Origin of the sequence: Streptomyces sp. cf386, from assembly GCF_900103585.1 — a bacterium.
Taxonomy (GTDB): Bacteria; Actinomycetota; Actinomycetes; order Streptomycetales; family Streptomycetaceae; genus Streptomyces.
Window position 1 is genome coordinate 249937 of the sequence record NZ_FNHV01000001.1, and the last position, 115343, is coordinate 365279.

General features: G+C 71.3%; 94 protein-coding genes and 2 pseudogenes (1 of these 96 running past the window's edge). 42 read left to right on the forward strand and 54 right to left on the reverse strand.

What is annotated here, in order from left to right:
• Nucleotides 1-78 precede the first annotated feature (78 nt).
• Complete coding sequence (locus tag BLU79_RS49815; RefSeq protein ID WP_093903643.1) at nucleotides 79-1410, forward strand: protein kinase domain-containing protein; 1332 nt, start codon at nucleotides 79-81, stop codon at nucleotides 1408-1410.
• Between the two features lie 5 nt (nucleotides 1411-1415).
• Here BLU79_RS49815 and BLU79_RS01110 read toward each other — a convergent pair whose 3' ends face one another.
• Both BLU79_RS01110 and BLU79_RS01115 read right to left on the reverse strand, forming a co-directional pair.
• Nucleotides 1416-1658 (reverse strand): DUF5302 domain-containing protein, encoded by a 243-nt coding sequence (locus tag BLU79_RS01110; protein WP_093903644.1) that lies wholly within the window; start codon nucleotides 1656-1658, stop codon nucleotides 1416-1418.
• A 210-nt stretch (nucleotides 1659-1868) separates the two neighbouring features.
• Nucleotides 1869-2216 (reverse strand): annotated as a pseudogene (locus BLU79_RS01115) (RNA helicase); the annotation flags it as partial.
• A 504-nt stretch (nucleotides 2217-2720) separates the two neighbouring features.
• On the opposite strand from BLU79_RS01115, the gene BLU79_RS01120 reads away from it, so the two are divergent.
• Complete coding sequence (locus tag BLU79_RS01120; RefSeq protein WP_093904175.1) at nucleotides 2721-4604, forward strand: ATP-binding cassette domain-containing protein; 1884 nt, start codon at nucleotides 2721-2723, stop codon at nucleotides 4602-4604.
• Nucleotides 4605-4628: 24 nt separating this feature from the next.
• Here the strand turns inward: BLU79_RS01120 and BLU79_RS01125 are convergent, their stop codons facing one another.
• The gene (locus BLU79_RS01125; RefSeq protein WP_093903645.1) at nucleotides 4629-5702 is read right to left on the reverse strand and encodes an alkene reductase; all 1074 of its coding nucleotides are present in this window, start codon (nucleotides 5700-5702) and stop codon (nucleotides 4629-4631) included.
• Nucleotides 5703-5818: 116 nt separating this feature from the next.
• Between BLU79_RS01125 and BLU79_RS01130 the strand changes: the two genes are divergently transcribed.
• The gene (locus BLU79_RS01130) at nucleotides 5819-6196 is read left to right on the forward strand and encodes a MerR family transcriptional regulator (protein WP_093903646.1); all 378 of its coding nucleotides are present in this window, start codon (nucleotides 5819-5821) and stop codon (nucleotides 6194-6196) included.
• 46 nt (nucleotides 6197-6242) lie between these two features.
• Here BLU79_RS01130 and BLU79_RS01135 read toward each other — a convergent pair whose 3' ends face one another.
• The 3 genes from BLU79_RS01135 to BLU79_RS01145 all read right to left on the reverse strand — a co-directional run bounded on the left by BLU79_RS01135 (nucleotide 6243) and on the right by BLU79_RS01145 (nucleotide 14285).
• Nucleotides 6243-7667 (reverse strand): Gfo/Idh/MocA family protein, encoded by a 1425-nt coding sequence (locus tag BLU79_RS01135; RefSeq protein ID WP_093903647.1) that lies wholly within the window; start codon nucleotides 7665-7667, stop codon nucleotides 6243-6245.
• Nucleotides 7668-8329: 662 nt separating this feature from the next.
• Nucleotides 8330-12253, reverse strand: a complete 3924-nt coding sequence (locus tag BLU79_RS01140) for a glycoside hydrolase family 2 TIM barrel-domain containing protein (protein WP_093903648.1) — start codon at nucleotides 12251-12253, stop codon at nucleotides 8330-8332.
• Between the two features lie 94 nt (nucleotides 12254-12347).
• Nucleotides 12348-14285, reverse strand: a complete 1938-nt coding sequence (locus BLU79_RS01145; protein ID WP_256333129.1) for an ABC transporter ATP-binding protein — start codon at nucleotides 14283-14285, stop codon at nucleotides 12348-12350.
• A 171-nt stretch (nucleotides 14286-14456) separates the two neighbouring features.
• On the opposite strand from BLU79_RS01145, the gene BLU79_RS01150 reads away from it, so the two are divergent.
• From BLU79_RS01150 to BLU79_RS01160, 3 genes are all read left to right on the forward strand, one after another.
• Complete coding sequence (locus tag BLU79_RS01150) at nucleotides 14457-15422, forward strand: lysylphosphatidylglycerol synthase transmembrane domain-containing protein (RefSeq protein WP_177000819.1); 966 nt, start codon at nucleotides 14457-14459, stop codon at nucleotides 15420-15422.
• A 74-nt stretch (nucleotides 15423-15496) separates the two neighbouring features.
• A complete protein-coding gene (locus BLU79_RS01155; RefSeq protein WP_093903649.1) occupies nucleotides 15497-16261 on the forward strand; it encodes a crotonase/enoyl-CoA hydratase family protein in 765 nt (254 codons plus the stop codon).
• A gap of 361 nt (nucleotides 16262-16622) precedes the next feature.
• On the forward strand, nucleotides 16623-17717 hold the full coding sequence (locus BLU79_RS01160) for a mechanosensitive ion channel family protein (protein ID WP_093903650.1): 1095 nt from the start codon (nucleotides 16623-16625) through the stop codon (nucleotides 17715-17717).
• A gap of 15 nt (nucleotides 17718-17732) precedes the next feature.
• Here BLU79_RS01160 and BLU79_RS01165 read toward each other — a convergent pair whose 3' ends face one another.
• Nucleotides 17733-19301 carry a M1 family metallopeptidase gene (locus tag BLU79_RS01165; RefSeq protein ID WP_093903651.1) on the reverse strand — a complete coding sequence of 523 codons (1569 nt, stop codon included), beginning with the start codon at nucleotides 19299-19301 and terminating at the stop codon, nucleotides 17733-17735.
• A gap of 232 nt (nucleotides 19302-19533) precedes the next feature.
• On the opposite strand from BLU79_RS01165, the gene BLU79_RS01170 reads away from it, so the two are divergent.
• Complete coding sequence (locus tag BLU79_RS01170; protein ID WP_093903652.1) at nucleotides 19534-21753, forward strand: NADP-dependent isocitrate dehydrogenase; 2220 nt, start codon at nucleotides 19534-19536, stop codon at nucleotides 21751-21753.
• A 110-nt stretch (nucleotides 21754-21863) separates the two neighbouring features.
• On the opposite strand, the gene BLU79_RS01175 is transcribed toward BLU79_RS01170, so the two are convergent.
• A complete protein-coding gene (locus tag BLU79_RS01175) occupies nucleotides 21864-22205 on the reverse strand; it encodes a DUF5713 family protein (protein ID WP_093903653.1) in 342 nt (113 codons plus the stop codon).
• A gap of 48 nt (nucleotides 22206-22253) precedes the next feature.
• On the opposite strand from BLU79_RS01175, the gene BLU79_RS01180 reads away from it, so the two are divergent.
• Nucleotides 22254-23051 carry an N-formylglutamate amidohydrolase gene (locus BLU79_RS01180; protein WP_093903654.1) on the forward strand — a complete coding sequence of 266 codons (798 nt, stop codon included), beginning with the start codon at nucleotides 22254-22256 and terminating at the stop codon, nucleotides 23049-23051.
• A 9-nt stretch (nucleotides 23052-23060) separates the two neighbouring features.
• Here the strand turns inward: BLU79_RS01180 and BLU79_RS01185 are convergent, their stop codons facing one another.
• The 3 genes from BLU79_RS01185 to BLU79_RS01195 are packed head-to-tail and all read right to left on the reverse strand — an operon-like array spanning nucleotide 23061 to nucleotide 25620.
• The gene (locus BLU79_RS01185; protein ID WP_177000849.1) at nucleotides 23061-23546 is read right to left on the reverse strand and encodes a hypothetical protein; all 486 of its coding nucleotides are present in this window, start codon (nucleotides 23544-23546) and stop codon (nucleotides 23061-23063) included.
• 8 nt (nucleotides 23547-23554) lie between these two features.
• Nucleotides 23555-24130 (reverse strand): RNA polymerase sigma factor, encoded by a 576-nt coding sequence (locus BLU79_RS01190; RefSeq protein WP_093903655.1) that lies wholly within the window; start codon nucleotides 24128-24130, stop codon nucleotides 23555-23557.
• A gap of 59 nt (nucleotides 24131-24189) precedes the next feature.
• Nucleotides 24190-25620, reverse strand: coding sequence for a S8/S53 family peptidase (locus tag BLU79_RS01195; protein ID WP_093903656.1), 1431 nt, complete (start codon nucleotides 25618-25620; stop codon nucleotides 24190-24192).
• 148 nt (nucleotides 25621-25768) lie between these two features.
• On the opposite strand from BLU79_RS01195, the gene BLU79_RS01200 reads away from it, so the two are divergent.
• Nucleotides 25769-28336 carry a CHAT domain-containing protein gene (locus tag BLU79_RS01200; RefSeq protein WP_093903657.1) on the forward strand — a complete coding sequence of 856 codons (2568 nt, stop codon included), beginning with the start codon at nucleotides 25769-25771 and terminating at the stop codon, nucleotides 28334-28336.
• Between the two features lie 73 nt (nucleotides 28337-28409).
• Here BLU79_RS01200 and BLU79_RS01205 read toward each other — a convergent pair whose 3' ends face one another.
• On the reverse strand, nucleotides 28410-30296 hold the full coding sequence (locus BLU79_RS01205; protein ID WP_093903658.1) for a LuxR family transcriptional regulator AbsR2: 1887 nt from the start codon (nucleotides 30294-30296) through the stop codon (nucleotides 28410-28412).
• A gap of 97 nt (nucleotides 30297-30393) precedes the next feature.
• Between BLU79_RS01205 and BLU79_RS01210 the strand changes: the two genes are divergently transcribed.
• The gene (locus BLU79_RS01210; RefSeq protein WP_093903659.1) at nucleotides 30394-31479 is read left to right on the forward strand and encodes a beta-glucuronidase AbsR1; all 1086 of its coding nucleotides are present in this window, start codon (nucleotides 30394-30396) and stop codon (nucleotides 31477-31479) included.
• A gap of 135 nt (nucleotides 31480-31614) precedes the next feature.
• Here BLU79_RS01210 and fxsT (BLU79_RS01215) read toward each other — a convergent pair whose 3' ends face one another.
• The 9 genes from fxsT (BLU79_RS01215) to BLU79_RS01255 all read right to left on the reverse strand — a co-directional run bounded on the left by fxsT (BLU79_RS01215) (nucleotide 31615) and on the right by BLU79_RS01255 (nucleotide 47331).
• A complete protein-coding gene (gene fxsT / locus BLU79_RS01215; protein WP_093903660.1) occupies nucleotides 31615-34605 on the reverse strand; it encodes an FxSxx-COOH system tetratricopeptide repeat protein in 2991 nt (996 codons plus the stop codon).
• Nucleotides 34606-34707: 102 nt separating this feature from the next.
• Complete coding sequence (fxsT, locus tag BLU79_RS01220) at nucleotides 34708-37695, reverse strand: FxSxx-COOH system tetratricopeptide repeat protein (RefSeq protein WP_093903661.1); 2988 nt, start codon at nucleotides 37693-37695, stop codon at nucleotides 34708-34710.
• Nucleotides 37696-37748: 53 nt separating this feature from the next.
• Entirely contained in the window at nucleotides 37749-41630 is a 3882-nt protein-coding gene (gene fxsT / locus BLU79_RS01225; RefSeq protein ID WP_256333092.1) for an FxSxx-COOH system tetratricopeptide repeat protein, read from the reverse strand.
• Complete coding sequence (locus BLU79_RS01230) at nucleotides 41627-42628, reverse strand: hypothetical protein (RefSeq protein ID WP_093903663.1); 1002 nt, start codon at nucleotides 42626-42628, stop codon at nucleotides 41627-41629. The genes fxsT (BLU79_RS01225) and BLU79_RS01230 overlap by 4 nt, the downstream gene beginning before the upstream one ends.
• Nucleotides 42625-43656 carry an AAA family ATPase gene (locus BLU79_RS01235; protein ID WP_256333093.1) on the reverse strand — a complete coding sequence of 344 codons (1032 nt, stop codon included), beginning with the start codon at nucleotides 43654-43656 and terminating at the stop codon, nucleotides 42625-42627. Before BLU79_RS01235 ends, BLU79_RS01230 begins: the two co-directional genes overlap by 4 nt.
• Complete coding sequence (locus BLU79_RS01240) at nucleotides 43653-44900, reverse strand: toll/interleukin-1 receptor domain-containing protein (protein ID WP_256333094.1); 1248 nt, start codon at nucleotides 44898-44900, stop codon at nucleotides 43653-43655. The genes BLU79_RS01235 and BLU79_RS01240 overlap by 4 nt, the downstream gene beginning before the upstream one ends.
• Before the next feature lie 22 nt (nucleotides 44901-44922).
• Entirely contained in the window at nucleotides 44923-45813 is an 891-nt protein-coding gene (locus BLU79_RS01245) for a DUF4231 domain-containing protein (RefSeq protein WP_093903665.1), read from the reverse strand.
• A 47-nt stretch (nucleotides 45814-45860) separates the two neighbouring features.
• A complete protein-coding gene (locus tag BLU79_RS01250; RefSeq protein WP_177000820.1) occupies nucleotides 45861-47126 on the reverse strand; it encodes an FxsB family cyclophane-forming radical SAM/SPASM peptide maturase in 1266 nt (421 codons plus the stop codon).
• A 1-nt stretch (nucleotide 47127) separates the two neighbouring features.
• Complete coding sequence (locus BLU79_RS01255) at nucleotides 47128-47331, reverse strand: hypothetical protein (protein WP_093903667.1); 204 nt, start codon at nucleotides 47329-47331, stop codon at nucleotides 47128-47130.
• 208 nt (nucleotides 47332-47539) lie between these two features.
• Between BLU79_RS01255 and BLU79_RS01260 the strand changes: the two genes are divergently transcribed.
• Both BLU79_RS01260 and BLU79_RS01265 read left to right on the forward strand, forming a co-directional pair.
• Nucleotides 47540-48769: an MFS transporter gene (locus BLU79_RS01260; RefSeq protein ID WP_371131791.1), complete on the forward strand. Its 1230-nt coding sequence runs from the start codon at nucleotides 47540-47542 to the stop codon at nucleotides 48767-48769.
• Between the two features lie 87 nt (nucleotides 48770-48856).
• On the forward strand, nucleotides 48857-49246 hold the full coding sequence (locus BLU79_RS01265; protein ID WP_093903669.1) for a VOC family protein: 390 nt from the start codon (nucleotides 48857-48859) through the stop codon (nucleotides 49244-49246).
• Between the two features lie 6 nt (nucleotides 49247-49252).
• Here the strand turns inward: BLU79_RS01265 and BLU79_RS01270 are convergent, their stop codons facing one another.
• Complete coding sequence (locus BLU79_RS01270; protein ID WP_093903670.1) at nucleotides 49253-49789, reverse strand: DM13 domain-containing protein; 537 nt, start codon at nucleotides 49787-49789, stop codon at nucleotides 49253-49255.
• Between the two features lie 151 nt (nucleotides 49790-49940).
• Here BLU79_RS01270 and BLU79_RS01275 point away from each other — a divergent pair, with 151 nt between their 5' ends.
• Nucleotides 49941-50681 carry a maleylpyruvate isomerase family mycothiol-dependent enzyme gene (locus tag BLU79_RS01275; protein ID WP_093903671.1) on the forward strand — a complete coding sequence of 247 codons (741 nt, stop codon included), beginning with the start codon at nucleotides 49941-49943 and terminating at the stop codon, nucleotides 50679-50681.
• 16 nt (nucleotides 50682-50697) lie between these two features.
• Here the strand turns inward: BLU79_RS01275 and BLU79_RS01280 are convergent, their stop codons facing one another.
• Entirely contained in the window at nucleotides 50698-51087 is a 390-nt protein-coding gene (locus tag BLU79_RS01280) for a MarR family winged helix-turn-helix transcriptional regulator (RefSeq protein WP_093903672.1), read from the reverse strand.
• Nucleotides 51088-51172: 85 nt separating this feature from the next.
• Between BLU79_RS01280 and BLU79_RS01285 the strand changes: the two genes are divergently transcribed.
• Both BLU79_RS01285 and BLU79_RS01290 read left to right on the forward strand, forming a co-directional pair.
• Entirely contained in the window at nucleotides 51173-52651 is a 1479-nt protein-coding gene (locus BLU79_RS01285) for an MFS transporter (RefSeq protein ID WP_093903673.1), read from the forward strand.
• A gap of 74 nt (nucleotides 52652-52725) precedes the next feature.
• Complete coding sequence (locus tag BLU79_RS01290) at nucleotides 52726-53031, forward strand: DUF6332 family protein (RefSeq protein ID WP_093903674.1); 306 nt, start codon at nucleotides 52726-52728, stop codon at nucleotides 53029-53031.
• Here the strand turns inward: BLU79_RS01290 and BLU79_RS01295 are convergent.
• From BLU79_RS01295 to BLU79_RS01305, 3 genes are read right to left on the reverse strand one after another with little or no spacing between them, the layout of a single operon-like run.
• On the reverse strand, nucleotides 52992-53657 hold the full coding sequence (locus BLU79_RS01295) for a response regulator transcription factor (protein ID WP_093903675.1): 666 nt from the start codon (nucleotides 53655-53657) through the stop codon (nucleotides 52992-52994). The genes BLU79_RS01290 and BLU79_RS01295 overlap by 40 nt on opposite strands.
• Nucleotides 53654-54898 (reverse strand): sensor histidine kinase, encoded by a 1245-nt coding sequence (locus tag BLU79_RS01300; protein WP_093903676.1) that lies wholly within the window; start codon nucleotides 54896-54898, stop codon nucleotides 53654-53656. Before BLU79_RS01300 ends, BLU79_RS01295 begins: the two co-directional genes overlap by 4 nt.
• A gap of 53 nt (nucleotides 54899-54951) precedes the next feature.
• Nucleotides 54952-57102, reverse strand: coding sequence for an MMPL family transporter (locus BLU79_RS01305; protein ID WP_093903677.1), 2151 nt, complete (start codon nucleotides 57100-57102; stop codon nucleotides 54952-54954).
• Nucleotides 57103-57207: 105 nt separating this feature from the next.
• Here BLU79_RS01305 and BLU79_RS01310 point away from each other — a divergent pair, with 105 nt between their 5' ends.
• The gene (locus tag BLU79_RS01310; RefSeq protein WP_093903678.1) at nucleotides 57208-58017 is read left to right on the forward strand and encodes an AfsR/SARP family transcriptional regulator; all 810 of its coding nucleotides are present in this window, start codon (nucleotides 57208-57210) and stop codon (nucleotides 58015-58017) included.
• Nucleotides 58018-58031: 14 nt separating this feature from the next.
• On the opposite strand, the gene BLU79_RS01315 is transcribed toward BLU79_RS01310, so the two are convergent.
• Nucleotides 58032-58742, reverse strand: a complete 711-nt coding sequence (locus tag BLU79_RS01315) for a TetR/AcrR family transcriptional regulator (protein WP_093903679.1) — start codon at nucleotides 58740-58742, stop codon at nucleotides 58032-58034.
• Nucleotides 58743-58888: 146 nt separating this feature from the next.
• Between BLU79_RS01315 and BLU79_RS01320 the strand changes: the two genes are divergently transcribed.
• Entirely contained in the window at nucleotides 58889-59338 is a 450-nt protein-coding gene (locus BLU79_RS01320) for a nitroreductase family deazaflavin-dependent oxidoreductase (protein ID WP_093903680.1), read from the forward strand.
• Nucleotides 59339-59372: 34 nt separating this feature from the next.
• Here the strand turns inward: BLU79_RS01320 and BLU79_RS01325 are convergent, their stop codons facing one another.
• Complete coding sequence (locus tag BLU79_RS01325; RefSeq protein ID WP_093903681.1) at nucleotides 59373-60611, reverse strand: geranylgeranyl reductase family protein; 1239 nt, start codon at nucleotides 60609-60611, stop codon at nucleotides 59373-59375.
• 133 nt (nucleotides 60612-60744) lie between these two features.
• Between BLU79_RS01325 and BLU79_RS01330 the strand changes: the two genes are divergently transcribed.
• Nucleotides 60745-62100, forward strand: a complete 1356-nt coding sequence (locus BLU79_RS01330; RefSeq protein ID WP_093903682.1) for a dipeptidase — start codon at nucleotides 60745-60747, stop codon at nucleotides 62098-62100.
• 25 nt (nucleotides 62101-62125) lie between these two features.
• Entirely contained in the window at nucleotides 62126-63184 is a 1059-nt protein-coding gene (locus BLU79_RS01335) for a protein kinase family protein (RefSeq protein WP_093903683.1), read from the forward strand.
• Here BLU79_RS01335 and BLU79_RS01340 read toward each other — a convergent pair.
• The 3 genes from BLU79_RS01340 to BLU79_RS01350 all read right to left on the reverse strand — a co-directional run bounded on the left by BLU79_RS01340 (nucleotide 63154) and on the right by BLU79_RS01350 (nucleotide 65677).
• Nucleotides 63154-64194 carry an NUDIX hydrolase gene (locus tag BLU79_RS01340; protein WP_093903684.1) on the reverse strand — a complete coding sequence of 347 codons (1041 nt, stop codon included), beginning with the start codon at nucleotides 64192-64194 and terminating at the stop codon, nucleotides 63154-63156. The two genes, BLU79_RS01335 and BLU79_RS01340, sit on opposite strands and share 31 nt — an antisense overlap.
• Before the next feature lie 147 nt (nucleotides 64195-64341).
• Nucleotides 64342-64638 carry a hypothetical protein gene (locus tag BLU79_RS01345; protein WP_093903685.1) on the reverse strand — a complete coding sequence of 99 codons (297 nt, stop codon included), beginning with the start codon at nucleotides 64636-64638 and terminating at the stop codon, nucleotides 64342-64344.
• 52 nt (nucleotides 64639-64690) lie between these two features.
• On the reverse strand, nucleotides 64691-65677 hold the full coding sequence (locus BLU79_RS01350) for a TIGR01777 family oxidoreductase (RefSeq protein WP_093903686.1): 987 nt from the start codon (nucleotides 65675-65677) through the stop codon (nucleotides 64691-64693).
• Nucleotides 65678-65878: 201 nt separating this feature from the next.
• On the opposite strand from BLU79_RS01350, the gene BLU79_RS01355 reads away from it, so the two are divergent.
• On the forward strand, nucleotides 65879-67900 hold the full coding sequence (locus BLU79_RS01355; RefSeq protein ID WP_093903687.1) for an NPCBM/NEW2 domain-containing protein: 2022 nt from the start codon (nucleotides 65879-65881) through the stop codon (nucleotides 67898-67900).
• Nucleotides 67901-67996: 96 nt separating this feature from the next.
• Here BLU79_RS01355 and BLU79_RS01360 read toward each other — a convergent pair whose 3' ends face one another.
• On the reverse strand, nucleotides 67997-68944 hold the full coding sequence (locus BLU79_RS01360) for an ROK family protein (RefSeq protein ID WP_093903688.1): 948 nt from the start codon (nucleotides 68942-68944) through the stop codon (nucleotides 67997-67999).
• Between the two features lie 257 nt (nucleotides 68945-69201).
• Here BLU79_RS01360 and BLU79_RS01365 point away from each other — a divergent pair, with 257 nt between their 5' ends.
• Nucleotides 69202-70323, forward strand: coding sequence for a LacI family DNA-binding transcriptional regulator (locus BLU79_RS01365; RefSeq protein ID WP_093903689.1), 1122 nt, complete (start codon nucleotides 69202-69204; stop codon nucleotides 70321-70323).
• Between the two features lie 7 nt (nucleotides 70324-70330).
• Nucleotides 70331-71192 (forward strand): annotated as a pseudogene (locus tag BLU79_RS01370) (hypothetical protein).
• Here the strand turns inward: BLU79_RS01370 and BLU79_RS01375 are convergent.
• Nucleotides 71138-73390, reverse strand: a complete 2253-nt coding sequence (locus BLU79_RS01375) for a serine/threonine-protein kinase (RefSeq protein WP_093903691.1) — start codon at nucleotides 73388-73390, stop codon at nucleotides 71138-71140. The pseudogene BLU79_RS01370 and the gene BLU79_RS01375 sit on opposite strands and share 55 nt — an antisense overlap.
• A gap of 118 nt (nucleotides 73391-73508) precedes the next feature.
• Nucleotides 73509-74813: a DUF6986 family protein gene (locus BLU79_RS01380; RefSeq protein WP_093903692.1), complete on the reverse strand. Its 1305-nt coding sequence runs from the start codon at nucleotides 74811-74813 to the stop codon at nucleotides 73509-73511.
• A gap of 204 nt (nucleotides 74814-75017) precedes the next feature.
• Between BLU79_RS01380 and BLU79_RS01385 the strand changes: the two genes are divergently transcribed.
• Nucleotides 75018-75926, forward strand: coding sequence for an endonuclease/exonuclease/phosphatase family protein (locus BLU79_RS01385; RefSeq protein WP_093903693.1), 909 nt, complete (start codon nucleotides 75018-75020; stop codon nucleotides 75924-75926).
• Nucleotides 75927-75984: 58 nt separating this feature from the next.
• Here the strand turns inward: BLU79_RS01385 and BLU79_RS01390 are convergent, their stop codons facing one another.
• The 4 genes from BLU79_RS01390 to BLU79_RS01405 form a co-directional block, all read right to left on the reverse strand.
• A complete protein-coding gene (locus BLU79_RS01390) occupies nucleotides 75985-76947 on the reverse strand; it encodes an electron transfer flavoprotein subunit alpha/FixB family protein (protein ID WP_093903694.1) in 963 nt (320 codons plus the stop codon).
• Nucleotides 76948-77022: 75 nt separating this feature from the next.
• Nucleotides 77023-77811, reverse strand: coding sequence for an electron transfer flavoprotein subunit beta/FixA family protein (locus BLU79_RS01395; protein ID WP_093903695.1), 789 nt, complete (start codon nucleotides 77809-77811; stop codon nucleotides 77023-77025).
• Between the two features lie 242 nt (nucleotides 77812-78053).
• Complete coding sequence (locus BLU79_RS01400) at nucleotides 78054-78563, reverse strand: flavin reductase family protein (RefSeq protein WP_093903696.1); 510 nt, start codon at nucleotides 78561-78563, stop codon at nucleotides 78054-78056.
• Nucleotides 78564-78772: 209 nt separating this feature from the next.
• Entirely contained in the window at nucleotides 78773-79186 is a 414-nt protein-coding gene (locus BLU79_RS01405; protein ID WP_093903697.1) for a TlpA family protein disulfide reductase, read from the reverse strand.
• Nucleotides 79187-79263: 77 nt separating this feature from the next.
• Between BLU79_RS01405 and BLU79_RS01410 the strand changes: the two genes are divergently transcribed.
• Together BLU79_RS01410 and BLU79_RS01415 are read left to right on the forward strand one after the other, a co-directional pair.
• The gene (locus BLU79_RS01410; RefSeq protein WP_093903698.1) at nucleotides 79264-79680 is read left to right on the forward strand and encodes a DUF4395 domain-containing protein; all 417 of its coding nucleotides are present in this window, start codon (nucleotides 79264-79266) and stop codon (nucleotides 79678-79680) included.
• Nucleotides 79681-79877: 197 nt separating this feature from the next.
• Complete coding sequence (locus tag BLU79_RS01415) at nucleotides 79878-80606, forward strand: lysophospholipid acyltransferase family protein (RefSeq protein WP_093903699.1); 729 nt, start codon at nucleotides 79878-79880, stop codon at nucleotides 80604-80606.
• A 129-nt stretch (nucleotides 80607-80735) separates the two neighbouring features.
• Here BLU79_RS01415 and BLU79_RS01420 read toward each other — a convergent pair whose 3' ends face one another.
• The 5 genes from BLU79_RS01420 to BLU79_RS01440 all read right to left on the reverse strand — a co-directional run bounded on the left by BLU79_RS01420 (nucleotide 80736) and on the right by BLU79_RS01440 (nucleotide 85355).
• The gene (locus tag BLU79_RS01420) at nucleotides 80736-81422 is read right to left on the reverse strand and encodes a B3/B4 domain-containing protein (protein ID WP_093903700.1); all 687 of its coding nucleotides are present in this window, start codon (nucleotides 81420-81422) and stop codon (nucleotides 80736-80738) included.
• A gap of 8 nt (nucleotides 81423-81430) precedes the next feature.
• Nucleotides 81431-82024: a transglutaminase domain-containing protein gene (locus BLU79_RS01425; protein WP_093903701.1), complete on the reverse strand. Its 594-nt coding sequence runs from the start codon at nucleotides 82022-82024 to the stop codon at nucleotides 81431-81433.
• 75 nt (nucleotides 82025-82099) lie between these two features.
• Nucleotides 82100-83170, reverse strand: coding sequence for a threonine aldolase family protein (locus BLU79_RS01430; protein WP_093903702.1), 1071 nt, complete (start codon nucleotides 83168-83170; stop codon nucleotides 82100-82102).
• Nucleotides 83167-83916, reverse strand: coding sequence for an SDR family NAD(P)-dependent oxidoreductase (locus BLU79_RS01435; RefSeq protein WP_093903703.1), 750 nt, complete (start codon nucleotides 83914-83916; stop codon nucleotides 83167-83169). The genes BLU79_RS01430 and BLU79_RS01435 overlap by 4 nt, the downstream gene beginning before the upstream one ends.
• A 41-nt stretch (nucleotides 83917-83957) precedes the next feature.
• Nucleotides 83958-85355 carry a DUF6421 family protein gene (locus BLU79_RS01440; protein ID WP_093903704.1) on the reverse strand — a complete coding sequence of 466 codons (1398 nt, stop codon included), beginning with the start codon at nucleotides 85353-85355 and terminating at the stop codon, nucleotides 83958-83960.
• Nucleotides 85356-85743: 388 nt separating this feature from the next.
• On the opposite strand from BLU79_RS01440, the gene BLU79_RS01445 reads away from it, so the two are divergent.
• A complete protein-coding gene (locus BLU79_RS01445; RefSeq protein WP_093903705.1) occupies nucleotides 85744-86427 on the forward strand; it encodes a glycerophosphodiester phosphodiesterase in 684 nt (227 codons plus the stop codon).
• Between the two features lie 18 nt (nucleotides 86428-86445).
• Here the strand turns inward: BLU79_RS01445 and BLU79_RS01450 are convergent, their stop codons facing one another.
• Nucleotides 86446-86997, reverse strand: a complete 552-nt coding sequence (locus BLU79_RS01450) for a GNAT family N-acetyltransferase (RefSeq protein ID WP_093903706.1) — start codon at nucleotides 86995-86997, stop codon at nucleotides 86446-86448.
• A 71-nt stretch (nucleotides 86998-87068) separates the two neighbouring features.
• Between BLU79_RS01450 and BLU79_RS01455 the strand changes: the two genes are divergently transcribed.
• On the forward strand, nucleotides 87069-87461 hold the full coding sequence (locus BLU79_RS01455) for a VOC family protein (protein ID WP_093903707.1): 393 nt from the start codon (nucleotides 87069-87071) through the stop codon (nucleotides 87459-87461).
• Here the strand turns inward: BLU79_RS01455 and BLU79_RS01460 are convergent.
• Nucleotides 87458-88372: a GNAT family N-acetyltransferase gene (locus BLU79_RS01460; RefSeq protein ID WP_093903708.1), complete on the reverse strand. Its 915-nt coding sequence runs from the start codon at nucleotides 88370-88372 to the stop codon at nucleotides 87458-87460. The two genes, BLU79_RS01455 and BLU79_RS01460, sit on opposite strands and share 4 nt — an antisense overlap.
• Nucleotides 88373-88548: 176 nt before the next feature.
• Between BLU79_RS01460 and BLU79_RS01465 the strand changes: the two genes are divergently transcribed.
• Nucleotides 88549-89319 carry a VOC family protein gene (locus BLU79_RS01465; protein WP_093903709.1) on the forward strand — a complete coding sequence of 257 codons (771 nt, stop codon included), beginning with the start codon at nucleotides 88549-88551 and terminating at the stop codon, nucleotides 89317-89319.
• Nucleotides 89320-89326: 7 nt separating this feature from the next.
• Here the strand turns inward: BLU79_RS01465 and BLU79_RS01470 are convergent, their stop codons facing one another.
• The 3 genes from BLU79_RS01470 to BLU79_RS01480 form a co-directional block, all read right to left on the reverse strand.
• Nucleotides 89327-91936, reverse strand: a complete 2610-nt coding sequence (locus BLU79_RS01470; protein WP_371131792.1) for a cellulosome protein — start codon at nucleotides 91934-91936, stop codon at nucleotides 89327-89329.
• A 118-nt stretch (nucleotides 91937-92054) separates the two neighbouring features.
• Nucleotides 92055-92591 carry a MarR family winged helix-turn-helix transcriptional regulator gene (locus BLU79_RS01475; protein ID WP_093903711.1) on the reverse strand — a complete coding sequence of 179 codons (537 nt, stop codon included), beginning with the start codon at nucleotides 92589-92591 and terminating at the stop codon, nucleotides 92055-92057.
• Entirely contained in the window at nucleotides 92588-94147 is a 1560-nt protein-coding gene (locus BLU79_RS01480; RefSeq protein WP_177000821.1) for an FUSC family protein, read from the reverse strand. The genes BLU79_RS01475 and BLU79_RS01480 overlap by 4 nt, the downstream gene beginning before the upstream one ends.
• A gap of 180 nt (nucleotides 94148-94327) precedes the next feature.
• Between BLU79_RS01480 and BLU79_RS01485 the strand changes: the two genes are divergently transcribed.
• The 5 genes from BLU79_RS01485 (at nucleotide 94328) to BLU79_RS01505 (ending at nucleotide 98316) form a co-directional block, all read left to right on the forward strand.
• Entirely contained in the window at nucleotides 94328-94894 is a 567-nt protein-coding gene (locus tag BLU79_RS01485; RefSeq protein ID WP_093903713.1) for a DUF5134 domain-containing protein, read from the forward strand.
• 18 nt (nucleotides 94895-94912) lie between these two features.
• Nucleotides 94913-95848, forward strand: coding sequence for a M56 family metallopeptidase (locus BLU79_RS01490; protein WP_093903714.1), 936 nt, complete (start codon nucleotides 94913-94915; stop codon nucleotides 95846-95848).
• 149 nt (nucleotides 95849-95997) lie between these two features.
• Nucleotides 95998-96669: a phosphatase PAP2 family protein gene (locus BLU79_RS01495; RefSeq protein ID WP_093903715.1), complete on the forward strand. Its 672-nt coding sequence runs from the start codon at nucleotides 95998-96000 to the stop codon at nucleotides 96667-96669.
• A gap of 61 nt (nucleotides 96670-96730) precedes the next feature.
• Entirely contained in the window at nucleotides 96731-97477 is a 747-nt protein-coding gene (locus BLU79_RS01500; protein ID WP_093904179.1) for an HAD family hydrolase, read from the forward strand.
• 152 nt (nucleotides 97478-97629) lie between these two features.
• Entirely contained in the window at nucleotides 97630-98316 is a 687-nt protein-coding gene (locus BLU79_RS01505) for a TetR/AcrR family transcriptional regulator (RefSeq protein WP_093903716.1), read from the forward strand.
• Here BLU79_RS01505 and BLU79_RS01510 read toward each other — a convergent pair.
• Nucleotides 98304-99839, reverse strand: coding sequence for an LVIVD repeat-containing protein (locus BLU79_RS01510; RefSeq protein ID WP_371131793.1), 1536 nt, complete (start codon nucleotides 99837-99839; stop codon nucleotides 98304-98306). The genes BLU79_RS01505 and BLU79_RS01510 overlap by 13 nt on opposite strands.
• 24 nt (nucleotides 99840-99863) lie before the next feature.
• Between BLU79_RS01510 and BLU79_RS01515 the strand changes: the two genes are divergently transcribed.
• Entirely contained in the window at nucleotides 99864-100553 is a 690-nt protein-coding gene (locus BLU79_RS01515) for a DUF305 domain-containing protein (protein WP_093904180.1), read from the forward strand.
• Nucleotides 100554-100607: 54 nt separating this feature from the next.
• Here the strand turns inward: BLU79_RS01515 and BLU79_RS01520 are convergent, their stop codons facing one another.
• The gene (locus BLU79_RS01520; protein WP_093903718.1) at nucleotides 100608-101066 is read right to left on the reverse strand and encodes a DUF6214 family protein; all 459 of its coding nucleotides are present in this window, start codon (nucleotides 101064-101066) and stop codon (nucleotides 100608-100610) included.
• A gap of 218 nt (nucleotides 101067-101284) precedes the next feature.
• Between BLU79_RS01520 and BLU79_RS01525 the strand changes: the two genes are divergently transcribed.
• Together BLU79_RS01525 and BLU79_RS01530 are read left to right on the forward strand one after the other, a co-directional pair.
• The gene (locus tag BLU79_RS01525) at nucleotides 101285-102628 is read left to right on the forward strand and encodes an FAD-dependent oxidoreductase (protein ID WP_093903719.1); all 1344 of its coding nucleotides are present in this window, start codon (nucleotides 101285-101287) and stop codon (nucleotides 102626-102628) included.
• A 130-nt stretch (nucleotides 102629-102758) separates the two neighbouring features.
• Entirely contained in the window at nucleotides 102759-104162 is a 1404-nt protein-coding gene (locus tag BLU79_RS01530) for a nucleobase:cation symporter-2 family protein (RefSeq protein ID WP_093903720.1), read from the forward strand.
• Here BLU79_RS01530 and BLU79_RS01535 read toward each other — a convergent pair.
• Complete coding sequence (locus BLU79_RS01535) at nucleotides 104082-104435, reverse strand: ArsR/SmtB family transcription factor (protein WP_093903721.1); 354 nt, start codon at nucleotides 104433-104435, stop codon at nucleotides 104082-104084. The two genes, BLU79_RS01530 and BLU79_RS01535, sit on opposite strands and share 81 nt — an antisense overlap.
• A gap of 120 nt (nucleotides 104436-104555) precedes the next feature.
• Here BLU79_RS01535 and BLU79_RS01540 point away from each other — a divergent pair, with 120 nt between their 5' ends.
• Nucleotides 104556-105635 carry an NADH:flavin oxidoreductase/NADH oxidase gene (locus BLU79_RS01540; RefSeq protein ID WP_093904181.1) on the forward strand — a complete coding sequence of 360 codons (1080 nt, stop codon included), beginning with the start codon at nucleotides 104556-104558 and terminating at the stop codon, nucleotides 105633-105635.
• 49 nt (nucleotides 105636-105684) lie between these two features.
• Here the strand turns inward: BLU79_RS01540 and BLU79_RS01545 are convergent, their stop codons facing one another.
• Nucleotides 105685-106962, reverse strand: coding sequence for an extracellular catalytic domain type 1 short-chain-length polyhydroxyalkanoate depolymerase (locus BLU79_RS01545; protein ID WP_093904182.1), 1278 nt, complete (start codon nucleotides 106960-106962; stop codon nucleotides 105685-105687).
• A 600-nt stretch (nucleotides 106963-107562) separates the two neighbouring features.
• On the opposite strand from BLU79_RS01545, the gene BLU79_RS01550 reads away from it, so the two are divergent.
• Entirely contained in the window at nucleotides 107563-108543 is a 981-nt protein-coding gene (locus BLU79_RS01550; protein ID WP_093903722.1) for a pectate lyase family protein, read from the forward strand.
• A 45-nt stretch (nucleotides 108544-108588) separates the two neighbouring features.
• Nucleotides 108589-109371 carry a pectate lyase gene (locus BLU79_RS01555; RefSeq protein WP_093903723.1) on the forward strand — a complete coding sequence of 261 codons (783 nt, stop codon included), beginning with the start codon at nucleotides 108589-108591 and terminating at the stop codon, nucleotides 109369-109371.
• A gap of 144 nt (nucleotides 109372-109515) precedes the next feature.
• Here the strand turns inward: BLU79_RS01555 and BLU79_RS01560 are convergent, their stop codons facing one another.
• Complete coding sequence (locus tag BLU79_RS01560; RefSeq protein WP_093903724.1) at nucleotides 109516-110307, reverse strand: PaaX family transcriptional regulator C-terminal domain-containing protein; 792 nt, start codon at nucleotides 110305-110307, stop codon at nucleotides 109516-109518.
• 74 nt (nucleotides 110308-110381) lie between these two features.
• Between BLU79_RS01560 and BLU79_RS01565 the strand changes: the two genes are divergently transcribed.
• A complete protein-coding gene (locus tag BLU79_RS01565) occupies nucleotides 110382-112079 on the forward strand; it encodes a DNA alkylation response protein (protein ID WP_093903725.1) in 1698 nt (565 codons plus the stop codon).
• Between the two features lie 854 nt (nucleotides 112080-112933).
• On the opposite strand, the gene BLU79_RS01570 is transcribed toward BLU79_RS01565, so the two are convergent.
• Complete coding sequence (locus BLU79_RS01570; RefSeq protein ID WP_093903726.1) at nucleotides 112934-113521, reverse strand: Rv1733c family protein; 588 nt, start codon at nucleotides 113519-113521, stop codon at nucleotides 112934-112936.
• A 278-nt stretch (nucleotides 113522-113799) separates the two neighbouring features.
• Between BLU79_RS01570 and BLU79_RS01575 the strand changes: the two genes are divergently transcribed.
• Nucleotides 113800-114885, forward strand: a complete 1086-nt coding sequence (locus BLU79_RS01575) for a WD40/YVTN/BNR-like repeat-containing protein (RefSeq protein WP_177000822.1) — start codon at nucleotides 113800-113802, stop codon at nucleotides 114883-114885.
• Between the two features lie 73 nt (nucleotides 114886-114958).
• Nucleotides 114959-115343, forward strand: the 5' portion of a protein-coding gene (locus BLU79_RS01580) for a uracil-DNA glycosylase (protein ID WP_093903728.1). 293 nt of this gene lie beyond the right edge of the window; 385 of the gene's 678 nt are visible here — the first part of the coding sequence; it begins with the start codon at nucleotides 114959-114961; the stop codon falls past the right edge of the window.

Genomic DNA, 115343 nt, shown 5'->3' on the forward strand with positions numbered 1-115343 from the left:
GAATCGCGAACGGACCTTCCGGTGAGCGGCGTTCTCCTGCTCCTTGCTCTTCAGCAGCGGTAGTCCGGAGCGTCTGCAGTGCGGGACGACCAGACCGGTAATGATGTCGGCACCATCGCCGAACACGGTCACGCCTCGGCAGGCCTGCAACTGCTCGACGCACTGGAGGCCGCACACGCGGCCGGCACCCTGCACCGCGACGTCAAACCCGCCAACGTCCTGCTGCGCCCCGACGGCAACGCCGTCCTCACCGACCTCGGCATCGCCGCCCTGGACAACGGCGAATCCCTGACCACCACCGGCGAACTGGTCGGCTCCCTCGAGTACATGGCGCCCGAGCAGGTGATGGACTCGGAGACCAGTCCGGCCTCCGACCTGTGGTCAAACGGAGCGACCCTCGCCACGGTCTGCGCCGGACAGTCCCCGTTCCGCAGGCCCGCGCGGCCCGCGACGCTGCACGCGGTGGCGTACGAGGACCCCGGCCTGTCAGAGCGTCTCGGCCCGCTTCGCCCGGTCGTCGAGGCGCTGCTGCTCAAGGCCCCGGACGAGCGCCCTTCGGCGGCGCGTGCGTGTTCCGCGCTGCGGCGCGTGGCAGCGGGGGAGGCAACCGGCGAGCCATTGCCGCCGGGGACCGTGTGCGCGCTCATGCCCTCACTCCCCTTGGCCGACGCGACACAGTGGCCAATGGGCAGGAGAGGCCCGTCCCCGGCGGGCAGACCGTACGACGGCGCAGCACGCCACGTCGGTCAAGCCTTCGCAGCACCACCCGTCCCACACGGCGGAGCCGAAGCGGCTGGTGTGGGCGCTGGCCGGTACGGCCGTGTCCGTCTAGCGGGGAGACCGGGTCACCGTGCGGTTCCGGAGAGTGGACGGTCGACTACCGCCGCGACCGCGCCGGAACTGCTGCTGGAGCGGGGGTGGTTCAACCTTCGGACGCGGGCAGCCAGTACCCGCGGAAGCAAATGTCCTTGCCACGCCCGATGCCTATTGTCAGGCCCTGACAACCGTCGTCGATCTCCACAGCGATACAGCGGGCGCGGCGGGCGCGCGACACCGGCCGCGCGCCCTCGGACGAGGCAGTGCCGTCAGCCCGGAATAATCAGTGATTCGGACAGCTCCGGTGGTGACGCCGTCTGGGATGGCCAGATGCGCCGGCGTCGCACCGGGCCGTCAGCTACGTCCTGGCCACCGTGCAACGTCGGCGGCCGGACGTCCGTCCGTCCGGGAATGCCAGTGCGGCGGCGCCACCGACCCGCGCCAGCCGCAGTTGGGCCCTCCCACAGGCGAGACCACCGGCTACGCCTCGCCCGCAACACGCACACGGACATGCGCACGTTGCGGGCCACGGCACCGGGCGCGCCAGTGAACAGCGCGCAGAGTGCCGGTAAAGCGGCCCGACCGCGGGACTGATCGACTCAGCCGCCGCTCTTGCGCCTGAACGACCGCTGGCTCGCAGCCGGGCCGTGCGCGGCACGCACCTTCGACGCATCCGGGTTGGCGGCAACATCGGCCGCGTCCGCCTGCGCACCGCGCTTGCGCGCCAGGGCTTCACGGAACTTGCGCTTGAGGTCGTAGTTGCCGTCGCTGTCCGGCGCCAGAGGGGACGTCTCGGCGGCAGCCGGCTCCGAACCTTCCGTAGTTACGGGCTCTGCGGTCATGGTGACCTCCTGGGTTCGGGGGTGGACCAGCACAGCTTGTCATGCCGGGCGCAGTGCGGAGCGCCGGCAACATCATGCTGCTCCGTTTCGGCGGGTATCCCATTCGCGGCCGAGGGCGTTCGCTTCGTAGTGGGGGGACAGGAGGGGCCTCGAGCCGGCCGAGGATTGTCGATCCCGTGGCCGGGAGATTCGCTGACAGGGCAACGGCTCTCAGCCGTTGCGACGCACGAGGGCTGCCTTTCGGGCCCCAGCGAGCTTGCGGGCCTCGCCAGCCTTCGGGACTTTCCGCCGACGCCGCGGGAGGTGTCCTTGCTGCAGCCGAAGCCGCGGAAGGGCGTTGCTGTTCTTGGGGTGGGGGACGGCGGGCCCGCCGTCGAGCAGGGTGCCAGAGGGAGCCTTGGCGCCGGTGATCCGGCTCAGTTCCGCCTCGCCCGAGCGCCCGTTGGTGACAGTCGGCTCGATGCCGGCCCCGGCCATCATGCGGCTAGCCTCGCGACGCTGACGCGCCAGCACGAGCGTGACCACGCTGCCGGACTCACCGGCGCGGGCGGTGCGGCCGTCCTATGCTGACCATTTGCTGACCCGGAGGCGGCACTCAGGGCGCTGACCTGCGTAAACGTCCACACGCTAGATCTTGGACTTGAACATGGTGCGCAGCATCGGTGTACTCCCGCAAATAAGCTCCCTGCCTGCGTTTTTGCAGGTCAAGGGCTGCTTTCCGTACCGTTTCAGCACGGGCGCCGACGTCAGCCTACGCAACGAGCTTCGACGACGTTCGTGACCATCGCCACAGAGCGGCTTCGCAGTGCCCCACCCTCGCCGGTGGCCGATCCTCCGTCGCGAACCTCATTCGTCACTCACGTTTCAGGCAACGGCGATTCGGCCAACCCGCGGCGTCCGCCGACCGCCCCAACACCGTGTCCACGCGTTCGAGCCCTTGCCGTGTCCGGGATCGCACACGTCCGGAATCGAGTGCGTTCGATTCCCGCGTCGCGTCGTTATGCCGTGCACCGCCGAGCCATCCAGGTGCGGCACGCGACCCGAGGAGGGCTCCCGGTGACAGTGACTGACGCCTCGACCAATAGCGCGGACGCACCGCCCCCTCCGCCCCCGGCCACCATCAACTTCGAGGGCAAGTTCGGGAAGAACCCGCTGGCGGACGCCAGTTTCGGAGCCATGTGCCGACGCCTGCCCGCCGTGCTCGGCCACACCGCCCGGATGGCCTGGGCCGTCGACAGCACCGGCGCCGTACTGCTCCTCGTCTGCCAGGCGCTGACCGGCATCGCGGCCGCCGTCGTCCTGGCGTTCACGGCACAGGCGATGACCCACATCCTCGGCACCGGCACCGTGCCCGAACGTCTGCACGCCGCGCTTCCCGCCCTGATCGTCGTGACGGCGGCCGCAGCAGTCGGGCGCGTCAGCAGCGCCCTGTCCTCCTACGCCGACGGTCGGATCACGCCCCTCCTGACGACCGAGGCGGACATCGCGCTCGTGACCGCCGTCTGCCGCGTCGAGTCGAGCGCGTACGGCGAGGACGGGTTCGCCGACCGACAGGAGGCCGCCGAGATCGGCGTCACCCGGACCCGGCTGATGGTGCAGGACGCCCAGCGGTACATGTCCGCCCTGATCCGCATGATCGCCGCGAGCGGCGTCATCACCACGCTGCACCCGCTGATGCTGCCCCTGCTCCTGCTGGCCGTCCTCCCGGCCGGCGCCGGGGCCGTCCTGTCGGCACGCGTCGACTACGAGACCCACTACCTCAACGTCGGTGACAGGAACGTCAGGTCGATGATGCGCTGGTGGGCGACCTACTCCCGCTTCGGCGACGAAGTCCGCGCCAACGGCATGACGAGCTATCTCACCTACTGGTACCGCGCCCTGTCCGACCGGATCGACCAGCGCACCCTGACCGCCGCCCCACGCATGCTCCGCATCACGCTGACCACCAACGCCCTGGGCGGGGTCTTCCTGCTGGGCACCTGGGCCACGCTCGCCTGGCTGGCGACCACCGGCCGGGTCGCCCTGCCCGTCGCGGCCACCGCCGTGGTCGCCGTCCAGACCACACTGGCGGCGCTCTCCCAGTTCGTCATCCACGGCGCCGCCATGTTCCACACCTCGCTCTACCTGGCCGACATGCGTTCCTTCCTCGACATGGCAGGTGAACGCGCCCCCAAGCGCGGCGAATCGACCATCCCTGACCGCGTGGACGAAATCCGGCTCGACGAGGTCGCGTACCAGTACCCCGGCAAGGAGGAACCGGCCGTCGCAGGCGTTTCGCTCACCCTGCGCCGAGGCGAGATCCTCGCCATCGTCGGCGAGAACGGATCCGGCAAGTCGACCCTGGCCAAGCTCATCACCGGCATCCTGCTCGCCGACAAGGGCCGCGTCCGGTGGGACGGCACCGACCTCGCCCACGCCGATCCCGACGCCGTGTGGAAACGCACCGCGCTGGTCCCCCAGAACTTCGCCTGCTGGCCCCTGCGCGCACGCGAGAACATCACCCTGGGCCAGCCACGGACGTACGACGACGCGCCGGTGTGGGACGTCGTCGACGCCGTCGGTATGCGCGAGGCGATCGAGAAACTGCCCCAGGGGCTGGACACTCTCCTCGCCAAGGAACTGTGGGGCGGGGCCGAGTTGTCGGGCGGGCAGTGGCAACGCCTGGTGTGCGGCCGCGCGCTCTACCGGCAGACCCCGCTGCTGATCCTGGACGAGCCGACCTCACAGATGGACGCGCGTGGCGAACACGCCATCTTCCTGGAGATCAAGCGGATCGCCGCCGAGCGCATGACGATCGTCGTCACCCACCAGCTCGAGAACACCAGGCTCGCCGACCGCATCCTGGTGATGGACAAGGGCCGCGTCATTGAACAGGGCACGTACGACGAGCTGGCCGGCGGCGGGGGGCTGTTCGCGGAGCTCGTTGCCCTGGCTCAGGACCGGTGACGCCCGGGCACGAGCGTGGGCTGATCACGCCGAGTGCTGGTACGCCGCGTAGGTGAGATAGCCGTCGTCGCCGCCCTGGAAATACGTGGACTCGTCGGCGGGAGCGATCGGAAGACCGGTGCGCAGGCGCTCCACCAGGTCGGGGTTGGCGAGGAAGGCGCGCCCGAAGCTGATGAGGTCGGCGCCCAGGTCGAGCCAGTGGTCGGCGTCGGCGCGGCCGGTCTGCCGGGGGCCCAGTGGCAGGACCGGGTTCATGACGAGTGTGCCGGGCCAGGTCCGGCGTAGGCCGAGAAGGGTCTCTTCGTCCGTGGTGGCCTCCAGGTGGACGTAGGCCAGGCCGAGCCGGGACAGTTCGGTCAGGAGCGCGGTGTAGAGCTCGGCGATGTCGGTCTCCTCGATGCCCCAGAAGGGGCCGCCGGGAGAGAGCCGGATTCCGGTCCGCTCCGCGCCGATGGCCTCGGCGGTCGCGGTGGCCGCTTCCACGGCGAAGCGGATCCGGTTGGTCACCGAGCCTCCGTAGCGGTCCGTGCGCAGGTTGGCGTTGGAGGAGAGGAACTGCGAGATCAGGTAGCCGTTGGCGCCGTGGAGTTCCACCCCGTCGAAGCCGGCGTCGACCGCCCGGCGCGCGGCATCCGCGTACGACTGGACGTGCGCGGGTACCTCGGCGGTGTCCAGGGCGCGGGGAGCCGGCGCGGGCTGCGGGCCGTTGGGGGTGAACACCTCGCCGACGGCCGGGACGGCCGAGGGCCCGATGGGCCGCAGCCCGGTCGTGTCGGGGTGCGAGACCCGTCCGCCGTGCATGATCTGGGCGAAGATCCGGCCGCCGTTGGTGTGCACCGCGTCGGTCACCGGGCGCCATGCGGCCACCTGTTCGTCGGTGTACAGCCCGGGAGTGCCGGGGTTGGACTGGCCGATCAGGCTCGGCTGCACGCCCTCGGTGACGATCAGGCCGGCCGTGGCTCGCTGAGCGTAATAGCGCGCCATCGACGGCGTCGCCAGACCGCCCGCGGCGGCCCGTACCCGCGTCATCGGCGCCATCACCACGCGGTTGGGCAGCGCCAGTTCGCCAAGGTGGTAACCGGTGAAAAGGGTCGTCACGTCATGTCTCCTTCGCGCTCCGTCGTGCCCGGAACCCGGGCACGACGGTTACGCTAAAGCCTGACATTGACGTCAGAGGCAAGGGTTGTGCGCCGGATCACCATGGGGAGGGCGGCATGCGTATCGGTGAGCTCGCGGCACGGGCCGGAGTGAGCGTCCGGTCCTTGCGCTACTACGAGGAACAGGGCCTGCTCACGAGCACCCGCAGCGCGAGCGGGCAGCGGCACTACACGGAGGCCCATGTCGAGCGGGTCACGTTCCTCCAGCGGATGTACGCCGCGGGCCTGTCCAGCCGGACCATCGCCGAACTGCTGCCGTGTGTCGACTCGCCCAGCGAGGCCACGTCCGACGCCGCGCTGGTACGGATGGCCGAGGAGCGGGAGCGGCTCTCCGAGCACATCGAGGACCTCGTACGCACCCGGGAGGCGCTCGACCGGCTGATGGCCACGAATCGGGCGCACCGCGCGAGTCTGAGATCGACGGTGCCGGGGTGACCCGGCCACGCTCCCACCCCTGAGCCCTGGGCTCGGCCGGACCGGGTCAGCCGACGGGCGGCATGTCCGTGGGGCTGGAGTCGAGTCCGGGCCGTTTGCCCGCCCAGGCACCGCGGGTGAAGTCCGGGATCTCGACCGGGCGACCGTTCCTCGCCAGGGACGCGGCGCTCAGCGGGACCGCGGCGCACCAGGCGGCCGAGTCGTACACGTCGATGTCGGGCACCAGCCCGGCGCGCATCAACTGGACGGTGCGCCACTGCAGGACGTAGTCCATGCCGCCGTGACCGCCGTTGTTCGCGGCGTCGTCGCCGACCTTCCGCCACAGCCAGTGGTCGAACTCCTTGCGGTAGTCGGCGAAGTCGCGCCAGGAGTGGCCGCCGTGGTCCGGTTCCAGGTAGACGCGTGCGCCGGTCGGGGCGGGGCCGGCGTAGTCCTCGACGAGTCCGCGGCTGCCGGCGAGGGAGTTGATCCTGCTGTACGGCCTGGGGGAACTCACCTCGTGCTCGGCCCTGATGACCCTGCCCTTCTCGGTCTCGATGAGGCAGGTGACCAGGTCACCGTTGATGTACGTCTCCTTCCAGGACGGGTGGTCCCGGGGGATGAAGCGCTCGCGGTAGTCGGCCAGTCCCTTCGGGGCGGTCGCGGTGGCGGACAGGGTGGTCAGCCGGTCGCCTCGGTTGATGTCCATGGCCGCCGCGATGGGGGCCAGCCCGTGCATGGGGTAGAGGGACGCGGTGCTGCGGGTGTGCCACAGCCGCCGCCAGGAGTCGGTGTAGTAGGTGTCGGAGAAGAGGAGTTCACGCAGGTCGTGGAGGTAGCCGCCATGGCCGTTGGTGATGTCTCCGAACAGGCCGGCGTGCGCCATCCTCAGCATCGCCAGTTCGTTGCGCCCGTAGCTGCAGTTCTCGGCGAGGAGCAGGTGTCTGCGGGTGCGCTCGGAGGTGTCGACCAGGTCCCACAGTTGGCGCAGTTCCGTCGCGACGGGGAGTTCCACCACGGCATGTCTGCCGCTCAGCAGCGCGGCTCTGCCGTGCTCGTGGTGGAACTCCCAGGGCGTTGCGACGTACACCAGGTCGATGTCGTCGCGCCGGAGCATCCGGGCGTAGGAGTCGGCTGATCCGCCGTACTCTGCGGGCCGGGGCTCGCCCTTGCTCACCAGCCGGTCGGCGGCGCTCCGCGCGCGGTCGGCACGGATGTCGCAGACGGCGGTCACGGTGCAGCCGGGCACGGCCGCCCAGCCCATGACCATGCCTCCGCCACGGTTGCCCAGGCCGATGACACCGACACGGACGGTTCTGTGGACCTCGAACGGCACGCCGATCATCGACTTCTGCCCGCGGCGACGGCGGGGCGCCTCCTCGGTCGCGGCGGACACGGCCGGGGCGGCCGCGGTCATACCGGCCGCGAGCGCGCCGGTGGCGACGGCTCCGCCCAGGAGCAGTCGGCGTGAGACAGCGGGTGTTTCGGACATGACGGCAACACTCCTCGATGGGGTGGCTTACATCACTGCCGGGGCACTGTCGGGACTGCGGGGACTGTCGGGGCATGACTCTGCGGGGTGCGGCAGCGCATGTCAATATGTGCTCGATGGAAGGTAGTTCCGAGCAGAATCAAGCATCAGTGGGGCTCAGCGGCGGCGTTGCGGCCCGCCCCGCTCGATGGGCTGTCCACCATCCAGATCAGAACAGCAGCGATGCCGAACGACCGGTCCCCACAGGGCAGTTGACACCATGTGACGGCGATGTACTCCGCTACGCTCGGGCCCGTTCGAACGCACGACGGCCGGCGGGCGCGGCGCATCCGGATGCGCCGCGCCGTCCGCGAGGCCCGCGCGGTCGCCCGACATCCTGCTGCGCCCCGACGGCAACGCCGTCCTCACCGACTTCGGCATCGCGGCCCTGGACGACGGCGAGTCCCTGACGACAACCGGCGAACTGGTCGACTTCCTCAAGTACATGGCGCCCGAGCAGGACTGACGGAGCAACTCGGTCCGCTGCGCCCGATCATCGAGGCGCTGCCCGCAAGTCCCCGGAAGAGCGCCCTTCGGCGGGCGTCGTGGGCGGTCTCTTCCGCACCGGGGCACGCTCACCGTGCGGGTGAGCGTGACGCACCAGCGTTGATGTCACATGCGGATCACTCCACCGCCGTAGGCCTCCGCGACGCCCCCATCGCCTCGTCCACGTCGGCCAGCGGACGCAGCCGGTACGTGTAGGAGTACTCGCGGCTCGCGAACAGCTTGTACTCGTCGTGCGTGTGGGCGCCCCAGCTGTTGTCGCCGCCCAGGCCCATCTGGCGGTGGTTCACGCGCAGGACGACCTCGTCGCGCGGGGAGAGCTGGTAGTCGTGGCGGACGCCGGACGACAGGTCCTCCGGGGTGAAGTGGGAGGCGTTGACCTCCAGCAGGGGTTCGCCGGAGACGAGGAGTCCGGTGCCCGTGGCGTCGGTGAGGGCGATCCAGCGGACGTCGGTCTTGTTGCCGTTCTCCTGCGGGCGGATGTACGGCGTCCACTGCTCGGAGACGGTTCCGGAGTACACGCCCACGTCGGTGGCGTCGTTGCGGTCTACGTAGTTCTCCTCGGGCCCGCGGCCGTAGTAGCGCAGCCGGTCGAAGCGTGCGGGCAGGCACAGCAGCGTGCCGACCTCCGGGATGTACGGGAGGGACGCGGCTCCGGGACGCAGGGTGTTGTCGACCTTGATCTCGCCGTTGCCGAACACCGTGTAGGTGGTGGTGTACGTCGACTCGACGGAGGTCGGCAGCGTGCCGCCGACCTTGATCTCGACCGCCTTGTCGCGCAGGGCGCGCACCGCCACGGTCGTCACCTTGCGGTTGGTGCCCGCGTCGCGCCAGGTCTGGTTGCGGGTGTGCTGGCCGTTGCCGCGGTCGTTCTCGGTGGGCGCCCGCCAGAAGTTCGGCACCGGCCCTGAGGTGATGAGCCGCTTGCCGGACGCCAGGTACGAGGTAATGACGCCGCTCTTCTTCTCGACGGTGACGGAGAAGGCCTGGCCGGTGACGGTCACCGACGCGGCGGTGTCCTCGAACGTCAGCGCCGGGACGCTGTCCAGCGGCGCCGGTGTCACGGCCGGACCGCCCGCGTCGACGGCGATCTGCTGCTTGGCCACCTCGAAGCCGGCCTTCGCCCAGGGGGTGGATTCCTTGGTGGTGAAGGACAGTTGGAGGAAGTACTCGGCCCCCGGTGCCGGATCGTCCGGCAGCTTCACCGGCACGGTGATGTCCTTGCTGCCGAGCGGTGGGACGTCCAGCTGGGCGCGGCTCAGCCTGCCGCGCCGCACCACCTCGCCGTCGGCGACCAGCGCCCAACGGCCGTCGAAATCACGGAGGTTGGTGAACAGGTACTCGTTGGTGAGGGTGATGGCCGCGTCGGCGGTCAGTGCGTCGCCGGAGGCCGGTGCCGCGTTCACCGCCTGGTAGATCTGCTTGATCTCGGCCGCCTTGCCGGTGTGGCGGCGGTCGGCGGTGACGATGCCGTCGGCGTTGGAGGTGCCGTCGTTGGGGTTGTCGCCCCAGTCGCCGCCGTACGGGAAGAACGTCTTCGCGCGGGGCCGCTGCTCCGTGAGGCCGACGGTGGCCGCGTCGAACCAGAACCGCACGCCCTCGTCGGCGGGGCCGCGGCCGTCGGAGCCGAGTTCGGCGGCGCTCAGCGCGCGGGCGTACACGCGTGCCCGGCGGATCGTGCCGCTGAACTCCCGGGTGGTGTTGTCCACGTCGGTGGCGAGGGCGAGGGGCGCGGTGTTGGAGGCGGGCCTGCGCGTGGTGGTCCGGGTGGCCTTCACCGCGCCGTCGACGTAGAGGGTCAGTGTGCCGGTGTCCGCGTCGAAGACACCGGCGATGTGGTGCTCGCTGCCGGTCCAGTCGGCCGGGAGGGCCCAGTTGGCGGTGATCCACTGGCCGCCGCCGTAGATGAAGAACTCCAGGGTGTCGTCGGACTGCTTCAGGGAGTACTGGGTGTCGCCCTTGGCGAGGATCGGCTGGTGGTAGCCCGTGTAGTGCGGGGTGACCCAGGCCTCCAGGGTGAGCGAGCCCGTGAGGTCGAGGCGCTCGTCGCGAGGGAAGACGGTGGCGCCAAAGACACCCTTGGCACGGTCGAAGGTGCCGCTCGCGGTGAGGACCTCGCCGCGCAGGCCGCCCGGTCCGGCTTCGGTGAGGAACTTACGGACGGGCACGGGCCAGCTCAGTGACTGGTCGACGAAGTCCCAGATCCAGCCGCCCTGGAGGACGTCGTGGCCGCGGACGAGGTCCCAGTACTTCTTGAGGTTGCCGTTCGAGTTCCCCATCGCGTGCGCATACTCGATCATGACGTACGGCCGGGTGTCGGCCGTGTCCTTGGCGCGCTGCTCGACGCGGGACGGGCTGTCGTACATCTCCGACCGGATGTCGCTGATGGTCGGCCGGTCGTCGCCCTCGTACTGGACGACCCGTGTCGTGTCGTAGGACTTGATCCAGTCGCGCATGGCGACGAAGGTGCTGCCGCCGCCGGCCTCGTTGCCGAGGGACCAGATGACCACCGAGGCGTGGTTCTTGTCGCGGTGGACCATGCTCTGGGCCCGGGCCACGCAGGCCTTGGTCCAGTCGGCGTGGTTGCCGGGGTACTCGCCGCGGATGCCGTGGGTCTCCAGGTTGGTCTCGTCGACGAGGTAGAGGCCGTACTCGTCCGCGAGTTCGTACCAGATCGGGTTGTTGGGGTAGTGCGAGGTGCGGACGGAGTTCATGTTCATCCGCTTGATGATCTCGATGTCCGTGACCATGTGCGCGCGGGTGAGTGCCATGCCGCTGTCGGGGTGCATCTCGTGCCGGTTGGCGCCGCGGAAGGACACGGGCTGCCCGTTGATCCGCATCAGGCCGTCCTTGAGCGCGAACTCGCGCAGGCCGACGCGGTGCGAGAGGGTCTCGATGACCTTCCCGGCCGGGTCGCGCAGCCGCAGCACGGCGGTGTAGAGGTTCGGGTGCTCGGCCGACCACAGCTTCGGCTCGGGCACGGCTCTGCTCGCGTGGACGGTCACGTCCTCGCCGGCGGGGGCGGACGCGAGGTCGACGGCCTGCTGGAGCGGCCGGGGCCAGACGGCGTGGCCGCGGGAGTCGTACAGCTGCGTCTCGACGGAGTAGCCGCCCTCGCCCGCGCCGCCGTACGAGCGCACGCTCGCGGTGACGGACAGTTCGGCGGCCGTGTAGTCGTCGCTGAGCGGGGTGTCCAACTTGAAGTCGCGCAGGCGGACTTCGGGCGTGGAGTAGAGGTAGACCGAGCGGAAGATGCCGCTCAGCCGGATCATGTCCTGGTCCTCCAGCCAGTCGCCGTCGGAGAAGCGGTAGACCTCGACGGCGATCTGGTTGGTGCCGGGCTTGAGGTGCGGGGTGATGTCGTACTCGGCGGGGGTGAAGGAGTCCTCCGCGTACCCCACCAACTCCCCGTTGATCCACACGTAGTGCGCGGACTTGACCCCCTCGAAGTGCAGGAAGGTGCGCCGCCCCGACCAGCCGCGCGGCACCGTGAAGGTGCGCCGGTACTGCCCGACCGGGTTGAAGCGGGTGGGCGCGGCCGGGGGCTGGGCCTCCTCGCCGAGGCCGTTGGGCCCCCACCAGGGGTAGGTGATGTTGACGAAGATCGGGCGGTCGTAGCCGTGCATCTGCCAGACGGAGGGGACCGGGATGGTGTCCCAGTCGCTGTCGTCGACGTCGGTGCGGTGGAAGTCGACGTCCCGGTCGTCGGGCCGGTCGGCGTAGGCGAACTTCCACTTGCCGTCGAGGCCGATCCGGTACGGCGAACGGGTGCGGTCGGCGTCCAGCGCCTGTCTGACGTCCGCGTACGGCATGAGAGTGGTGTGCGGCGGCTGGGTGCCGATCCGGAAGACGTCGATGTTGCCGTTCCACTCCGGGGTGCCGGCCGCCGCCCCGGCCCCGTCGGCCGCGTGCACCGGGGCGGTGGACCCGGAGACGGCGAGCGCCCCGAGCAGGGCGGCTCCTCCCTCCAGCAGACGGCGGCGGCTGACCGGCGCACCCGGCGAGCGGGACGGGCCGGTGGGGGGCACGGGAGAGAGCGGCATCGACGGTGGCCTTCCTCGGGACAACGGTGCGGCGCTGCACGGCATTGAGGGAGCGTCAGATCATGTGCGGTGCTGTTGGGAAACCGAACGCACACTAGGTTGTGAACACCTGTGAAGCAATGATGTTGTCGATGTTTGTGTGTTCCTGATGGCTACGGTCACCGACCTTGGCCAAATCCGGCTGCTGGAACTGTGTCCGGTACAGCTCGGCGTAACGTCCCCCTGCCGCCAGCAACTCCTCGTGCGTGCCGCGTTCCACGATCCGGCCTGCCTCGACCACCAGGATCTGGTCCGCCGCCCGCACGGTGGACAGCCGGTGGGCGATGACGACCGCCGTCCTGCCCTCCAGCGCCTCGGTGAGCGCCTCCTGGACTGCGGCCTCCGAGGTGTTGTCGAGGTGGGCGGTGGCCTCGTCGAGGATGACGACGCGCTGACGGGCCAGCAGCAGCCGGGCGATGGTCATCCGCTGGCGCTCGCCGCCGGAGAGCCGGTAGCCGCGCTCGCCGACCACGGTGTCGAGGCCGTCGGGCAGGGATCGTACGAGATCGTCGAGGCGGGAGCGGCCCAGGGCGTCCCAGAGTTCGGCGTCGGTGGCGGTGGGGCGGGCCAGCAGCAGGTTGGCGCGGACGGTGTCGTGGAAGAGGTGGCCGTCCTGGGTGACCATGCCGAGGGTGGCCCGCAGGGACTCGGCGCTCAGCTCGCGGACGTCGACGCCGCCCACGCGTACGGCGCCCTCGTCGACGTCGTAGAGCCGCGGGAGGAGTTGGGCGACGGTCGACTTGCCCGCGCCGGACGAGCCGACGAGCGCGACCGTCTGGCCGGGTTCGGCGCGGAAGGAGATGCCGTGCAGCACCTCGGTGCCGCCGCGTGTGTCGAGGGTCGCCACCTCCTCCAGGGAGGCGAGGGAGACCTTGTCGGCGGAGGGGTAGCCGAAGCGGACGTTCTCGAACTCGACCGACACCGGGCCCTCGGAGACCCGCCGCGGGTCCGGCTTCTCCTCGATGAGCGGCTTGAGGTCCAGCACCTCGAAGACGCGCTCGAAGCTGACCAGGGCACTCATGACCTCGACGCGGGCACCCGCGAGCGCGGTGAGCGGCGCGTACATACGGGTCAGCAGCAGCGCCAGCGAGACGACCGCGCCCGGCTCCAGCGTGCCGCGCAGCGCGAACCAGCCGCCGAGGCCGTAGACCAGGGCGAGGGCGAGCGCGGACACCAGGGTGAGCGCGGTGATGAACACCGACTGGGCGGTCGCCGTCCGTACGCCGATGTCCGCCACACGGCGGGCGCGCGCCGCGAACTCCTCCGACTCCTGCCCCGGGCGCCCGAACAGCTTGATCAGCGTGGCGCCGGGGGCCGAGAAGCGCTCGGTCATACGAGTGCCCATCGCGGCGTTGAGCGCGGCGGCCTCCCGCTGCATGCCGGCCATGCGGTGGCCCATGCGCCGGGCCGGGATCACGAACACCGGGAGCAGGACGAGGGACAGCAGGGTGATCTGCCAGGACAGGGTGAGCATGACGGCGAGGGTGAGCAGCAGCGTGACGAGGTTGCTGACCACTCCGGACAGGGTGTTGCTGAAGGCGCGCTGGGCGCCGATCACGTCGTTGTTGAGACGGGAGACCAGCGCTCCCGTACGTGTGCGTGTGAAGAACGCGACCGGCATGCGCTGCACATGATCGAACACAGCCGTCCGCAGATCGAGGATGAGACCCTCGCCGAGGGTCGCCGACAGGCGCCTGGCGAGGACCCCGAGGGCCGCCTCGGCGACCGCGATCAGGGCGATCAGCAGGGCGAGGCGGACGACGGTGCTCTCGTCGCCGCCCGTCACGATCGCGTCGACGACGCGTCCGGCCAGTACGGGGGTCGCGACGGCGAGCAGCGCGGTCATCACCCCGAGCACGACGAAGAGCGCGATCCGGCGGCGGTGCGGGCGGGCGAACGCGCCGATGCGGCGCAGCGTCGCACGAGCGAAGGGGCGGCGCTCCTGGTCGGCGTTCATGACGCTCTGGAGCTGCGTCCAGGCTGTGGTCTCCATACTCATGAGAGGGACCGTAGAACCTCAAGCATTGTTGAGGTCAACACTAGCGGCAGCGAGGGTGATATCACCGGCTTCGCGAAGATCGACAGTCGTCCGCAGCCGGTCCGTAAGGCCCCGTCTCCGCTGCCGCAACCCGCCGTTGTCGCAACGCGGAGAACCTCTCCGAATGTGACAGCGGTACGACTCTCCCTGGGACGCCTGCTCCGACGTGTCCCGCTCCGCCAGATACTGGTCCTGCTTCCGCTCGTCCTCGTCGTCGTGGTCGCGGTGCAGCACCGGGCCGTGCTCGCCGAGGGCATCGGCCATCTGGCGACGGCCAAGTGGCCCTGGCTGCTCGCCGCGGCCTGCGCCACCTGCCTCACCTGGGTGGCGGCGGCGGTGACCCGGCAGGGTGCCGTGGTCGACCGGCTGCCCAAGCTGCAGCTGCTCGTCACGCAGTTCGCGGCGGGCTCGGCCAACCACCTGCTGCCCACGGGGCTCGGCGCGAGCGCGGTCAACCTGCGCTTCATGACGGTGTGCGGGCTGCCGCTCGCCCGCTCCTCGGCCGCGCTGGCGCTGTATCTGCTCGCGGAGAGCGTGGCCCGGGTCGGTCTGCTGACCGCGCTCCTCATCGCCTTCCCGCACGCGCTGCAACTCGGGCCCCTCCTTCCCGAGGGCGCCTGGGGCCCGCTGCTGCTGATCATCGGCGCGGTGGCCGTCCTGGTCGTGGCCGTCTTCGCACTCGTACGACGGCTGCGCGCCGCCGTGACGTCGTTCCTGCGCACCGCGCTGGGCGAGGCCCGCTCGGTGCACACCCGCCCCTCCCGGGCGTTGGCCCTGTGGGGCGGTTCGCTGGCCTTTCCGGCGCTCCAGGCGTCCGGGCTGGTCCTGGTCGGGCTCGCGCTGGGGCTGGATGTGCCGCCGGCCCACATGGCGCTCGCGTATCTGGCGGCGACCGTCGCCGTCGCCCTCGTGCCCACGCCGGGTGGCCTCGGCTCCGTCGAGGCCGCGCTGATCGTGGCCCTGGTGGCGGCGGGCGGCCCGGTCGCGGTGGCCACGGCGGTGGTGCTGGCGTACCGGATCATCACGGTGTGGCTGCCGCTGCTGCCGGGGGCGTTGACGCTGGGGGCTCTGGTGCGATGGAAGGTCATCTGACCCATCAGTCGCGATGGAAGGTCGCCTGACCGATCAGTAACGTTCGGGGTCCGACCCACGGAAAGGACCCCGCCATGCCGGTCCGCGTCGAGCGCCAGGGCCCCGTCACCACCGTCGTCCTCTCCCGCCCCGAGGTCCGCAACGCGGTCGACGGTCCGACCGCCGCCGAACTCGCCGCCGCGTTCCGGGAGTTCGAGGCCGACGACGAGGCGCGGGTCGCGGTGCTGTGGGGCGAGGGCGGCGCGTTCTGCGCGGGTGCCGACCTCAAGGCGCTCGGCAGCGAGCGGGGCAACCAGGTCACCGAGGACGGTGACGGCCCGATGGGGCCGACCCGGCTGCGGCTGTCGAAGCCGGTGATCGCGGCGATCGCCGGACACGCCGTGGCCGGAGGCCTGGAGCTGGCGCTGTGGTGCGATCTGCGGGTGGCCGAGGAGGACGCCGTCTTCGGGGTGTTCTGCCGCCGCTGGGGCGTTCCGCTGATCGACGGCGGCACGGTACGGCTGCCCCGGCTGATCGGCACCGGCCGCGCGCTGGACATGATCCTGACCGGGCGGCCGGTCGAGGCACGCGAGGCCTACGACATGGGGCTCGCCAACCGCGTCGTGCCGACCGGACGCGCCCGCGCCGAGGCGGAGAAGCTGGCCGCCGTGATCGCACGGTTCCCGCAGGGCTGCCTGCGCGCCGACCGGGCGTCCGTGCTCGACCAGGAGGGGCTGGACGAGGCGGCCGCGATGCGGGGTGAACTCCGGCACGGCATGGGCGTGCTGGCGGAGAGCCTGGACGGCGCGGCCCGGTTCGCTTCCGGTGCGGGGCGGCACGGGTCGTTCCGGGACCTCTGAGGCGACGGGCGACGCACACAGGCAGGCGGGCCCTGTTCGGCCGCCGGTGCGCGCGCCGGTGCGCGACCCACGTGCGGCGCTCACGCATCAAGCGCGCCTCGGCGGGCGGTCGTTCACCCCTCGGAGGGGTGCGAGTCCGAGGGAGAATGCCCGAAAGTGGCCGAAGAGGCTGTCCGCCCGACGGTCCCGGTACGAACACGTGTACCCGATACGGCAGGATGAGCCCTCGCGCCGGTCACGGGGGATGGGGTGGCCGGCGCGACGGCACATCGCGGAATCGAGCAGGTGACAACGTGACGAGACTTCACATCCGGCCGTCGGCGAAGGGGTTCGCCGCCGCTTTTCTCCCCGGAGGTGACCGGTGAACCGGGCGCTCACAGTGGACGACCTGGTCTTCGCCGGGATCGCGCTGGCGGCGGGCCTGCTGGCGGCCTTCCTGCTGCGGATGCTGCTGCGCTGGCTGGGCAAGCACGCCGACCGCACGCGCTGGAGCGGTGACGACCTCATCGTGGACACGCTGCGGACGGTCGTACCGTGGGCGGCGTTCCTCGGCGGCGCGGCCTCCGCCGGAGCGGCGCTGCCGCTGACCCGGACGGTGCAGCACAACGTCAACCAGTGCCTGACCGTGCTGCTCATCTTCGTCGTGACACTGGCGGTGGCCCGCGGGATCGCCGGGCTGATGCGGACGGTCACCCAGTCCCGCCCCGGTGTCGCCGGCTCCGCCACGATCTTCGTCAACATCACCCGGATCCTGATCCTGGCCATCGGCTTCCTGGTGGTGCTGCAGACCCTGGGCATCTCCATAGCGCCGCTGCTCACCGCCCTGGGCGTCGGCGGTCTGGCGGTCGCGCTCGCCCTGCAGGACACGCTCGCCAACCTCTTCGCGGGCATCCACATCCTCGCCTCCAAGACCGTCCAGCCCGGCGACTACATCCGGCTGAGCAGCGGCGAGGAGGGCTACGTCGAGGACATCAACTGGCGCCAGACGACCGTGCGCGCCCTCTCCAACAACCTGATCGTCATCCCCAACGGGGAGCTCGCCAAGACGAACATGACCAACTTCATGCGCCCCGAGCAGGAGTTGACGATCCTGCTCCAGGTCGGCGTCGCCTACGACAGCGACCTCGACCATGTCGAGCGGGTGACCAACGAGGTCATCGCCGAGGTGATGACCGAGGTCGAGGGCGCCCTCCCGGACCACGAGCCGATCATCCGGTTCCACACCTTCGGCGACTCCCGGATCGGCTTCACGGTCATCCTGGGCGTCGGCGAGTTCAGCGACCAGTACCGGATCAAGCACGAGTTCATCAAGCGCCTGCACAAGCGCTACCGCAAGGAGGGCATCCGTATCCCGGCACCCACGCGGACGGTGGCGATCCAGCAGGGGGCGCTGGCGATACCGCAGCAGCGCGGCCCCGAGGAGGCGGACGAAGTGACCTCCGTCCGCCTCGACTGAGCCGGGCGAACATCCCTACAGGGTGGCCGAGTTGTCGTGGTAGTGGCCGCCCCGCAGGCTGTGCGGCGCGACGAGCGAGGTCTTCACCGGGGTGACCGTCCAGTCCGGATGCCCCGGCATCCGCGGCGTCTTCGTGCCGTACAGCCAGTCCCGCAGGAATCCGGACACATCCTGCCCCGAGACCTCCGAGGCGACGGCTATGTAGTCCTCCGTCGTCGCCGAGGAGTTGCGGTACCGGGCGAGGAAGGCGCGCTCCAATGCGTTGAAGGCCGCCTCGCCGACGAGGTTGCGCAGCGCGTACAGGACCAGGACGCCGCCCAGGTAGCGCTGGCTGTCGAAGAGGTTGACCGCGTTCGGCGCCGCGACCGGCCCCGAGTCGTGGCGCCACTGGTCGCCGCGCGCGTAGGTGTCCTTCATCCGGGCCTCCATGGTGGTGAGACCCAGGGAGTCGGCCCAGCCGCGCTCGTAGCGGTAGAGCAGCCCGTAGAAGTCGGCGTGGCCCTCGTTGATCCACAGGTCGGCCCAGGTGGCGGGGCTGACGCTGTTGCCGAAGTAGGAGTGGACCAGCTCGTGCATCATGTGCGAGCCGATCTTCTTCTCCTCCTGGAGCAGGAAGTTCGGCTTGTAGATCGTCAGCGTCTGGGTCTCCAGGCCCGTGAAGTCGAAGGCGTTCGGGTCGTCGGAGTTGCAGGGCAGCAGCCCGTACGTCTCGAAGGGGTAGGCGCCGAGGCGCGCCTCCAGCCATTCCACGATGCCCGGCGTCAGCGCGAGCGCCGGTTCGAGCGCCGCGGCCCGTGCGGTGGGGACGACGTCCCGCAGCGGGAGCCCGTGCGGGCCCTGCCGGTCCTTCACCACGTAGTCGCCGACGGTGATCTGCACCAGCTCCGTGGCCATCGGCTCGCGTGAGCGGTACGTGTACGCCGTACGGTCGCCGCTAAGGGTCTCGGTGCGCACGAGGAGGCCGGTCGCGACACCGCGCAGGCCGCTGGGGACGGTGAGGCGGAAGGAGAAGTCGGCCTTGTCGGACGGGTGGTCGTTGCAGGGGAAGACGGTGTGCGCCGAGTTCGGCTGGCAGCAGACCGCGAACCCGTCCGGCGTGTCGACCCAGCCGGTGTGCGCCAGGTCGCGGCGCGGGTCCGCCGAGTACTCCACGCGCACGGTGACCCAGGCCTTCGCCGGGAGGGTCCGTGCCGGCGTGATGCGCAGCTTCTCGTCCACCTGCTCGAACGTCGCCGTCCGGCCGCCGACGCGGACGGCCCGGATGTCGAGGCCGAGGGCGTCGAGGGAGAGGCGGGTCAGCGCCTGGGTGGTGCAGATCTTCAGGGTCGCGGTGGCGTCGACCAGCCGCGTCGTGGCGTCGTAGGCGAAGTCGAGGTGGTAGGAGGTGACGCGGTAGCCGTCGTTGCCGAGGTCCGGGAAGACCGGGTCGCCGAGGGTCTCGAGGCCCGGGGTGCCGGAGGTCTTGGCGGCCGGCGACGTCCCCGTCGGTGCCGGCGTCGCGTGGGCGGAGGAGGCGGCGGTCAGGGCCGCCGCCGTGCCGATCAGGGCGGCCGCGGGGGCCGTCACTCGGGTGCGATATCTCATGGTCCGCTTTCGCTCGGGCGGCCGGATGGTCAGGGCCGGCCGCCGGATCGGTGATCTCCCTACATGACTGTGGGAGCAGGCGATCAGGTTGCACGGAAGCGGCACCTCCGTTTGCGGGGATCCAAGATGTCGGCACACATCCCGCACCACTGTGCGGACCCCTGTCGAGCCGAGGTCGATCACGAGATATCTTGATGTCGAGCAATGTTGCAGACGTGGAGCGGAGCACCCGGTGACTGACTCGACCATCATCTATACGCACACTGACGAGGCCCCGGCCCTGGCGACGTATTCCTTCCTGCCGGTGGTCCAGGCGTACGCCTCGCAGGCGGGTGTCGACGTGAAGACGCGTGACATCTCGCTGGCCGGCCGCATCATCGCGGTGTTCCCGGAGTACCTGACCGAGGACCAGCGCATCCCGGACGCCCTCGCCGAGCTCGGTGAGCTCGCCAAGACGCCCGCGGCCAACATCATCAAGCTGCCGAACATCTCGGCGTCGATCCCGCAGCTCAAGGCCGCCGTCGCCGAGCTCCAGGGCCAGGGCTACGCGCTGCCGAACTACCCGGACGACCCGAAGACCGACGAGGAGCGGGACATCCAGGCCCGCTACGACAAGGTCAAGGGCTCCGCCGTGAACCCGGTCCTGCGTGAGGGCAACTCCGACCGCCGCGCCCCCGCCTCGGTCAAGAACTACGCCAAGAGCCACCCGCACCGCATGGGCGCCTGGACCCCCGAGTCCAAGACGAACGTGGCGACCATGGGCGAGAACGACTTCCGCTCCACCGAGAAGTCCGTCGTGATCTCCGAGGCGGGCTCGCTGCGGATCGAGCTCATCGCCGAGGACGGCACCACGACCGTGCTGCGCGAGTCGGTACCGGTCCTCGCCGGTGAGGTCGTCGACGCCTCCGTGATGCGGGTCGCCGCGCTGCGCGAGTTCCTGACCGCGCAGGTCGCCAGGGCCAAGGCCGAGGACGTCCTGTTCTCCGTGCACCTCAAGGCCACGATGATGAAGGTCTCCGACCCGATCGTCTTCGGTCACGTGGTGCGCGCCTTCTTCCCGAAGACCTTCGAGAAGTACGGCGAGACGCTCGCCGCCGCCGGTCTGTCCCCGAACGACGGTCTGGGCGGCATCCTCAAGGGCCTGGACGCGCTGCCGAACGGCGCCGAGATCAAGGCGTCCTTCGAGGCCGAGATCGCCGAGGGCCCGGCGCTGGCCATGGTCGACTCCGACAAGGGCATCACCAACCTGCACGTGCCGTCCGACGTGATCGTCGACGCCTCGATGCCGGCCATGATCCGCACCTCCGGCCACATGTGGGGCCCGGACGGCCAGGAGGCCGACACCCTCGCGGTCCTGCCGGACTCGTCGTACGCCGGTGTCTACCAGGTCGCGATCGACGACTGCCGCGCCAACGGCGCCTACGACCCGTCGACCATGGGCTCGGTCCCGAACGTCGGCCTCATGGCGCAGAAGGCCGAGGAGTACGGCTCGCACGACAAGACCTTCGAGATCGCGGCCGCCGGCACGGTCCGGCTGGTCGACCAGGCCGGCAACGCCGTCATCGAGCAGCCGGTCGCCGAGGGCGACATCTTCCGCGCCTGCCAGACCAAGGACGCGCCGATCAAGGACTGGGTGAAGCTCGCCGTCACCCGCGCCCGCGCCACCGGCGACCCGGCCGTCTTCTGGCTGGACGAGACCCGCGCGCACGACGCCAACCTGATCGCCAAGATCAACGCGTACCTGCCGGAGCACGACACCGAGGGTCTGGACATCCGCATCCTCGCCCCGGTCGAGGCGACCAAGCTGTCGGTGGAGCGCATCCGCCGCGGCGAGAACACGATCTCGGTGACGGGCAACGTCCTGCGTGACTACCTCACCGACCTGTTCCCGATCCTGGAGCTGGGCACCAGCGCCAAGATGCTGTCGGTCGTCCCGCTGATGGCGGGCGGCGGCCTGTTCGAGACGGGCGCCGGCGGCTCCGCGCCGAAGCACGTCCAGCAGCTGGTCAAGGAGAACTACCTTCGCTGGGACTCGCTGGGCGAGTTCTTCGCGCTGGTCCCCTCTCTGGAGCAGTACGCGACCGCCACCGGCAACGCCAAGGCCAAGGTCCTCGCCGACACCCTCGACCGCGCCACGGCGACCTTCCTCAACGAGGACAAGTCCCCGACCCGTCGCGTCGGCGGCATCGACAACCGCGGCAGCCACTTCTTCCTGTCCCTGTACTGGGCGCAGGAGCTGGCCAAGCAGACCGACGACGCGGACCTGGCGAAGGCCTTCGCCCCGCTCGCCGAGACGCTCACCGCCAACGAGCAGAAGATCGTCGACGAGCTGAACGCCGTCCAGGGCAAGCCGGCCGAGATCGGCGGCTACTACCAGCCCGACCCGGCCAAGGCCGCCGCGGTCATGCGCCCGTCGGCCACCTGGAACGAGGCGCTGGCTTCCCTGAGCTGACGCCCGTGGCCCGCGGTTCCTCGCCCGAGGTCCCGGCCCTACGGCCCTGAAGTCTCCGCCCCGGCAGGCACCCGCCCGCCGGGGCGGAGCCGTCTGCGCTCCGACCTACCTCACCAGTCCCTCGTAGCGATCAGTTCCTCCGCATCCGCATCCGCGAAGCCGTAGGCCTGGGCCACGAACCAGAACTCCTCGCCTATCTCCTCGCGCGCGACGGTCTCGAGCTCGCTCCCGGCGGCCCAGAACGCGTCCTGAAGGACGTTGAACTCGTCGGTGGACGCCTGCGTGAGCGTGTACAGCGCGGCCAGGTCGGCGGGCCGCTCGGCCTCGATGCGCTCGCACAACCGCAGCAGGATCGCCTTGCCCTGGTCCACCACGTGGTCGGGGTAGTAGTCGTCCTTGTACAGCATGCGCAGGAACGAGTGGGCGGCCACCTGCTGGTTGCTGATGTTCATGCTGTGATGGTGCACCACCCCACTGACAACGCCCCCGGAGCAGCCCCCATGACCTCTGCCCTGCCGTCGTTCGAGTTGCTCCCCGGGGCCGAGGAATCGCCGGTGATCCTGCATGTGCCGCACTCGGCGCGGGAGATACCGCCGGAGGTGCGCGCGGGGATCGTGTTGGGCGACTCCGCGCTGGAGCGGGAGTTGGACCACATCGTCGACGCGCACACCGCGCGGCTCGCGGAGGAGGCTGCCGGGGCGTCGGAGGTCACCCCGTGGCGGTTCGTGAACCGGCTGTCCCGGCTGGTCGTCGACCCCGAGCGGTTCCCGGACGAGCGGGAGGAGATGCTCGCCGTCGGGATGGGCGCCGTATACACGCGAACCACCCATCGGGAGGCGCTGCGGCCCGACGACTTCGACCCCGCGCCGTTGGTCTCGCGCTACTTCGAGCCGTACGCCCTGGCGATGACCGACGCCGTCACTCAGCGACTGGCCGCCACGGGACGGGCCGTGATCATCGACGTGCACTCCTATCCCACCGCGTCGCTCCCCTACGAACTGCACGGCGAGGGCCCGCGCCCGCCGGTCTGCCTGGGCACCGACTCCTTCCACACGCCGCCCGAGCTGCTCGCCGCGGCCCGGGAGGCGTTCGCACCGTGCGGGGAGACGGGGCTGGACAGCCCGTTCAGCGGCACCTACGTCCCGCTGGAGTTCTACGGCAGCGAACCGCGCGTCGGTGCCCTGATGATCGAGATCCGCCGGGACACGTACATGGCGGAGCCGGGCGGTCCGGTTCATCCCGGACTCGCCCGGCTCACGGATGCCCTGGCCGCGCTGGTGGACGTCGCTTCACGCTGACCCGATGGGTCAGGCGCGCAGCCACTCCGTGACCACGACCTCGCCGCCGGTGCGCAGCCGCAGGGCGAAGGGGCCGTTCGGCGGGGCGTCGCTGGTGAAGCGGCCCATGGCGTCGGCCACGACCGGCGTGGCCGACTGCGGACCGCAGAGCACCTCGATCCGCGCCTGCTGCGGGGGCAGCACCTGCCCCATCAGCCCCTGCGCGGTCACCTCCACGTCGACGGTCACCTCGCCCGCGCGGAAGGTCAGCATCCGCGGCACGTCCGTCGCTCCCCTGACCGGAATGGCGTCCACCACCGAGTCGAACGTCAACTCGGCGATACGGGCGTCCAGATCGTGCAGCGCGAACGCCTCGACGGCCATCTGCCGCAGCTGCGCCGGCACGGGGTCCAGGATGGCGGCGGCCTGCCGGAGCTCCTCCTCCAGCAGCTCGATGTCGAACCCGTCGTCGCCGAGGGGCTCTTCGCCCGACCCGCCCGTCACTTCGTCGTGCATGTCGTCGTTCACAGCGCTCCCCGTGCGTCGAGTCGGGCCCGAAGTCGGCGCAGACAGCGCTGGCGCAGCGGCCCGATGCTGCCCACGGCGATGCCCAGTGCGGCGGACACCTCCTGGTAGCTGGGCGGCGGCGAGGCCATCAGCACACGCAGCAACTGGCGGCAGCGGTCGCCGAGTTCCTCGAACTCCTGCCACATCCAGCGGATGCGCTCCGACTCCGCGGCGGCCTCCTCCGAGTCCAGGAGCGACTGTTCGGGCGTACGGTCCTCGCTGACCCGGTCGAGCAGCTGCGGATCGTTCGTCACGGTCAGTCGCCTTAAGCTCTTGAGCACCTTCAGGCACTCGTGCCGCGCGGTGCTCGCGAGCCAGGACCCGGCCTTCTCGGGTTCACGGATGCGCCCGAGATGCTGGGCGAAGCGGAACCACACGGTCTGATAGACCTCATGGGCGTCGGCGTCCCCAAGCCGGTGCGCGCGCACGACCGACCACACCAGTGGGCTCAGCCCCTCAACGAGCGCCTTCCAGGCCGCCGCATCACCGTCGACGGCGGACTGGACCAACGCACCGACATCTGCTCGGTCCACTGTCCCACCCCTCGTGTACGGCAAGTCATCGTACGCCGCGGAGGGGACGGTTCCGACCCTCATGACCGAGGAGCCGGAGGTACGACGGGGACAGGGCGCCAGGTCGGGGGGCGAAGTGCCGGTACATGCGCCCCCCGCACCTCCGCGTACCCGGAGTTCGCCGCGAGCATCTTGTACCGGGCGACACGCGGGTCGCTCTCCTGCTGTGCGGTCATGTGGGCGGCGATCATGCCGGCGACGAGCGGAGTGGCGAACGAGGTGCCGCTCCAGTGCGCGAATCCCTCGAACATCACCTGGTCGGGCTCGGTGGTGCCGCCCTGCTCGCTCAACACGCCGGTGTGGCGCGGGGACACACAGGTGCAGGTGTAGCCGAAGCCGTAGCGGCAGGCGTCGTAGGTGGAGTGCTGGTAGACGTACGGCATGGGCGCGTCGAAGCCCGTCAGGACGCTGGTGAGCCGCTCGCCGGGCGCGTACGCCTTCACCCAGCCGCCGTGGTTGCTGAAGCAGGCGCCGAACTCGCCGTCGGCGCGCAGCGCTCCGACCGACAGCACGACGTCCTGGTAGTCGGGCAGGTCGGCGTAGGCGGCGGGCCAGAACGGCGTGGCGCTGCCGTTGTTGCCGGCCGCGGCGACGAGCAGGGTGCGCTGTTCGCGCAACTCCCGCATGAAGGCCTCGACGCCCAGCAGGCCGTCGGTGCGGCCGTTGGAGGTGCCGGCGGAGAGGCTGAGGATGTCGGGCCAGCCGCCCGCGTCGACGGCCTCGAAGAGCTTCTCGCCGAACTCGGACTCCAGGATGGCGCCCGCGTCGTTCAGGGAGTTGCGGACCGTGATGTTCGTGTTGGGCGCGACGGCGGCGACGAGTCCGGCGATGAACGTGCCGTGGCCGACGTACTGCTGGAGGACTCCGTCGTCGTCGCACTCCTTGACCTGCGCGTCGCCGTCGGTGTGGGCGAGCAGCGCGGAGGACCGGAAGTCGTGCATGAGCCCGGTGTCGATGACCAGGACGCCGACGGCGCTGTCCGCGTCGTGGGTGCCGTCGGCCGCCGCCGGGTTGAGTCCGCCGGGCTCGGTGACGGGCACGGGTTCGTCACCGGGGCAGGAGTTGACCGCGATCGACACCAGGTGGTTGCGGCTGACCAGCCGGCGTCCGGCCCGGCCCTCGGTGTCCCGCAGGGCGCGCAGGGCATGCGCGACGGGGCGGTCGCCCTCCCGGTCGCCCTCGCCGGGGTCACCGACCCGGATGCGGGTGATGCCCGAGCGGTTGGTCTGCGGGCTCGCGCGGCGCACGTTGTCCTGCACCAGGTCGGGGTCGGCGGTGAAGTGCGCCCGCACGGTGTCCTCGACGAGGCGGGCGTCCTCGCCGTCACGGACCAGCACGTAGCCCTTCTCGTAGATGAACTCGGCGGAGTCGTCCGGTCCCATCGCGAGGGGGACGTCGGGCATGGAGCGCTGGATCTGGTCGAACTGCTCGTGGAATCGCTGTGGTGCCATGGCGGGTCCTCCCCCTGAGGCGACGTTCGTCAGTCAGAGCCGTGCGGTCGCTGATTGATACAGCGCCAAACCGGTGTGGCATGGTTCCGCGGCAACTACCATCCGTGGAGTGACAGCGGGAAGCGACTCGGTTCTCCAACTGCTGCCGATGGTGTTCGCCGCCCCGAACGACGCGCTGGCGAGGGCGGAACGGGTGCTCGATGCCGATCCGTCGCCGTTGCACGCCTCCGTCGCCCACCAGGTGATCGGCATCTGGCAGCGGGACTGGGGCGACATGCGCATCGCCCTCCAGCACCTGCGGCGTGCCCGGGATCTCGCGGCACGGGCGGAATCGGCCGACCGGGAGGCGGACGTCCTGGCGGCGCTCGGGGTCGCGTTGGTGCATGCGGGGCGCACTCAGCAGGGGCTGGCCGCGCTGGAGCGTGGGGTCGTGCGCGGGAGCGGACACACCCGCGCGCGCGTGCTGTTCCGCCGGGCCTACGCCCGCTGGGTCCTGGGCCACCACCGCGAGGCGCTGGAGGATGTGCGCAAGGCGATTCCCGTGCTGCGGCAGGCCGAGGACGTCATCTGGACGGCGCGAGCGCTGACGCTGCGCGCGACCGTGCATCTGGCGGTCGGCGCGGTGGACCGCGCGGACGCCGACTTCACCGCGGCCGAGGCGCTGTGGGACACCACGGGCCAGGAGCACGACAAGGCCGACGCGGTGGAGAGCCGGGGACTCGCCGCCTTCCGGTCGGGCGACATCCCGGCTGCGCTGCGGCTGCTCGACGAGGCCGAGGAGCGGTACGCCAAGCTCGGCACGCCGACCTTCATGCTCAACATCCGCCGCTGCGAGGTGCTGATGGCCGCGGGGCTCGCCCCGGAGGCGCTGGCCGAGGCCGACGCGGCGATCGCCGTGCTCGACGGCATCGGCGGCCAGTCCACCCGCAAGGCGGAACTGCTGCTGGCCGCCGCGCGTGCCGCCCGGCTGGCGGGCGAGGCGCACACCGCGATCGCGCGCGCCGACATGGCCGTACGGCTGTTCGCGGGGCAGCGGCGCAGCTGGTGGGAGACGCATGCCCGGCTGGTGCTGATCGAGGCCCGGGTCGCCGCCGGGCGCAGTTCGGGTCGGCTGGTGGCCGACACGGCGGCGGTCGCCGAACGGCTGGCCTCCTTCGGCGCGCCGGCCGCGCCGGAGGCCTCGCTGCTCGCGGGCCGGATCGCCCTGAACCTGGGCTGGCGGGCCGACGCCGAGCGGCATCTGGCCGTCGCCGCCCGCAGCAGGCGCAGCGGGCCGCCGCTGGCGAGGATGACGGGCTGGGCGGCGCAGGCATTGCGGGCGCAGGCGGCAGGTTCGGGGCGGGGTGTCCTGGAGGCCTGCCGACGCGGCCTGGACGTGCTCGACGCCCACCGGATGACGCTCGGCGCGTCGGAGCTCAGGGCCCGCGCCACCGCGCAGGGCGCCGAACTGGCCGCGCTGGCCCAGCAGGCGAGCCTCGACTCCGGCAGTCCGCGGCGGCTGCTGGTGTGGAGCGAGCGCTGGCGGGCCACCGCACTGTCGACCCCGCCGACCCGGCCGCCGGCCGATCCGGAGCTGCAGAGCGACCTGACCGCGTTCCGGGAGATCGCGGCCCGCGCGGAGGCAGCCCGTATGGAGGCCCGTCCCGTTCCGGCGCTGGAGCGCGAACAGCGTCGCCTGGAGCGGGAGATCCGCTCCCGGACCCTGCACCTGCGCGGCGACACGCCCGGCGACGGCTACCGCTTCGACCCGGGCCGACTGCTTCAGCGGCTGGGTGACGACGTGCGGTTGGTCGAACTCGCCGTGCTGGACGGGCGGGTTCAGGTGCTGCTGTGCGGGCAGGGGCGGGTGCGCCGGTTCGAGGCCGGGTTGCTGGCCGAGGCGGAGACGGAGGCCGAGCACGTCCAGGCCGGGCTGCGGCGGCTGGCCCATCCCGGTGCGGATGCGCGGCTGCCGATCGTCGAAGCGGCGGGGCGGCGCCTGGAGGAGTTGCTGCTCGGTCCGGCCGCGGCTCATCTGGGCGACGGGCCCGTCGTGGTCGTACCCCCGGCCCGGCTGCACCGGGTGCCGTGGGCGCTGCTGCCGTCGCTGCGGGAGAGGGTGCTCAGCGTGTCGCCGTCGGCGAGCAGTTGGCTGCGCGCGCGGGAGACCGAGCCGCCGCCCGGAGGGCGCCAGGTGCTGGTGCGCGGGCCGGGTCTGGCGACCGGCGGCGCGGAGGTGCCCCACCTCGCCTGCCGGTACGGCGGCGCGGTCGTGCTGGAGCACGCGGACGCGCGCGTGCCGCGCGTACTGGAGGAGCTGGACGGTGCCGAGCTGGCCCATATCGCGGCCCATGGCACGTTCCGCGCGGACAGCCCCCTGTTCTCGTCGCTGCGGATGGCCGACGGGCCGATCGTCGTCCACGACTTCGAGCGTCTGGACCGCAGCCCGTACCGGATCATCCTCTCCTGCTGCGACACCGCCCGCTTCGCCTCCGTCGGCGCCGACGAACTGCTCGGCTTGGTCACCGCGTTGCTGCCGCTGGGCACGGCGGGCGTGGTGGCGGCCAGCGCGCCCGTCAACGACGCCGCGGTGGTGCCCCTGATGCTGGCCCTGCACAAGGGCCTGAGCGAGGGGCTCTCCCTGGCGGAGGCACTGCGCGACGCCCGGGCGGCGCTGCCGGGCGACGCGCTGCACCAGGCGACGGGGTGGGCGTTCTCGGCGTTCGGGGCGGACTGATCGGTCGTGATCGATGGGTCGTGACCGATGGGTCATACCCCATGGTGCCTGCCCAGCTCCCAGCTCAACTCCCTTATGCGGACTGCGTGTCCGGCAGTTCCACCAGCCACGGCAGTGCGCCGCGGTCGCTGGCGCCCAGGCGGGCGTAGGCGCTGTAGAGGTGGTTGCCGACCGTGCGGACGGACAGGGTGAGCTTCTCGGCGATCTGCCGGTTGCTCAGTCCTGCGGCGGCCAGCGTGACGATCTGTCGTTGCCGGGCAGTCAGTTCGCCGAGGACCAGCCCGGACAGTGCGGGGGTGCGGGCGCCCTGGCAGCGGCGGGCCAGGGCGACGGCACGCGTGCGTGCGGTGCGTGCGGCACGCGGGTCGCGGTGGGCCCGTACGGCCTGGGCGTGCGCCTCGGCCGCGAAGAGCAGGAAGCCGCGCTCCTCCAGCTGTTCGGCGACCCGGTCGAGCGCGGCGCCGTCGCCCTGGGCGAGCGCGTCGGCATGCGCGGCGAAGACGCCGGTCAGGCGGCCCTCGGCGAGCTGGGGGGTGCCCAGGCGGACGGCGTCGTAGGCGTCACCGGCGAGCGCCTCGACAGCCGTGTCGTCGGCGCCGGGGAACACGCCCACAGCCCCGTGCGCGTCACCGATGCCCGCCGGGACAACCCCGACGGTGTCGCCGCGAGCCGTGACAGGCCGGGTGACCGCCCCACCCCCGTGGGGGCGGCCACCCAGGATCTCGTGCGCGGCCGTCGTGTCGCCCGACTGCGCTGTGGCGAGGGCGAGTTCGAGGCGGCAGGACGGATCGTCGTCGCCGTCCCGCAGCCCCTCCCGCGCCCACGCCGCCGCCTCCCGCAGCTCGCCGCGCAACCGCGCGAACCGGGCACGTACGGCCGCGTACCCGGCCGGCACCGGCGCGCCCTCCGCCACCAGCCACTCCCCCACGGGCGCCGGCATCTCCCGTACGTCCGCCCGCTCGATGCGCCGGGTCAGCGCGGCCCGCTCGGCGTCGAGGGCGGGGCCGCACTGGTCCGGCGTACGGGACAGCCGCCTCGCCCGGAGCCTGCCGGCCGCGGCCCGCAGCACCGGGCCGTGCAGGGGGTGGGCGAGGCGGACGGCGCCCTGGTCGTCGATGTGGACCAGGGCGTCGGCCTCCAGATGTTCGAGGGTGTGCAGATCGAGTCGGTCCCGCGCCAGGTCCAGGGGCAACGGCTCGGCGAAGGCGAGGCGTTCGAGCGTCTCGCGCTCGTCGGGGCGGCTGCGGTCGAGGACGTGTGCGGTGCGCTCGCGCACGGTCGCGGTGACCGGCACCGGGCCGCGCCACGCCCACTCGTCCGACTCCGGAACCCGGGTCAGCAGCCCGCGCTCGCGCATCGCGTCCACCAGCTCGCGCAGCAGTCGCAGGTTCCCCTGGCACAGGCGGTACAGCCGGTTCACGGTGAGCGGTTCGAGGGCCGCGCCGCCGGCTCCGCCCGCCAGCAGGTGGACGGTCTCCTCATGGGGCAGCGGCTCCAGGGTGAGGCGGGGCAGGAGTTCGCCGGTCCACAGGCGGGAGATCGCGCCCGGGACCGGGGCGCCGTCGGTGGTGACGACCAGGAGCCGGGTGCGTCCGTGCACGGCCAGTTGGTGGACGAGGGCGGCCGAGGCGTCGTCGAGCAGATGCGCGTCGTCCACGAGCAGCAGCCGTACGCCGGTCAGGTGCTGGAAGGCGTCGTGCAGGGTGGCGGTCTCGGGTACGAGGTGCGCGAACGCGGCCAAGCGGATGCGGCGGGTCTCGGGGGTGCCGGCCACCCTGGCGCAGTCGGTGCCGCGGACGGCCTCGGTGACGAGCCGGGTCTTGCCGCAGCCCGCCGGTCCCGTGATGACGATGCCGGGCCGGCCGGCGGTCGAGGCCCTTCGGACCAGTTCGAGTTCGTCCTCCCGGCCGGTGAACGGCCAGGGCAGCTCAAGGGTTTTCGCGTCACGTTCCCAAGTCATCACGGCAATAGGAGCGCGGTGACTCACCCTTGATACACGGGTACTTGAGTAGCCCCCGACTCAGGCGCCCGCGACGCGTCGACGGCACCCTGTTCGCATGACCGCACGCTACTGCTCCCTCGCGCAGGCGTCGGCCCCCGCCTTCGCGCCGGGGCTGGCCGCCGAGCGGCTCAGTGCGCTCATCGGCGGACGCCGGATGTGGGTCAACGGCACCGTGCTGCACTACCACTTCTTCGACCGGGACTCCGACGGATCCGTGATCCCCGATCCGGAGACCGGCAAGGCCCGGCATGTTTCCTGGGTCGGCAGCAAGGAGCAGCGGGACGTCGTGCGCGAGTGCTTCCAGGAGTGGCAGGCCCTGGGCATCGGGCTGTCGTTCGTGGAGGTGGCCGACCGCTCGGAGGCCGAACTGCGCATCGGGTTCCAGCTCGGTGACGGCTCCTGGTCGACCGTGGGCAAGGACGCGCTCCAGGTCGGCCTGAACGAACGCACCATGAACTTCGGCTGGGACCTGACCGTGCCCGGGGAGCGCGGCACGGCCCTGCACGAGATCGGGCACGCGCTCGGCCTGCTGCACGAGCACCAGAGCCCGTTCGCCGGCATCCACTGGGACGACGAGGCCGTGTACACCGATCTGGCGGGCCCGCCGAACTTCTGGAGCCGGGACAAGACGTTCTTCAACATCCTGCGCAAGCTGGACCCGAACGAGGTCAACGGTTCCGTCTGGGACCCGCACTCGATCATGGAGTACCCGTTCTCGGCCGGGCTGATCCTGGAGCCGGAACAGTTCCGCGGCGGCCTGAACCCGCCCGGCGCGCTGTCCCGGGCCGACAAGGAGTTCGTCCGCCGCTGGTACCCGTCGGCCGAGCCGCCGGGGGCGCAAGACCTGGTGCCGTTCCGCTCGGTACCGCTGCGGCTGGGCCCGGCGCAGCAGGCCGACTTCGTCGTCGAGCCCCCGGAGACCCGCGAGTACACCGTGGGCACCTTCGGCGACAGCGACACGGTCGTCGTGGTCTTCGAGGAGCGGGACGGCGAACCCCGCTACCTCACCGCCCACGACGACGGCGGCACCCCGCACAACGCCACGGTCAAGGCCCGCCTCGTCAAGGGCCGCCGCTATTTCGTCCGGGTGCGCCTGTACTCCAGCTGGGGTTCGGGAGAGACGGCGGTCATGTGCTGGTGACGGCACGGATCCGCTGACGCGCACGGACGCCATCGTCCACTGTCCGGCGCCGGGGGAAGTGAGCGGGACGCCACCTTCGGGGGAGGGTGACGTCCCGCTCACGCCATGTCCGGGCCGCACCCGCCCTGGCCGTGGCTAGGTGGGCTGGGGCTCGAAGTCCCAGTAGGGGCGGGCCCCCGAGCGCATGTAGAGGGTCTGCTGGTGATCGGGACCATGGCTCGTGGCGAGGGTCGTCAGTGCCGTGCGTTCGACGGTGTCCGCCTCCTCCACACGGCCCAGTGCGCGCAGGTCCTGGGCGAGGCCCGCCCGCAGGTTGGCCGACAGGACATGGTCGGAGCCGACGGCGGCTACCGCCCGGTCGAGGGCGTCCCTGCCGAGCCGCTCCGCGGCCTCCACGTCCCCCACGGCGGCCAGCGTGGCGGCACAGTTCATCGCACAGCCCACCGCCCACACATGACCGCGCCCGATCGCGTCCTGCAGTTGCCGCATCGACTGGTCGGCAAGGCGGTGGGCGGCCTCCGGCTCGTCGTCGTCCAGGAGCAGCAGCGCGCAGTTGTTGCGGGCGCCGATCGCGTACGGGTGCAACTCGCCGAGGCGGTCCGCGTACGACTGTGCGCTGTCCTCGGCCAGGCCGCGGGCCTTGCTCCGCTCACCGAGCACCCGCAGCAGCATCGCGTAGTCGAGGGACACCATGAGGACGTCGGGATGGTCGGCGCCACTGAGCACGATCAGCCGCTTGCGTGCCTCCCGCATGATCTTCCGCGCCTCCTCCAGCTCGCCGTCGCGCCGCAGGCACAGGGCCAGGTTGTGCTCGGCGAGCAGGGTCTGGCGGTGGGCCTCGTCCAGGGTCCTGCGGAGCAGGTGCACGTTGTACGCCTGGAGACTGCGGGCCTCGCGCAGCCTGCCCAGCAGACGCAGCATCCGGGCCGTGTAGTAGCCGGACTGCAGGGTGCGGCGTGCCCGTGAGCCGAGCAGCCCGACCCGCCGGTCGTACACCTCGCGGTGCAGGGCACAGGCGGCCTCATAGTGTCCCTGCATACCCATGGCCAGGGCGAGGTTGGTGCGGAACTGCAGGGTCTGGGCCACGTAGTGCTCGTCCAGCCAGTCCACGGCGTTCTGCGCCGCCTCCTCGTACAGCTCGCGTGCCTCGTCGTACCGGCCGCGGGCCATCAGGGTGGCGCCGAGGCCATCCTTGGCGCGCAGCAGTTTGATGCCGTTCTCCACGCCGACCTCGGCGAACAGCGTCAGGATGGCCCGGTCGGCCCGCTCCGCCTCCTCGTACCGGCCGAGGCCGCGCAGCATGCGCGCCTCCTGATGCGCGGCCGCCAGCACGCGCCGCTCGGTCGGTTCGAAGGTGCGCCGCCACCTCTCCAGCACGCGCCGGGTCAGTGCCCAGCCGTCCTGGTACTCGCCCCGCACCCGCAGGTAGTCGATGCAGTTCAGCAGCAGCCTGCGGACGTCGGCGTCGTCGGAGTCAAGGGAACCGGACGGTTCGAGGTGCGGGAGGATCTCGGCGTAGCGGTGCCAGTTCCAGGGCGAGCCGGGCTCGCCGGGGTCGGCGGCGACCAGCACCCGTGCGGCCGTCTCGGCGTACTCGCGCTCGGTGTCATGGGTGAGGCCGTCGCGGATGAAGCGGCGGAAGCTGCGGTGCATGCGCAGCGACACGACACTGGTGGAGTCCTGCCGGGCATCGGTGGCGAACTCCACCCGCATGGAAGTTAGTTCGGAGATCGTGAGCAGGGCGGTGTCCCAGTTGCCGGGTTCGGTGACCAGGCCGGCGAGGTGGGGTGGCAGGTCGCTGGGCCGGGCCGAGCGCAGCAGCCGAACGGGCAGCATGTCCGGCGAGAAGAAGGTGAGCAGGAGCAGCAGCCTGTGCACCGCGGGAGACCGGTCGGCCAGTGCCTCCAGGGTCCGTGCCCACACCTGCCGGTGGGCGGGCGGCACGTCGGCGGCGTGGTCCGTCGCACCCTCCGCACCGGCCGGCCGTGGTTCGCCCTCGTCGAGGGCGCGCACATAGCCGGTGACATCGGCGGTCGGGTGGGCGTCGATCCAGGCGGCGCTCTGGTCGATGACCAGCGGCAGGTCGTCGAGCACGGCGGCCAGTTCGGCGGCCTGTGCCTCGGTCAGTCGGGGTGCCCGCCGGCAGGCGAAGGCGACGCTCTCGTCCCGGGCGAACGTCGGTAGCTCCCGCAGTTGGGCGCCGTGCCCGGCCCACCGCGTGGTCTGCGCCGTGATCATCACCTGGCCGAGGCCCGAGGGCAGCAGTGCCGCTATCCCGTCGACGTCCTCCGCACCGTCGAAGATGATCAGCCAGCGGCCCTTCTCATCCCGCTCCAGCGCCGCCTGCACCGTTTCGATCTGTCCCGTGAGCTGGTCGCCCTCGCCGAGGCCCACCTCCCTCGCCAGCCCGGCGAAGCCTTCCCTGGCCGCCGCCTTGGTCGCGGCGGGGACCCACCAGATCAGGTCGTACTCGCCGGCGAACCGGCGTGCATACTCGGCGGCTGCCTGGCTCTTTCCGACGCCGGGCGGCCCGTGCAGCAGTACCCGGCGGCTGTGGCCGTTGCCCGAGTTCAGTAGGTCGTGCACCTCGTTCAGGAGGTCCTCGCGCCCGGTGAACCTCGGATTGCGGCGCGGGGTGTTGGCCACGGCCGGCGGGTCCTCGGGATAGCGCGGGCCCTTCCCCTGCCGGGCGTACGGGGAGCTCGGCGCGAGCCCCACCTTGGCCAGCACCCGGCGCCGGGCTTCCTCCGGGCCGATGCCGCGCAGGGTCACCGCGCCGAGGCTCACCGCCTCGTCCGGCAGGGCCCGGGTGGTTACCGTGACCGCTCCGACCCGGTCGTGGAGGCGGGGCATCACCTCGTGCAGCACCTGCGCCCACTCCCGGTTGCGGCCGGTGTCGAACCGCAGGTACCAGTCGTCGAGCACCAACAGCGCCCGCCCGGGCTGGGCGAAGAATGCCTCCAGCTCCGACACGTCGGGCAGCCTGCCGAGCGGCGACCAGCGCACCTCGGCGACCGTGCAGCCCTCCTGCGCGAGCACCCACGCGATCCACTGTGCCCACCCGTTGCTGACGCCGGCGTAGACGACGGAGACGTGAAGGGGGTGGGCCAAACGCCCTGCGACCATGGGCAGGCTCCTGGAGGAATGACGGAAATCGAGCGGCTCACTGCTGATGGTGCAACAAATACCCTGATTTACAGAACAGTTGCCGCTCGATGACATTCCCGATCACAGCGGCTGCGGTTCGAAGTCCCAGTGCGGGCGCACCCGCCGCTGCGCGTCCCGGGTGTGCGGGTGCTCGGGGCCGAGGATGTCGTCGAACGCACGGACCGCGTCCCGCTCGTGGCCGGCGGCCTCAACGGCCTGGCCCAGACCGCGCAGATCGTCGGCCAGGGCGGTCCTGGCCGCCAGGGTCAGCGGATGCACGTCACCGAGCACCCGGGCGGCGCGCCGTACGGTGTCCCGGCTGAGCTCGTACGCGCCCTGGACGTCGTAGGCGCGGCTGCGGGCGGCGCTGACGTTCAGGGCACATCCGAGGGTCCACGGATGGTCGTCGTCCAGCGCCTCGCCCATGTCCCGCAGCGCCGCCTCGGCCAGCCGCAGGGCCTGCTGGTGGTCGCCCGCGTGCCCGAGCGCCAGGCCCAGGTTGCCCAACGTGCCGATGGTGTACGGGTGTCGGGGTCCCAGCAGGCGGCCGTACTGCACCGCGACGGACTCGGCGGACCGCAGACCGGCGCCCAGTTCGCCGTGTTCGCGCAGGAAGGTGGCGTAGTCGGCCTCGACGGCGAGGGTGTCGGGGTGGTCGGGGCCGAGAACCTGGGCGGCCCGGCGGGCCGCTCCGGACAGCCGCTCGCCGGCCTCCGCGATGTCTCCGGCCCGGCGGCGGGACACGCCGAGCTGGTGGTCCGCCATGATGGACTGCGGATGGCGTTCGTCCGAGATCTGCCGCAGCGTGCGCACGATCTGCTCGAGCCGCGAGACGGACTCCGGGTAGTCGCCGAGCAGACGGATCAGCCGGGCGTACACCGTCCCGGAGAGCAGCGTGAGGTGGTGCTGGGAGCGCAGTCGGCGCTGGCGGATCTGGAGTACGTCCCGGTGGATGGCACGGGCCTCCGTGTAGCGGCCGAGCAGGAGCAGGGCGAGGCCATGGTTGTGGCGGGAGGCCAGGGTCTGCGGAGCCTCCGTGCCGAACTGGTCGGCGAAGCGCGCCGCCGCCTCCTTGAACAGGTCCCGGGCCGGCTGGAACCGGCCGAGGGCGAGCAGGGTGCTGCCCAACCCGTCCTTGGCGCGCAGCAGTTCGGGGTGTTCCTCGGGCCGTACGGCGGCGAGCCGGTGCACCACCGCACGGCCGCGTTCCTCGGCCTCGGGGTAGCGGCCGGCCTGCCGCAGGATGTGGCACAGCCGGTGCTGCAGCATCAGCAGGGCGCCGTGGGCGGGATCCAGGTGCCGCTGCCAGTGTTCGAGCACCTCGTCGCAGAGTTTCAGGGCGGTGCGGTACTCGCCCCGCACTCGCAGGTACTCGATGCAGTTGAGCACCAGTTCCTGCACGGCCGTGCGGGTCGAGTCGAGGGCCCCGGCGAACTCCAGGTGCGGCAGCAGCAGCGCGTAGCGCTCCCAGTCGCGGGTGTCCCCCGGCCGTCGGGGGTCCGCGCCGACGAGTACCTGGCAGGCGATCTCGGCGTAGGCCTGGCGCTCCTGCTCGCCGAGTGCCTCGCGCAGGAACCGGTGGTAGAGCCGGTGCATCCGGACCTGTTCGACCGCCGGATTGTCCGCCAGTTCCTGCTCGTAGTCCAGGCGGACCGCGGTGTACTCGGACAGCCGGCGCAGCGCCAGGTGCCAGGAGCGCGGGTCGCGGACCAGGTCGTCCAGCGACTCGGGCAGATCCCCGTAGCGGACTTCGGTGAGCAGCCGTACGGGGATCTCGTTGGGCGAGAAGAAGGCCAGCAGGCTCAGCAGCTCCGCGGCCTTGGGGTGGCGCTCGCGGAGGGTGGCGAGGGTGGTCGTCCAGGTGGTGCGGAAGCCCAGCGGGTAGCCGACGTCGGTCTCCCCAGTCTCGGGGGGATCGGAGGCGCCGCGCAGCCGCCGTACGTACTCCTGCGTCGGCACCTCGTTGGCGTGCAGCCAGGCGGCCGTCTGGGCGAGCAGCAGCGGCAGGTCCTGGACGGAGGAGGCCAGTTCGTCGGCCTCGCCGGGCGTGAGGCGGGGGGCCCGGCGGCGAACGTAGGCGACACTCTCCAGTCGGGTGAAGGGGCGGATGTCCAGCACGCGGGTGCCCGGTACGGCGGACCAGTCCGGGGTGCTGGCGGTGAGCAGGACGTGGGTGTGCCGGTCCGGCAGCAGGTCGGTCAGCTGGGCGGGCTCCTCGGCACCGTCGAAGACCAGCAGCCACCGCCCGTTCGAGGTGGACCGCGCGGCCTCGTACAGGGCCCTGATCCGCTCTCCGATGCGCTCGCTCACGGGCAGTCCCAGCCGGGGGGCCAGCGCGGCAAGCCGTTCGCGGGCCTTGGCGCGGTGCGTGGCGTCGATCCACCACACCACGTCGTAGTCGTTGCCGAAGCGGTGGGTGTACTCGGCTGCTATCTGTGTCTTGCCGGTTCCGCTGCTGCCGTGCAGCACGATCCGGGTGACGGGCTGCGGCTCCTGCCATGTGGCGGTCAACAGAGCGCGGATCTGCTCCAGTTCGGCGTCCCGGCCGGTGAAGCGGCGGTTGCGGCGGAAGGTGTCGAGTACCGCGGGCGGCTCGTTGGGGAAGCGGGGCCCGGCAGCGGACGCCGGCCTCAGCGGGTCGGCGGGGTCGATGGAGAGCCTGCGCAGCAGCCTGCGGACCGCCTCCTGTTCGTCCAGGTCGTGCAGGTCGGCGGGGTTCAGCAGGGACACGGAGTCGGGCACCGGCAGGGTGGCGACGCTGACCGCCGCGAACCGGTCGGTGTGCCGGGGCACGGTCCGCCGCAGCACTCGGTCCCAGTCGTCCTCCGGGATGGGGCCGAGGCCGAAGTACCAGTTGTCGAGGACCAGAACGATGCAGCCGGGGGCGGCGAGCAGGGCCTCGAACTCCTCCTCGAAGGGCACGTCCACCCGGGGGTCCCAGCGCTGCATGGCCACCTTGTGACCGCGCGCGGTCAGCTGGTGTCCGACCCAGGCCGCCCACGGCCGGTTGAACCCGGCGTAGCTGATGGTGAAGTGCCGGCCGCCCTCGGCCGTGCTCCGGCTGTCCATGCGCCTGGTCTCCTTGGCGGCCGCCGTACCGGGTGCGGCGTCCTGGTGAGGGGTCAGATGGGCTGCGGTTCGAAGTCCCAGTGCGGTCGCCTCAGCGCCTCCGCCGACCTGGTGTGCGGATGCTGCGGCCCGAGGGTGTCCCGGAGCCGGGTGACGGTCTCCTGCCGCAGCGCCTCGGCTTCCTCGGTCCGGCCCAGTGTGCGCAGGTCGCAGGCGCGGGCTGTGGCGGCGGCGAGGGTGAGGGGGTGTTCCGCGCCGAGCCGGCGGCCGGCGGCCTCGAGGAGGTCCGTGTCGTGCGCCAGCGCGCTCGACGTCTGCCCCGACAGGGCCAGCCCGGCGGCCAGGTTGAGGCGGCAGCCGAGGGCCCAGGGATGATCGTCGCCGACAGCGCGGCTCATCAGCCGCCAGGCGGTGAGTGCGGAGGCGTCGGCCTCGCCGCGTTCGTCGCCGTCGGCCCACTGGGCGAGGGCGAGGTTGCCGAGCGAGCCCGCGGTGTAGGGGTGATCGGGGCCCAGCAGGCGCAGATAACGTTCGGAGACGGTGCGGGTCAGCTCATGGGCCTGGCGCGGGTTGCCCGCGCGCAGCAGGGTGGCCCGGTCGGAGGCCATCATCAGCGTCTCGGGGTGGAGTTCGCCCTGCCGCTGCTGTGAGCGGCCGACGACACTGGTGAAAAGGGCCGCTGCCGCCTCCAGTTGCCCGTCCCGCCGCAGGCACTGGGCGAGGTTGTGCTCGGCACGCAGGGTCTGCGGATGGTGGGGGCCGAGGACGCGGCTGTGCAGCCGCGCGTTCTGTTCCTGCAGGATCAGCGCCTGACGGAAGCGTCCGAGGAGCCGGGTCATCCAGGCCAGACAGAGGCCGGAGTACAGCGTCTGGTAGTGGTCGGGACCCAGCCTGCGGATGCGCAGGTCGAACAACTCCTGGTGGATCGCCCGGGATTCGGCGTAGCGGCCGAGCAGGCCGAGGGTCAGTGCCATGTTGCTCTTGGCGTTGAGCGCGTACGGCTCCTGGGGTCCGGACCGGTTCGCGTGACCCCGCCAGACCTCGTCGAACAACTCCCGGGACCGCTCGAACTGGCCCAGGGCCATCAGGGTGCCGCCCAGCCCGTCCTTGGCGCGCAGCAGTTCCGGGTCGTCGGGCTCGCGGGTGCCGGCGAGCTGTTCCACCACGGTCTTGCCGACGGCCTCCGCGTCCCGGTAACGCCCCACGCGGCGCAACAGGTTGGCGTACTGGTGCACCAGGACCAGCATGTCCGCGTCGGTCTCCGAACGGCGGGGCCGCCAGCGGGCCACTGCCTGCTGGCACAGACGCAGTCCGGTGTCGTACTCACCGCGCAGCCGGAGGGTGTCGACGCAGTCCAGCACCAGCTTGCGCACCCCGCGTTCGTCGCGGTCGAGTGTGCCCGCGAAGTCGAGATGCGGGATGAGCTGGGTGTACGCGGGCCATTCGCGTCGGTCCGCCGGCCGGCCGGGGTTGGCGGCGGCCAGGACCCCGCAGGCAGCGGCGGACAGCTCCGCCCAGCGTCGGCCGGTGAGGTTGCCGCGGATGAAGCGGTGGTAGAGCCGGTGCATCTGGGCGGACTCGACGCCCCATTCCAGCGACGGGTCCTGGGTGTAGCTCAGATGGATCGCGGTGAGGTCGGCGAGACCGGCCAGGGCGGTCTGCCAGCGGGTGGAGTCGGACACGGTGCGGGCGAGACTGCCGGGCCGGAACACACCGGCCGGGGCGGCGGCGATGAGCCGCAGCGGGATGGCGTCCGGCGAGAACATGACCATGAGCTCGATGAGTTCGGCGGCCTCCGGGTGGCGCTCCCTGAGGGTGTTGAGCAACAGGACCCAGGTGCGTACGAAGCCGACCGGGTAGTCGTCCTCGATCCGTAGCTCGAACTCCTCCGGGGACTGCCGATCCAGCGCCTCCAGGTAAGCGTCGACGGACTCGCCGGGGTTGGCGCTCAGCCAGGCGGTGGTCTGGGCCAGCACGAGCGGCAGGTCCTGGGCGGCCTCGGCCAGGCGGTCGGTCTGGGCCTCGGTGCACCTCGGGGCCCGGCGGCGGATGAAGGCGGCACTCTCCTTTCTGGTGAATGTGCGGACGGTGTACTCCTGGAAGCCGAGCATGCCGGCCCAGTCGCGGCTGAGGCTGGTGACGAGCACATCGCCGCGGCCTTCGGGGAGAAGATCGCGGATCTCGCCCACGTCGTCCGCGGCGTCGAAGATCAGCAACCAGCGTTGGCGCGGCCCGCTCCGGCCGCGCAGGGCGCTGTGCACGGCGCGGACGCGCTCGCCGACGTCACGGCCCACCGCCAGTTCGAGATGGACGGCCAACGCAGCGAACTCCTCGCGGGCGGTGGGGCCGGCCTTGACCCACCACACGACGTCGTATCCGTCGCCGTAGCGATGGGTGTACTCGACGGCCAGCTGGCTCTTGCCGACGCCCGAGATGCCGTGCAGGACGACCCGGGCGCCGGTGGGGCCGGGTTCGGCCAGCAGTTCGGAGAGTTCCTCCAGGTCGTCCTTGCGACCGGTGAAGTGGACGTTGCGTCGGGGTGTCTCGCGTGCCTGGGGCGGATCGTTGGGGAAGCGGGGGCCGTCGGCGTGCCGGGATTCCGGGCGGTCCTCGATGCCGAGCGTCTCCAGGACCTTGCGCCGGGCCTCGCCCTCGTCGAGTCCGGCCACGTCCACGGGGCGCAGCAGGGCCGTGGCGCCGGGCAGCGGCTCGCTCAGGGCGATGGCGGCGAAGCGGTGCCGGTGCGGGGCGACGACCAGCCGGAAGGCCTGGGACCACTCCGACTCGTCGTGCAGGTCGGCCCGCAGGGCGCGCTCGTTGATGAGCAGGAGCACCTGGCCCGGGGCGGCCAGCAGGGCGGCCAGGGACTCGGTGGGGGTGCGGGAGGCGGTGTCCCAGTGGAGCACGGTGGTGGTGCAGCCGGCCCGTTCGATCTGGTGGGCGGCCCACTGGGCCCATGGGCGGCTCTCGCCTGCGAAGCAGATGCTGATGTGCCCGGCGGCACGGCGCTGGGAGCCGTCGTCCTCCCCGGGCTGCGCGGTCCGGGCCGGGCGGTCCGCCGACAGAGTGGGTGAGGGCTGCGGGACCATCGGGGAGGGCAGTTCGTACGTCGCTCCGTCCGCGGTGTGCAGCAGTCCTCCGGCGGGGCCCACCCACTCCTCCACGGCCATGTCCCGGCCCACGAGAATGGTCCGGACGGAGCTGGACGTGACCAGTTCCACGACCCGTGGATCGGTGTCCGGGACGGTGATGGCGAACTGGTCGGGGCCGAGGGGGGTGTCGCTGAGCATCAGGCGCGGGCCGTCCCAGCCGAGGTGCAGCCGTGCCTTGGGCAACCCCTCGGCGATGACGGCGACGTCGGCGAGTACGAGCCGCTGCGGGCGCGGCGGGGTGGGCGGGTCGTGGGAGAGCCGCACCGCGGAGAGGGTCAGCAGCTGCCAGGCGGTGGTCGAGCGCTGCACGCGCTCCGGAAAGCTCTCCCAGGCTTCGGTGAACCAGGTGGCGACACCCTCGCGTTCCTCCTCGACCAGGGCGCGCAGGGCGGGCTGCAGAGTCTCGTCGATGTGCCGGTCGGCCTCGGGGTGCCCACTGACGGCCTGCCAGATCGCCGTCTCCTGGGCGACCATGGCGGGAGACTGTCCCGCGCGCAGCTTCTGAAAGGTGGGCCACAGACGGTGGACGGGATCGCCCTCGCCCGCCTGCCGCAGTTTCTCGGCGAGTTCGGCGCGCAGCTCGCCGAGCAGTTGCGGGTTGAGCACGACGTAGCCGAACCCCCGATGAGTGACCAGGTCCCCGAACCAGAGGTCGACTTCGGCGGCGACATCGAGGCCGGGTGCCGCCCGCAGGCGGACCGCTCGCATCAGCTCCGGGTCGATCCGGGCGGCGATGCTGAGCAGCACCGCCAGGGGTCGGCCCGGCCGTGACCGCCCGCTCAAGGCCGGGTCCCCAGCGCCATGCCGACGGTTGTGCCGCGGTCCCAGGACAGCATGGGCAGCAGCCCGCGTGCCCAGCGTGGCCAGTACCGCTGGGGCAGGGGCACCAGGGCCACGGGGGCACAGCCGCGCTGACGGATCGTGTCGATGGTGGCGCGCCACTCCTGTTCGGTGGCGCGCCAGGGGTTCAGGACGGGGCCGCCGGCCCCGAGGTCGGAGAGGATCAGGACCCGCGCGCCCGGCCTCGGTGGCCGGTAGGGCCGCTGCCAGGTGGCCCGGGAGCCGGGGCCCGCACCGCGCACGGGTACATCGGCGAAGCGCAGCACCTGGGTGCCGGCGACACCGGCGAGCGCCCGGATGTGGCCGATGACGTCCTCCACGTCCCGCGCGAAGGGCTCCATCGCGCCGGAGGTGTCGGCGAGGATCTGCACGCCGTGCCGCAGGGTGGGCAGCGGCAGCCGGGGAATGGCGGTCAGCGGGCGGGCGTGGGCCAGTTCCTCCGTGGCGCGCTCGACGTCGAGTTCTCCCTCATGGGTGACCCGGGAGAGCACCATGGTGAGCAGTGCGGCCGTGGAGCGCGGTGCGAGCAGTGGCAGGTGCGGAGGCCGCCGGCCGGCCTGGTCCCGGCCACGGGGGCGGGGCAGCGTCGGCGTGGTCCAACGATGGGGCGACCGGGGCCGCTCGTCGACGGGAACGAGGACGGTGACCGTCTCGGAGCAGGCCGGCCGGTCGCTCTGCCCGAAGACCGACGGGTCGGCGTCCGGTTGTGGCCGTTCGGGGTCCTCCTCTCGCGCCGGCGCCTGCCATCCGGGAGCATCGGAACGGGCCGGTTCGGGGCCGGGGCGCGGGGGTTCGGCCGGTAAGCCGCCCATGCCGAGCAGGGCCGCGATCCGGGCGTAGTCCTCGGCGGAGCGGGCGCCCAGGGCCCGGGCGGCCCGGGCGACGTCTCCCAGCCAGATCTCGCCGCCCGGGAGGTCTTCCCTCCAGGCCTCGCCCCTCATGCCGGGTCACCGGCCATCTGCTGCGGTTTGATCAGCACGTTGCGGGTCAGCAGCTGCCATTCTTCGCCGTCGGGGCGGATGCCCAGCGACCGGCAGGCGAGCAGGGCGTCGAGGTATTCGGCGGTGCTCGGCCGACGTACGTCCTGCATGGCGGCCTCGTCGCGGACCTCGGTCAGCTTGTCGGCCACCGACTCGGCGAGTTCCTCGTCGTCGGGTGTCACCTCGCCGGGCCAGGTCTGCATGTGCTCTTTGGCGATACGGACGAGCATGTCCCTGTCGTGCTCGGGAAGGACGTGCACCACGCAGCGGCGCAACAGGGCCTGGGGAAGCTCGCGTTCCTCGTTGGTGGTGAGGACCACCAGGTGACGGGCCTGGCTGGCGTTCTCCCCGGTGGACTGTGGTGCGGAACCCGGCAGTTCGGGACGGATCTCCTCGCCGATCTCCGCGACGAGGAACCGGCGCAGGCCGAGCGGGACGAGGAGGCTGTTCGGTACGTCCGGATCGGCCTTGTCGATCTCGTCGATGAGGACGACGGCATGGTCGGGACTGCGATCACGGTTGATCTTCTCGAACGGGTCCAGGCAGGGGTCGGGGATCACGGCGTCCTCCGGCCTGCCGCGCCTTCGGGCCGAACGGGGGGCCAGGGCCCACCACAGGACGCCCGGCTGGACGTAGCTGGCGTCGTCGGGCCGCTCCCCGCGGCGGGCGGCGACCTGGGCGTCACCGAGCCTGCGGACGCTGTCGAAGTTCCAGAGGAGTTCCCGCGGCTGGGTGCGGTACGAGACCACGTGCTCGTAGTACCGCCAGCCCAGTTGACGGGCGATGAACGGCGCCAGGGAGGACTTCCCGGATCCCGGCATGCCCCGCAGCAGCAGTGGCCGACCGGTGGCGAGGGCGACCTTCACCGCGAACTCCAGCTCGTACGGCATGACATACACGCGCCCGTCGCCGCGGTCGGGCGTGTCGAGCCATTCGGGCCCCGCCGTGCCGTCGCCCCGCTGTCCCCCGCCGGTCTGTTCCTGGCTCACCACGACCCCCCGTTGATCGGACCCACATGGTCGGTCACGCGTCGCACGACGGTCTTGACCAGAGTCTCATGGCCCGCCTCGAACGGCGGGTCGAGAACCAGCACTTCGTCGGGGCTTCCCGGCCAGCACTCCCGCACGTCGACGCCCCGGCCGGGAATGACCAGGACGTGCATCCAGGGGATCTTCTCGTGGAGCTGGGCGATGACCCGGTGCACGATCCCCAAGTCGCATCGCTTGGCGTCGAGCAGGAGGAAGAAGCGGCCGAAGTTGCGGGGTTCCTCCAGGCCGTCCAGGTCCTCGTCCGCCCCCAGACAGAACTTGGCCCTGACCGCGCTCTCGCACTGGTCCAGCAGGTAGGACTCCGGGTCGTCGTCGCCGGGCGGGCGTCCGGCCACCTCGGCGATGTAGTAGCTCTTGCTGTCGACGCAGAACGCCCGGTGCAGGTACTGCTGCCCGATGAGCGGACTGTCGACGTTCAGGATGACGACGCGGCGGATGGAGCCGTCGGTCTCGCGCACGATGCGCCGGGCCTCGTCCCGATCGACCCAGACCGGAAGGATCATCGTCGCCAGCCGGGCGGTGCGGCCCCGGTCGAGCCCGCCGTCCCAGGCCACCAGCACCGCGTTGCACAGCTTTACGACATCGTGCGTGTCGAGCATCTGCGAGGCCAGCAGCACGGGGGCCATCCCGGGGATCAGCTCCGTGTGCTCCTCGTCGGGGATGTCCAGCTCCCGGGCGATTCTGGCGAAGGTGGAGTCGGCTTTGATCTCGGCGAGTTGAATGCCGATGTTGTCGAGCCAGGCGCTCACGGCGTCGTCCCGCGTCCGGCGGATCCGGGGGAACTGCCGGACGAGTTGGGCGATCTCCTCCTCCGCGCAAGTTCTGACCCGCTCCACGTCGTCGTCGGCCAGGTAGCGCAGCGCGGAGTCCCTCAGCTGCCCGGCACTGACCCCGCCCACCAGCACGGTGACCAGGACCATGCCGGGCTGCAGGGTCTTGCGCCAGTGCAGGATGTTGGTCTCGCGGCGCACCCAGGACGAGCCGAGGGCGGCCTCGTTCACCAGGACGAGGGCCGCATCGCACTCGCCCAGGAACCTCGCGAGCTTCAACTGCCAGGGACGGCCGGGCTGTTGTAAGCGTACGTCGAGCAGGACGGTGTACTGCCGTTCCTCCAGGCCCTGGGCGATGGCGTCGCGCAGCCGGGCGGTTCGTTTGTCCGAGCTGGTGCTGTGGCTGATGAACACCTTGACCACCCTCGCCCCGCCTTCAGTCCGCGATCCACTTGGCCATCCAGCCCTCGTTCTGCACCGAGACGATGTGCTCGGTCCGCTCGGCCAGCCGGTCGGCATCCGCGTCCGTGGCCGGGGCACGCTGCTGCCACCACCGCAGCAGCCGTTCCAGTTCACCGGCGGTCATGCTGTACTCGATCTGCTGACTCACATAGCGCGCCGACGCCCCGTGGGAGACCACGGCGACGGTGACGGCGGCGACGACGGGGATCCAGACCGCCGCCGCCTGGGCCTCGAAGGCCCCGGCCGCCGCGCCGAGCAGCACGGAGAGGGCGGCCAGCGCCTGACCGCAGCGCTCCACGAGCCGGGCCCGCCCGGCCATCTCGTCGGCCTTGGGGCGGTAGTAGCTCTCGAGTTGGTGCCGCAGCCGCTGCTCGACGTAGCCGACCGTGTCGGTGACGGGCGGCAGTGGGCGGTCGGCGGGACGGATGCCGTGGGTTTCCGACTCCAGGTCGGCGATCTCGGCGAGCACGGCGCCGGTACGGTCCAGCAGTTCCGCGTCCCGCCGCGCCGACTGCCGGTACTGGGCGAGCCCGGCCAGGTAGACGTACACCTGGCTCTTGAGCTCCTCGGAGACCGAGCGCAGCCGGGTCCACTGCCGTACCCGGTCGGGCGACGCACCCAGGGCCGTCAGCGGCGCCGATCCCGCGGCCAGCAGGGCCAGGAAGGCGAACGTCCGGCCGGCGGGCGGGGAGAGAGGCATGAGTTGTGCGGCGGCGGCGCCCAGTACGCCGGCGCCGACCCCCGCGCACAACGTGGCCGCGCGCGCCCGGGCGATACCGGTTCTGCGCCGGGCGGCCGCCTGCGACCAGATGCTCTGGACGCGCCAGACTTCGCGCGCCGCGGCCCCTCCCCCGCCAGTGCTCACGACAAGAAGTCTGACGTGCGATCAACTGGCTTGCAATGAGAACCGGTTCAATCGGGCAGGAGGGGTCCCGAGCGCAACACCGGCTCAATTCTGTGTGCGACATGCCGGATGAGCAGTTCGAGATCCGAACAGTAGACCGATCGGTTGCGGAAGCCGCTGCCGCTGCGATAGCGGTGGGCGTAGTGGCCTCCGCCGCAGACGCGCAGCACGGGACAGTCCAGGCAGTCCGAGCCGAGCGCGCCCGCACCCAACTGCCGGGCCACGATGCCGGGGTGGTCGAGCACGTCGTCGAAGCTGTTGCGGAAGACGTTCATGCCGGTCGCGGGTGCTTGGGCGTACGCGGCCTTGAGGCTGTCCACCTGCTCGATGGCGCCGTCGGTCTCCACCAGCACGGCGGCGACCGGGGAGAGCCCGACGGCTTCCGCGCGGCTGGGGAAGCCGAGGAGCAGCCCTATGATCTCGGTGAAGAGCCGGATCCGGGTCCGGTGCCGGCCGCTGTCGAACCAGCGGTCGAAGACCTGGGCGAGCCATTCCCCGTACGGCGCCGAGCCGACGCTGGACGGCCCCTTGCCCGGGGGCGGCGACTCCCAGTTCGCGTGCGGCAGCAAGAAGTCGAGGGCGGCCGGACGGAACTCCATCAGGGAGTCGTACACGTCCTCCGGGTCCAGGTCGAGGTCGATGGTGCACAGCAGGCCGGCGTACGCCTCGGGGTGGCGGGCGAGCAGGGCGAGACCGCGGGTGGCGGCCTCCCAGGCGGGCCGACCGGCGTGGTCGACGCGCCGCTTGTTGTGCTCGGCCCTGCCGCCGTCGAGGCTGACACCGACGCGGACGCCGGCCGCCGCGAGCCGCCCCACGCCGTCGGCGGTCAGCTGGGTACCGTTCGTCTGCACGCTCACCCGCACCTCGCAGTGCGTCCCGGCAGCGGCCAGTACCGCGGCGCGCACCTCGGAGACCTGCCGCAACGCGATGTCCACACCACCGAGCAGCGGCTCTCCCCCGTGCAACTCGACCCTGATGCCGCGCAGACCATGGCCGGCCACGTGCTCGCCGATCCGTTCGGCGCTGCGCTCGAGCACGTCCTGCCGGATCCGCGGGGGACGACCGCGCCAGGAGTCGTCCGCCGCGGTGTAGACATAGCAGTAGCTGCACAGCAAATTACAACGACTGCTGAGCTTCAGGACGAACTGCTCAAAGGGCACCGGCGAGGTGCCGGCCTGCCGGAGGGCGGGCACGTCCAGCAGCCGGTGCGGCCACGGGGCCGACGCGTGCACGTCTGCCGAAGCCGCCGCTCCGCCTTCCGGACCGCGTCTCACCTCAGGGACTGTCCTCGTAGTACGCGACCGGCAGACCCACCGTCTGCGCCTGGCGCTCCATCAGATGACGTAGCACTTCTGTCAGTACCGGGTGGTCCAGGCCGCGCTGCAGCAGCTCCGGGCCGACGCCTGCCGGGAGACGGGACCGGTCGGCCTGACCGGGGCCGTCGACCGCGAGACGGTCGTCCAGCCGGGGATTCGACACTGCGCTCCCTCCACGATCAGCCACTTTGGACGTGGCTGTGCCGTGTCGCGTCGTACAGGACTCACGGCGACGGGGCAATCGTAGAGGCAGCCGCACGCCTCTAGGCGTTCTTCGGGCAGCAGCATCCGAGCCCGCGAGCCGCGCACCGACCGTGCCGGACAGCCTCGGCCCCCTTGCCTCGCCTGCACCATGCACCTAACCTGATTTTGTGCCGCTAATAAACAAACCCCGAACGCACAACGCCGTGCCGGGCAACGGCAGCACGCTGACCCGCCTGCGCATCGCCCTCACCGCCTTCTTCGCCCTCGACGGATTCCTCTTCGCCGGCTGGGTCGTACGTATCCCCGCCATCAAGGAACAGATCGGCGCCTCCGCCAGCGCCCTCGGCCTCGCCCTCCTCGGCCTCTCTGCGGGCGCCGTCCTCACCATGACGCTCACCGGTCGGCTCTGCCGCCGCTACGGCACCCACCAGGTCACCGTGGTCTGCGCGGTCCTCCTCTCCCTCAGCGTCGCCCTGCCCCCGCTCACCCACTCCGTGCTCGCCCTCGGCGCCGTGCTCCTCCTCTTCGGCGCCGCCTACGGCAGCATCAACGTCGCCTTCAACAGCGCCGCCGTCGACCTGGTCACCGCCCTGCGCCGACCCGTGATGCCCAGCTTCCACGCGGCCTTCAGCCTGGGCGGCATGGTCGGCGCGGGGCTCGGCGGGCTGGTCGCGGGGGCTCTCTCCCCGACCCGGCATCTGCTGGGCCTCACCGTGATCGGGCTGCTGGTGACGGCCGTGGCGGGCCGTACGCTGCTGCGTCACGAGCCGCCGACCGGCGCGAACGCCGTACGCGCCGAGAGCGGCGGCCCGCGCCGCCTGGACGCCAGAACCCGCGGACTGGTGATCGTCTTCGGCCTGATCGCCCTGTGCACGGCCTACGGCGAGGGCGCCATGGCCGACTGGGGCGCGCTGCACCTCGAACAGGACCTGGACGCCTCGCCGGGCGTCGCCGCCGCCGGCTACTCCTGCTTCGCGCTGGCCATGACCATCGGCCGCCTCAGCGGTACGGCTCTCCTGGAACGGCTCGGCCACGGCCGTACGGTCATCGCGGGCGGCGCCACCGCGGCGGCCGGGATGCTGCTCGGCTCTCTCGCGCCCTCCCTGTGGGCGGCGCTGCTCGGTTTCGCGATCACGGGACTCGGTCTCGCCAACCTCTTTCCGGTGGCCGTCGAGCGCGCGGGCGTCCTCGCCGGCCCGAGCGGCGTCGCCACCGCCTCCACCCTCGGCTACGGCGGCATGCTCCTCGGACCGCCCGCCATCGGCTTCATGGCCGACTGGTTCTCCCTGCCCGTCGCTCTCACCAGCGTCGCCGTACTGGCCGCGATCGCCACCCTGATCGGCATCGTGACCCGCCGCGCGACACCGAACCGACCGGGGTCGCCGTCCGGACCGTGACCGGCCTCGCCCCGATACCCCGGCACGGCGATCGGCGGCGCCCCGCCGACCGTTGTCCGCCCCGCCCACCGACCGCATCATGACCGGATGGCACGACTCCACGACATCGTCATCGACTGTGCCCGTCCGGCCGCCACGGCCCGTTTCTGGGCCGCCGCCCTCGACGGTTACGCCGTAGCCCCCTACGACGACACCGAACTCGCCCGGTTGCACGCACAGGGCATCGACGGCCCGGAGGACGACCCGACCGTGCTGGTCGAGTCCCAAGCCGGCGGCCCTCGCCTGTGGTGTCAGCTCGTGCCGGAGCCCAAGCGCGGGAAGAACCGTCTGCACCTTGACCTGGTCTCCCCCGCCCCGGAGACCGAGATCGACCGCCTCACCGCCCTGGGCGCGACCGCCCTGGCCCGCCACGAGGACCACTGGGTCCTCGCCGACCCCGACGGCAACGAGTTCTGTCTGTTCCCCACCCGGTCCTGAGCGCCTTCAGACCCGCGCGAGTTCCGCCGCCCCGAACGACACGTCGAAGCGGTCGCACCAAATGCTGACGCTGCTGTAGCGGGAGAGGTCGACGTCGTTCGGCACGACATAGTTCTGGCTGCCCTTGTTGCCTTTGAGCTTGCCGAGGCTGACGTGCTCGCCGTCGTCGAACACGCGCCAACCGCCCGGTCCCTTCTTCACGGGCGCGTCCGTCAGCCACACCCGCAGGTCCGGCCCATTGCTGGTGTCGAGCTTCTCCAGGCGTACGACATGGGAGCCGTCGGCCAGACGTACGACCCTCACCGTGCCCGACGTCGCGTGCTCGTGGCTGATCAGCTCGCCCCTGGCCAGCGTCTTCGGCGCGGGCGCCGAGGACGACGCGTCGGCAGGTTCCACCGCGCCGGGGAGGGCTTCCTCGACCGTCTGGTCCTGCCAGAGCTTCCAGGGCTGGAACCAGTAGAGCCCGAAGCCGCCCGCGGCGACGACCAGCACCAGCAATCCGATGCCCAGCGGCCTGCCCAGCACCTTCCGCACCCGTCCCATGCCCGTCCCACTTCCTGAGAGTGACCTGTTCACACCCCATTCAACGGAACGCACGGCCCGCCGGATACACCGAGCGTGATGACGAAACCCTTACGTCTGTCCCGTCAAGGCGTTGCCCTTCGACCGGGCTCCATCCGGCACACTCACCCCCATGGAGACCGCTGAGTTCGTTCGAACCCTGGACCGCGAAGGTCTGCTGCTGGCCGCGGCCGCCGAGGAGGCCGGGGTCGACGCCAAGGTGCCGACCTGTCCGGACTGGCAGGTACGGGATCTGCTGCGGCACACGGGGACGGTGCACCGCTGGGCCGCGGCGTTCGTCGCGCAGGCACTCACCTCGCCCAGGCCCCTGGGCGACGGCCCCGCCCTCGACGGCCCCGAGCTCCTGGCCTGGTACCGGGACAGCCACCGCCGCCTGGTCGACACCCTCGCCGGAGCCGCGCCCGACGTGGAGTGCTGGACCTTCCACCCCGCCCCCAACCCCTCACCCCTGGCCTTCTGGGCCCGGCGGCAGGCCCATGAGACGACCGTCCACCGCTTCGACGCGGAGTCGGCGCGCGGCGGCACGCCGACCGGCATCGCGACGGAGTTCGCGGTGGACGGGATCGACGAACTGCTCCGCGGATTCCACGCCCGCTCCAGGAGCAGGGTCCGTACGCAGGAGCCGCGCGTGCTGCGGGTGCGGGCCTCGGACACGGACGCGGTGTGGACCGTACGGCTGTCGGCGGAAGCGCCCGTGACCACGCGGGACGCATCGGGCGGGGACGCGGATGCCGAAGTGGCCGGTCCTGCCGCGCAGTTGTACCTGGCGCTGTGGAACCGGCTGCCGGTGCCGAGCGTGACGGGTGACGTCTCGCTCGCCGCACTGTGGCGGGAGAGGTCGGCGATCGGCTGACGCCGGTGACGGACGGTCAGCCGGCCTGACCGACCGCCAGCATCCGGGTCAACACCGCACGCTGCACGGGCAGTACCTCACCGTGCAGCGCGCGCCCTTTCACCGTGAGCGCCACCTTCACGCCCCGCCGGTCCTCCGCACACATCCCGCGCTCGACGAGCCCGTCCTTCTCCAGCCGGGCGATCAGCCGCGACAGCGCGCTCTGACTCAGGTGGACGCGCTCGGAGATCTCCTGCACGCGATAGGCGCAGGCACCGTCCGCCAGCACGTCCAGGACCTCGAAATCGCTGGCGCACAGCCCGTGTTGGTGGAGAGCGCGGTCGAGTTCGCACTGGGTGCGCGCATGCAACGCCAGGATGTCCCGCCACTGGTCCACGAGCGCCTGTTCGGCCTTCTTCGCCGCCATGGGCGCACCGTAGCAGAGTTCACAGTTCATTGCGCTGGCATTAAATGCATTTGCATTCGATGCATGCGCATGTACTGTCTTCGCCATGACCTCTCCGCTCACCCACCCCACGTCCGAGGGCCGTTGGACGCCCCGGCTGTGGGGCACCCTCCTGGTGCTGTGCGCCGCGATGTTCCTGGACGCGCTGGACGTGTCGATGGTCGGTGTCGCCCTGCCGTCCATCGGCGCCGACCTGGGCCTGTCCACCTCGACCCTGCAATGGATCGTCAGCGGCTACATCCTGGGCTACGGCGGCCTGCTCCTCCTCGGCGGACGGACCGCCGACCTGCTGGGCCGACGTCAGGTCTTCCTGGTGGCCCTCGCCGTCTTCGCGCTCGCGTCCCTGCTCGGCGGGCTCGTCGACTCGGGTCCGCTGCTGATCGCCAGCCGCTTCATCAAGGGCCTGGCCGCCGCCTTCACCGCGCCCGCCGGCCTGTCCATCATCACCACGACCTTCGCCGAGGGCCCGGTACGCAACCGCGCGCTGGCGATCTACACCACCTGCGGCGCCACCGGCTACTCGATGGGGCTCGTCTTCTCCGGCCTGCTCACCGAGGCCAGTTGGCGGCTCACCATGCTGCTGCCCGCGCCTGTCGCGCTGATCGCCCTGTTCGCGGGCCTGAAGCTGCTGCCGCGCACGGAGCGCGAACGGACCACCGGTGGCTACGACGTTCCGGGCGCCGTTCTCGGCACCGCCTCGATGCTGCTGCTCGTCTTCACCGTCGTCGAGGCACCCGAGGTGGGCTGGGGCTCGGCCCGCACGATCCTGTCCTTCGTCGCCGTCGTCGTCCTGCTGACGGCCTTCGTCCGCGTCGAGCGCCGCAGCCCGAGCCCGCTGATCCGACTGGGCGTGCTGCGCTCCGGCGCCCAAGTGCGGGCCCAGCTGGGCGCGTTGACGTTCGTCGGCAGCTACATCGGCTTCCAGTTCCTGGTCACGTTGTACATGCAGCAACTGCTCGGCTGGTCGGCGCTGCACACCGCGCTGGCCTTCCTGCCGGCGGGCGCGCTCGTGGCGCTGTCGGCGACGAAGGTCGGGGCGATCATCGACCGCTTCGGTACGGCACGTCTGATCGCGATCGGCTTCGCCCTGATGGTCGCGGGCTACGTCCTGTTCCTGCGCATCGACCTCGACCCGGTCTACGCGGCGGTGATCCTGCCCACCATGCTGCTGGTCGGCTCGGCCTTCGCGCTGACCTTCCCCTCGCTCAACGTCCAGGCCACGAACGGCGTCGACGAGCACGAGCAGGGCATGGTCTCCGGGCTGCTCAACACCTCCGTCCAGGTCGGCGGCGCGCTCTTCCTGGCCGTCGTGACGGCGGTCCTGACCGCGAACACTCCCAAGGAGCCGGCGTCCCCGCAGGCCGTCCTGGACAGCTACCTGCCCGGCCTGGTCGTGATCACGTTGATCGCGGTCGCGGGCCTGCTGATCTCCCTCACGGGGCTGCGCACACGCCGTAGCCGGCCGACCGTGGTGGTCGCCAAGTCCATGTCCCAGGAGGCGGAGCGCGTCACCGTACGCGACTAGGGGGCCGCCTCCTACCCCGTGCGCCCGGCGGAGCCCGCTTGCTCCGCCGGGCGCACTCCTGTGAAACTCCCTGTATGAGCACGTTGGGGGGACGGCGCAGTCAGGCCGAGCGGGACGCGATCACCGTCGAGATCGGATACGCGCTGTGCAGTGCGGCGTTCGCGGCGGCCGTGCTGTTCGGGGCCGTGGCTGGGCCGGCGTTCGTCTTCGATCTGTGGGACGGGGCACGCGGCACGCTGGTGCGAGTGGGCGCCACCGCGGCCGCCGTGCTGTTCCTCGCCCGTGTCATCAGCGTGCTGGTCCGCTTCGGGCAGCGCAGGGGCACCGGGGACGGGGCGGCTCAGCCCAGCCAGCCGGGGCGTACCAACCCCGACTCGTAGGCCAGGACGACGAGTTGCGCCCGGTCCCGGGCGCCGAGCTTCACCATCGTGCGGCTGACGTGGGTCTTCGCGGTGAGGGGGCTGACCACCAGACGGCGGGCGATCTCCTCGTTGGACAGTCCGATGCCGACCAGCGCCATCACCTCCCGTTCGCGCTCGGTGAGTTCGGCCAGGGCGTCGGCCGCCGCGGGCTCCTTGGAGCGGGCGGCGAACTCGGCGATGAGGCGCCGGGTCACACCGGGCGAGAGCAGCGCGTCACCCTCGACCACCGCCCGTACGGCGCGCAGGAGTTCCTCCGGCTCGGTGTCCTTGACCAGGAATCCGGAGGCGCCCGAGCGGATGGCCTCGAAGACGTACTCGTCGAGTTCGAAGGTGGTCAGCATGACCACCTTGACGCCCTCCAGGGCGCCGTCCTCGGTGATCCGGCGGGTCGCGGCGAGTCCGTCGAGGACCGGCATGCGGATGTCCATCAGGACGACGTCGGGCCGCAGTTCGCGTACCCTGCGCACCGCTTCCTCGCCGTCGGGCGCCTCCCCCGCCACCTCGATGTCGGGCTGCGCGTCGAGCAGCGCGCGGAAGCCGGCCCGCACCAGTGACTGGTCGTCGGCGAGCAGTACCCGGATCACCGGTCCTCCTTCGTCTCGGCAGAAGCCTTCAACGGCAGTACGGCGAGCACCCGGAACCCTCCGTCGGCGCGCGGACCCGCCTCGATCGTGCCACCCAGCGCAGCCGCCCGCTCCCGCATTCCGGCGAGTCCGTTGCCGCTGCCGCCCGCGTCGACGCCGCCCGCCGGACCGTCGTCGTCGATACGCAACCGTAGCGTCGCTCCGTCGTCGTGATCGAGGTGCACGCGTGCGTGCCGCGATCCCGAGTGGCGTACGACGTTGGTGAGGGCCTCCTGGACGATCCGGAACGCGGCGAGGTCGGTGCCCGGCGCGAGGCGGGGCGGCTCGCCCTCGACCTCGACGGTGAGGCCCGCGCTCGCCGCCTCCCGCACCAGTTCGGGCAGGCGGTCGAGACCGGGTGCCGGGGTGCGCGGCGCGTCGCCGGGCGTGCGCAGGGTGTCCAGGACCTGGCGGACCTCGCCGAGCGCCTCCTTGCTCTTGGCCTTGATGGTGGTGAGTGCCGTGCGTGCCTGCTCCGGGTCGCTGTCGAGGAGCGCGAGGCCGACGCCGGCCTGCACATTGATCACGCTGATGCTGTGCGCGAGGACGTCGTGCAGCTCGCGGGCGATCCGCAGCCGCTCCTCGTCGGCCCGTCGCCGCGCCGCCTGCGCCCGCTCGGCCCCCTCCCGCACCCACTGTTCGCGCCGCGTCCTGGCCAGCTCCGACACCGCCAGGATGGCCGCGACCCAGGCGGCGATCACCCCCTCCTGCCCCCACGGGGCGGCCTGGTCACCGGACGGCGGCAGCCACTGGTACAGCCAGTGGGCCACCAGCGCGTGCCCGACCCAGAACACCCCGATCGCGGCCCAGGCGGCCCTGCGATGTCCCCTGACGATCGCGTTGAAGCAGGCCACGGCGACGGCCACGAGGACCGGCCCGTACGGATAACCAGCGCCCAGGTACACGGTGGCGGCGACCGACGTCCCGAACACGACGGCCACCGGATACCGCTTGCGCCACAGCAGCAGTCCCGCCGCCACGAACAGCAGCACACGCGCGAAGGGGTCGAGAGCGGCCCTGTCGTCCAGCTGGCCCCGGGCCGCGAAGTTCGAGCCGGCCAGCACGAAGACCGTGATCAGCACGGTGGAGCGCCAGGGCCAGCCGGGTGCACGCTCCTCCCCGTCCCACCGGTTCCACCACGGCGGCCCGTGCCGCCACCACATCGGCGGACCGCCGCCCCGGCGTGCCTGCTGCTCGTCCATGTCCGCCACGCTAGACGCGAAGGCCGCCGGGCGGCGTCAGCCGAGCGTGGTGATCACACGTACTCCCCGCGAAGTACGTCCGCGGCCTCGGGCTCCCTGATCCGCAACCGCCGCAGACGCCGTGGCACCCACCAGTTGGCCCGCCCGGCGAGCCGCATCGTCACCGGCAGCAGGACGACCCGGATGAGGGTGGCGTCGACGAGGATCGTCAGGGCCGTGCCGATGCCGAGCTCCTTGAGGAAGACGACGCCCGAGGTGGCGTACGACAGGAAGGACAGCGCGAGGATCCCGGCCGCGGCGGTGATCAGAGGCGCACTGCGGCGGATGCCCTCGCCGACCGCCTGCCCGGTGTCCCCCGTGCGTTCGTGCTCCTCCTTGATGCGGGCCAGCAGGAAGACCTCGTAGTCCATGGACAGCCCGTACGCCACACAGAACATCAGCACCGGGATGCTCGGCTCGATCGACCCCGTGGGCGTGAAACCGAGCAGCCCGGACAGATGACCGTCCTGGAAGACCCACACCAGGCAGCCGAACATCACCGAGAGGCTGAGCAGGTTCAGCACGGTCGCCTTCGCGGGCAGCAGCACACTGCCGGTCATCAGGAAGAGGATCACGGACGCCGCCACCAGCACGATCCCGACGGCGAGCGGGAGCCGGTCGAGCAGCGTGGCCCGGAAGTCGGTGGTCTCGCCCGGGTAGCCGCCGACGAGAGCGGGGGCGGGGGCGGGCGTGTCCCGGACGCGCTCGACGAGGGCGGGGACGTTGCCGTACATGGCCTGCTGCGTGGGTACGACGGCCAGGCGCACGCGTCCGTCCGGTGCGGTGAGCCGGTCCTGGCCGGGGGCGCCGACGCGACTGCCTTCCCGGTAGGCGCCGCTCGGTGCGTCGACCTGGAAGACGCCCGGAAGCCGGGAGAGTTCGGCGGCGTACGCGCGCGTGTCGGACGGCTCGGTGAGCACCACCTGGACGGTGTCCGTGGGTTCGGCGGCGAAGTCGCGGTGCACGGTCTCGGAGGTGGTGCGCGAGGAGGTGCCCTCGGGGAGCGTGCGCTCGTCGGGGAGGCCGAAGCGCAGGCCCAGGACGGGTGCGGCGGCGAGGAGGAGGACGGCCAGGACTGCCGCACCGGCGATCAGTGGGCGGCGCACGGCGGTGAGGGCGGTGCGGTGCCAGAACCCGGAGGTGGGTGCGGCGGGGCGCTCGACGCGGTGGCCCCAGCGGGCGAGCGCCGCCGGGAGGACCAGGACGGCACCGGGGACCGCCGTGAGTACGACGAGCACTCCGGCGTACGCGAACGAGCTCAGGAAGAAGAACGGGAACACCAGCAGCGCACTCAGCGACACACCGACGGTGACGCCGCTGAAGACGACGGTGCGCCCGGCCGCCGCGGTGGCCCGCACCACCGCCTGCTGCTGGGCATGACCGGCAGCCCGCTCCTCGCGATACCGGTTGATCATGAAGAGGCTGTAGTCGACGCCCAGTCCGAGGCCGAGGACGAGCGCGAGGTTCGCGGCGAAGGTCGACACCTCGGTGAACTGCGCGAGCAGCCGCAGCCCGGCGAGCGTGCCGAGGATCGCGAGCAGGCCGACGGCGACGGTCAGCAGGGCGGCCACGGTACGCCGGTACACGAGGATCAGCAGGAGTAGTACGGCGGGCAGGGCGAAGGCCTCCGCGCGCAGGAAGTCGGCGCGGGCCTCCTCGCCGACCTGCCGCGAGATCTCCTCCTGGCCGCCCACCCGGACATCGAGCTCGGGGGTGATGCGGGTCAACCGCGGTGAGAGCTCGGCGAGTTGCTCGCGGGCCTCGGTGGCCGTGCCTTCGAGGCGGGCGAGGATCAGGGCACGCCGGCCGTCCTGCGCCCGCAGTGCGGGGCTGTCGGCGTCCCAGTAGGAGGTGACGTCGCTGACGAGCGGCAACTCACCCACCTCTGCGGCGAGTTCACGTCCCGCGCGCTCGGTGCGCGGGCTGTCCACGTCGCCGTCGCGGGCGGTGACCAGCAGGGCGAGGTTGGGGTTGCCGGTGCGGAAGTCGTCGCGCAGCACGTCGCCGGCGCGCACCGACTCCGTGCCGGGCGAGCTCCAGCGCGCGAGGTCGAGGTCGCCCTGGGCCCCGGCGCCGTACACACCGAGGCCGAGGAGGACGAGCAGGGCACCGACCAGCACGGCACGGCTGCGGTGCACGGCCAGACGGCCGAGCCGGGTGAGCATGGGGCGGCCTTTCTCCGGGAGTTGAGGACTCACACCGTCACCCGGCCCGCTGGAACGGCCGCTGGAAGATCCACTGGAACGCGGGCCCCGGGATAGGCTCGACGCATGGGTGAGGGGACATCGGAGGGCACGACCGGCGGCACGTCTCATGGCCTGCGCTGCGAAGTGCTCGGCCCGCTGCGCGCGTTGCGCGACGGCGCGGAGATCCCGCTCGGCCCGCCGAAACAACGCGCCGTCCTCGCCGTACTGCTGCTCCAGGAGGGCCGTCCGATCTCCTACGACGGCCTGGTCGAGGCGGTATGGGGCGGGGCGCCGCCGGCCCACGTCCGCAACCTTGTGCAGAAGTACGTCTCCGGGCTACGCCGCGCGCTCGGGGCGGGGCCGGAGCTGGCATGGACCGGCACCGGCTATCTGCTCACCGGCATCGAGGCCGACGACCTGCGGGAACGGCGCCGCCTGGTGGACGCGGCGCTGGCGGCGCGGGACGCGGGCGAGCTGCGCCGTGCGGGTGAACTCGCCCGGGGTGCCGAGGAGTTGTGGCGCGGCGAGTTCGCCGAGGGCCTGCGGGCTCCGTATCTGGCGGCTGAGCGCCTGCGCTGGACCGAGAAGCGCCTCACCGTCCTGGAGGCCGTGCTCGCCGGGGAGATCGAACTCGGCCACGCCTTCGAGTACGTCCACGAACTCGTCCGCCTCGTCGCGGCGCATCCCCTTCGGGAGCGTCTCGTCGAGCTGCTGATGCTGGCCCTGTGCCGCACCGGCCGCCCGTCGGACGCGCTCACCGCGTACGAGGCGGCTCGGCGCCGGCTGGCCGACGCCCTGGGCGCGGACCCGGGACCCGCACTGCGCTCCCTGCACGCACGGATCCTGCGCCAGGACCCGGAACTGCTGCCGTCGCCGCCGGTACCCGTGGCCTGACGGCTCGCGCCGGCCTACCGCTGCCCCTCCTCCGCGAGGCCCACCCCGTGCGCGAGCCGCACCACCGCATGCCGGAAGAACGCCTCCCTGTCCTCCACGACCCGGTTGAACTGCCCGAACAGCTCGAACCCGACGAGACCGAAGAGCTCGGCCCAGGAGGCGACGAGGGCCACGACCGTCGCCGGAGGGAGGTCGGGGGCCAGGTCGGCGGCCATGCGCTCGGCCTCGGGGCGCAGGTCGGTGGGCAGGGGCGGGAGTTCGGTGAGGGCGGAGCCGGCATGGGCGTCGCGGACGATGCCGATGAAGAGGAGCCCGACGCGTGAGGCGGGCGGGACGGTGGTGTCGGGGGCCGTGTAGCCGGGCACGGGCGAGCCGTAGATCAGCGCGTACTCGTGCGGATGCCGCAGCGCCCAGGCGCGTACGGCCTCCGCGACCGCCGTCCAGCGCTGTACGGGACCTGCGCTCGCGGCCTTGTCGTGCGCTGCTTCGGCGCTCTCGCCGAGCGAGTTGTAGGCGTCGATGATGAGAGCGGTCAGCAGGTCGTCGCGGCTGGGGAAGTAGCGGTAGAGCGCAGAGGAGACCATGCCGAGTTCGCGGGCCACGGCGCGCAGCGACAGCTTGGCTGCGCCCTCGGCCGCGAGCTGTCTGCGCGCCTCGTCCTTGATGGCCGCGGTGATTTCCATCCTGGCGCGGGCACGTGCGCCCTGTGCGGTGCTGCTGCTCATGGGAGGCAGTCTCCCATGAAGAACGGAGCAGTGCACACAATCGAGAGCACTGCTCTTGCTTTGGATCAGCGATCTCGTGCACACTGCTCTCAAGCGAGAGCACCGCTCTCTCAAGCCCCTCTCGAACGAAGACACCGGGAGTCACCATGTCGTCGCCGTACTACCTCAAGGGCAGCCCGCTGAACGTCCGCCTCAACAGCGTCATCGGCTGGCTGGCCCGGCGCGGGCTCAGCATCGCGGGCACGGCGGAGATGTCCGTACGCGGACGCAAGAGCGGACAGATGCAGCGCATCCCGGTCAATCCACACACGCTTGATGGCACGCAGTACCTGGTCTCGGCGCGCGGCCACTCCCAGTGGGTACGCAACATGCGTGCCGCCGGCGGCGGGGAGCTGCGGGTCGGACGCAAGGTGCGTGAGTTCACCGCGGTGGAGCTGCCCGACGAGGAGAAGCTCCCGATCCTGCGGACCTACCTGGAGAAGTGGGGCTGGGAGGTCAACCAGTACTTCCAGGGGGTCACCGCGAAGTCCTCCGACGAGGAGATCGTCGCGGCCGCCCCGGACCACCCCGTCTTCCGGATCACCGTCGAGAAGTGACCCCGGTCGCCATCAAGAAGTGACCCGGGACGCGTCAGGAAGGTGCTTCCTCCCCCGCCACCGCCTGCCGGCGGTCCAGCGCGGTCAGGGCGCGGTGGGCCATCGGGTGGGTGCGGACGATCTCGGCCAGTGAAGTGGAGCCTCGGGTGATGTCCGTGAACGCCTTCCAGGCCGGCCGCAAACCGGTCAGCGCCGCGTGGAAGAGACCGGGACGGCGCTCGAACGCCGTCAGCAGCCGCTTGCCGATGCTCATCTCGACGCCGAGACCCGCCTTGACCGCGAAGGCGTAGTTCAGGGCCTGGCGCCGGGTGTCCACCGCGTCGTGCGCCTCGGCGATCCTTACCGCCCACTCCCCCGCGAGCCGCCCCGACCGCAGCGCGAACGAGATCCCCTCGCGCGTCCAGGGCTCCAGCAGACCCGCCGCGTCACCGCACACCAGCACGCGCCCGCGTGACAGCGGCGAGTCGTCGGCGCGGCAGCGCGTCAAGTGCCCGGAGGAGACGCTCGGTTCGAACCCGGCGAGCCCGAGCCGCCCGATGAACTCCTCCAAGTACCGCTTGGTCGCAGCGCCTTCACCGCGTGCCGAGATCACCCCGACCGTGAGTGTGTCGCCCTTGGGGAACACCCAGCCGTAACTGCCGGGAATCGGCCCCCAGTCGATGAGCACCCGCCCCTTCCAGTCCTCGGCGACCGTCTCCGGCACCGGGATCTCCGCCTCCAGGCCGAGATCCACCTGGTCGAGCTTCACCCCGACATGTGCTCCTATCCGGCTGGCGCTGCCGTCCGCGCCCACCACGGCCCGCGCGAGCAGCGTCTCGCCGCCCTGCAGGACGACGGCGACGCTGCGCCGGTCCGGCACCGCCGAGCCGTGCTGCTCGACGCGCTGCACGGTGACGCCCGTCCGCAGCTCGGCGCCCGCCTTCTGCGCGTGCTCGACGAGCTGCTGGTCGAACTCGGGCCGGTTGATCAGCCCGAACAGCATCTGCTTGGAGCGCCGGGTCCGGGTGAAGCGGCCGTTGTTCGAGAAGGTGACCGCGTGCACCCGGTCCCGGAAGGGCAGCTCGAAGCCGGGCGGGAGCGAGTCGCGCGAGGGGCCGATGATGCCGCCGCCGCAGGTCTTGTAGCGCGGCAGCTCCGCCTTCTCCAGCACCAGCACACGCCGCCCGGCGACCGCAGCCGCATAGGCGGCCGAAGCCCCCGCGGGTCCCGCACCCACCACGACGACGTCCCACACCTGCCGTACGTCGTCCGCCGAAGAGTTCTCGCTGCTCACGATGGTCTACTGCTCCCGCTCAAGCCGCCGCCTGCTGCTGTCTCCCGCATCCTACGGCGGGCATCGTCGCAGGCTGCTGTGGGAGGATCACAGCACTCATACGTACAACGTCGCACCCACAAGGAGCGTGCCCATGTCGTCGAATCCGGTCGCCGAGACCGTCGCCTCGCTGATGCCCAGGGCGCAGGCGGAGCTCACCGAACTGGTGGCATTCAAATCGGTGGCGGACTTCGACCAGTTCCCGAAGAGCGAGAGCGAGGGCGCCGCCCGCTGGGTCGCTGACGCCCTGCGCGCCGAGGGCTTCGAGGACGTGGCCCTGCTGGACACCCCCGACGGCACCCAGTCGGTGTACGGCTACCTGCCCGGCCCCGAGGGCGCGAAAACGGTCCTGCTGTACGCCCACTACGACGTGCAGCCCCCGCTGGACGAGGCCTCCTGGAGCACCCCGCCCTTCGAGCTGACCGAGCGCGACGGCCGCTGGTACGGGCGCGGCGCCGCCGACTGCAAGGGCGGCGTGATCATGCACCTGCTCGCGCTGCGCGCACTCAAGGCGAACGGCGGCGTGCCGGTGCACGTCAAGGTCATCGCCGAGGGCTCGGAGGAGATGGGCACCGGCGGCCTGGAGCGGTACGCCGAGGAACACCCGGAGTTGCTGGAGGCCGACACCGTCGTGATCGGCGACGCGGGCAACTTCCGGGTCGGCCTGCCGACGGTCACCTCGACCCTGCGCGGCATGACCCTGGTCCGCGTGCAGATCGACACGCTCGAAGGCAACCTGCACTCCGGCCAGTTCGGCGGGGCCGCGCCCGACGCGCTCGGCGCACTGATCCGCGTACTGGACTCGCTGCGCGCCGAGGACGGTTCGACGACGGTGGACGGGCTGACCGGCGAGTCGTCGTGGCAGGGACTGCAGTACGAGGACGAGCAGTTCCGGCAGGACGCCAAGGTCCTCGACGGCGTCGAGCTGATCGGCTCCGGCACGGTCGCCGACCGCATCTGGGCCCGCCCCGCCGTCACGGTCCTCGGCATCGACTGCCCGCCCGTCGTCGGCGCCACCCCGTCCGTGCAGGCGAGCGCGCGGGCCCTGGTCAGCCTGCGGGTGCCGCCGGGCGTGGACGCGGCCGAGGCGACCAAGCTGCTCCAGGCCCATGTGGAGAGCCACACCCCGTGGGGCGCCCGGGTGCGCACCGAGCAGATCGGCCAGGGCCAGGCGTTCCGCGCCGACACGACCAGCCCGGCATACCAGGCGATGACGGACGCGATGACGGTGGCGTACCCGGGCCAGGAGATGCAGTACGCCGGCCAGGGCGGCTCGATCCCGCTGTGCAACACCCTCGCCGCGCTCTACCCGCACGCGGAGATCCTCCTCATCGGCCTGAGCGAGCCGGAGGCCCAGATCCACGCCGTGAACGAGAGCGTGTCGCCGCAGGAGCTGGAGCGTCTCTCGGTCGCCGAGGCGCTGTTCCTGCGCAACTACGCGGCGAGTTGAGGGGCCGCGCGGTGAGGATGGGTCCGTGACCAGCACCGCGCGCCTCGTCGCCCACACGGACATCGCCACGTCCCTGGATCTTCTCTCCGATCACGAACTCGCCGACCTCGTGGAGTCGGGCACACCGCTCGGCTCCGGGATCGGTGGCCGTTCGACGCTGATCGAGGTGGACGGCAGACGGGTGTTCGTGAAGCGGGTGCCGCTCACCGATGTCGAGCGGCACCCCGAGAACCTTCGCTCCACCGCCAACCTCTTCGGCATGCCGCCGTACTGCCACTACGGCATCGGCAGCTTCCCCAGCCCGGGTCTCGGCGCCTGGCGGGAGCTCGCCGTGCACGAGATGACCACCAACTGGGTGCTGGCGGACGCGTTCTCGGGCTTTCCGCTGATGCACCACTGGCGGGTCCTGCCCGAGTCCGAGCCCCGTCTCCCCGCCGACCTGGCGGAAGTGGAGGGGGCTGTGGAGTACTGGGGCGGCCATCCCGGGCCGCGTCGGCGTATCGAGGCCCTGCGAACGGCTTCGTCAAGCATCGCGCTGTTCCTGGAGTTCATCCCGCAGACCCTGCACGACTGGCTCCGCGCCAGGCTCGCCGCCGGGGACGCGGAGGGCGCCTGCCGACTGGTGGAACAGCAACTGACGGCCGTCACCTCCTTCCTGCACACGCGCGAACTCCTGCACATGGACGCCCACTTCGGAAACATCCTCACCGACGGCCGCCGTCTGTACCTCTCCGACTACGGCCTCGCCCTCTCCTCGCGTTTCCCGCTCACCTCAACCGAGCGCGAGTTCTTCGACCGGCACCGCGGCTACGACCGCGGCTACACCTCCCTGTACCTGGTCCTCTGGCTCGTCACCGAGTTGTACGGCCACCGCGGCGAGGAGCGGTCCGCCTTCATCCGCGCGTGCGCCGACGGCGCCCGGCCGGAGGGCATCCCGGAGGCCGCCGCCGCGGTGATCGCCCGGCACGCGCGGACGGCCGCCGCGATGGACGCGTTCAGCAGGAGGTTCCAGGAGGAGAGCAGGCTGACGCCATTGCCGTACGACGTCCTGGGTCACGGCGCCGGAATGCCCGCCTCCAGATAGAGCGCCGCCCCGCGTTCCCGCGCCCGCAGCGCCCAGCGCAACCTCTCGTAGCGCACCGGCGGCAGCAGATCGGCTGCCTCCTCCTCGGTCACGAAGCGCCAGTCGCGCAGCTCCGGTCCGGGCAGCATGAGGCGTTCGGCATCCGCGGAGTCGAGGCGACCTCCGTCGAAGAGGAGGCGCAGACCGCCGTAGCCGGGCGGCGTGGGCCGCTCCCAGTCGACGACGAGCAGCCGGGGCACATCCTCCAGCCGTATCCCCGTCTCCTCGGCGACCTCGCGCATGCCCGCGCGCGCGGGCGCCTCGCCGGGTTCGACGACACCGCCCGGGAACTCCCAGCCTGCCTTGTAGGTGGGGTCGACGAGCAGCACCCGATCCTGCTCGTCGAAGAGGAGGACCCCAGAGGCGAGGGTCTCGGAGGTGGGCTCCGGGGTCTGCACGATGTCGCAGACGGGGACCGTACCGCTGCCGACCGCCTCGGCGATCCGGAGGGCCGTCTCGTACGGCGTCAGACCACTGTTGTCGACGGGGTGGGCGTCGGCGGTGAGCCAGGAGGCGAGCGCGGCGCGGTACGGCGCTATGTGGTCGTACGACCACTGCCGTATCCGTATGTCGCCGTCGGGCAGGTCGGGCGGGATCTCCCGACCGGCTATTCGCTCGCGCAGGATCGTTTCCGCCGGGGCGAGCAGGATGTGCTGGACGGTGACACGGCGGGCGGCGAGGCCGCCGAAGATCTCGTCGCGGTACTCCTGGCGCAGCAGCGTCATCGGGACCACGAGGGTCCCGCCGAGCTCGGCGTGCAGCGCTGCCGCCGTGTCGATCACGAGACGTCGCCAGATCGGCAGGTCCTGGAAGTCACCGACCTCGGTGAGGTGTTTGGGCGGGAGCAGGTGGGTGAGTGCTCCGCCGATGACCTCGGGGTCGAAGAGCGTGCTGTTCGGGATCAGCTCGATCAGGTCCCGTGCGGTGGTGGTCTTCCCCGCACCGAACGCACCGTTGATCCAGACGATCACGTTTCCCCCTCTTCTGTTGGCCCCCTGTGGCTTGCCCGCTCCACACTGCCACGGAAACCACCTCCAGTAGAGGGCGCATGACCACGGCGCCGGAGCCCCCCTCGAATCCGGGGGCTCCGGCGCCGTGTGGTCGGGTCGGTGGGCTCGTCAGCGCTTCTTCCCGTGCGGGGCGTTGTTCACAGCCTTGTCCGTCTCGCGGTTGATGGCCCGGCCGAAGGTGTTCAGGGCCTGGTCCACGTTCACGCCGGCGACCTTGGTCTCGCTTCCGGCGAGCTTCGTCCCCCCGGCCTCACCGCCGAGGAGCTTCATTCCTCCGCCGAGGCCAGGAGTCTCCGTGGAGGGGGTCCCGGTGACAGGGGCCTCGGCGGCGTGGGACGGGGTGACCGCCGCGACGACGAATCCGGTGGCCAGGGAGGCGATGGCGAGCATGCTGCGCTTCTTCATGGCCGGTTCAACTGCGAAACGGGAGCGGGAGTCACGCCTCACCTCAGGACAATCAGGACAGCGCCGGAACCCCGGCCCCGGGCCGCCGCCGCTCGACCCGGCGCAGCCGCACCCGCTGCGCGAGGTCCTCGGCCGCCTGAGGCCAGTGGCCGTACTCGAAGGCGAACCCCTCGTCGAGCAGCCGGCCAGGGACGACGCGCCGGCTCTTGAGCAGCAGCTCGGTGTCGGAGCGCAGTGCGAACGCGCCGAGCTCCGCCATCCACTTCGTCGCGGGCAGACCCACGGGGACGCCCCACGCGGAGCGCAGAGCCCGCATGAACGCACGCTGCGGCAGCGGTTCGGGGGCGGCGAGGTTCACCGGTCCGGTGAGATCGTCCCGGTCGACCAGGAAGTCGACCGCGCGGACGAAGTCGCGGTCATGGATCCAGGAGACGTACTGCGCGCCGCCCGCGACGGGGCCGCCGAGCCCCAGCCGCGCCATCCCCAGCAGGACGTCGAACACGCCACCGCGATCGGGGCTCATCACCATGGCGGAGCGCAGGGCGACCTTCCGGGTGCGCGGGGTGTCGGCCTCCTCCTGCGCCCGCTCCCAGGCCTTGGCGATCTCGATGCTGTACGCCCAGTAGTCCGGCACATCGGGCTCGCTGCCGCCGATGACGCCCGTCGCCTCGTCATTGGGCGCGTCGAAGCGGTGGGCGTAGACGGTCGCTGTGCTCATCTGCAGCCAGACCCGGGGCGGCCGGGCGGCCCGCGCGATGGCCTCGCCCACGACCTGGGTGGAGTGCACCCGCGAATCCATCATGGCCTGCAAATTGGGGGCGGTGTAGCGGCAGCTGACGCTGCGCCCGGCCAGGTTGATCACGATGTCGCTGCCGTCGACCACCTCGGCCCACTGACCCAATGTCTCACCGTCCCAGCGCACTTCCCGCTCCCGCGCGGGTCGCCTGGTCAGGACCACGACGTCGTGGCCCGCGGCGGTCAGCGCGCGGTTCAGGATGGTGCCGACCTGCCCGGTTCCCCCGGGGATCACTATCTTCATCGACTCCCCCATCTCGTGTGGGCACGAGCGTAGCGCAGATATTGAACATGTTCAAAACTCTGCCGCGGAAGATCTTCCAGGCACCCCGGACCCCACTCACCGCCACTCGACTTCCAACACGACGCACCGGCCCCTACCGTGGGGCAGTCATGACGCGTACATGCAGTCATCCCACCTTTGCAGGTTCGGAGGAACGTAACAATGCGTCACCTTCACACCCGCACAACCCGCAAAGCCCGTAGAAGAGCGGTCGGCGCACTCGTCGCAGGCCTGCTGTGCGCGGCGGGACCCGCCGTCCCCACGGCCACCGCGGCCCCCGTCGCGGCCGCCCCGGACGACGGTCTCGCCCTCACCCCGCCCATGGGGTTCAACAACTGGAACTCCACGCACTGCCGTGCCGAGTTCGACGAGGCCATGGTCAAGGGGATCGCGGACCTCTTCGTCGAGAAGGGCCTCAAGGACGCCGGATACCAGTACGTCAACCTCGACGACTGCTGGGCCCTGCCCTCCCGGGACGCGAACGGAAAGCTCGTGCCGGACCCGGTCCGCTTCCCGGGCGGCATCAAGGCGGTCGCGGACTACGTCCACTCCAAGGGCCTCAAATTCGGCATCTACACCAGCGCGGGCACGAAGACCTGCAACAGCGCCGGTTTCCCGGGCGCGCTGGGTCATGAGTACAGCGACGCCCAGCAGTTCGCCGACTGGGGCGTGGACTACCTCAAGTACGACAACTGCAACAACCAGGGCGTGGACGCCAAGCTGCGCTACACGACCATGCGCGACGCCCTCAAGGCCACCGGCCGGCCCATCGTGTACAGCATCTGCGAATGGGGCGCGAACAAGCCCTGGGAATGGGCGTCCGACGTCGGCCATCTGTGGCGCACGACCGGTGACATCAGCGACAACTGGGGCTCGATGCTGTCGATCCTGAAGCGGAACCTGCCGCTCGCGCCGTACGCCGGCCCCGGCCACTGGAACGACCCCGACATGCTGGAGGTCGGCAACGGCGGGATGACGGACACGGAGTACCGCTCGCACTTCTCGATGTGGGCGATCATGGCCGCGCCGCTGCTCATCGGCTCCGACCTCCGGTCGGCCTCCGAGGAGACCTACGAGATCCTCGGCAACCGCGAGGTCATCGCGGTCGACCAGGACCCGCTGGGCAGACAGGGCACGGTGATCTCCTCCGAAGGCGGACGCTGGGTCGTCGCCAAGGAGATGCGGGACGGCAGTCGAGCGGTGGCCCTCTTCAACGAGTCCGGCACCGCCCAGCGCATCACCACGACCGCCGAGACGGTCGGCCTGCCCACCGCCGACGGATACACGCTGCGCGACCTGTGGCAGCACCGCAGCCTCAACACCGCGGGCACGATCTCTGCGACCGTCCCCGCCCACGGCACGGTCCTCCTGCGCGCCTGGGCCGACCCCAAGTGGGCCCAGCACCCGCCCGCCGTCGACCTGGGCCTGGAGGGCAGCCCGATGGTCGAGGCGGGCCGGACGGCAACGCTGACGTCGACGGTGACCGACCTGGGGCGCACGACGGCCAGGCGCGTGTCCGTCACACTGACCGGACCCCAGGGGTGGACCGTCAAAGCGACGTCCCCGACCACCTCACCCGCACTCCCGACGGGCCGCACCCTGCGCACGAAGTGGGCGGTCACCGCGCCGCAGGGGACGCCGACGGGTTCGTACGACGTAGCGCTCAGGGCGACCCACCACTCCCCGACCGGCGTCCGCGTCGTCAGCACCCTGCCCCTGACCGCGACCGTGGTGACCCCACCGCCCTCGGGGACGTCCGGCCTCGGTGACCTCCCCTGGCTGTCGGCCACCAACGGCTGGGGACCCGTCGAACGCAACACGAGCAACGGGGAGAGCGCCGCGGGCGACGGCCGTCCGATCACCATCGGAGGCGTGATGTACGACAACGGACTCGGCGTCCACGCCGAGAGCGCCGTCGAGTACTACGCCGGCGGCGCCTGCGAGACGGTCACCGCGGACGTCGGTGTCGACGACGAGTCGGGCGCGGGCGGGACCGTCGCCTTCGAGATCTGGGCCGACGGCACCAGGGCCGCCTCGACGGGCACCCTCACCCACGCGATGCCGGCCCAGCCGATCAGTGCCGATGTGACCGGGGCCCAGGTGGTTCGGCTCGTGGTCGCCGATGGTGGCGATGGGATCGACTCGGACCATGGGGACTGGGCGGGGGTGCGGATGAGTTGCTGAGTCGCTGAGGGGGTTGGCCGGGTCCGGGCCCCGACCCGCGTGTCTCGGCACGCGGCCCGGACCCACATACCCGCGGGAACGTTCCTGCCGGCCCCCTCAGACCGTCGCCGCATCCGTCCGACCCGCCAGCGCCGCCGCCGCGGCGCCCACCAGCCCCGCGTCCGTCCCCATCTGGGCCGGCGTGATCGCCAGCCGCTGCACGAAGGACAGGGTGGCGTAGTCGGTCAACGCCTTGCGCAGCGGCGTGAAGAGCACGTCGCCCGCCTTGCCGACGCCGCCGCCGATCACGGCGATGTCGATCTCGACGAGGGTCGCGGTGGCCGCGATCCCGGCCGCCAGGGCCTGGGCGGCGCGATCGAAGGAGGCCACGGCGACCGGGTCGCCGTCCCGCGCGGCGGCGGCCACCGCGGCGGCGGACGTGTCGCCGTCCGGGCCCGGCTGCCAGCCGTTCTCCAGCGCCCGCCGGGCGATGTTGGGGCCGCTGGCGATGCGCTCGACGCAGCCGCGCGAACCGCACGGGCACAGGTCGCCGTCCAGATCGACGCTGATGTGGCCGATGTGGCCGGCGTTGCCGGTGGGGCCCGGGTGCAGGCGGCCGTTCAGGACCAGGCCACCGCCGACGCCTGTGGAGACGACCATGCAGAGGGCGTTGTCATGCCCCCGGGCCGCGCCCTGCCAGTGCTCGGCCGCCGTGATGGCCACGCCGTCGCCGATCAGCTCGACGGGCAGACCGCCGGCGGCCTCGCGGACCCGCCGGACCAGCGGATAGTCACGCCAGCCGGGCACGTTCACGGGACTGACGGTGCCCGCCGAGGCGTCCACCGGACCCGCACTGCCGATGCCCAGGGCCGTGGCGCGCTCCCACAGGGGCGACGCGGTGAGCTCGGCGACGACCTCCTCGACTGCCCGCATCACCGTCTCGCCGTCCTCCCGCGCCGGCGTCGCGCGCTGAGCCCGGACCACGATCGTGCCGTGGCCGTCCACCAGCGCCCCGGCGATCTTGGTGCCGCCGATGTCGAGCGCAGCCACGAGGTCGGTGTGCATCTGATTCAGTTCTCCCGGTCAACCATTCGGATCTCCCCGCCAGCCACGGGAATTGGACGAGCCGGTCTCGCGGTGGGGGCGCAGGCCGGAGATTGCGGTGGACAGTGTCTCCCGGATCTGACAACGTTGTCCAGGCTCTATGCTCGACGCCACATCCTCATACAAACCCATGGACCTACGCACCCCCATGGGCCGACGCATCCCCGTGGATCGACGTATCCCATGGCCCGACACCTCCCGTAGCGGGACGAATCCCCATGGACCGCCGTATCTCCGTGGACGACGACAGGACAGGACACCGCATCGTGCCCGAGGCCATCCGCCGATCCGACCGCCCTGCTGACCGCCACTCGGACCGTCTCTCCGGGGCCCGCTACGGCAACCGTCCGACCATGAAGGACGTCGCCGCGCGTGCCGGAGTCGGTCTGAAGACCGTCTCGCGCGTGGTCAACGGGGAGCCGGGGGTCACCCCGGAGACGGAGCGCCGTGTCCAGGAGGCCATCGACGCGCTGGGCTTTCGCCGCAACGACAGCGCGCGGGTGCTGCGCAAGGGCCGTACGGCGAGCATCGGCCTGGTCCTGGAGGATCTCGCGGACCCTTTCTACGGCCCCCTCAGCCGGGCGGTCGAGGAGGTCGCCCGGGCGCACGGCGCCCTGCTCATCAACGGCTCCAGCGCCGAGGACCCGGACCGCGAGCAGGAACTGGCGCTGGCGCTGTGCGCGCGGCGGGTGGACGGGCTGGTGATCATCCCGGCCGGTGACGACCACCGCTATCTGGAGCCCGAGCTCAAAGCGGGCGTCGCCACCGTGTTCGTCGACCGCCCGGCGGGCAAGATCGACGCCGACTGCGTCCTGTCCGACAACTACGGCGGTGCCCGGGACGGCGTCGCCCATCTCATCGCCCACGGCCACCGCAGAATCGGCTTCGTCGGCGACATGCCCCGCATCCACACGGCCGCCGAGCGACTGCGCGGCTACCGGGCCGCCATGGAGGACGCGGGCATACCGGTGGAGGACTCCTGGATGTCCCTGGGCGTCACCGACCCGGAGCGGGTGCGTGACGCGGCCGAGGGGATGCTCTCCGGTCCCTCCCCCGTCACCGCGATCTTCGCGGGCAACAACCGGGTGACGGTCACCGTGATCCGTGTCCTCGCCGAACAGACCCGTCGCGTCGCCCTCGTCGGCTTCGACGACATCGAACTCGCCGACCTGCTGGAGCCCGGCGTCACCGTCGTCGCCCAGGACGCGGCGGCGATCGGCCGTAGCGCCGCCGAGCGGTTGTTCCGTCAGCTCGACGGCACCCTGATCACCCCGGAACGCATCGAGCTGCCGACGCGGCTCATCACCCGCGGCTCGGGCGAGCTGCCGCCGGCGGACTGAGCACCTCATGGCCGACCGCACCAGCGGGTCGTGGCTGCCCCTGCGTGGGCGCACCTTGGAGGCCCTCGGCCTGACCGAGGCGCCGCGCGATCATCCGCTCCTCTACCCGGGCGCCTGGCCGTCGGACTCCGGGCTCCTCGACGGGGACCGGCTGCTGCCGCTGGACCGCCTGGTGCACGACGACCGCGTACCCGTCCTCGCGGTCGGCTCCAATGCCTGCCCCGGCCAACTGCGGCACAAAATGGAAGAGTTCGGGATCGCCTCCCCCATCCCGATGGTGCGGGCGCGGGTCACCGGCATCGAGGTGGGCGTCTCCGCGCACGTGAGCCGCATGGGGTACGTGTCCGCGTCACCGTTCCACGCACCGGGCCGCGTGCGGGAGTTGTTCGTCACCTGGCTCGACGCCGAGCAGCTCGCGGTGATCGACGCGAGCGAGGGCGTGCCGGTGCCGGGCGGCAACTACGACCGCGCCTGGCTGCCGGCACCCACCGTGCGGATCGAGTTCGCGGACGGCAGCACACTCCCGGGCGCTTTCGCGTACGTCAACCGCCATGGCGTCCTGCACGACGGCGCCGGTACGCCGCGCACCCACCCCGGCCAGCGGCCGCTGCTCACCGAACTTCTGCTGGGCTCGGCCCGGTTGAGGGAGCTGTTCGGTGTCACCGCCGAGGAGTTCTGCGCGCGGGCGCGTGCCGATGCGATGCTGTGCGAGCGGGGTACCCGGCTGTTCGCGGAAGAGAAGCGGGTGACGGCCTCCGGGCTGGAGGGCTGCGTCCGGGTTCAGGGCTCCTGATCGCGGCGGACCGCCTGGATGTCAGCAGACCGGAAGACCCGGCACCGGCTCGTCGTTGTTGCCGCCCTCCAGGTAGACGTCGCTGACGAAGACGTTGGTGTTGCCGTTGTCGTCGTCCGTCTTGGCCCACCAGACGTTGGTCCACTCGCCGTAGGTCTCGCGGCGGCCCAGGTTCTGCTGGCAGTAGAAGTAGTTGGTGCCCGCGTTGAGTTGGCCGACCTCGCTGCCGGAGGCGGTGTAGGACTTGGCGGTCCTCCAGACCTGGCAGTTGTACTTGCCGCCGCCGATGGAGGTACAGGCCGGGGCCTGTGTGGTGGCGCCCCCGCCCGTCGTTCCACCGCCGCCCGAGGTTCCTCCGCCGCCCGTCGTACCGCCGTCGCCGGAACCGCCGCCCGTGGTGCCGCCGTTGGTGCCGCCACCGCCCGAGGTCTTGGTCGGGGCCGAGGTGGGCCCGTCGGTGCGTCCGGTGTCCGCCGAACGGCTCGGCGTCTTGGTCGCGTCGGGGTCCTTCTCGTCGTCCTTCTCGGTGAGACCCGATTCGCCCGAGGGGTCGTCGGCGTCGGGGCTGCCGGTCTGCGGGGCGGACTCGCCCGGAGAGGTGGCGGACGACGACGTGGCCCGCGCCTCCTTCTTGCTGTCGCCCGTGTTGTTCACCAGGGCCACGGTGCCCCCGGCCGCCGCGAGCACGACGGCGACGGCCACGGCGGCGAGCAGGGCACGGCCCTTGCGCCGGGCGGGGCCGTCGGAGGACGTGGTCATCGGGCCGGTGGGGGCCGAGTCGTGCGGTGACGGGGTGGGGCCGACGTAGCCGTGCGGGGGTTGGCCGGACGGCACCGGCGCACCGCCGTACGACGAAGGGGTCGGCTGCCCGGGGACGGGGTGTCCGTGGTTGTGTCCCGCCGGGCCCGGTTGGCCGACGGCACCGTAGCTCTGGGCCGGCGGCGTGCCCTGTCCGGGAGTCGTGGGCCCTTGCACCCACGCGGCGCCCAGTCCCGCGGGGCCTGGTGCACCCTGTCCTGCGGGCCCGGGTGTCCCCTGCCCCGCAGAACCCTGTGCTCCCGGAGCGCCCTGCCCCACGGACCCAGGTACCGCCTGCCCCGCAGGCCCCGGCGCTCCCTGCCCCGCGGGCCCCTGCGCCGCAGGCGCACCCTGCCCCACATTCCCGAAGGGCGGCGCCCCGGGCACACCCGACGCAAGAACGCCCTGCCCCGGCACTGCCAAGCCCTGAGCCCCCGGCGCCCCCTGTCCCGGGCCGCCGTACGCCTGCCCGGCGGGCGCCGTCGGCGCGATGGGCGTCTGTCCCTCCGGCGCCGTGGGCCCAGCTCCTGGCGCCGGCGCCGGAGCGCTGGGCTTCGTCTCGTCCGGCACGGGCCCGGCTCCCGCCGATCCCAGCAGCGCCGCCGTAGGCGAGTCAGGACCCGCCGAGTCGGCCACCGCCTGCAGGAGTTCCCGCGCCTCGTCGGCCTCGGGGCGGGACTCGGACCGCTTGTCCATGAGCCGCTGGAGGACGGGGCCGAGGGGCCCGGCGTTGCGGGGCTCCGGCAGGGGCTCGGAGATGATCGCGGTGAGTGTGGAGAAGGTGGACGTGCGGCGGAAGGGCGCGGAGCCCTCGACCGCCGCGTACAGCGTGGCGCCCAGGGCCCAGACGTCCGAGGAGGGACCCGGATCGGCGCCCTGGGCCCGCTCGGGGGCCAAGTAGTCGAGGGAGCCGACGAGGTGGCCGGTGCGGGTCAAATGGGTGGCCGAGCCGTCGCCCGGGTCGTCCATGGTGGCGATGCCGAAGTCGGTCAGGACGACTCGGCCGGAGCGGTCGAGCAGGATGTTGCCGGGCTTGACGTCACGGTGCAGGACGCCTGCACGGTGGGCGGCGGCCAGCGCGTCCATGACCTTGGCGCCGATTCCGGCCGCCTCGCGCGGGTCGAGGGTGCGCTCGCGCAGCACTCTCTCCAGGGAGGGGCCGTCGACCAGCTCCATGACGATGAGGGGGCGTCCGTCGATCTCGGTGACGTCGTGCACCGCGACGACGCCGGTGTGCCGCACCCGGGCCGCCGCGCGGGCCTCGCGCTGCATCCGCAGCCGTAGATCGGCGAGTTCGGGACCGTCGGCGTCGCTGTAGGTGCGCAGTTCCTTGACGGCGACCTCGCGGCCGAGGACCTCGTCGACGGCCCTCCACACCACACCCATGCCGCCGCGCCCGAGCTGTGCGATGACGCGATAGCGCCCGGCCAGCAGTCGACCGGCCTCGTCCGGCTGTCCGTTCTCCCCCGAAGACACCGCTGCCCCGTTCCTGTGACACCTCAATGAGTCCGTACAGACTACGGGGCAGCGGTGACAACACCAGCCGGTGATGGCCCCTGTGACAGGGCCGCCACGTGGAGGTCTTGTGTGGAACCTACTGGGCGGAGACCGTCAGGTCGCCGCGCCGGGGCGCCGCGAAGCCCTCCAGATCGGCGCGGGTCAGGCCGGTCAGCCGGGCGACCTCGGCGATGTCGAGGGCGCCGCAGTCCAGACCGCGCAGCAGATAGCCGCTGAGGGCCTTGGCGGTGGCCGGCTCGTCCATGACGTCGCCGCCCGCCCGGTTGGCGTATCGGGCGAGGCGGGCCGCAGCCTGCTCGAAGCCCTCGCGGTAGAAGGCGAAGACGGCCGCGTACCGAGTGGGGATGTGGCCGGGGTGCATGTCCCAGCCCTGGTAGTAGGCGCGCGAGAGCGCCCGCCGGGTCAGGCCGTAGTGCAGTCGCCAGGCGTCGTGGACCTTCGCGGTCGGGCCGACCGGCAGGACGTTCGTGGAGCCGTCCGAGACGCGTACGCCGGTGCCCGCCGCCGCGACCTGCATGATCGCCTTGGCGTGGTCGGCGGCCGGGTGGTCGCTGGCCTGGTAGGCGGCGGAGACGCCGAGGCAGGCGCTGTAGTCGAAGGTGCCGTAGTGCAGGCCCGTGGCGCGGCCCTCGGCGGCCTGGATCATCCGGGCGACGGTGGCGGTGCCGTCGGTGGCGAGGATGGACTGGCTGGTCTCGATCTGGATCTCGAAGCCGATCCGGCCGGGCTCGAGCCCGCGCGCCTTCTCGAAGGCCTCCAGGAGCCTGACCATGGCGGTGACCTGCTCGGGATACGTCACCTTCGGCAAGGTGAGGACGAGCCCGTCGGGCAGACCGCCGGCCTCCATCAGGCCGGTGAGGAAGACGTCGAGGGTGCGGATGCCCCGGTCGCGTACGGGTGCCTCCATGCACTTCATGCGGATGCCCATGTACGGGGCCGCCGTGCCCTTCTCGTACGCCTCGGCGATCAGCCGTGCCGCGCGGGCGGCCGCCTCGTCCTCCTCGGCGTCGGGGCGGGGGCCGTAGCCGTCCTCGAAGTCGACGCGCAGGTCCTCGATGGGCTCGCGCTCCAGCTTGGCGCGCACGCGCGCGTGCACCGGCTCGGCGAGTTCGTCGGACAGGCCGAGGACGGCGGCGAAGGAGGCGGCGTCCGGCGCGTGTTCGTCGAGGAGGGCCAGGGCCTGGTCGCCCCAGGAGCGGAGGGTGTCGGCGGCGAAGACGTCGCCGGGGACGTAGACGGTGTGGACGGGCTGGCGGCTGCCGGGGTCTCCGGGGTAGCGGCGCTCCAGCTCCGCGTCGACCGGCGCGAGGGAGGCGCTGATCTCCTCGCTGACGGCACCCGCGAGGCTCGTCGCCACCTTCTCCTGCTGGCCCTGACCCATCCCACACCCTCCTGATTTCCGCGATACGGAATCAACAATCCGCATGACGAAGTTATCCGGGGACCTTCCACCTGGTCAACACCATGTCCACGGGGAGTCACTCCACCATCTCGCCATGTTCACGCCCATCTCGGTACGCGGTATCACACTTCCATACGCACGCCCCGCACGACTCGTCCGGCAGTTCCCACCGAAGGAGCCCCAGTGCCGAACCACAGCCGAGTCACGCGCCGTCTGGGCCTGAAGGCCGCGTTGGCCGCAGCGGTCACCGCGCCCCTCTCCAGTACAGCACTGCCCACGTCCTCCGCCTCGGCGGGCGAACGCCCGGCCCGTCGGCACCTTCAGGTCATGTCCTTCAACCTGCGCTTCGCGAGCACCACCGAACCCAACAGCTGGACCGTGCGCAGACCGGTGATGCGCGAGCTGCTGCGCCGCGAGGCCCCGCACGTCATCGGCACCCAGGAGGGCGTCTTCTCGCAGCTGCTCGACATCGACAACGACCTCGGCCCGCGCTACGACTGGGTGGGCACCGGCCGGCTGCACGGCAGCCGAGACGAGTCCATGGCGATCTTCTACGACTCCCGGCGACTGCGCCCGACCGAGTACGACCACTTCTGGCTCTCCGACACCCCGGACGTGATCGGCTCCAACACCTGGGGCGCGGCCTTCGCCCGCATGGTCACCTGGATCCGCTTCCGCGATCTCACTGACGGCGCACGGGAGTTCTACGTCCTCAACACCCACTTCGACCATGTGAGCCAGCACGCGCGCGAGCGCAGCGCCTCGCTGATCGCCGAGCGGATCGCCGGCTTCGACCGCACCCTGCCGGTCGTGGTGACCGGGGACTTCAATGTCGCCGCCCACAAGAACACGGTGTACGACACGCTGCTCGGCGCCGGTCTTGTCGACACCTGGGACACCGCCGACGAGCGCAGCGCGCTGTACGCGACCTTCCACGGCTACAAGCCGCTGACGCCGAACGGCGACCGCATCGACTGGGTCCTGGCCACGCCCGGCGTCACCACGCATCGGGCGACCGTCAACACCTTCGCCGCCGACGGCCAGTTCCCGAGCGACCATCTGCCCGTCCAGGCGTCCCTGACCCTGGGATGAGCCGAGGCCCCCGTGACCGTCTGCACGGTCACGGGGGCCTCGATGCGCCCGATCGGGATCAGCCCTTGCGGGTGTTGATCTCCTCGGTCAGCTGCGGGACGACGTCGAAGAGGTCGCCGACGACGCCGTAGTCGACCAGCTCGAAGATCGGGGCTTCGGCGTCCTTGTTGATCGCCACGATCGTCTTCGAGGTCTGCATACCGGCCCGGTGCTGGATCGCGCCGGAGATGCCGGAGGCGATGTACAGCTGCGGTGAGACGCTCTTACCGGTCTGGCCGACCTGGTTGGTGTGCGGGTACCAGCCGGCGTCCACCGCGGCACGCGAGGCGCCGACGGCCGCGCCGAGGGAGTCGGCGAGGGCCTCGATGATCGCGAAGTTCTCCGCGCCGTTGACGCCACGGCCACCGGAGACCACGATCGCGGCCTCGGTCAGCTCCGGGCGTCCGGTCGACTCACGGGGCGTGCGCGCGGTCACCTTGGTGCCGGTCGCGGCGGCGGAGAAGGACACCGCCAGGGCCTCGACCGCACCGGCGGCCGGAGCGGCCTCCACGGCGGCCGAGTTCGGCTTGACCGTGATGACCGGGGTGCCCTTGGCGATGCGGGACTTGGTGGTGAAGGACGCGGCGAACACCGACTGGGTGGCCACCGGGCCCTCGTCGCCGGCCTCGAGGTCGATGGCGTCGGTGATGATGCCGGAGCCGATGCGCAGCGCCAGACGAGCGGCGATCTCCTTGCCCTCGGCGGAGGAGGGGACGAGAACGGCGGCCGGGGAGACGGCCTCGACGGCGGCCTGGAGGGCGTCGACCTTCGGGACGACCAGGTAGTCGGCGTACTCGGCGGCGTCGTGGGTGAGGACCTTGACGGCGCCGTGTTCGGCGAGGGTGGCGGCGGTGTCGGCGGCGCCGCCTCCCAGCGCGAGAGCCACGGGCTCGCCGACGCGGCGGGCCAGGGTCAGCAGCTCCAGAGTGGGCTTGCGGACGGCACCGTCCACGTGGTCGACGTAGACGAGAACTTCAGCCATGGGAATGCTCTCCTGCGGATTGCGAAGGCTTAAGGGGCGGAGGGGGTGTTGAGCCTCGAGCGGGCCAGTGCCCCTTTAGACGAACTTCTGGCTCGCGAGGTACTCGGCGAGCTGCTTGCCGCCCTCGCCCTCGTCCTTGACGATCGTGCCGGCGGTACGGGCCGGGCGCTCGGCCGCGGTGTCCACGACGGTGTAGGCACCCTCGAGACCGACCTCCTCGGCCTCGATCTCCAGGTCGGAGAGGTCCCAGGACTGAACCGGCTTCTTCTTGGCGGCCATGATGCCCTTGAAGGACGGGTAGCGCGCCTCGCCCGACTGGTCGGTGACCGACACGACGGCCGGCAGGGACGCCTCGAGCTGCTCGGAGGCGGCGTCGCCGTCCCGGCGGCCCTTGACCGTGCCGTCCTCGACGGAGACCTCGGACAGCAGGGTGACCTGCGGAACGCCCAGGCGCTCGGCCAGCAGGGCCGGGACGACACCCATGGTGCCGTCGGTGGAGGCCATGCCGGAGATCACCAGGTCGTAGCCGGCCTTCTCGATCGCCTTGGCCAGCACCAGGGAGGTGCCGATGGCGTCGGTGCCGTGCAGGTCGTCGTCCTCGACGTGGATCGCCTTGTCGGCGCCCATCGACAGGGCCTTGCGCAGCGCGTCCTTGGCGTCCTCCGGGCCGACCGTCAGGACGGTGATCTCGACGTCGTCGTCGGAGTTCTCGGAGATCTGCAGCGCCTGCTCGACGGCGTACTCGTCGAGCTCGGAGAGCAGACCGTCCACGTCGTCCCGGTCGACGGTCAGGTCATCGGCGAAGTGCCGGTCGCCAGTGGCGTCGGGCACGTACTTCACAGTGACAACGATCCTCAAGCTCACGCCGGCTCTCCTACTGCGTCGACATTTCTCTGCTGCCTACTTGCAGGCAGCATAGGCGCCCCAAGCGGCCGATCCCGATCGGGGCGACCCGCGCTCCGAGCGAAATATTACTCGTCAGTACACCCAGTTCGTTCCCGCTAAGCAAGCGCTTTGAACTGTGACCTTTGCAACGCAGCGTAATCGGAGTCGGACCGCTTCGCAGAACGGCGGAGGGGCTGATCGGTCACATCGGCCCGGTGACGTCAGTCACGCAGGCCGTTGAACCGGCCCTGGTGGTACAGGAGCGGACGTCCGGGACCGGTGGGGTCACCCAGGACGACCTCGGCCAGCACGATGCGGTGATCACCCGCGGGCACCCGCCCCACGACCCGGCACACCATCCAGGCGAGGACGTCGTCGAGCACGGGAACGCCTTCAGGACCCTCGCGCCAGGCCGTGGACGCGCCGAAGCGGTCGGCACCGCTACGGGCGAAGGTGGCGGCCAGCTCCTGTTGGTGCTCGCCGAGTACGTGGACGCCGATGTGGTCGGTGCCGGATATCGCGGGCCAGCTGGAGGCGCCGGTGCCGATGCCGAAGGAGAGCATCGGGGGCTCGGCGGAGACCGACGTGAGGGAGGTGGCGGTGAAGCCGACCGGGCCCGACTCACCGCGGGCGGTGATCACGGCCACTCCGGCGGCATGGCGTCGGAAGACGGAGCGGAGCAGGTCGGGAGAGGCGAGCTGGGCTGTGCCGAGGTCGGACGTGGCCGTCATGGAATTGTCCTTCTGCGAGGGGAGGCGTACGGACCGGTGACTGCTCAACAGCCCGGACAGCGCGCGCTCGCGGTGCGGGCCAGGTCGACATGGGCCCGCCCGAAGAGAAGGAGTTCCTCTGGCATACGGTCAGGCTGACGATAGGTGGTGCGCACAGTCAAGTACGTTCCGGCATGTGGGAGATGACTCACCCTCGGCATCACGGCCCCTCAGACCGCTTCACCCAGGGCGGCGATCACGTCCGCCTTGCGCGGCTGACCGGTGGCCCGCCGTACGACGTTGCCGCCCGCGTCGAGGACCAGCACGGTCGGCGTCTTGAGGATGTCGAGCCGTCGTACGAGGTCCAGCTGGTCCTCGGCGTCGATCTCGACGTGGGTCACGCCCGGGACCATGCCGGCGACCTCGCCCAGGACACGCCGGGTGGCCCGGCAGGGGGCACAGAAGGCGCTGGAGAACTGCACGAGGGTGGCGCGCTCGCCCAACGCCTCCCCCAACTCGGCCGCCCCGAGCCGCTTTCCGTCGTCGCGCCCGCGCACCCGTACTCTCCCGCTCCGCCGCCGCTGCAGCACTCCGTAGACGCTCGCCGCCACGAGCACCACCGCACACACCACAAGTCCGCTCATCACCCTGCTCAAGCGTTCACGAGACTGCAAAGATTCCCGACTCCCGGAAAGCCTTTCCGCTGCGGAATGCTTGATTCATGGACATCGACGTAAGAGGGCCGCGCTTCGGAGCGGCCCTGACGACCGTGGTGCTCGCGGTCGTTCTGGTCACCGGAAATGCCTGGCTGCTGGCCTGGCAGACGCTGGCCTTCGCGCTGGGCGCGGCGGGCGGAGTGTCCCGTTCGCCGTACGGCTGGCTGTTCCGCAAGGCCGTCCGTCCCCGGATCGGGCCGCCGACGGAGTTCGAGTCGCCGGAACCGCCGCGGTTCGCCCAGGCGGTGGGGCTGGTCTTCGCGGGCCTCGGGCTGGTCGGCTTCACACTCGGCCCGGTCTGGCTGGGGCTCGCCGCGTCCGGCGCGGCGCTCGCGGCCGCTTTCCTGAACGCCGTTTTCGGCTATTGCCTGGGATGCGAGATGTACCTGCTCGTGCGGCGGGTGATGGTGCGCGCCGAGTGAAGCAGTGTAAAGGGCGCTACAAAATCCGAGGTGGATCACGGGGCGACGTGACGAGGATCTCGCCGTTCCCCGGCACTTAGGCTTGGCCGTCGGCCGTTCTTGGGGCACGATCTGCGACATGCCGTAAACCTACGGCTGCGTAACTTTTCCACTGGGAGCCCCCTTCCCAGGCAGAGAAGGAAGGGTCCACCCCGTCCATGGCAGAGCTTGTCTACCGTCCCGTCGTCGGTTTCGCCCAGACGTTGTTCAAGGCGTGGGACCTCAAGATCGACTGCAAGGGGTCGGAGAACATTCCGCGCTCGGGCGGCGCTGTGCTGGTGAGCAACCACATCAGCTACCTGGACTTCGTCTTCAACGGGCTGGCGGCGCTCCCGCAGAAACGTCTTGTTCGCTTTATGGCGAAGGAGTCGGTCTTCCGGCACAAGATCTCGGGCCCGCTGATGCGCGGCATGAAGCACATTCCCGTGGACCGCAAGCAGGGCGAGGCGGCGTACGCCCACGCGCTGGACTCACTCAAGTCCGGTGAGGTCATCGGTGTCTTCCCGGAGGCCACGATCTCGCAGTCGTTCACGTTGAAGGGCTTCAAGTCGGGCGCCGCACGGCTGGCCCAGGAAGCGGGTGTGCCGCTGATCCCGATGGCCGTGTGGGGCACGCAGCGGCTGTGGACCAAGGGCCAGCCGCGCAACTTCAAGCGCAGCCACATCCCGATCACGATCCGGGTCGGCGAGGCGATCGAGGCGTCCAAGGACAAGTACGCGGGCGCGATCACCCGCCAGCTGCGCGAGCGCGTCCAGGAACTCCTGGAGGCCGCACAGCGGGCGTACCCCGTGCGCCCGAAGGACGCCAACGACACCTGGTGGATGCCGGCCCACCTCGGAGGCACGGCGCCGACGCCGGAGCAGGTGCGCGAGGCCGAGGCCCGCTAGGCGCTCCGCTGGTAGTGCCGGGTACGTTGTGGGTCGTCTGCGGCGCCGTCGTGGCTGGTCATGCCCGCGCGGCGGAGCCGCATGTTCAATACAGCCCCGCGCCCCTATAGGGCGTTGCCGAACCGGCCCCTACGAGCGCACCGTGATCTTTGCCCCCGGGCTGAACTTCTCCAGCAGTTCGGCTAGTTCGGCTGCCGCCTGCTCTACGTCTGCGACCGGCATCGGCGCCAGGCTCTCCAGCAGGAAGATGCCCGCCGTGGTCTCCTCCGCGAGTCGGGTCCGCGGTCCCTGGCGCCAGTTCCAGCGGCGGCAGGTCACGCCCACTCCGTCGCACCACACCACCTCGCCCGCATCGGGGTGTTCGACGACCGCCTCGCCTCCGGCGACGGTGACGAAGTTCTCGTCCCCGGTGGCCCGCACCAGGCGCATACCGCCCTCGATGCGGTCGATGTCCTCACCGCCGACCGGGATCAGGTGGGCGACGCTGATGGCGTTGTAGAGGTCGACGAGCAGGTTGATCCGGGGCAGCCCCGCGTCCGAGAGCGCCCTCTTGGCCAGCGCCTCCGCGGAGTTGCGGGTGCGGGACGGCTTCGAGCCGAACGCCGTGTAGACCTCCCGCCAGGCCGCCATGTGCGGGTCCTCGTGCGGAGCGCGCCCTTCCAGGCGTACGGCGAGACGGCGGGCCGCGTCGTCGAGGAGTGCGGAACTGGCCTCGGTGGTCGGGCCGTTGACCAGGCCGTGTGCCTCGATCGCCAGGTGCGTGAAGCCGGGCGCCAGGGCGCGCACCTCGTCGGACACGGTCAGGGAGAGAGTCATCGCCTGCCTCAGAGTGCGGTGGGGAGCGTGCTCCACAGATACGGCCGGTCGGGGGCGGCTTTGAGGGCGCTCAGTACGGTCGGGTGCGGTTCAGCGTACAGGACCGGATAGTCCAGCTCGTTGGACCGGACCTCGGGCACCCAGGCCAACCGCTCGGCGTCGAGCGAGAATTGGGCGTCCACGCCCGGCTTGTTGCCGCGGGGATCCTGGCGATGCCAGGCACCGTTGAACCGCACGGCGACCAGGCCGTGCACGGCGTGGCCATCGCCGTCGTCGTGCGCGAGGCGCTGGTAGCACAGCGCCGTCGGGATGTCCTCGGCCCGCAGCAGGGCGGCCAGCGCGTGGGCCTTGGCGTAGCAGATACCCGTCCCCTGCTTCAGGACGTCGGAGGCGCGCCAGGTGACACGCATGTCTCCGGAGTCCTGCGAGTGCGGAATGGCGTCACGCACGAACTCGAACGCCAACCGCGCATAGGCATACGAGTCTTCCGCATCCGCGGCGAGACGCGCAGCCGTCTCCCGAACGGCCGGGTGGTCGTGATCGATGACCTCATCCGCCACCAAATACGCAGACAGGTCAGGGGTGTTCTGGATCAGCTCCATACCCGCAGAGCATAGGAAAGCGATCACCCGGGAGTCAATGACTTTCCAGGTGATCGCATACCTATGCAGTTGCTCCTAGCCAGCCATCTCCTGCTTCACCGCCGCGACGAACGCGTCCACGTCCTCCTCGGTCGTGTCGAACGCGCACATCCAGCGCACGACACCCGCCGGCTCATCCCAGAAGTAGAAGCGGAACCGCTTCTGCAGGCGCTCGCTCACCTCGTGCGGGAGCTTGGCGAAGACGCCGTTGGCCTGCACCGGGTAGAGGATCTCCACGCCGTGGACGGCGCGTACGCCCTCCGCCAGCCGCTGAGCCATCTCGTTGGAGTGCCGGGCGTTGCGCAGCCACAGATCCTTGGCGAGCAGGGCCTCCAACTGCACCGATACGAAGCGCATCTTGGAGGCGAGCTGCATGGACAGCTTCCGCAGGTGCTTCATATGGCGGACGGCGTCCTGGTTGAGGACGACGACCGCCTCGCCGAACAGGGCGCCGTTCTTGGTGCCGCCGAGAGAGAGGAGGTCGACGCCGACCGCGTCGGTGAACGTCCGCATGGGCACGTTCAGCGAGGCGGCCGCGTTGGCTATCCGGGAGCCGTCCAGGTGCACCTTCATGCCGTGCGCATGGGCGTGGTCGCAGATCGCGCGGATCTCGTCCGGCGTGTAGAGGGTGCCGAGTTCGGTGCTCTGGGTGATCGAGACGACCTGCGGCATCGCCCGGTGCTCGTCGTCCCAGCCGTACGCCTGCCTGTCGATCAGCTCGGGGGTGAGCTTGCCGTCGGGCGTGGGCACGGTGAGCAGCTTCAGCCCGCCGACCCGCTCCGGCGCCCCGCACTCGTCCACGTGGATGTGCGCGCTCTCGGCGCAGATCACGGCGCCCCAACGGTCGGTGACCGCCTGGAGCGCGACGACGTTGGCGCCGGTGCCGTTGAAGACCGGGAACGCCTCGGCGGTGGCGCCGAAGTGGCTGCGGACGATTCGCTGGAGGTTCTCCGTGTAGTCGTCCTCGCCGTACGCGACCTGGTGCCCGCCGTTGGCCAGGGCCAAGGCGGCGAGCACCTCCGGGTGGGCGCCGGCGTAGTTGTCACTGGCGAAGCCGCGGACGTCCGGGTCGTGGTGACGGCGGGCGTCGGTCTTCGGAGGGTTCACGGCTTCTCGGTCAGCCACAGGCGGTTTCCGTTCACTTCGGCGGCGGGCTTGTCCCAGACACTGACGACGGCGTCGGCCAGGTCCTTGACGTCCGTGAAGCCCGCGAACTTCGCGTTGGGTCGCTCGGCGCGCATCGCGTCGTGCACCAGCGCCTTCACCACCAGGATGGCAGCCGCGGACGTCGGCCCCTCGGCGCCCCCGGCCTTGCGGAAGGCGTCGGCCAGTGCGAGCGTCCAGGCCTCGGCGGCGGCCTTGGCGGCGGCGTACGAGGCGTTGCCCGCGGTCGGATTCGAGGCGCCGGCGGCGCTGATCAGCACGTACCGGCCGCGCTCGCTGCGTTGCAGGCCCTCGAAGAAGGCGAGCGAGGTGTGCTGCACGGTGCGGATGAGCAGCAGCTCCAGAAAGTCCCAGTCGTCGAGGCTGGTCTTGATGAAGGTCTCGCTGCCGCGCCAGCCGCCGACGAGGTGGACCAGGCCGTCGACCCGGCCGAAGTCCTTCTCGATGTGGTCGGCCCAGTCCTGGGTGGACTGGAGGTCGAGCAGATCGACGGGTTCGCCGGTGACGGTCGCGCCGCCCGACGCGTAGCGGGCCGCGTCGACGGCCTCCGCGAGCCGCTCGGGATCGTTGTCCGCGGCGGCGACGGTCGCCCCCGCCTCGGCCAGTCGCAGCAGCGCCGCCCGGCCCGCGGGTCCACCCGCGCCGGCCACCGCGATCACCGCACCGCTGAGAGCTCCGTTCCCCGCCATGTTCTTCGCCTCCTGAGCAGTGTTCTGGGTACCGCGGTCGCTCACGCGGCGATCCGCTCGGCGCTGTCCGCCGTGATGCCCTTGGTGGAGGCGATCACGTTCTTGAGCTTCTTGGACAGGGCCTCATAGAACATGCTCAGCGGAAACTCGTCCGGAAGCACGTCATCGACGAGTTTGCGCGGCGGCTGGGTCAGGTCCAGGGCGTCCGGGCCCTTGGCCCAGCGGGAGCCCGGGTGCGGGGCGAGGTAGGTGGAGACGAGCTCGTAGGCGGCGAACCAGTGGACGAGCTTCGGGCGGTCGATGCCGTCGCGGTAGAGCTTCTCGATCTCTGCGCACAGCTGGTTGGTGACCTGCGGAGCGCGGTCCCAGTCGATGTGCAGCTTGTTGTCGGTCCAGCGGATGACGTCGTGCTTGTGCAGGTAGGCGAAGAGCAGCTGCCCGCCGAGGCCGTCGTAGTTGCGCACCCGCTCACCGGTGACCGGGAAGCGGAACATGCGGTCGAACAGCACCGCGTACTGCACGTCACGGGCCTGCGGGACGCCGTCCGTCTGGAGCTTCACGGCCTCCTTGAAGGCGGTGAGGTCGCAGCGCAGCTCTTCGAGGCCGTACATCCAGAACGGCTGGCGCTGCTTGATCATGAACGGGTCGAACGGCAGGTCGCCGTGGCTGTGGGTGCGGTCGTGGACCATGTCCCACAGTACGAAGGCCTCCTCGCAGCGCTTCTGGTCGTGGACCATCGCGGCGATGTCCTCGGGCAGGTCGAGGCCCAGGATGTCGACCGCGGCGTCGCTCACCCGGCGGAAGCGGGCGGCCTCGCGGTCACAGAAGATGCCACCCCAGGTGAAGCGCTCCGGGGCCTCGCGCACGGCGATCGTCTCGGGGAAGAGCACGGCGGAGTTGGTGTCGTAGCCGGCCGTGAAGTCCTCGAACTTGATGCCGCAGAACAGCGGGTTGTCGTAGCGGGTACGCTCCAGCTCGGCCAGCCACTCCGGCCAGACCATGCGCAGCACGACCGCTTCGAGGTTGCGGTCGGGGTTGCCGTTCTGCGTGTACATCGCGAAGACGACCAGGTGCTGGAGGCCGTCTGTGCGGCCCGCGGCCGGCTGGAAGGCCAGCAGCGAGTCGAGGAAGTCGGGCACCTCGAAGCCGCCCTCGGCCCAGCGGATCAGGTCCTTGACCAGGGCCTGGTGGTAGGCGGCGTCGTGCGGCAGCAGCGGGGAGAGCTCCTCGACGGCGCCCACGACACGCCGTACGGCGGCCTCGGCATCCACACGGGCGGGAGCGCCCTCGGCCTCGAAGTCGATCGACCCGTCCTTGGACTGCCAGGGACGTATCCGTTCCACGGCGTCCTTGAGCACCGGCCACGCCGGGTGCTCAACCACCCTGATCGCGGGAGGAATCCGCTCCTCCGTAGCCGCCTGCACAAGAATTTCCGTCATGTCCCATCCTCCACGGGAGAACCTCGCGTATGGACACCGTATGCGGACGAGGTTTCTCCCAGCAAGAGGAGACTCGGGAAATTATCCTGTCGACCTTCAAGGTCACCGAACTTTTTCCTGTCGGTCATCCCGGCGGCGAATACTTCCGCATCGCACGGGCATACGCGGGGCGGGCCCCCTCCGGCGGGTCAATCCCCGCGTGACTCGCCCACGCCAGGGTGACCATCCGGAGGCGCGCGATCCAGGTACGACATGCCCCCTGCCGCAAACCCCGTGTACACGTGGGGTTCATCACGCGCCCGGGCCACTAGGCTGCGGCACTGCCGCGCGAACAGTCCGCTCCGGTTCGCGCGCTGCCGAGCCGCCGTCGACGGAAGCGAGTTGAATCTTGAACTTCCTTACCATCGGTCACCGCGGAGTCATGGGTGTCGAACCCGAGAACACCCTCCGTTCCTTCGTCGCCGCCCAGCAGGCCGGCCTCGATGTCATCGAACTCGATCTCCACCTGAGCAAGGACGGCGCCCTCGTCGTCATGCACGACACCGACGTGGACCGCACGACCGACGGCACCGGCCCGATCGCCGACAAGACCCTCGCCGAGCTGCGCGCCCTGGACGCGGGCCGCGGCGAGCGCGTGCCGGTCTTCGAAGAGGTCCTGGACGCCGTGAGGTCGCCGCTCCAGGCCGAGATCAAGGACGTCGCGGCGGCCCGGGCGCTCGCCGAGGTCATGACCAGCCGGGACCTGGTCTCCCGGGTCGAGGTGTCCTCGTTCCACGACGAGGCGGTCGCCGAGATCGCCCGCCTGGTGCCCGGGGTCCGGACCGCGCTGATCGCCAGCCGCTATGGCACCGACATCGTCGACCGCGCCGTCGAGGCCGGTGCGGCGACCGTGTGCCTGAACATCCGCCGACTCACCCTGGAAGTCGTGGAGCGCGCCCGCAAGGCGGACCTCAGGATCATCGGCTGGGTGGTCAACACCCAGGACCACCTGCGTCTCGTGCGGGCCCTGGAATTGGACGGCGCGACCACCGACTACCCGGAGATCAAGCGCACCGGCCGCTTCACGGCGTGACCGCCGACCGCATGAACGTCACGCCAGTTCCTTGACCAGCAGCTCGAACTGCAGGTCGTCGCGCTGCGGGATGCCGAAGCGCTCGTCGCCGTACGGGAACGGGGTCATCCGGCCCGTACGGCGGTAGCCGCGCCGCTCGTACCAGGCGATGAGGTCGTTCCGTACGGAGATCACGGTCATGTGCATCTCGCGCACGCCCCACGTCTCCTGGGCCTGCCGCTCCGCCTCCGCGATGATCACCTTGCCGTGTCCGGCGCCCTGGAGTGCCGGGCTGACCGCGAACATCCCGAAGTAGGCGTGGTCACCGCGGTGTTCGAGCTGGCAGCAGGCGACGACCTGCCTCTCCAGCTCGACCGTCAGCAGTCGGCTGTCGGGCGACTTGATGACCTCCAGCACGCCCTCCGGGTCGGTCCGCTGCCCTTCGAGGATGTCCGCCTCGGTCGTCCACCCGGTCCGGCTGGAGTCCCCGCGGTAGGCGGACTCGATCAGCGCGACCAGGGTGTCCACGTCGGCGTCGAGGGCGTCACGGAAGACGAGTACGGAGGCGGCGGGGGTCGCGGCGGTTTCCATGGGGCACTTCTCCACTTCGAGGGCGCGGCACGAGCACCGCTGAGCGTAACGCGCCACTAGGCTCCGGCTGCATGGTGCACGTACTGAGCGGACGGACCCTTCTCCGTCCCACCGACCCCGAGCGCTCCCGGGTCTTCTACGGCGAGCAACTGGGCCTGGCCGTCTACCGCGAGTTCGGGACCGGGCCGGAGCGCGGGACCGTCTACTTCCTCGGCGGGGGCTTCCTGGAGGTCTCAGGGCGGTCCGAGACGCCGCCGTCCCCGGCCGTGCAGCTGTGGATGCAGGTCGAGGACGTGGCGGCGGCACACGACGAGCTGCGCACCAAGGGCGTCGAGATCGTGCGGGCGCCGGTGAAGGAGCCCTGGGGCCTGGTCGAGATGTGGATCGCCGACCCGGACGGGATGCGGATCGTGCTGGTGGAGGTGCCCGCGGACCACCCGCTGCGCTACCGGCCCGGGATCTAGAGCCGGTGTTCCCAGCCTCGGTCGGTGCGGGTCAGCTCCCGGAAGCCGGCCGAGGTCAGATGGTCGACCATCGTGCCGTCGCCGGCCGCCTCGTAGGCGAGGAGGCGGTCCACGCCGCACAGGCGCAGCCAGTCGGCTGCCTGCCCCAGCAGCCGGTGCTCCAGGCCCTGGCCGTGCGCCGACGGGTCGATGTGCAGGTTGCCGATGTCGGCGAGACCGCTGCCCCGGGTGTGGCGCTCGGGGCGGGACAGGGCCGTGTCGACCTCGATGAAGCCGAGGGCACGACCGTCGGCTTCGTATGCCGTGAAACGGGTGCCGCACTCCCCCAGCGTGCGGTCGACAGTGACGCCGGGCCACGGCTCGGAGGGCGGCAGGTCGCTCACCCGTGCGATCAGGACGACCTCGGTGTCGCCGACGTGCCGGAAGCCCGAGCGTTCGTAGAGGGCGCGGATGTGCGGCCAGTTGCGGGGCAGGCCGTAGACGGCCGGGGCGGGGATGTCGCCGCTCGCCCATCGGGCGCGTACGTTCCAGCGGGCCAGCTGGGCCAGGCAGGCGCTCATCAGCAGGTCCGCTGCCTCGTCGGCGTCCGGCCGGAAGGAGGCCGGCGGACGGCAGGCGAGCCAGCCGATCTCGCCGATGTCCCGGTAGGCCGGACCGACCGCGTCGTCCGCCCGGTAGCGCAGCAGATGGGCGGCGGCCACGACGTGGTCGCGCTGCTCGGCGACGAGGGTCACGCGCTCGCTCACCCACGGGTCGGTGATGAACTCGTCCGGCTGTCGCTCCAGAGCGCCGAGCACCGTGTTCACGGAGACGGTGACGCCGGGGACGACGGCGGCGACATGCAGATTGATCAGTTCGGTGAGCTGGTCGCGGTCGGCGCGGCGGAAGGGGCGCACTTCGAGCGCGGGCATGCGGGACCTCCGGTCGGAGAACGGTGTCGGAGGCCGCCATGCGGTGCGGTACGCGGTCGAGGGTACGGCGTCTGCGGCGCCGGGCTCCACTGGGTTTCGCCGGATGGCCGCGGCCGGGGAGCCGGGCTTAGCGTGCTGGGAGGGGGTCTCCCAGCGATCCCGGCGAAAGGAACGCCATGAAGCTCGACAAGCCGGTGCCCGGCGGGCCGTGCTGGGCCGAGGTGGGATGTCCCGATCTTGAGGCCGGCCGGCGGTTCTACGCCGCTCTGTTCGGCTGGCGCACGGAGTCGGACACCCGCGAGGAGATGGGCGGCTACACGATCGCGTATCTGGCGGACGCCCCGGTCGCCGCGCTCGTCCCGCTGGGCGAGGAGTCGTTGTCGCACCCCGTGGTCTGGTACGTGACGTTCGCCGTGGCGGACCTCGACGCCACGGTGGCGAAGGTGCGGTCGGCGGGCGGCTCCGTGGTGTACGAACCCGGTGACGTCCCCGGCATGGGCCGCTTCGCCTCCGTCACCGACCCGCAGGGCGCCGCCTTCCAGCTGTGGCAGGAGCGCGGCTTCGCGGGCGCCGGTGTGCTCAACGCACCCGGTGCGCTGGGCTGGGTGGAGCTGCTGACGCGTGCGCCCGAGGAGGCGAAGGCCTTCTACACGACGGTGTTCGGCTGGAGCGTCAACGCCTCGGAGCGCTACACCCAGTGGGGCCTGGACGGCGCCGACTTCGGCGGCATGGTGACGATGGACGACAAGTTCCCGCACGAGGTGCCGGCGCACTGGCTGCCGTATTTCGCCGTGGCCGACGTGGACACCATGGCCGCGAACGCGACGGAGGCCGGCGGCACCGTCCTCATGGAGGCCACCTCCGTACCCGACGGACCGCGCATCGCCGTGCTGAGGGACCCGCAGGGGGCGATGTTCGGCGTGTACGACGCTGCCTACGAGCGCTGAGACGGGCCTACCGTCGCGCGGTCAGCGGCGTCACCACCACGCGGTCGATCACCGGCGCGTACGCGGAGCGCTGACCGTGCGCGTTCCTGGACTCCCCGTCGAAGTCGGGGAGTTCGTCGGCGGTGAGGGTGAGGGTGTTGCCGCCGCGGTCGAGGGTGACGGGGACGGTGAGGGTCCGGAAGTCGTTGAAGTGGAAGGTGGTGGGGAACAGGACCCGGTGCGACTCGCCCCCGTTGACCGTGATGTCGGCGTGGCGGCAGATCGGGTCCGGGTTGTAGTGGGTGGCCGGGGCCTGCTCGCCGTTGGAGTAGCGGATCGTCAGGGCGTGGCGGCCGGCGTGTTCGGCCGTGACCGTCAGGGCGAGGGCGTTCCCGGGACCGGCGCCTATGCCGTCCACGGCCTTGCCGCCCGTGGCGTACGCGAACCCGGTCACCTTCGCGGTGCCGGTGAGGCTGCCGTCCTCGGCGGCGTACGCCGTGCCGGGCAGCAGGCCTCGGGACGGGCCGACCCGCAGCCGGTCCACGATCAGCAGGTCCGAGGTGCCGGTGACCGTGATCTTGTTGATGCCGCCGGGCAGGAAGAGCGGCAGTGCGCGGTCCTCGACGCGGCCGGCCGCCTCGCCGTTGACCGTCACCACGCCCTCGCCGGGGCCGAGCCGGTCGACGGTGACCGTCGCCTCGCCGTCGTCGGCCGCGTGCACCCAGAAGGTCGCGGTGCCGCCCCGGGGCAGTACGGCGACGCCGGGGCCCGAGGCGCCGCGGTGGGCGTGGCTGACGCGGGCGCCGTCGCGCAGGTCCGCGTACTCGGCGTCGTAGAGCGCGGGGCCCTCGGTGTCGCGCAGGGTGAGGTCCAGCTTGTCGACGACCGCGTCGCCCTTGGTGGCGCCGAGGTCCGGGTCCTGCGCGGCCAGGGTGATCCGGTGGCTGCCCGCGGTGAGTTCGGCCTCGGTGTCGGTGTGGCCCCACACCGCCCACTTGTAGCCGAGCGGCAGCAGCAGTTCGCGCGGTCGCTCGCCGTCTATGCGCAGGAAGACGTTGGTGGGGCCCTGGTCGCGCACCAGGTCGGCCTCGTTGTGGGAGTTGGCGTACACGCTGATCTCGTACGTCCCGTCCTGCGGGACCTCCACGTCGAAGGCGAGCACGCCGTCGGAGCCGGTGCGCAGGCCGCCCACGTGGTGACCGCCCGAGGTGGCGAACCTGTCGACGGCGGACGGGGAGCCTTCGGGACCGTTCCTGGAGTAGCCGGTGCCGGTGTACGTCGCGTCCTCGGCCTCGTACGTCCGCCGCCAACACACCGCAGGCGCGAGGGAGTCGGCGCCATGGCCACCGGGCGACAGGATCACCTGGTACGCGGACATCTCGTCCAGGCCGGTGACGGGCAGGGTCACCGTGCCGTCCACGACGGGCAGTTCGTCGTCGCGCAGACCCAACGGCGGCCCGCTGGCGCCGACTTGGCCCGTCCAGCGGATCTCGTCGAGCCGCACATGCACCGTCGCGCCGAAGACCTCCGGGTCGACGTGCGCGAAGACGATGTCCGCGGCACCGCCCGACCCGCCGAACAGCAGCCGGGACTGCCGTTTGGCCGCGTCCAGGGTGGCGACGCCCTGCAGGGTGTACTGCACGTTCGGCTGCGGCGCGGTGACCTCCACCGTGTTGCCCGTCATCCGGCCGTAGGCGTTGAACAGCCACCACTGGCCGTTGCCCTTGTTGGCCTCGACCACCGAGTCGTTGAGATTGCCGGCGATGTTCCAGTACGCCATGTCGGCGTCGACCTTGGACTCCTCGATGGCGGAGATCCACTGCACCATCTGGCCAGGCACGGACAGATGGTAGTTGTGGGCGTACTCGTTGAGGTTCACGGGCAGCGGGCCGATGCCCAACTCCCGTTCCCATGCACGGTACTTGGCGACGTTCGTGCGCACTTCGGCGGGCGAGGACAGCTCGTGCCAGGTGATCACGTCGGGCAGGACGCCCTGCTCCTTGGCGAACTCCAGGAAGCCCCGGACCTCGGGATACAGGATGCAGGTGTTGGGGCCGGCGATACGCGCCCCGGGGTGGAGGCCCTTGATGAGGTGGTAGGTCTCCTGCCAGGCCGCGAAGTAGGGGCGCGGGTCGGTGTGCCAGGAGACGCCGTCGTGGCTCCACTTCCCCTCGCCGAACATGTTGCCCTCGGGTTCGTTGAACGGGACGTACACGATGTGCTCGGCCAACTCGCCCAGTGTGAGGGCGTGTTCGACCTGGCGGCGGACGACCTCCTTGAACCCGGCGAACCGCTCCTCGCCCGTGGCGCCCGGCCACTCGTAGGGGAAGCCACGGTAGAAGTCGGGCAGGTAGACGTAGACGTCCTTGCCGCCCGCCGCGACGAAGGACGGCAGGATCTCCAGGGCGTCGGCGCCGGGGTGCTGGATGCCGTCCTGGGCCTTGGTCGCGACCGTGCGGACGTACATGCCCTCGACGACGGCACGGCTGGGTACGCCGTCGCCGTACAGGCCGTAGAGCGTGCCGCTCGCGCCACCGTGGAAGCGACCCGTCTCGCTGCCGAGGTCGACGGTGAGCGTCTGGGGGCCAGGGGCTTCGGCTGTCACGACATCCCTCCCATGGTTCGACATGCCGTACATAAGTCGGCGATCCGAACCGACCCGGTTGAACTTAGGAAGATCGCGTATCCCGCGTCAACAGAGATCCCGCTTCGAAACTTCCGAAACCCGCAGCTCGGCGGGCTCGGATTGGATGGGCTCAGACGCGCAGCGCGCCCAGCCGTCCCTCCAGCTGGCTCAGCAACTCGCCGAGCAGGGAGGCCAGTTCGTGCTGCCTCTGCGCGCCCATACCGGAAAGTACGGCCGTCTCGTACGCGAGCTGCTCGGGCAGGGTGCCGTCGACGAGCTCCCGGCCCGCGTCCGTGAGCCGGAGGTGGGCGACACGGCGGTCCCGGGCGTCACCGCGGCGCTCCACGAGGCCGCGTTCGGTCAGCAGCTTGAGGCGCTTGGTGACGGCGGCGCCCGAGGAAAACGTCTCCCGGGCGAGCTCGCTGGGCGTCAGCTCGTGGCCGGTGCGGCGCAGCGCGCCGAGCAGGTCGAACTCGGGGCGGCTGAGGCCCGCACGGCGCAGGGGGGCGTCCTCGGCCTGTTGGAGGAGGGCCGCACAGCGGTTGATGCGGCCGATGATCTCCATGGGGGCGGTGTCGAGGTCGGGGTGGACGCTCTGCCACTGCCTGACCACGGCGGCCACCGTGTCCTGTCTCGTCCCGGTCGGCCCGCCGTTGGTCGCCGTCATGGCCGTACGCCCTCCGTCGTTTCGCTGCCCGTGCGCTGATCCGGGTGCGGCCGTTGACTCCGCCCCGTAGCCGCGAGCGTACGGGGTGCGCTCTGCTCGGTGCGCACGACCCGCTGCCGACGCCGGTCGGGTACGGCCACGGCGGCGACGAGGCCGACCAGTGCGCCGACCAGGGTGTCCACGATCCGCTCGGTGATCAGCCGCCCGGGCTCCTGGAACCCGGCGAACTCGGTGACCAGCAGTGCCATCGGGGTCACGCAGACGCTGCCGAGCCAGTAGTTGCGGCCCATCAGGGCCTCGGCACCGAAGTTGAGGGCGAGGCAGCACAGCACGAGGGCGACCTCGCCGGTGTGGGCCACCGGGACGACCGCGGCGAAGAGGAGGACGCCGAGCACGTTGCCCACGACGCGCTGGACGCCACGGCCCCAGGTGAGCGTGAGGTTGGCCTGGTACAGGGACGCCGCGGTGACCAGGGCCCAGTAGGGGCGGCCGACCCCCAGGGCGAGGGAGACAAAGCCGGCGAGGGCACAGCCGAGGGCCACGCGTACGGCCAGTGGGGCCAGCGGGCGGACGCGGCGCCACAGCGGGCGCGGCGAGGCGAGTCCGGCGCCGAGGCCCGTGAGGTCGTCGACCTCCGGCACCGGGCGGTTGCCCCGCGCCTGACGGGCCCAGGTGCGCAGCAGCCCGGGGTCGGCGTCGGCCGGGGCCGCGAGGGCGACCTCGGCGCGGACGAGGAGGCGTTCGAGAGCGCGGCGGGTCTCGGAGGGGCGGCCTGCGGAGAGCAGGGTCTGCCGGGCGGCCTGGACTGCGGTGGTGGCGGTGGTGTGAGGGCGGACAGCAGCAGCGTGGAGGCGGGAAGCGGCGGCGGTGTGGCGTCGGGCGCGCCCCTCACTCCGGCCGCCCTGGCCACCCCCGGCGCCCTGTCCGCGCCGACCACCCCTACCGCCCTGTCCGCCCTGGCCACCCCGTCCGCCGACATCGCCCGCCTCGACGTACCCGGCCACCGCGTCCAGGGCACCCGCGACGGCCCGGCGCTCCGGTCCGTGCGGGCGCAGCATTCCCGGCGCCATGCCGACCAGCCAGGCCCACGCACCGGACGCCGCGGCCAGCGCGAGATGGCCGGGGACCTGGGCGAGGGACTGCGGGGCGAACAGGGCGGCCGAGCTGACGAAGGTGAGGACCACATTGCCGGGCGGACCGATCCGGGTCGCGTCGCACAGCACCTTCTGCACGGCGGCCAGCACCGCGCCCACCGTGACCAGCACGACCGCGCCGGTGGTGAGCGACGCCGCGAGCAGGGCGGCGGCCAGACCGCCGAGCATGCCGAGCACCACCCACGCCAGGGCGCGGGCCCGGGCGGCGTAGGGGCGATTGTGGGCGTAGAGCGCGCACAGGGACCCGGCCATCGTGTACATCGCCAGGTCGAGGCGGTCCAGCACCAGCAGGGCGAGGTTGGGCGGGGCTACGGCGACGACCACGCTCAGGGCGGGCTTGAACCAGATGTCGGAGGGCCGGCCGAGACGCAGCACGCCGGCGAGCGGGAGACGACTGCTCATGCTCATCAGCTTAGCAAGTGTTTTACTCGTAAAGAATATGAGGTGGGCGGCGGAGGCGGCGGCGCGATGACCTGCCGCGCTCCGCTGAACGCTCCCCATGTACACCCTTGCGCTCGCGTGCGCGCCGCGAGGTCGGGGCATCGACGGACTGTCCGAGACCGTCGAGCGGGGAGGGTGCGCGTGCACGGACCGGCTTCGCACGGCTGGCTGCTGGTCGCGCTGTGTGCGGCGACCGGCGCCTACTGTCTGCTGCGGATGCGCAGCCACGTCGAGGAGCAGCGCCGGGCCGCGGGCGGTGAGGCGCTGATGGGCTTCGGCATGGCGGCGATGGCGGTGCCCGGCGCGGTGTTCACGCCGCCGTCGTGGGCCTGGCCCGGCTACGCGGCCGTGTTCGGCGTGGCCGCCCTGCACGCGCTGTGGTCGGCGCGGGCGGGCGTCCACCATCTGCACCACCTGGTGGGAGCGTCTGCCATGGTCTACATGGCGGCCGCGATGGCCGCCTCGCCCGGGCACGCGGGAGGACACGGCGGCTCCGGGATCCCGCTCGTGACGGGCGTACTGCTCCTGTACTTCACGGGATACGTGCTGCTGTCCGGCGTACGGCTGGTACCCGTCGCCGCGGGAGGTGTCGAGGGCGTCGGGAGCGGCGGCCTCGGGGTCGTCGGCTGGGGTGACCGGCCGGAGCTGGCGCGGGCCTGCCGGCTGTCGATGGGGATCGCGATGGTGGCAATGCTGGTGACGCTGTGAAGCAATAGGGTGCTGCCCATGATGGTCCCCGCGGCACTGTTGCTGCTCGGCGCCCTGACCGCCGTCGTCGCCCCACGGCTGCTCGCGCGGGCCGACTGGCCGGACCGTGAACCCGTGGTCGCTCTGTGGGTGTGGCAGTGTGCGGTGGCTGCCGTTCTGCTGTGCTGTGCGCTGTCGATGACGCTCAGTGCGGCGGCCGCGTGGCAGGCCGTGCGCGGCCATGTGTTCGCCCCGGCACCGCGTGCCGTCGTGGAGGCGTACGCGCTCGGTGTGGGCGGTCCGTTGGCCGCGACGACCGCGGTGACGCTCGCGTGCGGGGGCCTGTGGACCGCGGCGATGCTGGTGCGGGAGGTCGTACGCGCGCGTGACCGGCGTCATCGGCGGCGGGCCGAACTGCTCGTGCGCGCCCCGGTGTTGCCCGGCGAGGAGCCCGGGAACGACCGGCTGGTGATCCTGGAGGGTGAGCGGCCGGACGCCTGGTGGCTGCCCGACGCGGCGCCCCGGCTCGTCATCACCACCGCCGCGCTGCGCCGTCTGAAGGGGCGCCAGTTGGACGCCCTGCTCGCCCATGAGCAGGGCCACGCACAGGCCCGGCACGACTGGCTGCTGCACTGCTCGGCGGCGCTGGCGGGCGGGTTTCCGCAGGTGCCGGTGTTCGCGGCGTTCCGCGACGAGATGCACCGCCTGGTCGAACTCGCCGCCGACGACATGGCCTCCCGCCGCTTCGGCCGGCTGACGACCGCCCTCGCCCTGGTCGAACTCAACAAGGACCGAGGCGTGTTCGGACCCTGCCCGACCGCGCAGGCGCAGGTGCCGCAGCGGGTGAACCGGCTGCTGACTCCCCCGGACCGGCTCACGGCGGGCCGTCGGCTCCGGCTGACGGCGGCGGCAACGCTGGTGGCGGTGGTGCCGGTGCTGGTGGCGTTCGGGCCGGGGCTGCGGGCACTGGGATAGTCGGGGCTGCGGCCGGGTACCCGGATCCCGTCCCGGTGGTACTTCTCCGGCGGTACTTCTTCCCGGAACAGCCGGTTCTCGTGTGGCGGGCGTCGCAAACCCACCCCCTGCGTTGGCCTCTCGCCCCATCGGTCGGCGAGGATCACACTATGCACACCCAGTCCGTCGAATCCCCGCCCCGCCCGTCGGCCGAGCGCGGCATCGCCCGCTGGGCCGGTGCCCTGGCCGTCTGCTCGGTGCTGCTGCTCGCCCTGGTCGCGGTGCGGTGGTACCCGCTGATGACCCTCGACGGGGACATCGCCGAGACCACACACCGCTGGGCGGTGGACGAGAAGGGCGTCACGCACGCGTTCCGCATCCTGACGGACTGGGTCTGGGATCCGTGGACGATGCGCATCCTGACCGCGGCGGTGGCGATCTGGCTGGTGTGGCGCAGAGCGGCACGCTGGACCGCCGTCTGGCTGGTGGCCACGTGCGCCCTGACCGCGGCCGTCCAGCAGTCCCTGAAGGCCCTGCTCGACCGCCCCCGCCCCGTCTGGCCCGACCCCGTCGACTCCGCGCACTACGCCGCCTTCCCCTCCGGCCACGCCATGACGGCCACGGTGGTGTGCGGCCTCCTGCTGTGGCTCCTGCACCGCTACGGCCCCGAACGCACCCTGTGGCGTACGGCCGTCGCGCTGGCCGCGCTCTCGGTGGCCGGCGTCGGCCTGACCCGGGTGTGGCTGGGCGTCCACTGGGCCACGGACGTCGTCGGCGGCTGGCTGCTGGGCGCGCTGGTGGTGGTGGTGGCGGTGCGGGTGCACACCCGGTGGCGGGGCTGAGCGGGCCGAACGATTCCCGTAGTTCCCGCGTGAGGGGATGCGGGCCCGTAAGATCCGCCGCATGACCGCAGTTCTGTTCGATTTCTCCGGAACCCTCTTCCGCGTCGAGTCCACCGAGTCCTGGCTGCGCGGAGCGCTCGCCGAGGTGCAGATCGAGCTCGACGAGGCGGAACTGGTCGAGGCAGCGCAGGCGCTGGAGACGATGGGGGCGTTGCCGGGCGGGGCAGATCCCTCGTGGCTGCCCGAGGACGTCGCGAGCGTCTGGGGAGTGCGGGACAAGAGCGCGGAGCTGCACCGGGCCGCCTACACCGGGCTCTCCCGGCACGTCCAGCTCCCCGACGACCGGCTGCACGACCTCCTCTACGACCGCCATATGGCGCCGGCCGCGTGGCGGCCGTACCCGGATGCCGCCGAGGTGCTGCGGGTGCTGCGTGAGCGGGGCATCAGGGTCGGGGTCGTCAGCAACATCGGCTGGGACCTGCGGCCGGTGTTCCGGGAGCACGGTCTCGATCCGTACGTGGACGCCTACGTGCTGTCCTACGAGCACGGCGTCCAGAAGCCCGACCCCCGGCTGTTCACGGCCGCCTGCGCGGAACTCGACGCCGATCCCCGGGACGTCGTCATGGTCGGCGACAACCGGCGGGCGGACGGCGGTGCGGCGGCCCTGGGCTGCGCGGTGCACTTCGTGGACCATCTGCCGACGGCACAGCGGCCGGATGCCCTGCGGCCGGTGCTGGATCTCGTGGGCGCCACCGCCGATCACGCCGCCCCGCGGGCGAACGGTTCCGGCCCCGGGACCGACAGGTAGCTCCCGGCCCCCTCCCCAGGGCGGTCGCCATCGCCCTGGACGATCCCCCGCGTCGCCCAGGGCAGACGGCAACCCCGACCAGGCCGTATCAAGGTCCGGCCGGAAGCGCTGAGTATAGTTGGCTGGCAGCCAGTCAACGCAGGAGTTACAGCATGTCCCCGCGCAGCGCCTCGGTCAATGAAGAGCTGCGGAGGCGATCCCGGGAGCGGCTTCTGCAGGCGGCCGTCGAGCTGGTCGGCGAGCGGGGCTACGACGCCACGACGCTGGGCGACATCGCGGACCGGGCGGGCTCGGCGCGCGGTCTGGTGTCGTACTACTTCCCCGGCAAACGCCAGCTGGTCCAGTCCGCGGTGCACCGGCTGATGCACCGCACGCTGGAGGAGGCGCTGGAGCGCGAGCCGCGCAGCGAGGACGGCCGGGAGCGCATGGCCCGGGCCATCGACGCGATCCTGGGCCTGGCCCGGGACCGGCCGGTGCTGATGCGCCAGCACATGGCGGGGATCCTGCAGGCCGAGGGCTTCGTCCAGTGCCCGGAGCAGCGGCGCCTGGCCGAGCTGCTGCGGGACGTCTGCGTACGGCACGGCTCGCTGGACGTCGACGCCGACTACCCGATGCTGCGCGCCCTGCTCATGGGTGCCGTCTACGCGGCTCTGGTGCCCGGTGTGCCGATGCCTGTGCCGGTGCTGCGGGCCGAGTTGTTCAAGCGCTACCGGCTGGAGTGGGAGATGGGAGTCCCGCCGGACCCGGGGTCCGGCTCCGGCGGGACGTGCGACACGGATCTGTCACGGTTCTTCGCAACCGGGTCGGCGCCCGGCTGCCCGGACGGTCAGTCGAAGTAGTCCGGCTGCGTCTGGACGTTGAGTTCGCGGATCTTGACCCAGCGGGCCGGGTCCGTGCGCCGGTCGTCGATCTTCAGGACGTCGAAGCCCCTGGCGTACTCGTTCGAGTAGATGTAGCCGTTGTAGTAGTACGCCGACCACGAACCGCCCGACTTGATGGCGTCGGTGGTGAGCGGGCCCCGGTCGAAGTAGGCGATCTCCTTCGGGCGGGACGAGTCGGTGAAGTCCCAGACGGAGACGCCGCCCTGGTACCAGGCCTGGACCATGATGTCCTTGCCCTTGACCGGGATCAGCGAGCCGTTGTGGGCCACGCAGTTCTCGGTGTCCGCCTGGTGCCGGGGGATCTTGAAGTAGCTGCGGAAGACGAGCTTGCGCTTGTCGCCCTTGCCGACGATGTCGTAGATGCCGTCGGCGCCGCGGTCCGGGCCGATCTCCGCGTTGCAGGTGGCCGCCCCGCCGCCGCCCAACTCGTCGGTGAAGACGACCTTGTTCGCCTTCTGGTTGAAGGTCGCCGAGTGCCAGAACGCGAAGTTCACGTCGTCCCGGATCTGGTCGATGACCTTCGGGTTCTCCGGGTCCTTGATGGACAGCAGGATGCCGTCGCCCATGCAGGCACCGGCGGCCAGGTCCTTCGAGGGAAGCACCGTGATGTCGTGGCAGCCGGTGGTCTTGCGCTGGCCCGCGGGCGGGCCCGGGTTGCCGCCGCCGTCCGGACCCTCACCGGGGAAGAGCACCGGGAAGTTCACGACCGCCGCTTTCTCCGGTGCCTTGCGCGGCACCTTGATGACGGAGATGCCGTCGTGCGGCGGCTGGCAGTCCGGGTAGGTGGCGTCCGGCGAGTACGACGAGACGTAGACGTAGACGTCCTTGCGCTCCGGCACCAGCGTGTGGGTGTGCGAGCCGCAGGCGGTCTCGACGGCGGAGACGTACTTCGGGTTGGTCTTGTCGCTGATGTCGAAGACCTTCATGCCCTCCCACGAGGACTTCTCGGTCGCCGGCTGGGTGGTGCTGTTGCAACTGCTGTCGCTGCGCGAGGAGTCGGTGGACAGGAACAGCAGGTCGCCGGAGACGGAAATGTCGTTCTGCGAGCCGGGGCAGAGGACCTGGGCGACCGTCCTCGGAGTCCTCGGGTTGCTGATGTCGAAGATCCGGAAGCCGTCGTAGTTGCCGGCGAAGGCGTACTTGCCCTGGAAGGCGATGTCCGAATTGGTGCCCTGGAGCGCGTCCTTGGGGACGAAGGCCAGGTGCTCGATGTTGTCCGAGTGGACGATCTCGTCCTGGGCGGGTATCGCGCCGTCCGCGAGCGCCTCCCGCACCTCTGCCCGGGTGCTCTCGGAGACCTCTTGCTCCGTGACGGGGGCGTCCCCCGGATCGGGGGTCGCGACAGCCGGCTGCGCGGTGAGCAGCGCGGCAAGGAGTCCGGCGGCAGCGGCAGCAACTCCCAGATGTCTGCGCCGCGTTCGGGGATTACTGAACAGGATCACTGTTTTCCTCCCTTGTCCGTTCCCACTGGAACGGTTCATGCAAGCCCGAGTATCGTCATGGCCATGCACATATCAACAGGGGGCAATGAACATGTAACGAAGACGCCCTTCCGCCGGACACCCGTCTTCGCTGCCGCGTTGGCCGCCCTGGCCGTGTTCGCACTGGGCGGCTGCGACTCCGAGCCCGAGGCCGCCGAGGAGAGCGGACCTTCGGTGATCGTGCCCGGCAAGCCCGGCGAGGCGAACCGGAAGCTGTCCGCCGAGGAGGCGGCACGGCAGCGCGCCGAGGACGACTCCCCCAACTCGGCGGACGTCGCCTACGCGCGCATGATGATCGAGCACCACACCCAGGCCCTGGAGATGACCGAACTCGCCCCGGACCGCGGTGAGTCGACGAAGGTCAAGGCGCTGGCCGAGCGGATCGCCGCCGCGCAGGGCCCGGAGATCAGCGCGATGAAGGGCTGGTTGAAGAACCACGGCAAGCCCGTGAAGGCCGAGGAGGGCGACGGCCACGAGCAGCACGCCGCGATGCCCGGCATGGCGACCGAGGCACAGCTGAAGAAGCTGCGCGCCGCGCACGGGAAGGCGTTCGACCAGCTCTTCCTCACGTTGATGATCACCCATCACGACGGGGCGCTCACCATGGCCACGGACGTGAAGGGACAGGGCAACAACATCGCGATCGAGGAGATGGCCGACGAGGTGGTCGCTCAGCAGACGAGCGAGATCACGCGGATGCGGGACATGCTCTGACGGACCGTTCGATCCGTTCCGCCGCCGAGGCCACGGTCGTTCGGGAGGGCGTGCTCAGCGGCGGGCGCGGCGCGGTGTCAGGAAGCCCGCGTCGCGCGCCTGCCCGATGAGCCGGAGCGACCTTCGGCGGCTGTGCCCCGTCGCACGCATCACCGCGAGGACGGGATCGGCGCCCAGCTCCTGGGCCGCGCGGTACTCCTGAGCGACGAGCCACTGCCCCTCGACGCCCAGCGGCCAGGCCGGCCGGGCCCGGCTCGACCCGGCACCCTCGCCGTCCGGTTCGGCCGCGACCCCGCACGCCTTGGAGAGCGGATCCTCGATCCAGTCGGCGAGCGCCGCCAGGTCCTCCAGGGAGAGCGCCGGACGGGCGCGTACGTCCTCGATGGAGACGCCCCCGTCGGACACCACGGCGACCGCGTCGACCCGGGCGCCGTCGCCGAACTCCAGCCGGACGCCCAGCCAAGCCGTGGCGCCGACACCGTCCCGCACTTCCCACGCGGGCCACACGGACACGAGGCCGTCCGAAGCGCAACGATCGGAAAGATTAAGAAAGGATGCTTCCAGCACACACGCAACGTAACCGCATGATCACATTCCATACTGAACGAACACGCCTCCCTTACGGCGCACAGCACCCTGTCAGCGGAGCGGCCACGGTGCGATGCTGGACTCGAGAGCGACTCCTGAAGACCCTCGATGCCCCCGACAACCCTCGTCCAAGGAGTTCCGCCGTGCTGCATGTCGCCGTCGTCGGCTCCGGGCCGAGCGGGTGCTACACCGCCCAGAGCCTCGTCCAGCAGGACCCCGATGTGGTGGTCGACGTCCTGGACCGGCTGCCGTGCCCGTACGGCCTGGTGCGGTACGGGGTGGCGCCGGACCACGAGAAGATCAAGTCCCTGCAGAACAACCTGCGGACCGTGCTGGAGCACGAGCGGGTGCGTTTCCTGGGCGGCATCCAGATCGGCCCGGGCGGAGTGCCGACCGACCGGCTGCGGGAGCTCTACCACGCGGTCGTGTACTGCGTGGGCGCCGCCACCGACCGCCACCTCGGGATTCCCGGCGAGGACCTGCCGGGCAGCTGGTCGGCGACCGAGTTCGTGTCCTGGTACAGCGCCCACCCGGACGCCGTGGACGACGGCTTCGTGCACGGCGCGCGGTCGGCGGTGGTCATCGGCGTCGGGAACGTCGCGGTGGACGTCACGCGGATACTGGCACGGGGCACGGCGGAGCTGAGCCCCACCGACATGCCGCAGGGGGCGCTCACCGCCCTCGCCGCGAGCCGGGTGACCGACATCAGCATGGTGGGACGCCGCGGCCCCTCGCAGGCCCGCTTCACCACCAAGGAACTCCGGGAGCTGGGCACGCTGCCGGACACGGCGGTCACCGTGGACCGGGCCGAACTGGGACTGGATCCGGCCTACGCCGATCCCTCCGGGCTGCCCGCTCCCCAGCGCCGCAACATCGAGGCACTGCGCACCTGGGCCGAGTCCCCGACGCAGGACGCCGGTCATCGCATCCGGCTGCGCTTCTTCCTGCGCCCAGTCGAGCTCCTCGCCGAGGCGGGACACGTGGCCGCCGTGCGCTTCGAGCGGACGGCACCCGACGGGCGGGGCGGCGTGACGGGCACGGGCCACTACGAGGACGTCGAGGCCCAGTTGGTGCTGCGCTCGGTCGGCTACCGCGGAGTGCCACTGGAAGGCCTCCCCTTCGACCCGACGACCGGCACGGTGCCGCATCTCGCCGGCCGCGTCCTGCGCGAGGGCATCGTGGCACCCGGCGAGTACGTGGCCGGCTGGATCAAACGGGGCCCCACTGGCGTCATCGGCACCAACCGCCCGTGCGCGAAGGAGACGGTGACGTCCTTGCTGGAGGACGCCGCCGCGCTCCTACGGCGAGACCCGCCCGAGGATCCGCTGACCGCTCTGCGCACCGAGGGGATCGAGCCGGTGGAGTGGACGGGTTGGTGTGCGATCGAACGGGCGGAGGCGGAGCTGGGCGCGTCGCTGGGACGCGGGGTCGTCAAGCTCCCCGACTGGCAGTCACTGATGAACGCCGTGCACAGCAACGCCGACTAAGGGGCGCGGGGCTGTATCGATGTGCGGCTCCGCCGCGTGGGCGCGAGCAACCACCCACAACCCGCACCGAGCAACGAACCAGCAACACGCCCGAAATCAACAACCTGTTCAAGGAGCTTACGGTCCCGCCATGACCAAAACGGCACACCCCGTCGACGAGATCCCGCCCAAACGCCAGCTGGCCGCCTTCGGCCTGCAACACGTCCTGGCGATGTACGCCGGCGCCGTGGCCGTCCCCCTCATCGTCGGCGGAGCCATGAAACTCCCACCCGCCGACCTGGCCTACCTGATCACCGCCGACCTGCTGGTGTGCGGCATCGCGACCCTGATCCAGTGCATCGGCTTCTGGCGTTTCGGCGTACGGCTGCCCATCATGCAGGGCTGCACGTTCGCCGCCGTCTCCCCGATGGTGCTGATCGGCACGACAGGCGGCGGACTCCCCGCGATCTACGGCTCGGTGATCGTCGCAGGCCTCGCGATCATGCTGCTGGCCCCGGTCTTCGGCAGGCTGCTCCGCTACTTCCCTCCGCTCGTCACAGGCACCGTGATCCTGATCATCGGCCTCTCGCTGCTGCCGGTCGCGGGCAACTGGGCGGCCGGCGGCGTCGGTTCCGCGGACTTCGGGGAGCCGAAGAACCTCGCGCTGGCCGCCTTCGTCCTCGCGGTGGTGCTCGGCGTGCAGCGCTTCGCGCCGGCGTTCCTCAGCCGGATCGCCGTACTGATCGGCATTGTGGTCGGGTTGGCGGTCGCGGTTCCGTTCGGGTTCACGGACTTCGGCGGAGTGGGGGACGCCGACTGGGTCGGGATCAGTACGCCGTTCCACTTCGGGGCGCCCACCTTCGAGTTCTCGGCGATCGTGTCGATGCTCGTGGTGGCGCTCGTGACGATGACCGAGACGACCGGTGACCTGATCGCGGTCGGCGAGATGACCGACCGCAAGGTCGAGCCGCGCTCCCTCGCGGACGGCCTGCGCGCCGACGGCCTGTCGACGGTGCTGGGCGGCGTGTTCAACACCTTCCCGTACACGGCGTACGCCCAGAACGTGGGCCTCGTCGGCATGACCCGGGTGCGCAGCCGCTGGGTGGTGGCCACCGCGGGCGGCATCCTCGTGCTGCTCGGCCTGCTGCCCAAGCTGGGCGCGGTGGTGGCGGCCATACCGGCTCCGGTGCTGGGCGGTGCGGGGCTGGTGATGTTCGGGACGGTCGCCGCGAGCGGGCTGCGGACCCTGACCGAGGTGGACTTCAAGGGCAACAACAACCTGACGGTGGTGGCCGTTTCCGTGGCCGTGGGCATGCTGCCGGTCGGCGTGCCGACGGTCTACGAGAAGTTTCCCGACTGGTTCCAGACGGTGATGAACAGCGGCATCAGCGCGGGCTGTCTGACGGCGATCGTGCTGAACCTGCTCTTCAACCACCTGCCCACGAAGGGCGGTTCAGGCTCGACAGAAGCGGATTCAGGCGCCGCCGAGCCGGACGGCCTGCCGGGCGGCGGCGTCGAGAAGGGCGTCGAGAAGTCCCGGGAAGAGGCCGTCTAGGTCGTCCTTGCGCAGGCCGTTCATCTTTGCCGTGCCCCGGTAGACCTGCTGGATCACACCGCTCTCGCGCAGCACCCGGAAGTGATGCGTGGTGGTGGACTTGGTCACCGGCAGGTCGAAGTGCGAACAGGAGAGCTCGTCGCCGACGGCGGCGAGCTCTCGCGCGATCTGCAGCCGCAGCGGGTCGGAGAGCGCATGCAGCACGCCTTCCAGGCGGATCTCCTCGCGGGTCGGGTGCGGGAGGTCTCGGCTGTTGACAGCGGGGCTGGTCACGGCGGCTCCACTTCGTCGGGTTCCCCCATTGTACGAGACCTCTCGTAGTTTGACACTTCCCGTACTACGATGCCTATCGTACGAGTCGTTCGCTGATCCCCGTGACGAATGGAGTCCGCCGTGAGTGCGCTGTTCGAGCCCTACACCCTGCGCGATGTGACGATCCCGAACCGCGTGTGGATGCCCCCGATGTGCCAGTACTCGGCCGCACCGGAGGGCCCCGACATGGGCGCCCCCAACGACTGGCACTTCGCGCACTACGCCGCCCGCGCGGCCGGCGGCACGGGGCTGATCATCGTCGAGGCCACCGGTGTCAGCCCCGAGGGCCGGATCTCCCCGTACGACCTGGGCATCTGGAACGACACCCAGGTCGAGGCGTTCCGCCGGATCACACGGTTCCTGGTGTCGCAGGGCACGGTGCCGGGCATCCAGCTCGCCCACGCCGGCCGCAAGGCGTCGACCGACCAGCCCTGGAAGGGGGGTGCGCCGGTGGGGTCGGACGCGCACGGATGGCAGCCGGTGGCGCCGAGTCCGGTCGCCTTCGCCGACGGGCACCCGGTGCCGACCGAGCTGACGGTCGCCGAACTCCAGGAGATCGTGGGTCAGTTCGCGGACGCCGCCCGGCGTGCCCTCGCCGCCGGCTTCGATGTCGCCGAGGTCCATGGTGCCCATGGCTATCTGATCAACGAGTTCCTCTCCCCGTACTCCAACCACCGCACCGACGAGTACGGCGGCTCGTACGAGAACCGCACCCGCTTCGCCCTCCAGGTCGTGGACGCCGTACGGGAGGTGTGGCCGGACGACAAGCCGCTGTTCTTCCGTATCTCGGCGACGGACTGGCTGGAGGAGAACGGCTGGACCGCCGACGACACGGTCCGCTTCGCCGCCGATCTCCAGGCCCACGGCATCGACCTGCTCGACGTCTCCACCGGCGGCAACGCCGCGGGCGCCCGCATCCCCGTCGGCCCGGGCTACCAGGTGCCGTTCGCGGCGCGGGTGAAGGCGGAGACCGCGCTGCCGGTCGCCGCGGTGGGGCTGATCACCGACGTCGAACAGGCCGAGAAGATCATCGCCAACGGCGAGGCGGACGCCGTCCTGCTCGGCCGCGAGCTGCTGCGCAGCCCGTCGTGGGCACGGCACGCGGCGCGGGAGCTGGGCGGGGATGTGCATGTGCCGGACCAGTACCACCGGTCCGTCTGATCATCGCCGGGGGTGATCAACACCCCCTGCCACGCCGCCGATCCGCGCGTCAACCGGCCGTGCAGGCCGTCCCGTTGAGGGTGAAGGTGCCCGGCGCCGCGCTGTTGCCGGTGTGGTTCGCCTGATAGCCGATGCCGACGCTCGCTCCTGGCGCGAGCGCCGCGTTGTACGAGGCGCCGACCGCCGTCACCGTGCCTGTGGCCGGGGTATAGGTGGCTCCCCAGCCGTTGGTGATGGTCTGGCCGGTCGGCAGGGTGAAGCCGAGCTGCCAGCCGTTGATCGGCGTCGTGCTCGTGTTGGTGATCGTCAGCGAGGCGGTCAGGCCCGTGTTCCAGGCGTTGGTGGTGGCGGTCACCTTGCAGGCGCCGGGCTGGGGCTGGGGCTGCGGTGCGGGTCCGCCGCTGTCCAGGCCGAAGAAGGTGAGGACCCGGGCCGCCATGCCGTGGCTGTAGAGGTTGTGGCCGACACCCTGGAGGCTGATCGCCTCTACGGGGGCCCGGTCACCGGTGCCGCCGTAGCGGGTGCGGGTCCAGCCGGACTGGGGCGTGTCCGTGGCGGCCGGGGTCTGGCTGACGCCGTGGACGTTCGTCCACTGCTTGATCATCTCCCCGAAGTTGGGGTAGCGCAGGACATCGTCCTCGGTGCCGTGCCACAACTGCATGCGGGGGCGGGGCCCGGTGTAGCCGGGGTAGGCGGCGCGCGCGATGTCGCCCCACTGCTGCGCGGTGCGGCTGACCGTGCCCTGTGCGCACGCGCTGTTCCACTCGGAGCCGTCGGCGGTGGCGAAGCAGCCGAAGGGGACGCCGGAGAAGGCGGCGCCGGCGGCGAACACGTCCGGGTAGTCGCCGAGCAGGACGTTGGTCATCATCGCGCCGGAGGAGATACCGGTGGCGAAGACCCGGCTCGTGTCGGCGTCGTAGGTGCGGGTGACCCAGTCGACCATGGACTTGATGCCGACCGGGTCACTGCCGCCGTCGCGCCTGAGCGCCTGGGGCGAGGAGACGTCGAAGCACTTGCTGCTGCGGGTGACGGACGGATAGACCACGACGAAGCCGTACTGGTCGGCGAGCGTGTCGTACTCGGTGCCGTTGTACATGTCGGGACCGGAACCGGTGCACCAGTGGACGGCCACCAGGACCGCCGGATTGGCGGTGACGTTGTCCGGCACGTACACGTACATCCGCAGGTTGCTGGGGTTGGTGCCGAAGTCGGTGACCTCGGTGAGCGTCGCGGTGGGGACGACGTCGACGGCCTCGTTGCGAGCGGCGGCGGCCGTGGGGGCGGTGACGAGCAGCGCCGCGAGCAGCGGCAGGAGGGCGGCGAGCAGCGTCCGGAGCTGTCTTGTCACGGTCGTGCGGAGGGGGAGGGATGCGGGGGTGGGGGTGGGGGTGGGCACGTCCTTGTCCCTTCTGGTCGCGGCTCGTGGACGTGGTGCGGCGGTGGTTCAGCAGGAGCTGTTCGTCCGGGTCAGCAGGCCGAGCTTCCAGGGGAGTTGGGAGTAGTCGCCGCTCGATGCGGGGTCCATCCCCCCGGGACAGGCACCGGGGGCGGGGATACGGCCACAGCACCGAATGTCGGCAAAGTGAGCACCAGCCCATCGGTCAACGTACGCATATGTGGTGTCGACATGGACTCGCCCTTTCGCAGGGAAAGCATCCGAAAGGGCATCGTGGCATGGACACGCTCATCATGGAAGCGCTCCCACGCTAGCGGCACAGAGAGCCCTTGCCCGCCACCAGCACTGACTGACTTCTTCTGTGCGAAGCGTTGACTAGAAAGCGCTTGCACCCTACGTTCCGTTCAACAGTGTGACCGAGCCGCTCCGCAACACCCCCCACATGGCCACACTGTCCGCGCACGGCGTTCAAGTTGACGCACATCGTTCACGTACACGATCGAGTAGGTCCTCCCGAAGGGACGCACCCGCATGCGCACTCTCCCCCCACGTGCACGCCCGCAAAGAACCGCACTGGCGACGGCCGCCGCAGCCGCGCTCGCCACTGCGGCTGTCATGATCCTGCCCAATCCGGCAGGGGCGGCCGAGACCTCGCCGATCGGGTTCGGCGCGGGGACGACCGGCGGCGGCAGCGCCTCGGCTGTCACCGTCTCGACGCTGGACGCCTTCAAGTCCGCGGTGACCGGCAGCTCGGCCAAGGTCGTCCGGGTCAACGGCCTGATCTCACTGAGCGGTCAGGTCGACGTCGGCTCCAACACGACGGTGCTGGGCGTGGGTTCGTCGTCCGGGTTCACCGGGGGCGGGCTGCGGCTCAAGAACGTCACGAACGTCGTCGTCCGGAACCTGAACATCAGCAAGCCGGTGGCGCCGGCCGACGGCATCACGGTGCAGGCGTCGACGAAGGTGTGGATCGACCACAACTCCTTCTCGGCCGACCGGGATCACGACAAGGACTACTACGACGGCCTGCTGGACATCAATCACGGATCGGACAACGTCACGGTGTCCTGGAACACCTTCAAGGACCACTTCAAGGGCTCGCTCGTCGGCCACAGCGACAACAACGCGAGCGAGGACACCGGGCACCTGAAGGTGACGTACCACCACAACCAGTTCAGCAACGTCTACTCGCGCATCCCCAGCCTGCGCTTCGGCACCGGGCACTTCTACAACAACTACGTGTCCGGCGCGGACACCGCCTGCCACTCGCGCATGGGCGCCCAGATGCTCGTGGAGAACAACGTCTTCCGCGACACGAAGATCGCCGTGACCACGAACCGCAGCAGCGACGTCGACGGCTACGCCAATCTGCGCGGCAACGATCTCGGCGGAGCCGCGACCGAGGTCTCCCGGACCGGCACCTTCACCACGCCGCCCTACAGCTACACCGTCGAGTCCGCGTCGACCGTCGTCGCCTCGGTGACGTCCGGCGCGGGCGCCGGAAAGATCTGATCCCCCACTCCGATCACCCCCCAACTGGAAGAAGGCATACGGGACATGACTTCACCAGCAAAGCCACGCCCCCGTCGGCGCGCACTGACCGGCGGCCTGGCTGCACTCGGCCTTTCGTCTGTCATGATCACGACAATCGGAGCACCGCCGGCGAGCGCCGCCACCTGGCCGACGCCCACCAGCAGCCAGCCGGTGAGCTCCACGATCTCGGTGTCCGGTGTTCGGGACGGCGGCATGGTCCGCTACTACGGCAGCGGTGACCTGGCCGGTGACGGCCAGGAAGAGGGCCAAGACCCGATCTTCAAGCTCGCGGCCGGCGCGACGCTGAAGAACGTCATCATCGGCGCGCCCGGCGCCGACGGCATCCACTGCGAGGGCAACTGCACCCTGCAGAACGTGTGGTGGGAGGACGTCGGCGAGGACGCGGCCACCTTCCGCGGCGGCTCCACCTACACGGTGACCGGCGGTGGCGCGAAGAAGGCCGCCGACAAGGTCTTCCAGCACAACGGGCCCGGCACCCTGAACATCTCCAACTTCGCGGTCAGCGAGTTCAAGACGCTGTACCGCTCGTGCGGTGACTGCTCCACGCAGTACACGCGCAAGGTCAACCTCAGCAACATCGAGGTGACCGGCACCGGGTCCACGGCGCGCCTCGTCGGCATCAACGTCAACCGGGGCGATGTGGCGACCCTGCGCGGCATCACGATCCTCAACGACGCCTCCCGCAAGGTCGTTCCGTGCCAGAAGTACAACAACAACACGGCCGTGGGTACGGGGCCGGACAGCACGAACTGCCTGTACTCCAGCTCGGACATCACCTACAGGTAGGCCCCGGCCGCAGGTAGTCCCCCCACGGTGAAGGCGGCCGTACGAAGCGTCCCCGCACGGCGCTTCGTACGGCCGCTGTGGCGTTCTCGGACGGTTTCGAGGTGGCCGTCTTCGGCGACCACGCGCGCGTAGGCTCTCGGTCGGCTATCGACCGCCACGCGTGCGTGCGTCCACGGTCGCCTCGCCGACGCCCTGCACACGCACCGCCTCGGCCACCTCCAGCCGGTAGTCCGCGTAGGCGGCGCGCAGTGGCTCACCCGGCCAGTCGGGCGGCAGGAGTTCGGGCGGCAGCACCGGATCGGCGAGCAGATGCCGTACGACGGCCGCGAAGGCGGTGAAGCGGTCGGAGGGGTGACGCGCGCGGGCGACCTGGGTGAGCAGGGCGTGGCCCGTTCCGCTCCACGCGTCCAGCGGCCACAGACTCGCGGCCAGCTCGCGCGCGGGGCGGTCGGGACGAGCCGTGCAGCGCTCGGCGACCTGGCCGAGGGCGTCGGGCAGGGGGCGGAGCAGGTTGGCCGGCCGGAGCCAGACGCCCTCGCGCAGCTCCGCGAGCCGGAGCCGGGTCAACTCGGTGCGCAGTTCCGCCCGTTCGGCCGGGCCCCGGCCCGTGGCGGTGACCACCACCATCTCCCAGTCGCCGGTCCAGGGCAGGGTCTCGGGGTGCACCGCCTCGTCCTGGCGGCGCTGGCGGTCCAGCAGCCGGTCGCTGAGCCCGTAGACCGTGTCCGCGCGCCGCAGGTCTCCGGCCGCCACCATCCGGCTGAGCGCGGCTCGCAAGGTGGATCCCGCGATCCCGAACGGCTCCACGCCACGCACCAGGTCCTTCACCGGCAGCTCGGGCGGATGCAGCCCCAGCAGCAGGCTCAGCACGACCGACCTGGCGGACAGCGGGCGCAGTTCCACCTCGTCGGCCTGCGGAGACGCGTTGTTCGGCATGGCCACGACTGTACGTGGCAGGGTGGCGTATTACAGGATTGCTGCAATCGCAGAGATGATGCAACACTGACGGCATGGTCTCGATACTTGCCCAGGAGCCGTCCGGAGCCGCTCACGAGCAGTCGTCCGGGCAGTACGCCACCCATGACGTCACCAACCAGCCCCCGCCCTCGACTCCGTACGACGCGTCCGAGGACACGGCTCTGCTCGAAGGGCTGCGCCGGGAGGGCGCCGGGTGGGCCGAGGAGGACATCCGGCGGCTCGGCCGGCGGGCCGGGAGCGTGGAGGCGCAGGAGTGGGGTGAGCAGGCCAACCGGCACGAGCCCGAGCTGCGTACGCACGACCGGTACGGCCATCGTGTCGACGAGGTCGAGTTCCATCCGAGCTGGCACCACCTGATGCGGGTCGCGGTCGCGGAGGGGCTGGCGGCGGCGCCCTGGGCGGACGACCGGCCCGGAGCGCACGTCGCCCGGACCGCGGGCGGGCTGGTGTGGGGGCACACCGAGGCGGGCCACGGCTGCCCGACGTCGATGACGTACGCCGCCGTCCCCGCACTGCGCAAGCAGCCCGAACTCGCGAAGGTCTACGAGCCCCTGCTGACCAGCCGGGAGTACGACCCGGGGCTGCGCGTGCCGACGGAGAAGCGGGGGCTGCTCGCGGGCATGGGGATGACCGAGAAGCAGGGCGGCTCGGATGTCCGTACGAACACGACCACGGCCTGGCCGTCCGCCGAGCCCGGCGTGTACACGCTGCGTGGGCACAAGTGGTTCACCTCGGCGCCCATGTGCGACGTCTTCCTGGTGCTGGCCCAGGCCCCGGGCGGCTTGTCCTGCTTCCTCGTGCCGCGCGTCCTGCCCGACGGCAGCCGCAACACCTTCCGTATCCAGCGTCTGAAGGACAAACTCGGCAACCGTTCCAACGCCTCCTCCGAGCCCGAGTTCGACGGGACCGTCGCCTGGCTGGTCGGGGCCGAGGGGCGGGGCGTCAAGACGATCATCGAGATGGTCAACTGCACACGGCTGGACTGCGTGATGTCGTCGGCGACGCTGATGCGCAAGACGCTCGTCGAGGCGGGGCACCATGTGCGGTACCGCAGCGCGTTCGGGGCGCGGCTCGTCGACCAGCCGCTGATGCGCAACGTCCTGGCCGACCTGGCGCTGGAGTCCGAGGCCGCGACGACGCTCACGCTGCGGCTGGCCGGTGCGGCGGACCGGACGGTGCGCGGGGAGGGTGCGGACGGAGGCGAGGCGGCGTTCCGCCGGATCGCCACCGCCGTCGGCAAGTACTGGGTCACCAAGCGGGGTCCGGCCTTCACCGCGGAGGCCCTGGAGTGCCTGGGCGGCAACGGCTACGTCGAGGACTCGGGCATGCCCCGCCACTACCGCGAGGCACCGCTCCTGTCGATCTGGGAGGGCTCGGGGAACGTCAACGCCCTCGACGTGCTGCGGGCGTTGGTCAAGGAACCGGGCACCGCCGAGGCACTCTTCGCCGAACTCGCCCTGGCAGAGGGGGCGGACACCCGGCTCGACGCGTCGGTCACCCGCCTGAAGGGCCTACTGACGGCCGGCTCCGAGGCCGGCGCCCGCCGCTTGGTCGAACTGATGGCCCTGACCCTCCAGGCCTCCCTCCTGGTCCGCCACGCTCCCGCGGCAGTCGCCGACGCCTTCTGCGCGACCCGGCTGGGCGGCGACTGGGGGCATGCGTTCGGGACGCTCCCGGATACGGCCGACGTGGACGCGATTCTGGGGCGGGCGCTGCCGGGTGGGGAGTGAGGCTCGGCGGGGGTGGTTGGGAGGGGACAGCGACGGTCCGTTGATCGGGCGCCCGGTGGGTGCTGGGGGGCGCGGGAAGCACGGCGAGTTGAGCCGGGGCGTGCGTTCGGGACGCTGCCGGATAGGGCCGAGCCGATGGGAACGCGGTCTTGCGCACGGACGCTGCCGGGACAGGAGGGGCGACGGGACCGGCAGCCGGTCCGGTACCGCAACGCGTGCCGGGGGCGGGAAACGCCACCAGCCCAGCCGGGGCATGCCTTCGGGACGCTGCCGGATGCAGCCGAGTGGACGCGGCCGGAAGGGGAGTGGGACCCGGCGGGGCTGGCCGGGCGGGGACCGCACCGGAATCATTTGTCGGGCGCCGATGGGCGCCGCGCGTGGGAAGCGCGGCCAGTTGATCGGGGCCGCGGGCCGGTCGCCATCGCGGGACGTTGTGCTGCCCGTCGAGCTGCCCATCAGTGGCGCAGCGCTGACGGCCGGGGCCGGACCCCCATGGGAGCCGCAGCAGACCGCCGGACCAGACACCCGAGGCAGTCGCCGCACTGACCGCCGGGGCCAAACCCCCACGGCAATCACCGCACTGACCGCCGGGCCAGACCCCCACATCAATCGCCGCGCCGACTGCCGCACGTACGGTCCGGGGGATGACAGCCCCCCCTCAGCCGTCGCTGCACCGCACACACGTCGCACCGGATCCCCCGCCCGGCGGCCCCCGATGCCCTACAGCCCTGAGTCGGCAGGGCGGGTCGGTGCGGCGGCAGCAGTGCCCGTGAAAGGGTGCGGCCGGTGGTGCGCGAGCCTGCGCAGTGGCTCGTGGTCGCGACGATCACCGCCCACTACTCCCCCTGCGCCCGTCAGCCGGTCGTCCGCCCACCCCACAGCGGCCCGAACCGTGCCCACTCATAGCCCCACCGGTCGATGCGCCGGCTCTCCAGGCGGCTGCGCAGGGCGCGGCCGGCGAGGAAGGGGACCGACGCGGCGCACAGGCCGGCGAGGCCGCCGACCAGGGCTGCTCGTGAGCGGGCCTCGGCCGGGGAGGCGGGTTTGGTGACCAGGCGGCCCTGGGGGTCTGTCCAGATGGTGACCGGTGTGCCGACGCCGCTGCCGGGGCGGACGCGAGCCTGGCCGGTGTGCGGGGAACCGTTCTGTGCGCTCCAGCGGACCTTGGCCCAGACAGTCGCGCCGCTCGGAGTACCGGTGCGCGAGTCGGTCGGGCCGGGTGCCTGCTCGGTGAGCAGGGCGACGACCGGCCGCCACTCGACGCGCTCTCTGGCCATGCCCTGTTCGACCGTGCCGGCCGTTCCCAGGCCTGCCAGCACTCCGGCGAGGACGGTGAGTCCCCAGGCGGCGAGCAGTACCCAGGCCTCCACCGCATCGGCCCGGCGCTTGAGCGGATTGCGCCGCCAACGCCACAGCCACACCTTCGGACCACGGAACGCCATCGAAGGCTTCCTCCTCATGAGCACACGAACATGCCGGACCGACCGCTCTTCCATACGGGAGACGGCAGCCGGTTACTCACGGCACGCACCCTCGGAGTCGAGCGTCACACGAGCCCCGCGGCCCTCGCGGGCGACTTCGCGAAAGTGCCCCGCGGATCGCGGCAGCCAGCTATCCTCGCCGCCCTGACCTGCGAGGGAGGCCTTTCCAGAGGTGACTGTCAGTGCCGGGGTGCAGACTGGCCGGTGTTCGGGACAACGACGTCGCGGAGGTGATCGGCATGACCGAGGTACTGCTCGCCGTGGGCACGCGCAAGGGCCTGTTCCTGGGGCGGAGGCGAGGTGGCACCTGGGAGTTCGACGAGAGCCCTTACTTCAACGCGCAGGCCGTGTACTCGGTCGCCATCGACACCCGGGGCGAGCGTCCGCGGCTGCTGGCGGGCGGCGACAGCGCGCACTGGGGCCCGTCCGTGTTCCACTCCGACGACCTGGGCCGCACCTGGACCGAACCGGCGCAGCCGGCCGTCAAGTTCCCGAAGGACACGGAGGCCTCCCTGGAGCGGGTGTGGCAGCTGCACCCGGCGGCCGCGGAGCCGGACGTGGTGTACGCGGGCACGGAACCGGCCGCGCTGTACCGCTCGGAGGACCGCGGCGAGACCTTCGACCTGGTCCGCCCGCTGTGGGAGCACCCTACCCGGTCGAAGTGGGTGCCGGGCGGCGGCGGGGAGGGCCTGCACACCGTGATCACCGATAAGCGCGACCCGCAGGCGGTGACGGTCGCCGTCTCGACCGCCGGGGTGTTCAAGACGACCGACGGCGGCGCGAGCTGGACGCCGTCCAACTCCGGTGTCTCCGCGGTGTTCCTGCCGGATCCCAACCCGGAGTTCGGCCAGTGCGTGCACAAGATCGCGCAGGACGCCACGAACCCGGACCGCCTCTATCTGCAGAACCACTGGGGCGTGTACCGCAGCGACGACGCGGGTGCGCACTGGACGGACATCGGCGAGGGACTGCCGTCCACCTTCGGCTTCGCTGCCGCCGCCCACCCCCACCGCGGCGAGACGGCGTACGTGTTCCCGATCACCGCCGACTCCGACCGCGTACCGGCCGACCGGCGATGTCGCGTCTTCCGTACGGCGGACGCGGGCAAGACCTGGGAGCCGCTGTCGGCGGGCCTGCCGCAGGAAGACCACTACGGCACGGTGCTGCGCGACGCGATGCGCACGGACGACGCGGACCCGGCGGGCGTGTACTTCGGCAACCGCAACGGCGAGGTGTTCGCGTCGGCCGACGACGGCGACAGCTGGCAGCAGTTGGCCTCGCATCTGCCGGACGTACTGTGCGTACGGGCCGCGGTGATCGGATGAGCCGTCAGGGCTTACGGGCCGGCCTTGGCCACTGGTTGATCGCCACCGCCGCTACGGCAGTAGGGTGACGCCCGTGGCACCACGACCCTTGCATGAAATCGTCGAACCGGGTTGGGCGAAGGCCCTGGAGCCCGTTGCCGAACGGATCGCCGGGATGGGCGACTTCCTGCGCGCGGAGATCGGCGCGGGACGCACCTATCTGCCGGCCGGACCGAATGTCCTGCGGGCCTTCCAGCAACCCTTCGACGACGTACGGGTCCTGATCGTCGGACAGGACCCGTACCCGACGCCGGGACATGCCGTCGGACTGTCGTTCTCGGTCGCACCCGACGTACGTCCGCTGCCCGGCAGCCTCATCAACATCTACCGGGAGCTGAACACCGACCTGGGGCTGCCGCAGCCGTCCAACGGCGATCTGACGCCGTGGACCCAGCAGGGCGTGCTGCTGCTCAACAGGG

Coding starts and splice junctions, on each gene's coding strand:
- BLU79_RS01185 (WP_177000849.1), bottom strand. CDS start 23,546: ATGCACGACGAAGTGACGGGCGGGTCGGGCGAAGAGCCCCTCGGCGAC.
- BLU79_RS01210 (WP_093903659.1), top strand. CDS start 30,394: ATGACCGCACGCTACTGCTCCCTCGCGCAGGCGTCGGCCCCCGCCTTC.
- BLU79_RS01165 (WP_093903651.1), bottom strand. CDS start 19,301: ATGAGATATCGCACCCGAGTGACGGCCCCCGCGGCCGCCCTGATCGGC.
- BLU79_RS01205 (WP_093903658.1), bottom strand. CDS start 30,296: ATGACTTGGGAACGTGACGCGAAAACCCTTGAGCTGCCCTGGCCGTTC.
- BLU79_RS01305 (WP_093903677.1), bottom strand. CDS start 57,102: ATGCTCACCCGGCTCGGCCGTCTGGCCGTGCACCGCAGCCGTGCCGTG.
- BLU79_RS01405 (WP_093903697.1), bottom strand. CDS start 79,186: ATGAGCGGACTTGTGGTGTGTGCGGTGGTGCTCGTGGCGGCGAGCGTC.
- BLU79_RS01365 (WP_093903689.1), top strand. CDS start 69,202: ATGGACCGCCGTATCTCCGTGGACGACGACAGGACAGGACACCGCATC.
- BLU79_RS01380 (WP_093903692.1), bottom strand. CDS start 74,813: ATGGGTCAGGGCCAGCAGGAGAAGGTGGCGACGAGCCTCGCGGGTGCC.
- BLU79_RS01550 (WP_093903722.1), top strand. CDS start 107,563: ATGCGCACTCTCCCCCCACGTGCACGCCCGCAAAGAACCGCACTGGCG.
- BLU79_RS01275 (WP_093903671.1), top strand. CDS start 49,941: ATGGAGACCGCTGAGTTCGTTCGAACCCTGGACCGCGAAGGTCTGCTG.
- BLU79_RS01180 (WP_093903654.1), top strand. CDS start 22,254: ATGACCTCTGCCCTGCCGTCGTTCGAGTTGCTCCCCGGGGCCGAGGAA.
- BLU79_RS01470 (WP_371131792.1), bottom strand. CDS start 91,936: ATGTACGGCATGTCGAACCATGGGAGGGATGTCGTGACAGCCGAAGCC.
- BLU79_RS01480 (WP_177000821.1), bottom strand. CDS start 94,147: ATGAGCAGTCGTCTCCCGCTCGCCGGCGTGCTGCGTCTCGGCCGGCCC.
- BLU79_RS01425 (WP_093903701.1), bottom strand. CDS start 82,024: ATGGAGCTGATCCAGAACACCCCTGACCTGTCTGCGTATTTGGTGGCG.
- BLU79_RS01145 (WP_256333129.1), bottom strand. CDS start 14,285: ATGGAGACCACAGCCTGGACGCAGCTCCAGAGCGTCATGAACGCCGAC.
- BLU79_RS01450 (WP_093903706.1), bottom strand. CDS start 86,997: ATGGAAACCGCCGCGACCCCCGCCGCCTCCGTACTCGTCTTCCGTGAC.
- BLU79_RS01290 (WP_093903674.1), top strand. CDS start 52,726: ATGAGCACGTTGGGGGGACGGCGCAGTCAGGCCGAGCGGGACGCGATC.
- BLU79_RS01310 (WP_093903678.1), top strand. CDS start 57,208: ATGGGTGAGGGGACATCGGAGGGCACGACCGGCGGCACGTCTCATGGC.
- BLU79_RS01530 (WP_093903720.1), top strand. CDS start 102,759: ATGACCAAAACGGCACACCCCGTCGACGAGATCCCGCCCAAACGCCAG.
- BLU79_RS01565 (WP_093903725.1), top strand. CDS start 110,382: ATGGTCTCGATACTTGCCCAGGAGCCGTCCGGAGCCGCTCACGAGCAG.
- BLU79_RS01280 (WP_093903672.1), bottom strand. CDS start 51,087: ATGGCGGCGAAGAAGGCCGAACAGGCGCTCGTGGACCAGTGGCGGGAC.
- fxsT (WP_093903661.1), bottom strand. CDS start 37,695: ATGGACAGCCGGAGCACGGCCGAGGGCGGCCGGCACTTCACCATCAGC.
- BLU79_RS01130 (WP_093903646.1), top strand. CDS start 5,819: ATGCGTATCGGTGAGCTCGCGGCACGGGCCGGAGTGAGCGTCCGGTCC.
- fxsT (WP_093903660.1), bottom strand. CDS start 34,605: ATGGTCGCAGGGCGTTTGGCCCACCCCCTTCACGTCTCCGTCGTCTAC.
- BLU79_RS01510 (WP_371131793.1), bottom strand. CDS start 99,839: ATGAACCGTTCCAGTGGGAACGGACAAGGGAGGAAAACAGTGATCCTG.
- BLU79_RS01175 (WP_093903653.1), bottom strand. CDS start 22,205: ATGAACATCAGCAACCAGCAGGTGGCCGCCCACTCGTTCCTGCGCATG.
- BLU79_RS01345 (WP_093903685.1), bottom strand. CDS start 64,638: ATGAAGAAGCGCAGCATGCTCGCCATCGCCTCCCTGGCCACCGGATTC.
- BLU79_RS01270 (WP_093903670.1), bottom strand. CDS start 49,789: ATGGGACGGGTGCGGAAGGTGCTGGGCAGGCCGCTGGGCATCGGATTG.
- BLU79_RS01140 (WP_093903648.1), bottom strand. CDS start 12,253: ATGCCGCTCTCTCCCGTGCCCCCCACCGGCCCGTCCCGCTCGCCGGGT.
- BLU79_RS01400 (WP_093903696.1), bottom strand. CDS start 78,563: ATGACGGCCACGTCCGACCTCGGCACAGCCCAGCTCGCCTCTCCCGAC.
- BLU79_RS01460 (WP_093903708.1), bottom strand. CDS start 88,372: ATGCCCGCGCTCGAAGTGCGCCCCTTCCGCCGCGCCGACCGCGACCAG.
- BLU79_RS01495 (WP_093903715.1), top strand. CDS start 95,998: ATGCACACCCAGTCCGTCGAATCCCCGCCCCGCCCGTCGGCCGAGCGC.
- BLU79_RS01330 (WP_093903682.1), top strand. CDS start 60,745: ATGTCGTCGAATCCGGTCGCCGAGACCGTCGCCTCGCTGATGCCCAGG.
- BLU79_RS01155 (WP_093903649.1), top strand. CDS start 15,497: ATGCCGGTCCGCGTCGAGCGCCAGGGCCCCGTCACCACCGTCGTCCTC.
- BLU79_RS01455 (WP_093903707.1), top strand. CDS start 87,069: ATGGTGCACGTACTGAGCGGACGGACCCTTCTCCGTCCCACCGACCCC.
- BLU79_RS01435 (WP_093903703.1), bottom strand. CDS start 83,916: ATGGCGGGGAACGGAGCTCTCAGCGGTGCGGTGATCGCGGTGGCCGGC.
- BLU79_RS01465 (WP_093903709.1), top strand. CDS start 88,549: ATGAAGCTCGACAAGCCGGTGCCCGGCGGGCCGTGCTGGGCCGAGGTG.
- BLU79_RS01350 (WP_093903686.1), bottom strand. CDS start 65,677: ATGAAGATAGTGATCCCCGGGGGAACCGGGCAGGTCGGCACCATCCTG.
- BLU79_RS01415 (WP_093903699.1), top strand. CDS start 79,878: ATGGCAGAGCTTGTCTACCGTCCCGTCGTCGGTTTCGCCCAGACGTTG.
- BLU79_RS01490 (WP_093903714.1), top strand. CDS start 94,913: ATGATGGTCCCCGCGGCACTGTTGCTGCTCGGCGCCCTGACCGCCGTC.
- BLU79_RS01300 (WP_093903676.1), bottom strand. CDS start 54,898: ATGGACGAGCAGCAGGCACGCCGGGGCGGCGGTCCGCCGATGTGGTGG.
- BLU79_RS01135 (WP_093903647.1), bottom strand. CDS start 7,667: ATGTCCGAAACACCCGCTGTCTCACGCCGACTGCTCCTGGGCGGAGCC.
- BLU79_RS01200 (WP_093903657.1), top strand. CDS start 25,769: ATGGTGTTCGCCGCCCCGAACGACGCGCTGGCGAGGGCGGAACGGGTG.
- BLU79_RS01390 (WP_093903694.1), bottom strand. CDS start 76,947: ATGGCTGAAGTTCTCGTCTACGTCGACCACGTGGACGGTGCCGTCCGC.
- BLU79_RS01110 (WP_093903644.1), bottom strand. CDS start 1,658: ATGACCGCAGAGCCCGTAACTACGGAAGGTTCGGAGCCGGCTGCCGCC.
- BLU79_RS01360 (WP_093903688.1), bottom strand. CDS start 68,944: ATGCACACCGACCTCGTGGCTGCGCTCGACATCGGCGGCACCAAGATC.
- BLU79_RS01555 (WP_093903723.1), top strand. CDS start 108,589: ATGACTTCACCAGCAAAGCCACGCCCCCGTCGGCGCGCACTGACCGGC.
- BLU79_RS01420 (WP_093903700.1), bottom strand. CDS start 81,422: ATGACTCTCTCCCTGACCGTGTCCGACGAGGTGCGCGCCCTGGCGCCC.
- BLU79_RS01575 (WP_177000822.1), top strand. CDS start 113,800: ATGACCGAGGTACTGCTCGCCGTGGGCACGCGCAAGGGCCTGTTCCTG.
- BLU79_RS01230 (WP_093903663.1), bottom strand. CDS start 42,628: ATGAGGGGCGAGGCCTGGAGGGAAGACCTCCCGGGCGGCGAGATCTGG.
- BLU79_RS01285 (WP_093903673.1), top strand. CDS start 51,173: ATGACCTCTCCGCTCACCCACCCCACGTCCGAGGGCCGTTGGACGCCC.
- BLU79_RS01315 (WP_093903679.1), bottom strand. CDS start 58,742: ATGAGCAGCAGCACCGCACAGGGCGCACGTGCCCGCGCCAGGATGGAA.
- BLU79_RS01355 (WP_093903687.1), top strand. CDS start 65,879: ATGCGTCACCTTCACACCCGCACAACCCGCAAAGCCCGTAGAAGAGCG.
- BLU79_RS01320 (WP_093903680.1), top strand. CDS start 58,889: ATGTCGTCGCCGTACTACCTCAAGGGCAGCCCGCTGAACGTCCGCCTC.
- BLU79_RS01475 (WP_093903711.1), bottom strand. CDS start 92,591: ATGACGGCGACCAACGGCGGGCCGACCGGGACGAGACAGGACACGGTG.
- BLU79_RS01515 (WP_093904180.1), top strand. CDS start 99,864: ATGCACATATCAACAGGGGGCAATGAACATGTAACGAAGACGCCCTTC.
- BLU79_RS01195 (WP_093903656.1), bottom strand. CDS start 25,620: ATGGCACCACAGCGATTCCACGAGCAGTTCGACCAGATCCAGCGCTCC.
- BLU79_RS01570 (WP_093903726.1), bottom strand. CDS start 113,521: ATGGCGTTCCGTGGTCCGAAGGTGTGGCTGTGGCGTTGGCGGCGCAAT.
- BLU79_RS01440 (WP_093903704.1), bottom strand. CDS start 85,355: ATGACGGAAATTCTTGTGCAGGCGGCTACGGAGGAGCGGATTCCTCCC.
- BLU79_RS01265 (WP_093903669.1), top strand. CDS start 48,857: ATGGCACGACTCCACGACATCGTCATCGACTGTGCCCGTCCGGCCGCC.
- BLU79_RS01500 (WP_093904179.1), top strand. CDS start 96,731: ATGACCGCAGTTCTGTTCGATTTCTCCGGAACCCTCTTCCGCGTCGAG.
- BLU79_RS01410 (WP_093903698.1), top strand. CDS start 79,264: ATGGACATCGACGTAAGAGGGCCGCGCTTCGGAGCGGCCCTGACGACC.
- BLU79_RS01505 (WP_093903716.1), top strand. CDS start 97,630: ATGTCCCCGCGCAGCGCCTCGGTCAATGAAGAGCTGCGGAGGCGATCC.
- BLU79_RS01560 (WP_093903724.1), bottom strand. CDS start 110,307: ATGCCGAACAACGCGTCTCCGCAGGCCGACGAGGTGGAACTGCGCCCG.